Below are 113958 nucleotides of genomic sequence, written 5' to 3'. Positions count from 1 at the left end.
CAGATCACGCCTTCGACGCCATCCGGTTCGACGGCGCAGAGCTTCTCGATGTCGGCCATGTTCGACAGGCCGCCCGATGCGATCACCGGGATCGTCAGCGCCTGCGCCAGGCGCACCGTGGCCTCGATGTTGATGCCCGAGAGCATGCCGTCGCGGCCGATGTCGGTGTAGATGATCGATTCGACGCCGTAGTCCTCGAACTTCTTGCCGAGGTCGGAGACTTCGTGGCCGGTCAGCTTGCTCCAGCCATCGGTGGCAACCTTGCCGTCCTTCGCGTCGAGTCCGACGATGATGTGCCCGCCGAAGGCACTGCAGGCGTCCTTCAGGAAACCCGGGTTCTTGACCGCGGCAGTGCCGATGATCACGTAGCGCAGGCCGTCGTCGATGTAGCGCTCGATGGTGTCGAGGTCGCGGATACCGCCGCCGAGCTGCACCGGGATTTCGTCGCCCACGGCACGCAGGATCGCGCGGATGGCGGCATGGTTCTGCGGCTTGCCGGCGAAGGCGCCATTCAGGTCGACCAGGTGCAGGCGGCGTGCGCCGGCGTCGAGCCACTTGCGCGCCATCGCGGCCGGGTCTTCACTGAAGATGGTGGACTGGTCCATGTCGCCCTGTTTGAGGCGAACACAGTGACCGTCCTTGAGATCGATGGCGGGAATCAGCAGCATGGCAAGGCAACCCGGAGGGAGGCTTTAAGGGTTCCAGTGGAGGAAGTTGCGGTAGAGCTGCAACCCGTGGTCCGCACTCTTTTCAGGGTGGAACTGGGTCGCAAAAATATTATCGCGTGCGATGGCCGCCGTAAAGCGCGAACCGTAGTCGGCTTCGCCCACGCTGTGCTTCACGTCGGCGGGGCGTGCGTAGAAACTGTGCACGAAATAGAAGTAGCTGTTGTCGGGTACACCCGCCCACACGGGGTGCGGCTGCGCCTGCGTGACCTGGTTCCAACCCATCTGGGGCACCTTGAAGCGGCTGCCGTCGGGCTGGGTGCGGCCAGCGAGATCGAACTTGACGACGCGCCCCGGAATCAACCCGAGGCCATCGGTCGGCCCCTCGTCGCTGGACGACAGCAGCATCTGCATGCCGACACACACGCCGAACAGGGGCTTGCTGGCGGCCGCCTCGAGCACCGATTCCTGCAGGCCGGAATCGCGCAATTCGCGCATGCAGTCGGGCATGGCGCCCTGCCCCGGCAGCACCACGCGGGTGGCCTTGCGCACCACTTCCGGGTCGGACGTGACGAAGACCTGCACGCCGACCTGGTCGGCCGCATGCTGCACGGCCTGCGAAACCGAGCGCAGATTGCCCATGCCGTAGTCCACCACCGCGACGGTGTTCGCTGTTGAATTCATGGCAGGGCGCGCGGGCAGGAGGGTCGCCGCAATCCGGACAAGCTGGAAATTTTCAGAGGGAGCCCTTGGTCGAGGGAATGACGCCGGCAGAACGCGGATCGAGTTCGAGCGCGCCGCGCAAGGCGCGCGCAAAGGCCTTGAACACGGTTTCGCACTGGTGGTGCGCATTCACGCCCTTGAGGTTGTCGATGTGCAGCGTGACCAGGGCATGGTTGGCAAAGCCCTGGAAGAATTCGTAGGTGAGCTGGCTGTCGAAGGTGCCGATCATGCCGCTGGTGAAGGGCACGTGCATTTCCAGCCCCGGCCGGCCGGAAAAATCGATGACCACCCGGCTGAGCGCCTCGTCGAGCGGCACGTAGGCATGGCCGTAGCGGCGGATGCCCTTCTTGTCGCCGACCGCCTTGAAGACGGCCTGGCCCAGCGTGATGCCGACGTCTTCCACCGTGTGGTGGCCGTCGATGTGCAGGTCGCCCTTGCAGTCGATGTCGAGGTCGATCAGGCCGTGGCGGGCGATCTGGTCGAGCATGTGGTCGAAGAAGCCGATGCCGGTCGAGAGCCTGGCCTTGCCGCTGCCGTCCAGATTGACGCTGACGGTGATTTTTGTCTCGGCGGTGTTGCGGGTGACGGTCGCGCTGCGTGCGCCGGCCGCGACGACTGCCTCGGGTGCCGTGGGGGTGTTCATAAGGATGCTTCGAGTGCTGCCAGCATCTGCGCATTTTCGCCGGAAGTCCCGACCGTGAGGCGCAGGCAGTTGGCCAGCAAGGGGTGCATTCTAGAAACGTTCTTGATGAGCACCCCGCGAGCCTTCAGTCCTTCGAAGGTCTTTGTCGCATCGGGTACACGGATCAGCACCATGTTGGCGTCGCTCGGCCAGCTCTTCACGGCGGTCAGCCGGCCCAGCGCCAGGAGGATGCGCGCACGCTCGGCGCGGATCTGCGCGGCCTGCGCATCGAACACATCCGCATGCTCCAGCGCGAACAGCGCGCATTCGCAGTTGAGCACGCTGATGTTGTAGGGCGGGCGCACCTTGTCGATCTCGGCGATGAGCGCGGCCGGCCCCACGAGGTAGCCGAGCCGCACGCCCGCCAGGCCGAACTTGCTCAGCGTGCGCATCAGCAGCACGTGGCTATGCTGTGCAGCCTTGCCGATGTAGCTCTTGCCTGCGAATGGCTGGTAGGCCTCGTCGATGACGACCAGGCCGCCCTGCTCGCCCTGCGCCGCGATGATGCGGTCGATGACGGCTTCGTCCCAGAGGTTGGCGGTCGGGTTGTTGGGGTAGGCGAGGTAGACGATCGCCGGCTTTTCCTGCGCGATGGCGGCCAGCATGGCTTCCTGGTCGAGTTCGAAATCGGCCGTGAGCGGCACGCCGACGAACTTCAGGCCCTGCAGTTGCGCGCTCATCGCGTACATCACGAAGCCGGGCACCGGCGCCATGACGGTGGCGCCCGGCAGGTCGCAGGCGATGGCCAGCAGGGAGATCAATTCGTCGGAGCCATTGCCGAGCATCAGGTCGAAGCCTGCGGGCATGCCGGCGTGGGCGGCGAGCGCCCGCTTGAGGTCGTTGCCGCGATCGCCGGGGTAGCGGTTCAGCGCGAGTGCGCCCAGGCGCTGGCCCAGCGCGGCCTGCAGCGCAGGCGGCAGGCCGAAGGGGTTTTCCATCGCGTCGAGCTTGAGCAGCCCGCGCGCGTCCTGCACCGCATAGGCGTGCATGGATTGGACGTCGGCGCGGATGCGGCCGAGCGCGCCGGCCTGGGTCTGTGGAGCGTTCATTTCAGTGTTCATTGGGTGCAGCGGTAGCTGCTTTGCAATGCATTCGACATGACCAGTTGCACCGGCATGTCGGCTTCGTAGCTGTCGGCGTTGCGGGCGAGCTCACCTTGGTAGAGGGAACGGGCCATGGCCGGCTCAAGGCGCCGCTCGCCGACGCAGAACAGGGGCTTTCGGCCGGCGCGCCGCTCGGCATCGCTGGCCTCGCGCAGCCCTTCGAGGACGCCGACGAGGTAGTAGCCCGCGTAGGCCTTGCCGTCCTTCTCGGTGGCTTCGAGCGTGCGCATTTCGCGGATCGACATGGCGTGCGCCATGGCGCCGCATGTCAGCAGCGCCAGCAGGACGGCGGCGCGAACTGTCGGACGGCAACGTGCGAGTGAGACGGGGGCGAGGGTGCTCATGAAGGATCGGTGGGTTCTTGCCAGGCGGCGACTCAGTTTCGCTGGCGAGGCGGCGATGCGCTGCCGGAGCGCACGCCGATCGGGAACAGGTCGATCTGCTGCCCTTGAAGCGCGGCGGTGCGTTGCGATGCGGGTGCGTCGACTTCACCGAGCCGGAAGACCGACACATCCAGCACGCCGACGCCGCCGCCATCGCCGACCTCGGTCTTGCCAGCATGCGCGCGGCGGGGCGCGGCGAAACGGAACGGCGCCACGGCGTCGCTGCTCTTGCGGAACCCCTTGATGACCAGTTCGTCATGGGCAGCCAGCAGGTAGCCCCGGTGGGTCGTGCTGCCCGCCTTGCCGCCCAGCACGTCCAGGCCGTCGACCGTGGCGACGACTTCATAGTTGCGCTCGCCCAGGTTGCGGAACACCAGGCAGAAAGGCGCCCCTTCAGTCACGCCCAACTGGAATGCGCCGTCACCACGGCGCGAACGCAGCAGCGGCAACGGCCGCTTGTAGTCGTCCACCACCGACCATTCGATGTTGCCTTGCGCGAGCTCCAGGTTCATCCGCCGATCAACGGTCTTGCCGAGGGAACGACGCAGCACGGCCGCGTCGCTGTAGGCGATCGAGGCCAGTTGATCCGGCTGCGTCGGCGTGAGGCGCGCAACCAGGAGCGGTCTTGTGGGCGACACGATGCCCGCGCCCGGGGAGGCGCTGGCGCCTGCCGCCGGCGCAAGCGCGGGGATGCCCGCGGTCACCTGCGAATTCGGATCCTGCGCGCGCGGGGCCTGCGGCAGTTGCGCGCACGTGGCGAGCAGCCCGGCGATGCCAATGGCCATCAGGCGCCGAGGCCACCCGGCTTTCGTCCTTGATCGGATCATTTGTCTCTCCCGGGAAGCTCTTATTCTTTGGCTGACGACGGCACCGGCTCCAGTCGCATTTCCGCCGCGCGCGCGTGGGCCTGCAGCCCTTCGCCGTAGGCCAGTTCCGCCGCGATCGGGCCCAGCACCCGGGCGCCCTGCGCGCTGACCTCGATCAGGCTGGAGCGCTTCTGGAAATCGTAGACGCCCAGCGGCGACGAAAAGCGCGCCGTGCCGGAGGTCGGCAGCACATGGTTCGGGCCGGCGCAGTAATCGCCCAGGCTCTCGCTCGTGAAGGCGCCAAGGAAGATCGCGCCGGCATGCTTGAGCAGCGGCTCCCAGCGATGCGGCTCGTGGCTGCTGACTTCCAGGTGCTCGGGCGCGATGCGGTTGCTGATGGCGCAGGCCTCTTCCATATTGCGCGTCTGGATCAGCGCGCCGCGACCATTGAGCGAGGCAGTGATGATGTCGGCGCGCGGCATCTGCGGCAGCAACTTGTCGATGGAATCCTGCACCGCGTCGATGTAGGCCGCATCGGGGCACAGCAGGATGCTCTGCGCCAGTTCGTCGTGCTCGGCTTGGCTGAACAGGTCCATGGCGACCCAATCGGGTGGCGTGCTGCCATCGGCCAGGACCAGGATCTCGCTCGGGCCGGCGATCATGTCGATGCCGACGGTGCCGAACACGCGGCGCTTGGCCGCGGCCACGTACGCATTGCCGGGGCCGGTGATCTTGTCGACGGCCGGAATGGTTTCGGTGCCATAGGCCAGCGCTGCGACGGCCTGCGCGCCGCCGATGGTGAATGCGCGCGTGACGCCGGCCACGTAGGCGGCGGCAAGGACAAGCACGTTGCGTTCGCCCTTCGACGAGCCGGCGTTCCCTGACCCGCCGGTCGCCACGCTGCCCTTCGCGGGCGTGGGCACGACCATGATGATCTCGCCGACGCCGGCCACGTGCGCCGGAATCGCGTTCATCAGCAGGCTCGACGGATAGGCCGCCTTTCCGCCCGGCACGTAGATGCCGACGCGATCCAGCGGCGTCACCTTCTGTCCGAGCAGGGTGCCGTCGGCGTCGCGGTAGGTCCAGCTTTCGCCGCTCGCCTTTTTCTGGGCCTCGTGATAGCTGCGCACACGCGCCGCTGCCGCCTGCAAGGCATCGCGCTGCGCGAGCGGCAGCGAATCGAAGGCTTCCTTGAAATCGGACTGCGTCAGTTCCAGGTCGTGCATCGACGCCGCTTCCAGGCCGTCGAAACGACGCGTGTATTCCAGCACCGCGGCATCACCGCGCTGGCGCACATCGGCCAGCACGTCCGCCACCACTTTCTCGATGGCCGCATCGGCATCCGCGGACCAATGCAGCCGCGCCTTGAAATCGGCCTCGAAGGTGGCTGAAGTCGTGGAAAGACGGAGAGGAGCGGCTGTCAGGGTCATGGCGTCAGGAAGGCTGGATGGCGGACGCGAAGGCGTCGATGATGCGGCGGATCGGCTCGCGCTTGAGCTTGAGCGCGGCCTGGTTGACGACCAGGCGGGCGCTGATGTCCATGATGCGCTCGACCTCGACCAGGTGGTTGGCCCGCAGCGTGTTGCCGGTCGAGACGATGTCGACGATGGCATCGGCCAGCCCGGTGAGCGGCGCGAGTTCCATGCTGCCGTAGAGCTTGATCAGGTCGACGTGCACGCCTTTGGTGGCGAAATGGTCGCGCGCGATGGCGACGAACTTGGTCGCGATCTTGAGGCGCGCACCTTGGCGCACCGCGTGGGCATAGTCGAAATCTTCCCGCGCGGCGACGCTCATGCGGCAGGCGGCGATCTTGAGGTCCAGCGGCAGGTAGAGGCCGGCCGTGCCGTGCTCGATCATGGTGTCGAGGCCGGTCACGCCGAGGTCTGCGCCGCCCCACTGCACGTAGGTCGGCACGTCGGAAGCGCGCACCAGCAGCACGCGGACGTCCGGCTGCGAGGTCGGCAGGATCAGCTTGCGCGACTTCTCGGGGTCTTCGGTGACCTCGATGCCGGCAGCCGCCAGCAATGGCAGCGTCTCGTCGAAGATGCGGCCCTTGGACAGGGCGATCGTGATCGTCATGCGGTGACTCTTTCGCTGATGCGCTCGATGTCCGCGCCGATGCCGCGCAGCTTGGCTTCCATGCGGTCGTAGCCGCGGTCGAGGTGGTAGATGCGGTCGACCAGCGTCTCGCCATCGGCCACCAGGCCGGCGATGACCAGGCTGGCCGAGGCGCGCAGGTCGGTCGCCATCACCGTCGCACCCGACAACTGTTCCACGCCCTCGACGACGGCCACCTTGCCGTCGTGCTGGATGTGGGCGCCGAGTCGCAGCAATTCGTCGACGTGCATGAATCGGTTCTCGAAGATGGTCTCGGTCACCGTCGAGGTGCCGGTCGAGATCGCATTGAGCGCCATGAACTGCGCCTGCATGTCGGTGGGAAAGCCCGGGTATTCGGTGGTGCGGAAGCTTTGCGCCCTGAGGCGGCCTGCGGCCTGCACGTGCACGCCGCCTTGCACCGCCGTCACCGTCGCGCCGGCCTCGATCAGCTTTTCGACCACCGCCTCCATGTGCTCGGCGCGCGCATGGCGCAGCAGCACGTCGCCGCCGGCCGCGGCCACCGCGCAGAGGAAGGTGCCGGCCTCGATGCGGTCGGCCACCACGCGGTGCGTGCAGCCGTGCAAGCGCTCCACGCCCTGGATGTGGATGCGGCTCGTGCCATGGCCTTCGATCCTGGCGCCCATCGCGATCAGCATCTCGGCCAGGTCGGGGATCTCCGGCTCCTGGGCCGCGTTCTCGAGCACCGTCTCGCCCTCGGCCAGCGCGGCGGCCATGAGGAAGTTCTCGGTGCCGGTGACGGTGACCATGTCGGTCGTGATGCGTGCGCCATGCAGGCGCCGCCCGCCGCCGCGCACGCCCGCCACCATGTAGCCGTGCTCGACCGTGATGTCCGCGCCCATGGCCTGCAGGCCCTTGATGTGCTGGTCCACCGGGCGCGAGCCGATCGCGCAGCCGCCGGGCAACGAGACCCGTGCCTTGCCGAAACGCGCCAGCAGCGGGCCCAGCGCGAGCACGGAGGCGCGCATGGTCTTGACCAGTTCGTACGGCGCTTCGGCGTTGTGCAGCGGGCCGGCATCGATGCGGACGGTGCCGTTGTCGTCGCGCTCGGCCGTCACGCCCATGTTGCGCAGCAGCTTCAGCATGGTCGTCACGTCCTGCAGGCGGGGCACGTTATGCAGCGTGACCGGTTCGTCGGTCAGCAGCGCGGCGCACAACTCGGGCAAGGCGGCGTTCTTGGCGCCAGAAATCAGTACCTCGCCGCTGAGCTTGCGCCCGCCGCGAATCAACAATTTGTCCATCAGGAATCCAGGGAGTGGCCGAAAGGGCCCGGTTCTATTTCTGCGCCGCCCATTCGGCCGGCGTATAGGTCTTCATCGAGAGCGCATGCACCTCGTCGGTGTGCATTTTCGCACCGAGGGTGGCGTAGACCTTCTGGTGCCGCTTGATCGCGCGCTGCCCTTCGAACTCCGCCGACACGATGGTGGCGAACCAATGGCGGCCGTCGCCTTCGAGCGAAAGGTGTTCGCACGGCAGCCCGGCGGCGATGATGGCCTTGAGTTCGTCAGCGGTCATGTGAAACGCATCCATTCGGGAAACACCACAGAACCGGCTTTGCCGGGCTGTCGGTGTTGCCCCCGGTGAGGGGGTGAGAGTCGCGCACGAAGTGCGCAGCGACCTGGGGGAGAGCCATGTTCTATCCGCGAATCTTGTAGCCAATGCGCAGCAGGTGAACGGCCACGGCGCTGACGAACAACCAGGCCGTGCCGACGATGCCGAAGCTCAGCCAGGGCGACGCATCGCTCACGCCGAAGAAGCCGTAGCGGAAACCGTCGATCATGTAGAAGAACGGATTCAGGTGGCTGACCTTTTGCCAGAACGGCGGCAGCGACCCGATCGAATAGAACACGCCGGAGAGAAAAGTCATCGGCATGATCAGGAAGTTCTGGAACACCGCCATCTGGTCGAACTTCTCGGCCCAGAGCCCCGCGATGAGCCCCAGCGTGCCGAGCATTGCGGCGCCCAGGAACGCGAAGACGATGATCCAGAGCGGCGCGACGAAATCCGGCATCGCGAAGAACATGGTCACGGCGAACACGCCGATGCCGACCGCCAGTCCGCGGATGATCGACGACCCGACATAGGCCAGGAACCAGCCCCAGTGCGACAGCGGCGTGAGCAGCACGAAGACCAGGTTGCCCATGATCTTGCTCTGGATGATGGAGGACGAGCTGTTGGCGAAGGCGTTCTGCAAGACGCTCATCATCACCAGGCCCGGCACCAGGAACGCGGTGTAGCCGACCGTGCCGTACACCGTCACGCGGCCTTCGAGCACATGGCCGAACACCATCAGGTACAGCAGCGCCGTCAGCACCGGCGCGCCGACCGTCTGAAAGCCGACCTTCCAGAAGCGCAGCGTCTCCTTGTAGAGCAGCGCGCGCCAACCGGTGACGGCCATCATGGGCAACCTCCCGGGCTCGGTACTTGGGCTGGCACCCGTTCGATGCCAGCGAGCGGAATCGGTCTCATCGCGCCACCTCCAGCGGCGTCTGCTCGCCCGCCATCAGGTCGATGAACACGTCTTCCAGGTCGGCCTTGCGCATCTCGACGTCTTCCACCGCCACGCCGGCCTCGCGGATGGAGGCCAGCAACTGCTCCACCTCGAGCGCATTGCGCGCCGGTAGTTGCACGATGCGTCCCGTGATGCGGGCATGCTGCGCGATGGCCCAGGGCAGATCGGCATCGGTCTTGAAGCGCAGCACGTTGCTGTGGGAGGCACTCAGCAAGGCGCTGGTGCTGTCGAGCGCGATCACGCGGCCGAGTTTCAGCATGGCGATCCGGTTGCACAGCGCCTCGGCTTCTTCCAGGTAGTGGGTGGTCAGCAGGACCGTGCTGCCCTGCTTGTTGAGCTTGGCGACGAACTGCCAGAGCGTTTGCCGCAGTTCGACATCGACGCCGGCGGTAGGCTCGTCCAGCACGATGACGGGCGGCTTGTGCACCAGTGCCTGCGCCACCAGCACGCGCCGCTTCATGCCGCCGGAGAGTTGGCGCATGTTGGCCGAGGCCTTGTCGGTCAGCCCGAGGCTATGCAGCAACTCGTCGATCCAGCCTTCGTTGTTCTTGATGCCGAAGTAGCCCGACTGGATGCGCAGCGACTCGCGCACATTGAAGAAGGGGTCGAACACCAGCTCCTGCGGCACGATGCCGAGTTGGCGCCGCGCCTGCGCATAGTCGCGCTGGACATCGAATCCGTGCACGCTGATGCTGCCCGCCGTGGGACGGGAAAGCCCGGCGAGCATGCTGATGAGGGTGGTCTTGCCGGCGCCATTGGGACCGAGCAAGCCGAAGAATTCGCCCTCTTCGATCTGGAAGGAAACCTCATCGACCGCGCGCAGGCCCGATTTGCCTTGGGCCCGTTGCTGACGTGAGGGAGGATAGGTCTTGGAGACCGATTGGAACGTGATCGCGGGCATGGGAGCCCACGATTTTATGCTGCGCCCGGATTTCTCAGGGTGCGGCCGGCAAAAGGCCCGCCACGCCATACAGCGCGGCCAGTTCGCGCAGCCGGGGCGGCAAGCCCTTGACCGCGAACCCGCGCCCGCAGGCGCTCGCCTCGCGGCGGCATTCGAGCAGCACCGCGATGGCCGAGGAATCGAAATGCGTCAACGCGCTGGCGTCCACCACCGTCACCGACTCCTGCGTGGCCGCCTGCCCCTGCTGCAGCATGCGCAGGCAAGCCGGGGCGTCGTCATGCAGCAGGCGGGTTGGCAACACCAGCATGGTCATCAGCTCTTGGTGCTGTTGCCCTTGTTGCGCGCGGCCAGCACGGCGATCAGGCCGTCGATGCCCTTGCTGTTGATCTCCTGCGCAAACTGGGTGCGGTAGGTATCGACCAGCCAGATGCCCATCACGTTCAGGTTGTAGATCTTCCAGCCGCTGCCTTCGCCAGGCGTCTTCTCGAGCCGGTAGTCGAGCTGGATCGGCTCGCCGCCGCTGGCGCCCCGGACCTCGGTGCGCACCAGCACGTCCTTGTCGTCAGGCGAGCCGCGGAACGGCTTCACGCTCACGGTCTGGTCGGTCACCTGGTCGAGCGCGCCGGCATAGGTGCGCACAAGCAGGAGCTTGAACTCTTCCTGCAGCCGCTTCTGTTGCTCGGGGGTGGCCGAGCGCCATGCCTGGCCTACGGCCGAGGCAGTCATGCGCTGGAAATTCAGGTTCGGCATGACCTTGGTGTCGACCAGCGCCATGATCTTGTTGATGTCACCGGCCTTGATCGACTTGTCGTTGCGGATCATGTCGAGCACTTCGGTGGTCAGGCGCTTGACCAGCGCGTCGGGCGCCTCGTCGGCGGCACTGGCGGGGCGCATGTAAACGGCCGCCCCACTGAACAACAGCGCACTCGCCATCGCAAGACGGCCGAATGCGCGGCGTTTCAGAATCTGGTTCATCGGGTTTAGTCCTTATTGTCAAAACGGGCCTCAAGGGGCCCTAACGCGTCAGAGCTTCGCGCGGCGGACACGGTTCCCGAAGCCAGTGGCGCGCCCGCTACGAAATGCAAGCAAAGCGTGATCAACGGCCGCCGCCGTCGTCGTCGGCACCTGGTGGTTTGCCGTCGTCCACGTCTGCCTGGCGGCGCTGGAGCCAGATGTCGCGTACGAACGAATATTTGTCGAGCGCGGCATCGCCCAGGAACTGGCTGGCGCGCAGGTATTTCGCACGCTCCTCCACCACGCGCAGGACGTAGCTCACATCGCGCGCCGCCACGGGCCGGATCGCGGCCACGCCGTCGCCATTGAGGTCCACCAGCAGCGCCGCGGTATCGCGCACCGTCGACGGCCCGAGCACCGGCAGCATGACGAAGGGGCCGGGCGGTACGCCCCAGCGACCCAGCGTCTGGCCAAAGTCCTCCCGGTGCCGCTCGATGCCGAGTTCGGTGGCCACGTCGAGGATCCCGCCCAGGCCGAACACGGTGTTGACGTTCAGGCGCATGAAGGTCTGTGCGCTGTTCTGCGCCCGCAACTGCATCACGCTGTTGGCAAAGTTCCAGACGTCCCCGATGTTGTTGAAGAAGTTGCTCACCCCGGTGCGCACCGGCTGCGGCAAGACGGCGCGGTAGGCCTTGGCCGTGGGCACGAGCACGGCTTCGTCGACCGCATCGTTGAAGCGGAAGATGCTCCGGTTGAAAGGTTCGAACGGGTCGGCAGGGTTGGCTGCCTGCGCGCTGGCATGGCCGGCGATCAGGGTGAGGCCGAGCGCGGCGCCCGCGAGGCAAATACGCCTGGCCATCTTCCGGATGGCATTGCGTGGAAAGGGACTGCGTTTCATTTCTTGCTGTTGTTCTGCTGCGAACCGCCCTCGGCGGCCTTGCTGTAGAGGAACTGGCTGATCAGGTTCTCCAGCACCACCGCCGACTGGGTGGCCGTGATCGTGTCGCCCCCCTGCAGCGTCTTTTCTTCGGCGCCCGCCTCGATCCCGATGTACTGCTCGCCGAGCAAGCCGCTGGTCAGGATCTTGAGCGAACTGTCCTTGGGGAAACTGTAGCGAGTTTGCAGGGCCAAAGTGACGGTGGCCTGGTAATTCTTGTCATCGAAGGCGATGGATTCGACCCGTCCCACCACGACGCCCGCGCTCTTGACCGCGGTCTGGGGCTTCAGGCCGCCAATGTTGTCGAAGCGCGCCTTGACGGCATAGGTCTTCTGGAAATTGAGGCTCAGCAGGTTGGCCGATTGCAGTGCGAGGAACAGCAGGGCCGCCGCGCCGATCAGCACGAACAAGCCGACCCAGATGTCTTTGTTGGAGCGTTGCATGTGTCTACGTCCCCTTTTTTAAATGTTGAACATCATCGCCGTCAGCAGGAAATCCAGGCCCAGCACGGTGAGGGAGGCCATCACCACCGTGCGCGTGGTGGCGCGGGAGACACCCTCGGGCGTCGGCTGCGCTTCGTAGCCTTGCAGCAATGCGATGAACGTGACGGTGAAGCCGAACACGACGCTCTTGATCACGCCGTTGCCGACGTCGCGCCACACGTCCACGCCGCCCTGCATCTGGCCCCAGAACGAGCCGGCGTCGACGCCGAGCATGACCACGCCGACGACATAGCCGCCGATCACACCGACCGCGCTGAACACAGCCGCCAGCAGTGGCATGGTGATGACGCCCGCCCAGAAGCGCGGCGCCAGGATGCGCACCACGGGGTCGACGGCCATCATCTCCATCGCGCTGAGTTGTTCGCCCGCCCGCATGAGGCCGATTTCCGCCGTGAGCGAGGTTCCCGCGCGGCCCGCGAACAGCAGCGCGGCCACGACCGGGCCGAGCTCGCGCACCAGTCCCAGCGCCACCAGCAGGCCCAGGGCTTCGGCCGATCCGTAGCGCTGCAAGGTGTAGTAGCCCTGCAGGCCCAGCACGAAACCGACAAAAAGCCCCGACACGGCAATGATGGCGAGCGAATAGTTGCCGAGAAAATGAATCTGGTCCCGCACGAGGCCGAAGCGGCGGAAGGTCGTGGCGCCGGGGCCGAGCAGCCGCACGAACAACCCGGCCGCATGGCCGATGTTCGCGAGCTTGCTTCGCACGGCGAAACCGATGTCCGAAGGCCGCCACCAACTCATCGCAGGCCCCGCGACTGGCGTCTTGCCGCGTTCATCGGGTCAACTCCGCGCTGCGCGCTGCGGTGCGAGCGCCTTCGGGCGGCCGGGCGGCGCTCATTGGGCAACCTCCGCGCTGCGCGCTGCGGTGCGAGCGCCTTCGGGCGGCCGGGCGGCGCTCATGCCCGCCCCCCGTGCGAGTTGCCGAAGTCGTCCGCCACGCTCACGCCCGGATAGTGAAAACGCACCGGCCCATCGGGCAGCGCATTCACGAACTGGTGCACCAGCGGATCGGTGCTTTGGCGCACCTCGTCGGGCCGGCCCTGCGCGGCGATGACGCCGTTGGCCAGCACGATCACGTGGTCGGCAATGCGAAAGGTTTCCTCGAGATCGTGCGAGACGATGATGCTGGTCAGGCCAAGCGTGTCATTCAGTTGCCGGATCAGCCGCGCTGCAGTGCCGAGGGAGATCGGGTCGAGGCCGGCGAAAGGCTCGTCGTACATGACGAGATCGGGGTCGAGCGCGATGGCGCGGGCCAGTGCCACCCGACGCGCCATGCCGCCCGACACTTCGCTCGGCATCAGGTCACGCGCGCCACGCAGGCCGACCGCGTCGAGTTTCATCAGCACGATGTCGCGCACCAGGGCCTCGGGCAGCCTGGTGTGTTCGCGCAAGGGAAAGGCGACGTTGTCCAGCACGCTCATGTCGGTGAACAGCGCGCCGAACTGGAACAGCATGCCCATGCGACGTCGTGCCGCATAGAGGGCGGCCGGGGCCATCTTGCCCACGTCCTGTCCGTCGAAGAGCACCTGGCCGGACTGGGCGCGCTGCTGGCCGCCGACGAGGCGCAACACTGTCGTCTTGCCGCCGCCGGACGCGCCCATGAGCGCAGTCACCTTGCCACGCGGCACGCTGAAGGACACCTCGTTCAGGATGACGCGCGCGCCGTAGCCGAACGTGACGTCCTTGAATTCGACCAGTGGAGGGAATGGAGTGCTCATGAAACAGAAAAGCCGGGAACCTCTTCAGGCGTCCCGGCTCAGCGGTCCCCTATGATAAATGAACCATGGGGTGCCCTCCTGCAGCGGTCAGCGCGGCAGGTCGCTGTACCCCATGAGGAACTCGTCCACCGCACGCGCGCCCTGGCGGCCTTCGCGAATGGCCCAGACCACCAGCGACTGGCCGCGGCGGATATCGCCTGCGGCAAACACCTTCGGCACGTTGGTCGCGTAGCCGCCGGTAAATTCCACCGTCGCCTTGGCATTGCCGCGCGCATCCTTCTCGACGCCGAAGGCATCCAGCACGCCAGCGACCGGGCTCACGAAGCCCATGGCCAGCAGCACCAGGTCGGCCTTGAGAATCTTCTCGCTGCCGGCGACCTCGACCATCTTGCCGTCCTTCCATTCGACGCGAACGGTCTTCAGGCCGGTGACCTTGCCCTTGTCGCCGATGAATTCCTTGGTCGAGATGGCGAACTCGCGCTCGCAGCCTTCCTCATGGCTGGAGCTGGTGCGCAGCTTGATCGGCCAGTAGGGCCAGGTCATCGGACGGTTTTCTTCCTCGGGCGGCTGCGGCATGACCTCGAACTGCGTCACGCTAACGGCGCCATGGCGGTTGCTGGTGCCGACGCAGTCGGAGCCGGTGTCGCCACCGCCGATCACGATGACGTGCTTGCCGTCGGCGCGGATCTGGCCCTTGACCTTGTCGCCCGCGTTGACCTTGTTCTGCAACGGCAGGAATTCCATCGCGAAATGGATGCCATCCAGATCGCGGCCAGGCACGGGCAGATCGCGCGACTGCTCGGCGCCGCCAGTCAGCAGCACGGCGTCGAATTCCTTGTCAAGCTGCTCGGGCGTGATCGTTTCCTTGGCCCAGTTGATGACCTTGGAGCCCTTGCCGAGCGGATCCTTGGCGGCACCGATCATTACGCCAAGACGGAAGGTCACGCCCTCGGCCTTCATCTGCTCGACGCGGCGGTCGATGTGGGTCTTCTCCATCTTGAAGTCGGGGATGCCGTAGCGCAGCAGGCCGCCGACACGGTCGTTCTTCTCGAACAGCGTGACGTCATGGCCGACGCGCGCGAGCTGTTGCGCCGCCGCCATGCCGGCCGGGCCGGAGCCGACCACCGCGACCTTCTTGCCGGTCTTGTGCTTGGCAGGTCGCGCGTCGACCCAGCCTTCGTCCCAGGCGCGGTCGATGATCGCGTGCTCGATCGACTTGATGCCGATCGGATCGTCATTCACGTTCAGCACGCAGGCTGCTTCGCACGGTGCGGGACAGATGCGGCCGGTGAACTCCGGGAAGTTGTTGGTCGAGTCCAGCACCGCGAAGGCGTTCTGCCAGTCGTCGCGGTAGACCAGGTCGTTGAAGTCGGGGATGATGTTGTTGACCGGGCAGCCGCTGTTGCAGAACGGCGTGCCGCAGTCCATGCAGCGCGCGCCCTGCACCTTGGCTTGCGCAGGCGTCAGGCCGACGACGAATTCCTTGTAGTGCTTGACGCGCTCGTCGATGGGCTTGTAGCCCTCCTCGATGCGCTCATGCTCCATGAAGCCCGTGATTTTTCCCATCGTGATGTCCTCTGTTCTTTCTTGTGCTTCGCGTCAGACCTTGGCCGGCTTGCGCATCGCGTGCGGCTCCAGGCCGGCATGCGCATCGTTGCCGCTGCTGGCGAGCTCGACCTGCCGGTCGTGGATCTCGGCGAGGGCGCGCTTGTATTCGTTCGGGAACACCTTCACGAACTTCGTGCGGGCCGTCGGCCAGTCGTCGAGCAACTCACGTGCGCGCTTGCTGCCGGTCCAGCGGTGGTGGTCTTCGAGCAGCTTCCTGAGCTGCACCTCGTCGGTCTGGCCGGTGTGCCAGATCTTTTTGTGCATGCTCGCGGTCTGCTCGGCGCTGGTGAGCACCTTGTCAAGCGAGACCATCGACAGGTTGCAGCGCGATGCGAACTGCCCATCCTCGTCGTAGACGAAGGCCACGCCGCCGCTCATGCCGGCCGCGAAATTGCGACCGGTCTTGCCCAGCACCGCGACCGTGCCGCCGGTCATGTATTCGCAGCCGTGGTCGCCCGTGCCTTCGACGACTGCCGTGGCACCCGACAGCCGCACGGCGAAACGCTCGCCCGCCACGCCGCAGAAGTACGCTTCGCCGGTCGTGGCGCCATACATCACGGTGTTGCCCACGATGGTGTTGCGCACCGCTTCGCCGCGGAAGTCGAGGCTGGGCCGCACGACGATGCGCCCGCCCGACAGGCCCTTGCCCGTGTAGTCGTTGGCATCGCCGATCAGGTACAGCGTGATGCCGCGTGCCAGGAACGCGCCGAAGGACTGGCCGCCCGTGCCTTCGAGCTGGATGCGGATCGAATCGTCCGGCAGGCCTTCCGGATGCACGCGGGTCAGAGCGCCCGACAGCTTGGCGCCGACGGTGCGGTTGACGTTGCGCGCCACCTCGATGAACTGCACCTTCTCGCCCTTGTCGATGGCCGCGCGCGACTTCTCGATGAGCTTGGTGTCGAGGTTGTGCTCCAGGCCGTGGTCCTGGTTCTGGACATGGAAGCGCGGCACGTCGGCCGGCACCTCGGGCAGCGCGAACAGGCGGCTGAAGTCCAGGCCACTGGCCTTCCAGTGCTGGATGCCCTTCTTCATGTCGAGCAGGTCGGCGCGGCCGATCATCTCGTTGAAGGTGCGGATGCCCAGCTGCGCCATGATCTGGCGCACTTCTTCCGCGATGAAGAAGAAATAGTTGACGACGTGCTCGGGCTTGCCGGAGAACTTCTTGCGCAGGATCGGATCTTGCGTAGCCACGCCCACCGGGCAGGTGTTCAGGTGGCATTTGCGCATCATGATGCAGCCTTCGACGATCAGCGGCGCGGTGGCGAAGCCGAACTCGTCCGCACCCAACAGCGCGCCGATGGCGACGTCGCGGCCGGTCTTCATCTGGCCATCGGCCTGCACGCGCACACGGCCGCGCAGGCGGTTCAGCACCAGCGTCTGTTGCGTCTCGGCCAGGCCGATTTCCCACGGACCGCCCGCGTGCTTGATGGACGACCAGGGCGATGCGCCCGTGCCGCCGTCATGGCCCGCGATCACGATGTGGTCGCTCTTGCACTTGGTCACGCCCGCGGCCACCGTGCCCACGCCCACTTCGCTGACCAGCTTGGTGCTGATGCTGGCATGTGGCGCGACGTTCTTCAGGTCGTGGATAAGCTGCGCCAGATCCTCGATCGAATAGATGTCATGGTGCGGCGGCGGGCTGATGAGGCCCACGCCCGGCACCGAGTAGCGCAGCGCGCCGATGTAGTTCGACACCTTGCCGCCCGGCAATTGCCCGCCTTCGCCGGGCTTCGCGCCCTGCGCCATCTTGATCTGGATCTGGTCGGCCGAGGTCAGGTACTCGGCGGTGACGCCGAAGCGGCCCGACGCGACCTGCTTGATCTTCGAGCGCAGCGAGTCGCCGGCCTTCAACGGCAAATCGACTTCGACGTTGGCCTCGCCCACGACGCTCTTGAGCGTGTCGCCGACCTTCACCGGGATGCCCTTGAGTTCGTTGCGGTAGCGCGAAGGGTCTTCGCCGCCCTCGCCGGTGTTGCTCTTGCCGCCGATGCGGTTCATGGCCACGGCGAGCGTGGCATGCGCTTCGGTCGAGATCGAACCGAGCGACATCGCACCCGTGGCGAAGCGCTTGACGATATCTGCCGCCGACTCGACTTCCTCCACCGGAATCGCCTTCGCAGGATCGATCTTGAACTCGAACAGACCGCGCAGCGTCATGTGGCGGCGGCTCTGGTCGTTGATGATCTGCGCGTATTCCTTGTAGGTGCTCCAGTTGTTGGCGCGCGTGCTGTGCTGCAGCTTGGCGATCGCGTCGGGCGTCCACATGTGGTCTTCGCCGCGCGTGCGCCAGGCGTATTCGCCGCCGGCGTCGAGCATGTTTGCCAGGACCGGGTCGTCGCTGAAGGCGGCCGCGTGGGTACGCAGCGTTTCCTCGGCGATCTCGAACACGCCGATGCCTTCGACGCGGCTGGCCGTGCCAGTGAAGTACTTGCCGACGGTGTCGCTGTTCAGGCCGATGGCTTCGAACAACTGGGCGCCGCAGTAGCTCATGTAGGTGCTCACGCCCATCTTGGACATGATCTTCGACAGGCCCTTGCCGATCGCCTTCACGTAGTTGTAGATCGCCTTCTCGGCCGAGAGGTCGCCGGGCAGGTCGGCGTGCATCGAGGCCAGCGTTTCCATCGCGAGGTACGGGTGCACGGCTTCCGCGCCGTAGCCGGCGAGCACGCCGAAGTGATGCACTTCGCGGGCGCTGCCGGTATCCACGACCAGGCCGGCCGTCGTGCGCAGGCCCTCACGCACCAGGTGCTGGTGAATGGCGCTCGATGCGAGCAACGCCGGGATCGCCACGCGCGTCGCGGTCATGCCGCGGTCGCTGACGATCAGGATGTTGCTGCCGCCCTTGATCGCATCCACGGCTTCGGCGCACAGCGAGGCCAGCTTGGCTTCGATGCCCTCGCGGCCCCAGTCGGCCGGGTAGCAGATGTCCAGCGTGGAGCTCTTGAACTTGCCCTGCGTGTGCTTCTCGATGTCGCGCAGCTTCGCCATGTCGGTGAAGTCGAGGATCGGCTGCGTCACTTCCAGCCGCATCGGCGGGTTGACCTGGTTGATGTCCAGCAGGTTCGGCTTGGGGCCGATGAAGCTGTTGAGCGACATCACGATCGCCTCGCGGATCGGGTCGATCGGCGGGTTCGTCACCTGCGCGAACATCTGGCGGAAGTAGTTGTAGAGCGTCTTGTTCTTGCTCGACAGCACGGCCAGCGGGCTGTCGTTGCCCATCGAGCCGATGCCCTCCTCGCCGGCCTGCGCCATCGGGCTCATCAGGAACTTGATGTCTTCCTGCGTGTAGCCGAAGGCCTGCTGGCGGTCGAGCAGCGAGACCTCGCTGGTCGGCACTTCCGCCGTCGGCGTTTGCACGTTGTCGAGCTTGATGCGCAGGTTCTCGATCCACTGCTTGTAGGGCTTGGTATTGACGATCTGTGCCTTGAGCTCGTCATCGTCGATCATGCGGCCCTGTTCCAGGTCGATCAGGAACATCTTGCCCGGCTGCAGGCGCCACTTGCGGAGGATCTTGTGCTCCGGCACCGGCAGCACGCCGGACTCCGAAGCCATGATGACCAGGTCGTCGTCGGTGACGCAGTAGCGCGAGGGGCGCAGGCCGTTGCGGTCCAGCGTGGCGCCGATCTGGCGGCCGTCGGTGAAGACGATCGAGGCCGGGCCGTCCCACGGCTCCATCATCGCGGCGTGGTACTCATAGAAGGCGCGGCGGCGCTCGTCCATGTTGCCGTGCTGCTCCCACGGCTCGGGGATCATCATCATCACAGCCTGGCTGATCGGGTAGCCGGCCATGGTCATGAGTTCGAGGCAATTGTCGAAGGTCGCCGTGTCGGACTGGCCGGCGAAGCTGATCGGATACAGCTTCTTCAGGTCGGCCGCGAGCACGGGCGAGGACATGACGCCTTCGCGCGCCAGCATCCAGTTGTAGTTGCCGCGCACCGTGTTGATTTCGCCGTTGTGGGCGACGTAGCGGTACGGGTGGGCCAGCGGCCACTTGGGGAAGGTGTTGGTCGAGAAGCGCTGGTGCACCAGGCCCAGCGCGGAGACGCAACGCTCGTCCGACAGGTCCTTGTAGTAGACGCCGACCTGGTCGGCCAGCAGCAGGCCCTTGTAGACCACCGTGCGGCTGGACATGCTCGGAACGTAGTATTCCTTGCTGTGCTTGAGCGCGAGGTTCTGGATGTTTGCGCTGGCGGTCTTGCGGATCACGTACAGCTTGCGCTCCAGCGCGTCCTGCACGATGACGTCGTTGCCGCGGCCGATGAAGACCTGGCGCAGGATCGGCTCGGTCTTCTTGACCGCGGGCGACATCGGCATCTCGGCGTTGACCGGCACGTCGCGCCATCCGAGCAGCACCTGGCCTTCGGCCTTGATGGCGCGCTCCATCTCCTGCTCGCAGGCCATGCGCGAGGCATGCTCCTTGGGCAGGAAGATCATGCCGACGCCGTATTCGCCATACGGCGGCAAGGCCACGCCCTGGTTGGCCATTTCCTCGCGGTACAAGGCGTCCGGAATCTGGATCAGGATGCCGGCGCCGTCGCCCATCAGCTTGTCAGCGCCCACGGCGCCGCGATGGTCGATGTTCTCGAGGATCTTGAGCGCCTGGGTGACGATGTCGTGGCGCTTCTCGCCCTTGATGTGGGCAACGAAGCCGAGGCCACAGGCGTCATGCTCGTTGGCGGACGAATACAGCCCGTGTTTTTCCAGGTGTTGGATCTCTGCGTCCGTGGTCATGGGCGTACTCCTTCTTCAATTTTTTCGCGGGGGAAACGGAGAATATTGCATTGCACAAACAGTGCCAAGAACTTTAATTGGGGTCAGATTCCAAATAATTTCCGAATCAATCAATCAAGTATTAATTGGGGACACATCAGACTTGATAGCAATGAGGGCCCGAAAAACAAGCCTTCGAGTCACTTTTCAACCGGTAGATTTCAGCGATTGCGGCCGACGTCCAGCTCGCACCTTGGCAACGCGCCGTGGCGTCGCTGACTGCAGTTTTTCGACAAAGTCTGCGTCTCCCGCGGCCCACCCCTGCAACGCCGATTCGGTAAGCAAGCTCTGGTCCCGCGCCGACACGCCTGCACGCACCAATTCAGCATAAGCCGCCTCTCGCGCGAACGGAGTGTTTCCAAGCGTCCAGTACAGCGGATGGGGCGTCAACAGGCGATCCGTGCGCAGCCCCGCATAGTGGTTGTGGCTCGACCACGGGTAGTCGCGCGCCTCGCGGACCATGCCCGCGCGCACGGGATTGAGGTCGATGTAGGCCATGCAGGCCAGCAGGTACCTGTCGGCCTGGATCAAGGTGGAGCGGTAGCGCCCTTCCCAGAGCGTTCCGCTGCGGTGATGGCGGTCGTTGAACCAGCGCACGTAGCTGCGGCCGACGGCCTGCATGAGCTTGGGCAGCCCCTCGACCGTCGCGGGCGTGGCCAGCAGGTGGAAGTGATTGCCCATCAGCACATAGGCATGCAGCGCCACGCCGAAGCGCGGCGCGTTCTCGCCAAGCAGCGCGAGCATGCGCTGATGGTCTTCTGCGTCAATGAAGATCGCCTGCCGGTTGTTGCCACGCTGGATCACGTGGTGCGGCTGGTCCGCGAGCGTGAGGCGGGGCAGGCGGGCCATGGCGTATAGGCCGGGCCGGCTCAGGCTGGCGACGCGACAGGTTCTGGCGAACGCGGGACTTCGGGCAGCGGAAAACGCGTCGGCTGCAGCGCATCGAGCCCGAACTGCGCCAGCAGTTCGCGCAGGCGCTGCGCCGCGCCGGCCTTCCGATGGCCGGTTCGCCGCGCGATGATCAGTTCGTTCTTCATGCTGTGCTCCCAACCGACCAGTTCGGTCACCGTGACCTGATAGCCGTGCGCCTCCAGCAGCAGGCAGCGCAACACGTTGGTGAGTTGGCTGCCGATCTCGCGCGTGTGCAGCGGATGCCGCCACAGCTCGGCGAGCGGCGTGCGCGAAAGGGCCAGCGCCTTGGTCTCGCGCAGGCAGGCCGCCAATTCGGCCTGGCAGCAGGGCACGAGCACCATGTAGCGCGCGTTCTTGGCCAAGCCGAAGGCGATCGCGTCATCGGTAGCCGTGTCGCAGGCATGCAGCGCGGTGACCACATCGATCTGCGCGGGCAGTACCGCCGAATGCGCCGACTCGGCCACGCTCAGGTTCAGGAACGACATGCGGTCGAAGCCGAGCTGGCTCGCCAGGGCCTTCGATTTGGCGACCAGCTCGCCGCGTGTCTCGATGCCGTAGACGTGCCCGCCACCGAGCGCCTTGAAGAACAGGTCGTAGATGATGAAGCCCAGGTACGACTTGCCGGCGCCGTGGTCGGCCAGCGTCGCACTCGCGCCCTCGCCCGGCAATTCGCGCAGCAGCTTCTCGATGAACTGGAACAGGTGATAGACCTGCTTCAGCTTGCGGCGCGAGTCCTGGTTCAGGCGGCCCTCGCGCGTGAGGATGTGCAGTTCCTTCAGCAGCTCGGTCGACTGGCCCGGACGCACGGCGTCGGCCAGTTCGGCCTCGGCCTTGAGGGCTTTCGCGCTTGCTTTCATGGCGTGGCCGCCCGGGATCCGACATCGAGCGCGGCCCAGCCTTCGGCGCCAAGCACTTCCAGCGTCTCGATGTTGCGCTCGAAGATCTCTTCCGCGTCCGGGAAGGCCTCGACCGCGCGGCTCACGCTGTCTTCTCGCAGCAGGTGCAAGGCGGGATAGGGCGCGCGATTGGTGGCGTTGCCGATGTCATCCGGCTCCGTGCCGCCGAACTGGAACTGCGGATGGAAGGTCGCGAGCTGCAGCACGCCGTCGTAGCCGGCGCGCGCGAGCCGGCGTTCGGCGCGCGCGCCGAAGTCGTTGAAGTCGAGGAAGTCAGGCAAGGTGTTGGGCGCGATCAAAAGCGTAGTGTCGCGCACCGCGGCATCCTGTGCGAGCAGCGCCGCCGCCTCGGCCAGCAGCGCGTCGAGCAGGCCGCCATCGCTTTCGGCCAGGTAGACCGCCCAATGGATCTGCGCCTTGACGTGCACCGCCTTGGCAAAGGGACAGAGATTAAGCCCGATCACGGCCCGCTCGAGCCAGCGGCGGGTATCGGCGACGGCGTGTGCTTCATCGATCATCGCGATTTCCTTCCTGCAACTCACGCGGTGGCGCGCCGCCCCATGCCGGGCAGGCGCGATGCCAGCACGATGCCCGCCATCGAGCATGCCGCGGTCACCGTCCAGGTCCATTGCCAGCCACCGACGCGATGCGCGATCCATGCGACCAGCGGCGGCGCGATGAACTGCCCGAATGCCGAGGCCTGCTGCATCATGCCCACGGTCGTCGACACGGTGGCGGGCCCGGGCGCCAGGCGCACGGCGAGCATGAACAGCGTGGCCGGCACCGCGCCGCCAAACAGCGAAAACACACACACCGCCACATAGCGCAAGGCCGGCGGCAAACCCATCGCGTGGGCGCCCTGCCCCCACTGCGCGAACGCCATGATGCTGCCGAGCGCCATGACGCCATAGCCGATGCGCAACAGTTGCGCGGGCGCCAGGCCCCGCTGCAACCCGCGCCCGCCGGCGATGTTGCCCACGATGTTCATGGCCGCCGCGGTCGCGGTGAGCACGGCGCTCCATCCCGACCGCACGCCGGCCTCCGCATAGATCGAGGGAAGGAAACCGATCACCGCCATCCATTGCGATGAGTAGACGGCAAAGGCCAGCGACACGAACCATGGCCCCGGCGCGGCGAGCGTCGTCTTCAGGCGGCTGCGCCAGTCCGCGGCGGCGGGTCCCTTGACGCGCGGGCCATCCGAGGGAACCGCTCGGGCCACCCACAAGGCGGCGCCGCCGGACAGCAGCGACAGCACCCACCACCATCCGGGCCAGCCCGCCCACGCGATCAGGCCAGGGCCGCAGAGCAGTGCCAGGGCCACGCCCAACGGCATGTAGGCGCCCCAGATGCCCAGCGCGGCCTTCTCGGCGCCCGGCGGCGTCATCGCGCGGATGAGCCCCGGCGCGGGCATTACCACGAGCAGGAATCCCAGGCCTTCGATGGCGCGCAGCAAGAGCAGCCACGCCACGACCCAGGGGGATGCAAACTGCCCCGCGACACCGCCCAGGACGCTGGCCGTGGTCGCAATCACCAGGCCGATCAGCATGCTGCGCCGCAAGCCGATCGCGTCGGCGGCCAAGCCGACCGCCAAGCCCAGCGTCATGCTCGCCAGTTGCACCAGCGAGAGCATGAAGCCGGCCTCGACCAGGGACAACCCGAGCGTGGATTGGAGAGCAGGAATGGCCGGCGACAGCTTGCCCAGATGCAAGGCCACGCTCACGCCGGCCGCCACGACGGCGAGTGCGGCCATTGGCACGCGGACGGTCATCGAAGGACCCCCGCGCTTGTCGCTGCGGCGCGAGCTTGCTTGGGGCGGCCCGGCGCTGCGCTCATGCGATCCACCGCTTTCCCGTCAGCCGCTCGTGTTCGCGCATCGCGAATCGATCGGTCATGCCGGCGATGTAGTCGGCCACGGCGCGTTCCTTGTCGGTGCGGCCGGCAAAGGAATCGGGCATCTCCGCGGGCTTGTCGAGGTAGGCCGCAAACAGCCCGGCCACGACGTCCTTGGCCTGCTCGGTCGTCTGCATGACCTGCCGATGGCGGTACAGGTTGTGCAGGAGAAAGCGCTTGAGCGCGGCGGATTCGGCGCGCATCGCATCGCCGAACAGCACCAGCGGCCCGCAGCGTTGCGCTGCATGGGCGTCCGCTGGCGCAGCGGCGTCCAGGGCAGCCCGGGTGGTGTCGATCACGTCGTAGACCTGCGCGCTCAGCATGCGCCGGATCGCCTCGTAGAGCACCCGGCGACCTTGCAGCTCCGGATACTCGGCGAGCGCCTGCGCCCGATGGCGCTCGAACAATTCAACTCCCGCGAGGTCCTCGATGCGGATCAGCCCGGAGCGCACGCCGTCGTCAATGTCGTGCGCGTTGTAGGCGATCTCGTCGGCCAGGTTGCAAAGCTGCGCTTCCAGCGAGGGTTGGATGCGGTCGAGGAATCGCCGCGCTACGCCATCGGGCTCCTGCTTTTCGAGCCGCTCGGCATTCACGCGCGAGCAGTGCTTGAGGATGCCTTCGCGCGTTTCGAAACTCAGGTTGATGCCGTCGTACTGCGGATAGCGGTGCTCGAGTTCGTCCACCACGCGCAGGCTTTGCAGGTTGTGCTCGAAGCCGCCGTAGTCCGCCATGCAGGCATCGAGCGCATCCTGCCCCGCATGTCCGAAGGGCGTGTGGCCGAGGTCATGCGCCAGCGCGATGGCCTCGACCAGGTCTTCATTGAGCCCCAGCGCACGGGCAATGGAGCGCCCCAACTGCGCGACCTCCAGCGAATGCGTGAGCCGCGTGCGGAACAGGTCGCCTTCATGGTTCAGGAATACTTGCGTCTTGTAGACCAGCCGCCGGAAGGCGGTGGAATGGACGATGCGGTCGCGGTCGCGCTGGAATGCGTTGCGCGTGGGCGCGGGCAGTTCCGGATGGCGCCGGCCGCGCGAGTGCGCGGGGTCGCAGGCATAGCAGGCAAGCGACGGCGTCATTCCGTTTCAGGGCCCGGACAAGGACCGGTTGCAGAAACGATGGGCTTCAGGCCCGGCAGCATTGCGCCAGCACTTCCCGCACCAGCGCCTCGGGTGCGGCGCGCATGACTGCCGACCCGGGTCGGTCGAGCAGTACGAAGCGGATCTCGCCGCCCTCGGACTTCTTGTCCACGCGCATCAGTTCGAGGTAGCGCTCCGCCCCCAGTGCCGGCCCCACGATTGGCAGGCCCGCGCGTTCGATGAGCCGAGTCAGTCGCGCCACGAAAGCCGCATCCACGCCCCCCAGGCGCTGCGACAGTTGTGCCGCCATCACCATGCCGCAACCGACGGCCTCGCCGTGCAGCCACTCGCCATAGCCCAGGCCCGACTCGATGGCATGGCCGAAGGTATGGCCGAAGTTGAGGATGGCCCGCAGCCCCGATTCGCGCTCGTCCTGACCGACGACCTCGGCCTTGATCTCGCAACTGCGCTTCACCGCAAGGGCCAGCGCAGCGCCGTCGCGCGCCACCATCGCGTCCATGTGGGCCTCGATCCAGTCGAAGAAGGCCATGTCGTAGATCGGCCCGTACTTGATCACTTCGGCAAGGCCCGCGCTGAGTTCGCGCGCCGGCAGCGTCTTCAGCGTGCCCAGGTCGCACAGCACGAGTTGCGGCTGGTAGAACGCGCCGATCATGTTCTTGCCGAGCGGATGGTTGATGGCCGTCTTGCCACCCACCGAGGAATCGACCTGCGCCAGCAAGGTCGTCGGCACCTGGACGAAGGGCACGCCGCGCATGTAGCTGGCAGCCGCGAAGCCGGTCATGTCGCCCACCACGCCGCCGCCCAGCGCGAACAGCACGGTCTTGCGGTCGCAACCATGGCCCAGCAGCGCATCGAAGATCAGGTTGAGCGTGGGCCAGTCCTTGTAGACCTCCCCGTCGGGCAGTTCCAGCAGGTGCACCGAGCGGAAGCGTGGTTCCAGGACGGCGCGCAGGCGCTGTGCGTAGAGGGGCGCCACGGTGGTGTTGCTGACGATCAGCGCGCTGGCCGATGCCGGCAGGCCCGCGTAGTGCGACGCATCGTCGAGCAGGTCGTCGCCAATCAGGATGGGGTAGCTGCGGTCGTCGAGGTTTATCTCGACACGTTCCAGGGTCGCGGTCAAAGGCATCCCGCGAGTTTAGGCCCAGCAGGCTGGGCGTTCATTCGCGGGGGTCAACGGGCGGCAGATCGGGCGGCGGCGCCGGGACCACGATGCCCGCCAGTTCCAGCTGCATCACGATGATGTTGACCAGCATGGCGACCGAGGGCCGCCCGGTCTCGACGATGTCGTGCGCAGTTTGCCGGTACAGCGGGTCCCGCGCGCCATGCAGTTCGCGCAGGCGCCCCAGCGGATCGGCCACCTGGAGCAACGGACGCTTCACGTCGTGACGCAGGCGCCGAAACAGGTCTTCGGGCGAGGACCGCAGGTAGATCACGTGGAAGCTGCCGCGCAGCATGGCCCGGTTGGCCTCGCGCAGCACCGAGCCGCCGCCCGTCGCCACCACGCCGGTGGCGGTCCGGGCCAGATCGGCGATGACCTGCTGCTCGATGTCACGGAAGCTGGCCTCGCCTTCGCGCTCGAAGTAATCGCGAATCGAGCAGCCTATGCGCTGCTCGATCACGTTGTCACTGTCGATGAAGGGGAGTTGCAAGCGCTGACCAAGGCGCCTGCCCACTGCGGATTTTCCGGCGCCGGGCAAGCCGACGAGTGCGACCGCCATGCGGTTCAGCAACGGCCGCGCATCAGCGCGCGGCGTTGCGGTCAGTGATCATTTTCGGGGTGATGAAAATCAGCATTTCTGTCTTGTTGGACGTGCGATTCTTCGTGCGGAACAGTGCGCCGAGGTAAGGCACCTCGCCCAGCACAGGCACACGCGTATCGTCGGTGGATTCGGTGAGCTCGAAGATACCACCGATGACCACCGTGCCGCCGTTCTCCACCAGCACCTCGGTCTGCACGTGCTTGGTGTTGATCGCGAAGCCTGCCGTCGTCGCCTGGCCGACGGTGTCCTTGTTGACGTCCAGCGTCAGGATGATGTTGCCTTCAGGCGTGATCTGCGGCGTCACTTCCAGCTTCAGGTTGGCCTTGCGGAATGCGATGGAAGTCGCGCCGCTCGAGGTGGCCACCTGGTAGGGCAGTTCGGTGCCCTGCTCGATCAGCGCCTTGGTCTGGTCGGCCGTCACCACACGCGGGCTGGACACGACCTTGCCCTTGCCGTCTTCTTCCAGCGCGGAGATCTCGAGGTTCAGGATCCGCGACAGGCTCGAGCTGAACAGCGACAGTGCGAACGCACCCGGCTGCGCACCGCTGGCCAGGGCCGCGGGCAGGTTGATGAAGTTGCTGTTGGCGAAGCTGGCCGTCGACGAGTTGGCCGTCGAATTGGTGTAGGTCGTGCTCGTGGCACCAACCAGCGCGTTGTTGACCAGCCCGTTGACCAGAGGATTCGGACCAGCGAAAGTGCCCGGACCGTAGGTGTTGATGCCGGCCGTCCGCACCCCGTTGGTGATCGCGGGCTGCACGCCGAAGCTGCTGGTGGAATTCAGCACACCGCCACCCAGCTTCACACCCAGCGACTTGCCGAAGGTGTCCGAAGCCTCGACGATGCGCGCCTCGATCAGCACCTGACGAACCGGCACGTCGAGCTTCTGGATCATCTCGGTGACCTGCGCCAGTCGCGAAGGAATGTCGGACACGAAGAGCTGGTTCGTCCGCGTCTCTGCGATGACGGAGCCGCGAGCGCTCAGCAGTCGCGTCGTCGTGACGCCGCCGCCGCCGCCGACGCCGGTGCCGCTCAGCTGCTGCTGGACGATCGCGGCCTTGGTGTAGTTGAGCTGGTAGGACTGGGTGCGCAGCGGCTCCAGCGTCTCGATCGCTGCGGCGGCCTCGAACTCGACCTTTTCCTTGGCATTGATCTCATCCTTCGGTGCGATCCACAGCACGCTGCCGTTCTTGCGCATGCCGAGGTTCTTCGCCTGCATGATGATGTCGAGCGCCTGGTCCCAGGGCACGTCCTTCAGGCGCAGCGTCAGCGAGCCCGTCACCGAGTCGGAGGTCACGATGTTGAAGTTCGTGAAGTCGGCGATGACCTGCAGCAGCGAGCGGATCTCGATGTTCTGGAAGTTCAGCGACAGCTTCTCGCCAGAGTAGCCGGGGCCGCGCGTCAGCTTGGTCGGGTCGACCTTGCGGGCGCGCACTTCGACCACGAACTGGTTCTCGCTCTGGTAGGCGCTGTGCTCCCATTCGCCGGTGGGCTCGATGGTCATGCGCACGCGGTCGCCCGACTGCTGCGTGGTGATCAACTGCACCGGCGTGCCGAAGTCGGCCACGTCGAGGCGCCGGCGCAGGCCCTCGGGCAGCGTCGACTTGGTGAATTCCACCACCAGGTTCTTGCCTTGCTGGCGAATGTCCACGCCCACCTGGTTGTTCGGGAGGTCGACGATCACGCGGCCGGTGCGGTCAGGCCCGAGGCGGAAGTCCACATCCTTGATCGGCAGCATGTCACGGTTGCGGTTCTCCGCGAAAGCGCCTTGCTGCGACGCGACCAGCGCCGGACCGACGACCGGCTCCAGCGACACCAGCAGCGACTTGCCCTGGATCTCGGTCTTGTACGCGGTGGCCTGCTTGAGGTTCAACACCAGGCGCGTGCGTTCGCCGGCCTGCACGACGTTGACCGAGCGCAGGTTGCCCTGGTTGATTTCGATGGCCGAGCGGCCGATGCCGTTCGTCACCCCCGGGAAGTCGAGCGCGATGCGCGCGGGCGTCTGGATCGCGAAGCCGGTCGGCGGCGCGGTCAGCGGCTGCGTCAGGTCGATGCGGATCACTTCGGCACCGGACTGCATCGAGCTTGTCACGTTCTCGATGGCATTCTGCGCATGAACGACCGCGGCGGCGCCGAGCGCCACCAGCGTCGTGCCGGCGGCTCTGAGCCACTTGGCGGCGATGGTTTGTACTTGCTTCATTTGGTCGGCCTCTCTTGCAGTTGCAGCGTCGCCACGCGTTCGATCCATTCACCGGCGGCGTCCTGCACGATTTCACGCAAGCCGAGTTCGGTTTCTGTGATGCGGGTGATGAGCCCGTAGTTGAGTCCCAGGTGCTCGCCGACGCGCACCTGGTAGAGCAGCTTGTCGACGCTGATCAGCGCTACGGGCTTGCCGTTGCGGTTGAGGCTGCCGACCATCGCCATCGAGTCGAGCGGGAAGGCTTCCAGCGCCTCCTTGCGCCTTGCCAGTTCAGGCCCGATCAGCCCCGAGGTGCTGGGCTGGGCCGAGTCGCGCCGCAGCGCCTGGGTCAACTTCTGGATGTCGAAGGGTTCCGTCGCACCGACTTCGGTGTAGGCCTGCGGCGTGAACTTCTTTGGCTCGGAAATGGGCGTGACGCTGGGCTTCACCTGGGCCCGCTGCTCGACCATCCACTGTTGCAACTCCTCGCGGTCGGAGTGGCCGCATCCGGCCAGGCCCACGACCGCCGCGGCCATCAGCAATACCTGCAGCAACTTCATTTCTTAGCCCCCGCCGCTGCTGCCGCGGCTGCCTTCTTCTGCATGTTCTGCTCTTCCGCATCCAGGTAGCGGAAAGTGCGCGCGGTGGCGTCCATGGTGAGGGAGCCATCCTTCGCTGGCGCCAGCGCGATGTTGTTCAGGGTCACGATGCGCGAGAGGTTCGCAATGTCGGCCGCGAACGAGCCCATGTCGTGATAGCGGCCGGTGACGCGCACCGCGATCGGCAACTCGGCGTAGTAGTCCTTGACCACCACCGTGCCGGGCCGGAACAGTTCGAACTGTAGGCTTCGTCCTAGGCCGGCCTGGTTGATGTCCGACAGCAATGCGTCCATTTCGGCCTTGCTCGGCAATTGCTTTTCCAGCAACGTGACGTATTGTTGGACCTGCTCGCGCTGCTTTTTCAGCATGTCGAGATTTGCGGCCAGGACGACCTTCTTCTGGTAGTCGGCGCGCAGCGTCACTTCCTTCGCGCGCTCAGCCTCGAGCGTGTCGTTCGAGTTGGTGAGCCAGACGAACCAGAGCGCCACCAGCACCAGCACCGTCACCAGCACGCACAGCGCGTAGCGCGGCACCGCCGGCCAGACGGACGGATCGTTGGGGTTGAGGCCGCGGAACTGGTCGCCGAAGCGGCGCAGCGATGCGGAGACGTCGAAATTCGGAGCGGAGCGTCGTGTTGCCATGGCGCCTATCCTTTCACCGGTGCCGCGGGCGCGGCGGCGGGTATCGCACCGTCGGCCGGCTTTTGCACATCGGTCGGCCGCTTGAGGCCGATCTTCATCGTGAAGTTGGAAACGCGACGCGTGTCGCGCGGGCTCAATGCCACGGTTCCGGCGGTGATTTCAACCAGTTCCGGCTTGACCAGCCACGGGCTGCTGTTGCCCAGGTTGCGCAGCAGTTCCGAGACGCGCTCGTTGGACTGCGCCACGCCCTGCAAGGTCACCGCCTGGTTGTCCTGCTTCATGTTGATGAGGTAGACGCCATCGGGCAGTTGCCGCACCAGTTCGTTCATCAGGTGGACCGGCATGTTGCGGTCGCCCTGCAGGTCTTCCACGGCCTGCTGCCGTGCACGCAAGGCGGCGATCTCGGCCTGCAGCGTGGAGATCTCCTTGATCTCGGCCTCGAGCTTGGTGATCTCGGACTGCAGGTAGGCATTCTTGTCCTGCTGCGCGGAGATCTGCGCCTCGAACCAGACATAGGCTCCGCCGGCGATCAGGCCACCCGCCAGCGCGGCGGCGCCCAGCGACGCATAGAAGGTCTCGCGACGCCGCTTTCGCGCCGCCTCCCGGTGAGGGAGCAGATTGATGAGGATCACTGCACGAACCTCCGCATGGCCAGTCCACAGGACGTGAGGTAGGACGGCGCTTCGCGTCGAACCTTCTTTTCGCGGATGCCAGGGCCCATCTCCATGCCGTCGAACGGATTCAGGAGCGAACAGGCGAACGAGGTCTGGCGCGTGACCGCGCTGGTCAAGCCCGGCAGGGCAGCCGAGCCGCCCGCCAGCAACACATAGTCGACACGGTTGTGCGGCGTGCTGGTGAAGAAGAACTGCAAGGCACGCGCGATTTCCTGCGCAATGCTGGCCACGAAAGGCTTGAGCACGCCGGCGCTGTAGTCGTCCGGAAGGTCACCGCTGCGCTTCTTGGTCTCGGCTTCTTCCGCGGAGAAACCGTACTGGCGCACGATCAGTTGCGTCAGTTGCGCGCCGCCGAAGGCCTGGTCGCGGTCATAGAGCACTTCCTGGTTGCGCAGCACCTGCATGCTGGTGGTGTAGGCGCCCACCTCGAACAGCGCGACCACGGCATCGCGGCCCTGCCCGGGCAATTGCTCGATGAGGCGCGCCGTTGCCAGCCGCGATGCATAGGACTCCACATCCAGGATCAGGGCCTTGAGCCCGGCCGCTTCGGCCAGGCCTTGGCGGTCCTGGACCTTTTCCTTGCGCGAAGCAGCAATCAGGACCTCGACATCACCCGCCGAACTCGCGTTCTGGCCGATCACGCAGAAGTCCAGACTCACTTCGTCGAGCGAAAAAGGAATGTATTGATTGGCTTCGGACTCGACCTGAATCTCGAGTTCCTGTTCGCTCATGCCGCCGGGCAGAACGATCTTCTTGGTGATAACCGCGGACGGCGGCAATGCCAGGGCCGCGTTCTTGGTGCGGGTGCCGCTCTTGCGGACCACGCGACGCACCGCTTCGGCCACCTCGTCGAACTTCTCGACGTTGCCGTCGGTGATCCATCCCCGTTCCAGCGGCTCGATGGCGCAGCGTTCCAGCACCAGCTTTCCGGTGGCGTCGCGGCCGAGTTCGACCAGCTTGACGCTGGACGAACTGACGTCCAACCCAAGCAGGGGAGCGGGCTGACGACGAAACAACGATCCCAGTGCAGTCAAGTTGAATCCCATCCGCTTGTAACGATTGGAAATATTTGCGAGTGGTTGCATGCTAGCAGTAAGCACAGCACCGAACCAAGCGCCCGACCTTGAATCAGAAACAGTTCGTTGTCAAAAGTAGACGCTAATCTTCACTTCTGCAACTTACATCACGGATTGAATCGGTCTGTATTAAGACCGCATTTCGCCCGGCCGAAGCAAGGGCGCCTTTTTATAATGCCCGGCTGACTCCGCCACTTTCCATGCCCGAAAAAACAAAAGCCTCCGGGCCCGCCAAAACCCCTGCTGCCCGACCAAGGCGTCCCGCCTGGATCACCTGGCTGTTGAGATTTTTCCTCTGGACCACCGGCCTCGCCATTGCGGGCGTGCTGTCGATCCTGTTCGTGGTGGCCGTCGCACTCGCGGTTGCGTATCCCAATCTTCCCGATATTTCCGAACTGGCCGACTACCGCCCGAAGCTCCCGCTGCGCGTATTTTCATCGGAAGGCATCCAGATTGGCGAGTTCGGCGAAGAGCGTCGCAATCTGACACCGATCGACACGATTCCCAAGGTCATGAAGGATGCGGTGCTGGCCGCCGAAGACGCCCGCTTCTACAGCCACGGCGGCGTCGACTACAAGGGCATGCTGCGCGCGGGACTGGCCAACCTCAACAAGGTCAAGAGCCAGGGGGCCTCGACCATCACGATGCAGGTGGCACGCAACGTCTACCTGAGTTCCGAGAAGACGCTGACGCGCAAGATCTACGAGATCCTGCTGACCTTCAAGCTGGAACACCTGCTCACCAAGGACCAGATCCTCGAGATCTACCTGAACCAGATCTACCTCGGCAACCGTGCCTACGGGTTTGCCGCGGCGTCGGAGGCCTACTTCGGCAAGCCGTTGAAGGACATCACCATCGCCCAGGCCGCGATGCTGGCCGGCCTGCCCAAGGCGCCCGGCGCCAACAACCCGGTCAACAACCCCTCGCGCGCCCGCGGCCGCCAGCTCTACGTGATCGACCGCATGCAGGACGCCGGCTTCATCACCGCGGAACAGGCCGACGAAGCCCGCAAGGAAGAACCCCAGTTGCGCGATGCCCAGGACCCGAACCGCCTGCACGCGGAATACGTGGCCGAGACGGTGCGCCAGCTCATGTACGCCCAGTACGGCGACACCACCTACACCCGCGGCCTCAAGGTCTACACCACGCTGGTCGCTGCCGACCAGGCCGCCGCCTACAAGGCGCTGCGCAAGGGCATCATGGACTACGAGCGGCGCCAGATCTACCGCGGCCCCGAGAAGTTCGTCGACCTCCCGCAGAACCCCAAGGAACTGGACGACGCGGTCGACGACGCCCTGTCCGACCACCCCGACAACGGCGACGTGATGTCGGCCGTGGTCCTCAAGGCCTCCGCAAAGGAAGTGACCGCCGTGCGCGGCAACGGCGAAACCCTGACCATCAGCGGCGAAGGCCTGCGCCCGGCCCAGTCCGGTCTGGCCGACAAGGCCGCGCCCAACATCCGGATCCGCCGCGGCGCGGTGATCCGGATCGCCAAGACGCCGAAGAACACTTGGGAAATCACGCAATTGCCCGAAGTCGAAGGCGCCTTCGTCGCGATGGACCCGCGCGACGGCGCCATCAAGGCACTGATCGGAGGGTTCGACTTCGACAAGAACAAGTTCAACCACGTGACGCAGGCCTGGCGCCAGCCGGGCTCGAGCTTCAAGCCCTTCATCTATTCGGCCGCGCTCGAAAAGGGCTTCTCGCCGGCCACGGTGGTCAACGACGCACCGCTGTTCTTCGACGCGGGCACCACCGGCGGCCAGCCTTGGGAGCCGAAGAACTACGACGGCACCTTCGAAGGCCCGATGCCGCTGCGGCGCGCGCTGATGAAGTCGAAGAACATGGTGTCGATCCGCATCCTGCAGTCGATCGGCACGCACTACGCGCAAGACTGGATCACCAATTTCGGCTTCGACCGCGACAAGCACCCGGCCTACCTGCCGATGGCGCTCGGGGCCGGCTCGGTCACGCCGATGCAGATGGCGACCGCCTATTCGGTCTTCGCCAACGGCGGCTACCGAGTCCCCCCCGTGCTCGTGTCGCGCGTGACCGACCACAAGGACAAGGTCCTGGTCGACCGGCAGCCGCCTGTGCTGAACGACAGCATGCGCGCCATCCCGCAGCGCAACGCCTGGATCATGGACAGCCTGCTGCAATCGGTCGCCAGCGGCGGCACCGCGGCCAAGGCGCAGGCCACGCTGAAGCGTACCGACCTCTACGGCAAGACCGGCACCACCAACGACTCGCTCGACGCGTGGTTCGCCGGCTTCCAGCCCACCATCGCGGCCATCGCCTGGATGGGCTACGACACACCACGCAAGCTCGGCGACAAGGAGACCGGTGGCGGCCTGAGCCTGCCGATCTGGATCTCCTTCATGGAAACCGCGCTCAAGGGCGTTCCGGTGGCCGAGTTGGCGGCGCCGCCTGGCGTGGTCAATGTGGGCAGCGAGTGGTATTTCGACGACTACGCGCCGGGCCGCGGCGTGTCCAGCCTGGGTGTGGACAACAGTGGTTCGTCGTCCGCGCCTGCCGCCGAATCGTTGACGGGCGCACCGGTCGCCCCGCCGGCACAGCCGGAAGAACGCAACCGCATCCTCGACCTGTTCCGGAACTGAGCGCCGTCGCTCAGCGCGCTGCGGTGAACTGCAGCGGCTGGCCCGATTGCGCCGTTGCCTCGCGCGAGAGGTTGGCGAACAGTTCCTCGCCGGTCTTGGTGTCGCGCCACACCCCCTCGACCTGCCGGTAGTGATAGCCGCCCGAGCGCGCCGCCAGCCAGATCTCCTGCAGGGGCGGCTGCAGGTTCACGATCAGCTGGCTCTTGTTGGGGAAGGTGATGGTGATCATCCCGCCCACCCGCTGGTTGTCGATGTCCGCGTCGGTCGCGTCGTTGAGGCGGTCGCAGCCCTGTTCGATGGCGGCAAGCGCCGCTTCCGCGCGGTCGAGGTACTCAGGGTCGGTCATTACAATTTCACGATGTTGAAAGTCACTCAAATTCTAGTGATCGCGCTTGGCCTTCCATCGGTCGTGGTCGGCATCACCGGCTGCGGTCAACGTGGGAGCCTCTACATGCCGACCGAGCCGGCCGCCGCGAACCGTGCGACCCTGCCTGACCTGGTGATCCCGGGAACGCGCAAGCCATCCGCCACGGCACCTGCACAAGCCCCCGCGGCGACGGCCCCGGCCTCGACCTCGACCTCGACCTCGACCTCGACCTCGACCTCGACCTCGACCGAACCCGCACCCGCACCCGCCGACCAGACCACGGAACCCACCCAGTGAACATCACCCCCCTGCCCGGCCATCCCCATGTCGCTCGACGCGATGGCCAACTGCACGTCGAAGGCGTGGCGCTCGATGCGCTGGCGCGCGAACATGGCACGCCCCTGTTCGTCTATTCCAGGCAATGGATGCTCGATGCGCTCGCCGCCTACCAGCGCGGCTTTGCAGGCCGCAATGCCCTGATCTGCTATGCGATGAAGGCGAATTCCTCGCTGGGTGTGTTGCGCGTGTTTGCCGAGGCGGGCTGCGGTTTCGATCTCGTGTCCGGCGGCGAACTGGCGCGCGCTTTAACGGTCGGCACCGACCCGGCCAAGATCGTGTTCTCCGGCGTTGGCAAGACGCGCGATGAAATGCGGGAAGGCCTGGCCGCCAACATCGGCTGTTTCAACGTCGAGAGCGAAGCCGAACTCGACGTGCTGAACGAGGTGGCCTTGTCGATGGGCAAGCGCGCCCCGGTCAGCCTGCGCATCAACCCCAACGTCGACCCGAAGACGCACCCCTACATCTCCACCGGATTGAAGGGCAACAAGTTCGGCATCGCGCACGATCACGCGCCCGTAGCGTACCGGCATGCCGCCTCCCTGCCCGGCCTGCAGATCGTGGGCATCGACTGCCACATCGGCTCGCAGATCACCGAGGCCTCGCCGTATCTCGACGCCATGGACCGGATCCTGGACCTCGTGGAAGCGGTGGAGCAGGACGGCATCCGGCTGCACCACATCGACTTCGGCGGCGGACTCGGCATCAACTACCAGGGTGATACGCCGCCAGCGGCCGACGCCCTCTGGGCCCAGTTGCTCGCACGCGTGGACGCGCGCGGCTTTGGCGACCGCAAGTTCATCATCGAGCCCGGCCGCTCGCTGGTCGGGAATGCCGGCGTTTGCGTGACCGAGGTGATCTACACCAAGCCCGGCGAAGACAAGAACTTCTGCATCATCGACGCGGCCATGAACGATCTGCCGCGTCCAGCGATGTACCAGGCCTTCCATGCGATCGTGCCGGTGCACGAGCGTTCGACCGACGCGACGATCTACGACGTGGTCGGCCCCGTGTGCGAGAGCGGCGACTGGATCGGCCGCGACCGGGCGCTGGCGGTCGAGGCGGGCGACCTGCTGGCCGTGCTGTCGGCGGGGGCCTACTGCATGAGCATGGCCAGCAACTACAACACACGGGGCCGTGCGGCCGAGGTGCTGGTCAGCGGCGACAGCGCGAAGCTGATCCGGCGGCGTGAGTCGGTGGAAGATCAGTTGCTGAGCGAAAAAATCTAGTCGGCTGCAACGTTCGATCCGCCAGCGAGGGCTGCGTCAGCGGAGCGCAAGTCAATCGCGCAGCGCTTTTGCGAGCGCTCCCCGCGCCAGCCCCCTACCGCTTCGACAATTGCGGCCGCCCCGCGGGCGCGGGGGCGATCTTCTTGCTCGCGAAGTTCCACACGCGCCAGCCCAGCAGCACGCCGATGATCGCGGCGTAGACGAACACTTCGTTGAAATTGTGCTTGGCTGCGCGCATCCAGAAGAAGTGCAGCAGGCCCAGTCCCGCGATCACATACACGAGCTTGTGCAATAGTTGCCAGCGCTTCGCACCCATCGCCTTTATCGCGCGATTGAAGGAGGTCGCAGCCAACGGTGTGAGCAGCAGGAACCCCGTGAAGCCGACCAGGATGAAGGGCCGCTTCGCAATGTCCTTCGCGATGTCGCCAAGTTCGAAGCCCATGTCGAACCAGCTGTAGCTCAGCAGGTGCAACACCACGTAGAAGTAGGCGAACAGCCCCAGCATGCGGCGAAAGCGCGCCAGCGCATTCCACTTCGTCATGACGCGCAGCGGCGTCACCGCCAGCACGATGCAGATGAAGCGCAGCGTCCAGTCGCCGTTCTTGCGTATCAGGTATTCGGCGGGATTGGCGCCCAGGCCATTGGTGAATGCGCCGTAGACCATCCACGCGAACGGCAGCAGGCACAGCACGAACAACACCGGCTTGACCGCCGGATGCATGAGCAGCTTGTTCATGGCCGCGCTCAGTAGTTCTTCTTCAGGTCCATGCCCGCATAGAGCTGGCCGACCTGCGCTTCGTAGCCATTGAACATCTGTGTCTTGGTGCGCTTGGCGAACAGGCCGCCGCCGTCGCCGATGCGGCGCTCGGTTGCCTGGCTCCAGCGCGGATGATCGACGTTCGGGTTCACGTTCGAATAGAAGCCGTACTCGTTGGCCGCGGCCTTGTTCCAGGCCGTGCCCGGCTCCTTCTCGACGAAGCGGATCTTGACGATCGACTTGGCGCTCTTGAAGCCGTACTTCCATGGCACCACGATGCGCACCGGCGCACCGTTCTGGTTCGGCAGCACCTCGCCGTACATGCCAAAGGTCAGCAGCGTGAGCGGGTGCATCGCCTCGTCCATGCGCAGGCCTTCGACGTAAGGCCAGTCGAGCACGCGTGAGCCGACGAAAGGCATCGTCTTCGGGTCGGCCAGCGTCACGAACTCGACGAACTTCGCATTGCCCTGCGGCTCAACCTTCTTGATGAGTTCGGCCAGCGAATAACCGACCCACGGAATCACCATCGACCAGCCCTCGACGCAGCGCAGGCGATAGATGCGCTCTTCCTGTGCGCTGAGCTTGACCAGGTCCTCGATGCCGTACTTGCCTGGCTTCTTGACCAGGCCCTCGACCTCGACGGTCCACGGCTTCGTCTTCAGCGTGCCGGCGTTCTTCGCCGGGTCGGCCTTGTCGGTGCCGAACTCGTAGTAGTTGTTGTAGCTGGTGACGTCCTTGTAGTCGCTCACCTTTTCGGTGGTCATGGCGCCCGCCACCGAAGACTTGGCGCCGACCAGCGCAGCCAGCTTGCCCGGGGCCGCTGTCTCGGCCATGGCATCGCGTGCGGCCCACGACGAGAGCAGCGCGCCGGCCGCGCCGCCAGCCAGCAGCTTGAGCATGTCGCGCCGGCTCTCGTAGACGCCGCGTGGCGTGATGTCGCTCGGGACCGGGTGGTCGAAGCCGTTGTGACGGGACTGAATCAGCATGATCGCCTTTCGCTGGGCTCGTTGTACTCTGGAGTCGATGTGGCCTTGCCGTCTCGACGCGGTCCCACGGGGGCGGACTGGGCGGCCCGGCCCTGGGGGCTCGCTGGGTAGTTCGTATGGAACCACGCTCTGGTTACGCGCCGATGATCCGATCGGTTTCAAACGTCATGAAAGTGCCGCCGGCAGCACCGCGAGATTGCCGGGGTGGCGTGGGCCGGGCGCGACCCTGCGGGCTCACAGCGTTCCGTAGCTGTGCAAGCCGCTCAGGAACATGTTCACCCCGAGGAAGGCAAAGGTGGTCACGGCCAGGCCGCCGAGCGCCCACCAGGCAGCCACGGTGCCACGCAAGCCCTTGACCAGCCGCATGTGCAGCCAGGCTGCATAGTTGAGCCAGACGATGAGCGCCCAGGTTTCCTTCGGGTCCCAACTCCAGTAACCGCCCCAGGCATCGGCCGCCCAGAGTGCGCCGAGCACCGTCGCGATGGTGAAGAACGCGAAGCCGACGGTGATCGACTTGTACATCACGTCGTCCAGCACCTCCAGCGACGGCAGCCGCGAGGCGATGCGCCTGCGCCCCATCAGGATGCCGGCCGCGATCACGGCCGAAATGGCCGCGTACACCAACCAATAGCTGCCGCCCGCCTCCTGCACGCGCTGGCGGAAGGCCACCGGCACGAAGCTCAACGCAATGCCGAAGAGCCAGATCGGCGTGAGCTTGTACAAGCGGGTTTCATCCGCCTGCTGCTTGATGAGGTAGGCGAACGAAACCATCGCGGCCAGCGAAAAAGTGCCATAGCCGATGAAGTTGGCCGGCACATGCAGCTTCATCCACCAGCTTTGAAGTGCGGGCACCAGCGGCTGGATCTCATGCGCCTGCCGCACCAGCGTGTACCAGAGCAGGAAGCCCACGGCCGCGCTGACCACCAGCATGACGAAAGCGCCAAGCGAACGCGTCTTGTAGCGCGACTCGAAGAAGAGGTAGAACGCGGTCGTGATCCAGCAGAACAGCACGAACACCTCGTACAGATTGCTGACCGGGATGTGGCCGATGTCCGGGCCGAGTTGATGACTTTCGTACCAGCGGACCATGGTGCCGATGAGCGCCATCGTCACCGCCGCCCACGCGACGCGCGAGCCGATGAGTTCCATCGCGTCGCCCTGCTTGCCGCCGAACAGGCCCAGCCAATAGAACATCGTGCTCATGAAGAACAGCACGCTCATCCAGAGGATGGCCGACTGGCTCGACAGGAAGTACTTGAGCTGGAACACCGTGTCGGCGCGCGCCAGGTCACCCTGGTACGACGAGATCGCCAGCAATGAAGCGGCAGCCACGACGAGCGCCAGCACGCGCAGCGGTCGCCAGAACCAGCCCAGCGATATGCCGGCCGCCATCGCAGCGACGAGGATCGGCTTCTCGTAGTAGTCCATCGAGGCCGAGTAGCGCGAGAACACGAAGGCCCCCCCCGCCAGCACCAGCACCGCGAAGAGCCAGTCGAAGGCATTGCGGCGTGACCGCCAGCTGTCGTTGAGCGTCAGGGTTGTCGTGGTCATGACACCGTCTCCTTGCTTGTGTCGATGGCGAGCAGCCTTGCCTTGAGATGCTCGAATTCGCGGTCGCTGTCCATGGTCTTGCGATTGACCGAGAACGCCATGGTGGCCGCCGTATCGCCGGCCCGCAAGCCGTCGGGCGTCAGCCAGACCCAGAGCCTGCGCTCACGCACGTACAGCATCGCAAAAATGCCGATGATGAGCAACAGGCAGCCCAGGTAGACGATGTTCTTGCCGGGCGCACGCGCCACCTGGAACACGCTGGCCTGCACCTGCTTGAAGTCGCTGAGCATGAGCGCCATGGGCGCCGGATAGAAGGCCGAATCGCTGATGGCCAGCACCGACTGCGTCAGGAAAGCCTGCGACTGCTGGTCCGGCGGCATCTCGGGCAGGCCGGCCTTTTCGCGGCTCAGGTTGAGCACCTCGAACAGCACGTCGTTCAGGATACGCACCAGCACCGTGCCCGCGCGCTCGCGCTCGGCCTGCGGCACGTTGACTTCCATGAAATCCGCGATGGCCTGCCAGCCGCCGCTGCCCGGGCTGTCGGGCTTGACGCGCTCGGCGCCGGCGAACAGGCCCAGTGCTCGCGCGGCCGACACGCGCAGTTGCTCGGCCAGCTCAGGGCGCTTCGAATCGCCCACGCGGGCGATGTAGCGGTCGATCGCCTTTTCGCGCAGGGCGGCGTCGGCCAGGGCGGCGCGCATCTGGACGAAGCCGTCCATCGTGCCCTTGTCGTCGGCCGGGACGCGCAGGTAGCGGAAGGGCTCTTCGGGCTTCTCGCGAACGCCCAGCAGGAACACGGGCATGCCATCGCCTGCATCGACGGGGGCCATGTAGTTCTGGAACTCCCGCGCCTGGCCCGAAGCGTCGCGCAGCTTGTAGCTGATGCTGGGGCCGATGTTGCGCAACGTTTTCGGCTTGTCGGTCTTGTTGGCCGCGCCGAGCCGCGATTGCAGGTCGTGCACCAGGTCCACCTTGCGCACGTCGGCGCCGCTGCCGCTGGCTGCATCCCCGAAGTTCTCAACGTTGATGACGCGCAGCGCGGTGTATTCGAGGGTGAGCTTCTCGGAGCCGTTGGTGAGCTGGGCGCTGCTGCCGATGGTGCCTTCGATCTCGAATGGCTTGGCCGCAGCGGCCATCGGCACCGACTTGAGCGTCACGGAAGAGCCGCCGTCGTCGAAGCTGGATTGGTAGATCTCGATGCCTCTCCAGCTCGCCGGATGGTTCACCTCGATGCGCGCCGTCTTGCTCTCACCCGTCTGCCGGTCGTGCAGCACCACTTCGCTGGCGAACAGCTTGGGCATGCCGGTCGAGTAATAGTCGACGATGAATTTCTTCAGTTCGATCGAGAAGGGCAGTTCCTGCAGCAGCACGCCGGTCGACTGGTTCAGGATCGCCACGCCGGCCTGCCCACCCTCGGGCACCAGGATGTTGCCGCGGAAGGTGGGATTGCTCGCCGACAGGCGATGCTGCGGCGGGACGTCGGCGATCATGCCGCCGCCGGTGTAGACGCTCTTGCCGGCGAACCAGGTCTGCGCCGTGACGATCAGGTCGCCGTCCAGCAGGCCGCCGATGCACACCAGCACGATGGCGCTGTGCGCGGCGATATAGCCCAGCTTGTGTGCACCGCCGGCGCGGGCGGCCACCATCCAGCCACCCTCCCTACCAGGCAGTTCGCGCCGCTGCAGCTTGACCTTCCAGCCGCCGCCCGAAAGCAACTGTCCGATGCGGTTGGCCGCCATGTCGGGCGTCTCGACCAGCACCGTCTCGGCCCGTTGGCCGAAGGCCTTCAGGCTCTGGGCGCGGATGTCTTCCTTGAAGACCTTGAAGTCAGCCAGGATGCGCGGCGTGTTGCGCGCCACGCAGAGCGAGGTGCTGATCACCAGGAACAGCAGGATCAGCAGGAACCACCAGGCGCTGTAGACCGAGTCGAGCAGCGCCGCGCGAAACACCTGCGCCCAGAACGGACCGAACTGGTTGACGTAGTTGCCGACGGGTTCGTGCTGCTTGAGCACGGTGCCGATGATCGAGGCGATGCAGATCACCGTGAGCAGCGCGATGGCAAAGCGCATCGACGACAGCAGCTCCACCGCGGCGCGCAGGGCATGCGAGCCGCGTTTCAGGCGAAGGCCGTGGGTGGAGACGGAGACGGACATGAAGAATGGAAAGCGCTGGTGCCAAAGACAAAGGCGGGCCATCCGGATGGACGGACCCGCCTTGCTTGGGGTTCTCTGTTGGCGTTTGGTTCAGCCGGAATGCGTGGTTTCAGCGCAATCCGGCGATGTAATCGGAAACCGCCTTGATCTCGCGGTCGTTCAGCTTGGCAGCCACGCCCGTCATCATCGGTGCGTTGGTGCGGCCGCCGTCGCGGAAGGCGACGAGTTGCGTGACCAGGTAGTCGGCATGCTGGCCGCCAAGGCGCGGGTACTGGGCCGGGATGCCGGCGCCGTTCGGGCTGTGGCAGCCTGCGCAGGCCGGCACCTGGCGGTCGGCAATGCCGCCACGGTAGATGCGCTCGCCCAGCTCGACCGTTTCCTTGCTCTTGGCGAAGCCGGGCTTGGCGGTCTTCGAGCCCACGAACCAGGCGATGTCGCGCATCTCCTGGTCGCTCAGGGTCGCGGCCATCGGCGACATGATGGCGCTCTTGCGCTTGCCGGACTTGAATTCTTCCAGCTGCTTGAGGATGTATTCCGGATGCTGTTGCGCCAGCTTGGGATTCGCCGGGACCGCCGAGTTGCCGTCCGGGTTGTGGCATGAGGCGCAGGCCTTGGCGTTGTAGACCGTGTCACCCTTTGCCAGGTCCGGCTTGGGTTTGGCCGGTGCGGCGGCAGCGGGTGCTGCCGCATGCTCGTCAGCCGCGAAGCTGGAAGTGCCGGTGGCGCCCAGCAGGGCAGCGAGCAGGAAGGGGACGAACAACTTCATATCGGGGGGTTTGATTCGATTCGTTGGCGCAAAACCCGGTAATTCTACAATGGCCCCCCGCTACGAAAGCCCGTTGATGACCTCCCCGCCGCGCAAGCAGGCCTTCATTTCCTCGCGTCCGCCCGCTGTGGCGGACCCCGCCAAGGCCGAACGCGGCCGCGTTGCCATGGGTTGGCTGCACACCGCGCACTTCCTCACCAGCGCGCCGCAGCTCGAGCACCTGCCCACGCTCGACCTGCCGGAGATCGCCTTCGTGGGCCGCTCGAATGCCGGCAAGTCCACCGCCATCAACACGCTCACGCAGCAGACACGGCTGGCTTTCGCCTCCAAGACGCCGGGCCGCACGCAGCACATCAACCTGTTCGGCGTCGGCAAGCAGAAGGTCGACGACGCCGTGCTCGCCGACCTGCCCGGCTACGGCTACGCGGCCGTGCCCAAGGAGGCCAAGCTGCGTTGGCAACGGGTGATGGGCAACTACCTCATGACGCGCGAGACGCTACGCGGCGTGGTGCTGATGTGCGACCCTCGCCACGGCATGACCGAACTCGACGAGATCCTGCTCGACGTCATCCGCCCGCGCGTGGCCGAAGGGCTCAAGTTCCTGGTACTGCTGACCAAATCCGACAAGCTCACGCGTTCCGAAGGCGCCAAGGTCCTGTCGATCACGCGACTGCAGGCCGGCGGCGGCGAGGTGAAACTGTTCTCGGCGCTGAAGAAGCAGGGCGTCGACGAGGCCGCCGAGCTGCTGTGGGAGTGGGTGCATCCGGAACCCGCGGTGCAGCAGGAACCTGCGGCGCAGCCGGCGTCCGACTGATTTCAGGCCGCAAGCGCCCCGGCCTTCTGGCGGCGATCCCGACAACGACAGCAACAGGAGACGATTGCATGGTCCAGACCTTCCAGCGCACGCTGCCCAATGGCATCACCCTGAGTTGCCGCGCCACCGGCGAACCCGGCCGGCCGCTGATGGTGTTCCTGCATGGCTTTCCGGAGGCGGCGTTCATCTGGGACCCGTTGCTCGAATACTTCGCCCAGCCGGAGCACGGCGGCTATCGCTGCGTCGCGCCCAACCTGCGCGGCTTCGAGAAATCCAGTTCGCCAACCGAGGTGGAGGCCTACAAGGCGCCTCTGCTGATCCAGGACATCCAGCAACTGGTCGCCACCGAGAGCGCCAGCGGCAACATCGACACCCTCGTCGCGCACGACTGGGGTGGCGCATTCGCCTGGGGCTATGCCAACGTGTTTCCGGCACAGGTCGGCAAGTTGGTGATCATCAATTCGCCACACCCCGGCACCTTCGCGCGCGAACTGACCCACAACCCGGCGCAGCAGAAGGCCAGCGCCTACATGAACTTCCTCGCGCACCCGAAGGCCGAGGCCATGCTCGCGGAAGACGACTACCGGCGCATGTGGCCCTTCTTCCTCGGCATGAAGGCTGGCGCCGACGGCTTCGGCTGGCTCACCGACGCAGTGAAGGACCAGTACCGCGAAGTGTGGAACGCCGGCCTGACGGGCGCCTGCAACCTCTACCGCGTGACGCCGATGAAACCCGCCGTGCCGGGCCAGACTGCGCCGCCGATCCCGGTGCTGCCGCGCGAACGGCTGGTCATCAACGTGCCGACCTTCGTGTTCTGGGCGCTGGACGATGCGGCGCTGCTGCCCGGCCTGCTGGAGGGGCTGGAAGACTACGTGCCGAAGCTGGAGATCCGGAAGGTGCCGAATGCCACGCACTGGATCGTTCATGAGCAACCGCAGAACGTGGCCCGCGAGATCGAAGCGTTCATGCGGCGCAATTGAGAGCAGCGATCCCGAGTCGATGTGGCTTTGCCATCTCGACTTGATCCCCTGCGGGGGTGGGCCGGGCAAGGTCCGGCTCAATACACCGAAGTCGCGCCCTCAGGCCGCGTCTTGAAGCGGCGGTGCACCCAGTAGTACTGCGAGGGCATCGTCTCGATATAGCCGGCCAGCCGTTCGTTCATCAGCGCCGTGTCGGCGACTGGATCGTCGCTCGGAAAATCCTTCCACTCGGGCAGGACCTCGATCTCGTAACCCTGCCGGGTGACGCGCGAAATGATCGGAATCACCTTGGCACGACCCAGCCGCGCAAAGCGCGACAGCGAGGGCATCGTCGCCGCCTGCACGCCGAAGAACGGGACGAACACCGACTGGTCGCGGCCGAAGTCCATGTCGGGCAGCAGATAGAGCAAGCCGCCCTTGCGCAGTGCCGCCACGATCGGCTTGATGCCGTCGACGCGGTTCAGCGTCTTCACGTTGCCGAAGCGCTCGCGGCCCTTGCACACCCACTCGTCCAGCATCGGATCGCGCTGCGTGGTGTAGATCGTGGTCGACTCGCGCGGCGAGCGCATCGTCAGGCCGGTGGCTGCGGCGTCGAGACCATAGAAGTGGGGCGCGAACAGGATCAGCGGCGTGGTGCCGCCCAGCACCTCGTCGACATCGACCGGCGCCCCCATCACCGTGGTGCGGCGCTCCACGACCTCGCGCGGCGCGTGCCAGAGCCAGGCACGGTCAAGCCAGGATTGCGCCACGTAGACGAAGGTGTCGCGCGAGATGCGCTTCCTCTCCGCGAGCGATTTACCGGGGAAACACAGTTCGAGGTTCCTGTCGACCACTCGCCGGCGCGGCACCGCAGCCGTGTGCAGGATGCGGCCGAGCACATAGCCGAAGCCGCGAGTCAGCGGCAGCGGCGCGTGCGACAGCGCCTTCATGAAGCCGATGCCAAGGCGCGCGGAAACGCTCATCCGTGCATCCTCGCGTTGCCTTGTGCGATGCGCGGCGGCCTCGCAAGATTCGACGCCGTATTCATTGCGCGGTTTCCTGCTCCGCTCGCGGCTGCTTGTAGCGCGCGTAGTCCCACACATACTGGCCGGGCAGGCTGCGGATCAGCCGTTCGATGCCCACGTTGAGCGCCGCCGCTGCTGCCTCCGGCGTGGCCTTTCGGTCGCTGAAGGCGGTGCCGTCGAAGGCCTCGAAGCGAATGGCATAGCCCTTGCCGCGCGGAAGGCGCTCGCAGACGCCCAGGAACACGTGGGCGCCGGTCTGTTGCGCCAGCCGTCCCGGCAAGGTGATCGTGTAGGCGGGCTTGCCGAAGAACGGCGCCCAGGCACCCTGCCCCTCCGGCGGCACCTGGTCGGGCAGGATGCCGGTGTAGCCGCCGCCTCGCAACGCGCGCATGAGGCCGCGCACGCCGGCCACGGTGGTCGGCAGCGTCTGCAGCCCGGGCCGGTCGCGCGAGCCGTCCATCAGCCCGGCCATGAAGGCCTTGCGCGGCGGCCTGAAGAGCGCGGTGATCGGCCCGTGCGACGACATGAAACGCTCGCCGACGGCTTGGCCGAAGAGTTCCCAGCTGCCGATGTGCGGCGTCAGCAGGATCACGCCCTTGCGCTCGTCGAGGGCGGCTTCGAAGGCCTCGATGCCATCCCAGCGGACGACCTTGGGCAGCACGCTTTCCCCCTTGGGCCGGCACCAGAGCCAAGGCAGTTCTGCCGCCATGGCGCCGGCCGCGCCGATGGCCGGGCGGTACTGTGCGGGCGCGAAGCCGGCGTTGCCTGCATTGGCCTTGAAGCGGCGCCGGTAGTCAGGCGCGCACCACCACACCAGCCAGCCGAGCGCGATGCCGAGCGCATGCATCAGCGGCAGCGGCACACGGGCAAGCAATCGGAAGAGGACGGACATTACGACGAAGGGAGTAATACCTGACGCGCGCGCAGTGACGGCGCGGCTCGAATAGAATCCAAATTGTCGCCGAGTTAAAGAACTACTTGCAGGGCGACGTTAAACAGTACTGCTAAAGCGTTCGCCAGAGCTCCAGATGGAATCGGCAACGCGCCCTTTCAACTTCACTGGAGTTTCAAGCAAATGGCGAACGACTTTCTCTTCACTTCCGAATCCGTCTCCGAAGGCCACCCCGACAAGGTCGCCGACCAGATCTCCGACGCCATCCTCGACGCGATCTTCGCGCAGGACCCGCGCAGCCGGGTTGCAGCCGAAACGCTGACCAACACCGGCCTCGTGGTGCTCGCCGGTGAAATCACGACCAACGCGCACGTCGACTACATCCAGGTCGCGCGCGACACCATCAAGCGCATCGGCTACGACAACACCGAGTACGGCATCGACTACAAGGGTTGCGCGGTGATGGTCTGCTACGACAAGCAGTCCAACGACATCGCCCAGGGCGTCGATCACGCCAGCGACGACCACCTCAACACCGGCGCCGGCGACCAGGGCCTGATGTTCGGCTATGCCTGCGACGAGACGCCCGAGTTGATGCCCGCGCCCATCTACTATGCGCACCGCCTGGTCGAGCGCCAGGCGCAGTTGCGCAAGGACGGCCGCCTGCCCTTCCTGCGCCCCGATGCCAAGAGCCAGGTCACGATGCGCTATGTCGACGGCAAGCCGCACAGCATCGACACCGTGGTGCTCTCGACGCAGCACCACCCCGACCAGAGCGAGACGCCGACGAAGATGAAGGCCTCGTTCAACGAAGCCATCATCGAGGAGATCATCAAGCCGGTGCTGCCGAAGGAATGGCTGAAGGACACGCGCTACCTGATCAACCCGACCGGCCGCTTCGTCATCGGCGGCCCCCAAGGCGACTGCGGCCTGACAGGCCGCAAGATCATCGTCGACACCTACGGCGGCGCCTGCCCGCACGGCGGCGGCGCGTTCTCGGGCAAGGACCCGTCGAAGGTCGACCGTTCGGCCGCCTATGCCGCGCGCTACGTGGCCAAGAACATCGTGGCGGCCGGCCTCGCGCGCCAGTGCCAGATCCAGGTGGCCTACGCGATCGGCGTGGCGCAGCCGATGAACATCACGGTCTACACCGAAGGCACCGGCGTGATCCCCGACGAGGCGATCGCCGCCCTCGTGCGCGAGCACTTCGACCTGCGTCCGAAGGGCATCATCCAGATGCTCGACCTGCTGCGCCCGATCTACCAGAAGACCGCCGCGTATGGCCACTTCGGCCGCGAGGAGCCCGAATTCACCTGGGAATCGACCAAGGCCGCGGCGACGCTGCGGGCTGCGGCCGGACTGCAGGGCCCGGCAGGCGTCGCGAAGCAACTGGCTGACGCCTCGGCCTGATCGAGGCACCCCGGCCGCCGCAACGCTGCGGCCGACCCTGATCAGAACCGGTAGCTCGCCCCGGCGCCCACCAGCCAGGTGCGGCCCGGCGCGGGCTCGTAGTAGCGCGCGTTGCCCTCGTTGACGATGACCGAGCCGATGTAGCGCTTGTCGAACAGGTTGTCGATGCGTGCGAAGGCATTGAAGTCCCAGTTCGCCCAGCGTTTCACATAGCCCGCGTACAGCGAGGCAATGGCGTAGCCGGGCGCCTGCGCGGTGTTGGCGTCGTTGGCCTGGATGTTTCCGAGCGCGCGCGCCTCCACGCCCGCGCGCCAGCCCTGTTCCGGCACATAGCCGAAGGACGCGTAGAACGACTGTTGCGCAATGCCCGGTATGCGATTGCCCGAGCGCACGATGTTCGGCAGCGTGCACGGCGACGAGGCGCAGAAGCCGTCGCTGTAGCGCGCGTCGAGCCAGGTGTAGGCGAGCTGCGTGCGCCAATGGCTTTCGGTCTCGTGGAACCAGCTCAGTTCGAAGCCGTCGCGCCTGGTGTCGCCGGCATTCTGGTAGGTGGCGCGGCCACCGACGTTGGTGGCGGTCACGATTTCGTCGGAGGTGCGTGTCTCGAACAGTGCCGCCGTCAGGACGCCGCCGCCCAACCGTGCCTTGGCGCCCACCTCGACGCTCTGGTTGACCGCCGGCTGCAGCGCGAAGTTGAGGCCGCCGCGCCCGTCGGGGCGGTAGGCGAGTTCATTCAGCGTCGGCGTCTCGAAGCCGCGTCCCGCCGTGACGTAGAGGTTCAGGTCCCGGGTGGCGGCAAAGCGCAGCGCCATTACCGGCAAGGTCTTGCTGTAGTCCGCCGCGCCGCTGTCGTCGCCGTTGCCGCGGGCGATGTAATGGTCGGAGGAGTCGAAGCGCACGCTGCTGTGGCGCACGCCGGCCTCGAACGTCCAGCGATCGGACAGGTGCAGCGTGCCTTGCACGTAGGGGTCGACGTTGTAGACCTCGTTGGTTTCATTGCGGCGCAAGCGCCCCTGCACGCCGAGGATGGGCGCGTTCACGCCGCCCAGGTAGTTCTCGAAGCCGCGGCGCTGCTCGCGCAGGGTGTCGTAGGCCAGCCCGGTCACGATCTCGAGCGGCATTGCGCCAAGCTGCGTGCGCGCGGTCCAGCGGGCGTCGAGGCCGCTGTAGTTGCGCGACAGGTCGATCACGCCGCCGGACTGCTGCGGATTGACCTGCGCCGCGGGCGGAATGGCCTGGTACTGGGTGGTCTGGCGCTCGCCCCCGTAGACCATCAGGCGCAGGTCGTTGCTGGCGTTGATGCGCCGCTCGTAGAGCAGGCCGGCCTGGGTCTGCTCCACCGTCTTGCGGGTGTCGTACTGGTCCGCGAGCGCAGCGCCGCGCGGGTTGGCCGCGGCCTGCTCGGCGGTGAGGCCGAGCGGGTCCTGCGCATGCATCTGCACGCTGTTCAGGATCAGGGTGAGGCGGCTGTCGTTGTCGAGCTGGATGCCGAGCTTGGCGTTCTCGATGCTGCGGCGCGCCTCGCTGTGATCGCGGTAGCCGTCGGTCTGGAAGTAGCTGCCGCTGAGCAGGTAGTCGAGCGCGCCGCTGGAGCCCGATGCCTTGACGCTCTGGCGCAAGGTGCCGTAGCTGCCGCCCGCCAGCGAATAGTCGATCCTGGGCGCGCCCTCGCCGCGTTCGGTGAAGACCTGGAGCACGCCGCCGGAGGAATTGCCGTAGAGCGCCGAGAACGGCCCGCGCAGCACCTCGACGCGGTCCGCGGAGCCGATGTCGATGTTCGAGGTCTGGCCCTGCCCATCCGGCAGCGTGGCCGGGATGCCGTCGACGTAGAGGCGCACGCCGCGCACCCCGAAGGTGGAGCGCGCGCCGAAGCCGCGGATCGAGATCTGCAGGTCCTGCGCATAGTTCTGGCGGTTCTGCACCTGGATGCCCGGCACCGCACCGAGGCTTTCCGAGAGGTTGACCTGCAGGCGCGCATCGCGCATGTCCTCGCCCTCGACGCGGTCGGCCGAGCCGGCGACATCGAACGGGCGGACCTGTCCGCTCGGGGTCGTGACGGTGATTTCCTTGAGGACGGCGGGCGCGGCCTCCTGCGCTTGCGCCGCCCAGGGCGTGACGAGGATCAGCGGGGCGGCGAAGGTGTGCAGGCGTTTCATCGATTCGATTCTTCCGGGGTTGCGGACGCGCGGTAACCCGCGCGAACCCGATGCCTTGGAACGCCCCCGACGCGCACGCATACACGGCCTCGGCAAGAAACTCCGCAAAAGCGGAAGCAGTTGGCAATGGCCTACGCGTACATACGACTTACAGCCAATGGCTTGCGTAGGGGGCGCCGGATACGCTGCGGCAAAGACATTCGAGATTGACATGCTGACGGTTGCCCAGAAAGCCAACATCCTTCGCAAGGCGGGAATTCCCGTCCCGCCCGGACCTGACGAGCCGGTGCCCGGAATGGACGCTTCGTCCACCGCCGAACCAGCCCTGAGCGCTGATGCGTGGGCTGCGACGGTGAACGTGGTGTTTGTGACTTACGCGGCCGCGCGGGCTGCCAAGAGCTTGCGGGATGCTGAGGAAGCGCGCCAGTTGCAGACCCTGCGGCAACTCTCGGCCGGCTTCTCGCACGGCCGGCGCCAATCGCATCGCGCATGAATCACCGCGCAGGATGCGCGTGACGCGCGCATGCAAAAACGGGGCTTTCGCCCCGTTTCCTATTTGCTTTTCGAAATCCTCACCAGGCTGCTGCGCTGCTTCTGCAGCGCCTCGAGCTGCGCCATCTGCGCCTTGCAGTCAGACGAGGCGGCGACCAGCACGAATGGGCTTCGCCGCAGCGAGGTGATCGTCTTCTCGACGGCCGCCGTGTCGCGGTTGGTGGAAACCAGGCCGGCGGCCACCGCGGCCCTGGACTGGTGGTAGAAGCGCCGCTCGAATGCTGGTGTGCCGCAGCGCGCGGCGATCACCCGGTAGTCCGCTTCCTGTTGTTCTCCGCTAACCGCGGGCTCCGTCGCCCCGGCCATGGACGGGCATGCATAGCCCAGGCCGAGTGCGGCCATGGACAGGATCGACCCGATTGATTTACGCGTTCTCAAATTGCCTCCGTTGCTTGCGCCTCCGTGCGCGCGTTCGATAGTAAGCCCGTCTTACACCGTGCCGGGATCAGCCGTGTGATGTATTGCCCGTAGGCGCACAACGGGTGGGTGAATTGCTGCCCGGAAAGACGCGCCGGCTGCGTCAGGCCCTGGAAATGATCGCGTGCGAGAGTCAGTGCGAAGGGTATTCAGGTTGCCGACAGCAACGCTGCATACGATCCCTGCGATGTCGACCCGGCGCTTCTCCCGCTGCATTGCCAGGCAATGGAAGGGGTGGTGCGCCCTGTTGTTGCTGGTGAGCGCTTTGCAGCCCTTCCTGTCGGTGCATTTCGATGTCGACGGGCTGGTCGAGCGGCAGGAACTGAGCATTCGCGCCTTCGGGCAAGATGCGCAGTTCCAGCCGGACGAGGATGGCCCCGGTCCTTCGGCCGTCGAGGTCAAGCTGTTCGTGCCGTCGGCCGCCAGCATCGACCTGCCGCTGGCATTCATCAGCGGACTGGCGGCCTTCCTCTGCCTGGTGATCCTCGCGGCTCCGCTGCGGGTTGTGCTGGCGGCCTTCCTGGGGGTCTTCGACAGCACGGAGGCAGCGCCGGTGCCGAATGCGGGCGGCGCGCCCCCGTCCACCCAGCTCTGGCGCACCCGTCCACCCGAGACTGCGCCTCCGCGCTGAGCACGTTCTCTGCGGCGCCGACGGCGCTGCTCGTCTTGCCGTGGCCATTGCCGCCGGCCATTCCAACGTGTTCGAAAATCGCGCCCATGAATAAAAACGAGGACCCGACGCTCCGGGTCGCCTTTCCCCTGTTCCTTTCACTGCTCGCGTTGCTCTGGTTCGGCTCGCTGGCGACCAGGTCGCTGATCAGCCCCGACGAGGGCCGCTATGCCACGCTGTCCTGGGAGATGCTGCGCACGGGCGACTGGATCACGCCGCGGCTGAACGGAATCCTCTATTTCGAGAAGCCGCCGTTGCAGTATTGGCTGGGTGCGATCTTCATGAAGCTTTTCGGGCTCAACGCGTTTTCCGCACGGCTGTGGCCGGGGCTCGCGGGATTCCTCACGCCACTGGTGGTGGGGGCCACGGCCCATCGCCTGTGGGGCAGGGAAGCGGGGCTGCGCAGCCTGGCCATTGCCGCGTCGATGACATGGGTGTTCGGCAACGCGCATTTCCTGACGCTGGATGCGGGCCTGACGCTGTTCCTGACAATCTCGCTGTGCGCGGTATTGATCGCCCGCTATGCCACGGCCACGCCGGAAGCCCGGCGCGGCTGGATCTGGCTCGCCTGGGCAGCCATGGCCGGGGCGGTTCTCAGCAAGGGCCTGGTCGGCATCGTGATACCGGGGGCGGCGCTGGTCATCACCGCGATCTGGCGCCGCGACTTGTCGTTGTGGCGCGGCATGCATTGGATCTCGGGCCTGCTGATCTTCCTGGCGCTGGCCGCGCCGTGGTTCGTGCTGGTGTCCCTGCGCAACCCGGGCTTTGCCGAGTTCTTCTTCATCCATGAGCACTTTGCGCGCTACCTCACCAAGGTGCACCAGCGCGAAGGCGCCTGGTGGTACTACCTGCCCTTCCTTCTCGGCGGGATGCTGCCCTGGCTCAGCGGGCTGCCGTGGCTGGTGAAGCGCCATGCCACGCCGCAGCAAAGTGCCATCTCGGCCACGGACGTGCTCGTCGCCTACTCGGCTTTCGTGCTGCTGTTCTTCAGCGCCAGCGGGTCGAAACTGCCGTCCTACATCCTGCCGATGTTCCCGGCCATGGCGTTGTTGCTCGGCCAACGGCTGGTGGCCGTCCCGGCGAAGACCTTGCGCCTGCACATGCTGGTGCCCGTCCTGCTTTGGGCGATTGCGCTGGCCGCGTCGACACAAAGCGCACGCGTGGCTTCCAACTCGACGCCGCCCGAGGTGTTCGCGCAACTGGGCGCGGGCCTGCGCACCGGCGCCCTGCTCTTCCTGGGCGGCGCGGCGCTGGCATGGTGGTGGCTGCGCCGCAATCGCAACACGCTGGCGATCATGACGCTGGCGCTCGCGCACGTCGCGGGCATTGCGGTCGCACTGTCGGCACACGAACCTTTCGGCCGGCTCAAGAGCGCCACGCCATACGTCGCGCTGCTGCAGCCGCTCATACAATCCGGGGCGCCCGTGTTCTCGGTCGGAGGCTATGACCAGACGCTGCCCTTCTACCTTCGCCAGGAAGTCATCCTGGTGGATTACACCGACGAATTCGCGATGGGCCAGCTGAAGGAACCCGGGCGTTCGATTGAATCGCTCGACGAGTTCGCGCAACGTTGGCAAGCGCTTCCCCAGGCTGCGGCCTACATGGATATCGCGAGCTACATTGACATGCACCGGCGCGGCCTTCCCATGCGCGTCCTCTACCAGGACCAACGACGAGTAGTGGTATCCAGGCAATGAAAGCTATTGATTTTTTGTGGGTGCTGACAGGCGTCCTGCTCAATGCGGCGGCGCAACTGCTGCTCAAGGCGGGGGCGAGCGCCGCCGGCGAGATCTCGATGTCGGCCGGCCCCGCCGCGCTGTGGCGCACGGCCACCGGGCTGGCGCTGCATCCGGGCATCCTCGGCGGGCTGGCGTGCTACGCGATAAGCGTGGTGGTCTGGATCGTCGCGCTCTCGCGCGTCGAGGTCAGCATCGCCTATCCGATGCTGTCCATCGGCTACGTGGTCAACGCGGCGCTTGCGTGGTGGCTCTTCGGCGAGCAGGTCAATGCGCAGCGTTGGCTGGGCATCGCCGTCATCATCGTCGGCGTGATTCTTGTTGCACGCAGCGGGAGCACGCAATGAGCGCAGTCCCATTCCTGCCCTTCACGCGTCCCTCGGTCGATGAGCGCACCATCGCAGAAGTCGGCGATGTGCTGCGTTCCGGCTGGCTGACCACCGGTCCGAAATGCCAGGCGCTTGAAGCCGCGCTGTCCGAACGATGGGGCGGCCGTCCGGTGCGCCTCGCGAATTCGGGCACGGCCACGCTGGAACTGGCGTTGCGCATCTGCGGCGTCGGTCCCGGCGACGAGGTGATTACCACGCCGCTAAGTTGGGTTGCCACCGCGAACGTGGTGCTCGCGGTCGGTGCCAAGCCGGTGTTCGTCGACGCCGATCCCGTGACGCGGAACATCGACCTGGACCTCATCGAGCAGGCCATCACGCCGCGCACGCGCGCATTGATCCCGGTGGACCTGGCGGGCCTGCCGGTGGACCGTGATCGCCTCAATACGCTGGCCGCGAAGCATCGCCTGCGCGTGGTCGAAGACGCCGCGCAATCCTTCGGCTCGCAGTGGAACGGACGCGCGATCGGCAGCTTTGGCGACATGGTGTCGTTCAGCTTTCATCCCAACAAGAACCTGACCACGGGCGAAGGCGGGTGCCTCGTCTTGAACAACGCCGAAGAAGCCCGGCGCTTCGAGCTGCTGCGGCTGCAGGGCGTCGCACGCCTGCCCGGCGGCGAACTGGAAGTGGAAGCATGGGGCGCCAAGGCCAACATGACCGACATCGCCGCCGCGATCGGCCTGGGCCAGTTGCGGACCATCGACGAAGCCACGGCGCGGCGTCGCGTGCTGGTGCGGCGCTACTTCGAGCTGTGGGACATGACGCTCGGCTTCGACATGCCCCCGGAGGACCTGGAGGGGAACGGCAACTGGCACATGTTCCAGCCGCTTCTGCCACGCGACCTGGCCGCGCGGCGCGCCGATTTCCTCGAGGGCATGAAGGCGCGCGGCATCGGCGTGGGCGTGCACTACCCGGCGATGCACCTGTTCTCGATGTTCCGCGCGATGGGCCATGCGCCCGGCGACTTCCCGGTGGCCGAGGACATCGGCCAGCGTACGGTCACGCTGCCGCTTTTCCCCGCCATGGACGATGCCGACGTCGATCGCGTCGTCGGGGCCGTGGCGGAGGTGGTGGCGGAACTGCGGGGCAGCGCGGTCGTGAGGGCAGCGAGATGAGCGCCGGATACGAAGTGCCACTGGCCGGATTCCAGCCGGCCGACCGCGCGGCGGAACGCGCCCTGAGCGTTGTCATCCCCGTCTACAACGAGGAGCAAGGCCTGGCCGCGTTATTCGCGCGGCTCTATCCGGCACTCGATGCACTGGGCGTCGACTACGAGGTCATCTTCATCAACGACGGCAGCCGCGACCGCTCGGCGGCGTTGCTCGCCGAGCAGTTCGAACGCCGGCCCGACGTGACGCGCGTGATCCTGTTCAATGGCAACTTCGGCCAGCATCGCGCGATCCTTGCGGGCTTCGAGCACTGCCGGGGCGATCGCATCGTCACGCTGGACGCCGACCTGCAGAACCCGCCGGAGGACATCCACCTGCTGCTCGATGCGATGGACAAGGGCCACGACTGCGTCGGCTCGATCCGCCAGGACCGGCAGGATTCCGCGTGGCGGCGCTGGGCGTCCCGCGCCATGAACCGCTTGCGCCTTCGCCTGACCGGCATCGAGATGACCGACCACGGCTCGATGCTGCGGGCCTACAGCCGCAACGTGATCCAGTTGATCAACCAGTGCAACGAGATGAACACCTTCATCCCGGCCCTGGCGCTGCAGTTCTCGCGCAACCCGACAGAGGTGGTCACGGGCCATGAGGAACGGCACGCGGGCGAATCGAAGTACTCGTTCTACAGCCTGGTGCGGCTCAACTTCGACCTGGTGACGGGCTTCTCGCTGGTGCCACTGCAGGCGTTCTCGATGCTCGGGATCGTGGTGTCGCTGATGTCGGGTTTGCTGTTCGTGATCCTGGCGGGCCGACGGCTCATCCTCGGACCCGAAGAAGGCGGCGTCTTCACGCTGTTCGCGCTGCTGTTCCTGCTGATGGGCCTGGCGCTGTTCGGCATCGGATTGCTGGGCGAATACATCGGGCGCATCTACCAGGAAGTGCGCGCCCGGCCGCGCTACGTGATCACCGCGATCCTGGAACGCGAGCGCCGATGATGAAGCCCGATCTTCCCGCGCGCGCCATCGTGTTCGCGTACCACGACGTCGGCGTGCGCTGTCTGCGCGTGCTGCTCGACGCGGGCGTCGAAGTGCCGCTGGTCATCACACACGAAGACTCGCCGGGCGAGAACATCTGGTTTGCCAGCGTGGCGCAAGTGGCGGCCGAGAACGGCCTGCGCTGCGTGGCGCCGAGCGATGCACATCTGCCTGAATTGCTGGCTGAGGCGGCTGCATCGAATCCGGATTTCCTGTTCTCGTTCTACTACCGCCACATGCTCAAGGCCGCATGGTTGAACGTGCCGCGTTGCGGCGCCTTCAACATGCACGGCTCGCTGCTGCCGCAATACCGCGGGCGGGTGCCGGTGAACTGGGCCGTGATCGAAGGCGCACGCGAGACCGGCGCCACCTTGCATCGCATGAACGAGAAGCCCGACAACGGCGCGATCGTCGACCAATGCGCCGTGCCGATCCTGAAGGACGACACGGCGTCGGAAGTGTTCGGCAAGGTGGTGACGGCTGCCGAGATCGTGCTGGCGCGCAGCCTCCCACGCATGCTGGACGGCACGGCCACCGAGCGCGCGCAAGACCTTTCGCAAGGCGGGTACTACGGCGGCCGCAAGCCGGAAGACGGCCGGATTCCCCCGAGTGCCAGCGCCCAGCAGATCCACAACCTGGTTCGCGCATTGGCGGCGCCCTATCCCGGCGCGTTCTGCCGCTTCGGGGGGTGCGAGATCGTCATCGATCGAACCAGACTCGTCGAGCAGAAGCCCAATACCGATGCAGCGCTGCGCCTGATCAACGAGAACAACGCCCTGTGGCTGCAGGCCGCGGACGGCAGCATGCTCCACGTCCTGGCCGCGCACGACAGCGATGGCCCCATCGACCCCGCCGGATTCGCGCGCCGCTTTGGCGGCCGCAGCGTTTCCGTCGACTCCTGACTCACTCCCACGAGACCGCTCCCATGCTCAAAGTCCTCATCCTCGGCGTCAACGGCTTCATCGGCCATCACCTCACGCGCCACATCATCGACCACACCGACTGGGTGGTCTACGGCATGGACATGCAATCCGACCGCGTCGCACCGTGGATGGACCATCCGCGCTTCCACTTCTTCGAGGGTGACATCACCATCAACAAGGAGTGGATCGAGTACCACGTGAAGAAGTGCGACGTGGTGCTGCCGCTGGTCGCGATCGCCACGCCGTCGACCTATGTGCGCGAGCCGCTGCGGGTGTTCGAACTCGACTTCGAGGCCAACCTGCCCATCGTGCGAATGTGCCTCAAGTACAACAAGCGAGTGGTCTTCCCGTCGACCAGCGAGGTCTACGGCATGTGCACCGACGACGGCTTCGACCCCGAGACCTCCAACCTGGTCTACGGCCCGATCAACAAGCCGCGCTGGATCTACGCCTGCTCCAAGCAACTGATGGACCGCGTGATCGCCGCCTACGGCCAGCAGGAAGGCCTGCGCTACACGCTGTTCCGCCCCTTCAACTGGATCGGCCCGGGCCTCGACAGCCTGCACGCACCCAAGGAAGGTTCCAGCCGCGTGATCACGCAGTTCCTCGGCCACATCGTGCGCGGCGAACCCATCAAGCTGGTCGACGGCGGCAGCCAGCAGCGCGCCTTCACCTACGTGGAGGACGGGATCAACGCGCTGGTAAAGATCATCGCCAACAAGGATGGCGTGGCCGACAGCCGGATCTACAACATCGGCAATCCGGCCAACAACCATTCGATCCGCGCGCTGGCCGAGATGATGCTGGCGCTGGCCGCGACGCTGCCCGACTACAAGGACGCCGCCTCGCGCGTGCAACTGGTCGACGTCGCGTCGGCGGAGTACTACGGCGGCGGCTACCAGGACGTGACGCGTCGCGTGCCCGACATCCAGGCCACCATGAAGGACCTGGACTGGAAGCCGACCGTCGACATGCGCGACGCGCTGGCCAAGCTGTTCGACTACTACCAGGACCACGCCGCCGCGGCGGCCGACCTGGAGCTCTGACCGCAACCATGGCCCGCATCGCATTGAAGGTCGACGTCGACACCTGGCGCGGCACCCGAGAGGGCGTGCCCGCGCTGGTCCGCGCAATGGCGCAGGCCGGCGCCGGCGGCACCTTCCTGTTCAGCCTGGGGCCGGACCACACCGGGCGCGCGATCTTCCGCGCGCTGCGGCCCGGCTTCCTGAAGAAGGTGTCGCGCACCTCGGTGGTCGAGCACTATGGCGTGAAGACGCTGATGTACGGCGTCGCCCTGCCCGGCCCCGACATCGGCAAGCGCGAGGCCGGCACGCTGCGCAGCGTGCGCGACGCCGGCTTCGAAGTCGGCGTGCATTGCTGGGACCACGTGCGCTGGCAGGACCAGCTGCTCAAGCACGACGCCGCCTGGGCAGAGCGCGAAATGCACCGCGCGACACAACGCTTCGCCGAGGTGTTCGGCACGCCGCCGCGGCTGCACGGTGCGGCTGGGTGGCAATTCAACGATGCCGCGGCCAGGGCCGAGATGAAGCTGGGCATCGCCCATGCATCGGACACCCGCGGCGGGCGGCCCTTCCTGCCGGTCGACGCGGCCGGCGCGGTGATCGGCCCGCCGCAGTATCCGACCACGCTGCCCACGCTCGATGAACTGATCGGCGTGGACGACATCACGGTCGACAACGTGGCGGAGCACATCCTGCGGATGACCGCCGGGACGCACGAGGATCAGGTCTACACGCTGCATGCGGAGCTGGAAGGCCAGAAGCTGATGCCTGTGTTCGAGCGCCTGCTGGCCGGATGGAAGGCCCAAGGTCACGCGCTCGTGACGATGGGCGCGCTTCATGGGGCGACGGACATCAGCACGCTGCCGCGGCGTCGCATCGCACAAGGGACCGTGGAAGGCCGCTCGGGCTTGCTTGCGGTGCAGGAGGCGGCGTAGGCAGGCCAGCTTCAAACCCTGCGCAGAATCGCGGAACCTGGCACGCAAAGACCCTCCTGCGGCAATGCCGGTCAACGTCCTGGTCAGTTGCCGCGAGAGATGCTCGAGGCAGCCTTTGTCTTTGTTGTGAATTCCTGATGCCGTCCTCCCCGCTGCCGATCCGCCTGCACACCCCTTCCCGGGCGCCTCTTCTCATCGCGGCGATGGCCGCACTGGCTTTCGCCGTGGTCGCGGTCGCGATCCGGAAGGGGAGCGCCCTCGTCCAGTGGGACACCGCGATCGGCATGTGGTTCGCCGCGAACAGTTCCGCGATCGGCACCCGGGTCATGACGATCGTGAGCCTGCTCAACAACGAGATCGCCATGCTGGGCTACGCCGTGGCGCTGGCCTATTGGCTGTTCGTGACGCGCAGGTATTTCTGGAGCCTGGTGGCCTTCTGGGCGATCCCTTCGGGCATGGCTGTGAATTTTGCGGTCAAGCATGTGTTCATGCGGGCGCGGCCCTCGTTCGGACTCGCGCAGCAGGCGCTCGGCACCTACAGCTTCCCGAGCGGCCATACGGAGGGCGCCATGCTGTGCTACGGCGTGCTGATCTGCGCGCTGCTGTCCGGAACGCCGACGCCTGCGCGACGTCTCGCCGCTGCGGCCTGCGCCGCGATGATCATCCTGGTCGGCTTCAGCAGGGTCTACCTCGGCGCGCACTATTTCAGCGATGTCGTCGGCGCCGCCCTGGAGGGCATCTGCTGGCTCGCCCTGGTGGTCGCGTGGCGCGACGCGCGAACGCGCGCCCACCGGGCGGCGCGACCGAGGCTGGGTGCGGCATTGATGAATGGGCGCTGACCGCATCCGCGGTTTCTGCGTCTGCAACGCGTAGGGCGCAGGTCTTTTTCGAACGGGTGCGCCTTCACGCGCAAGCCACAGGACGTTATCTTCGAGCGCATGAACAACACCATGCGCCACTTCTCCCTTGTTGCCACGCTCGCAGCCGCCCTTGGCGCGAGCCACGTGCATGCCGCCGAGCTTTCGCCCGCGGTGGCGACGCAGTACGCCCAGGCCACCTTCCGCGAGTACTTCGACCTGCTCGCGCTGCCCAACGACGCCATCGCGTCGGCGGACATCCGCAAGAACGTGGAGTGGCTCGAAGCTGCGTTCCGCAAGCGGGGCTTCGCCACGCAGCAGTTGCCCAACGACGGCAAGCCGATGCTCTTCGCCGAATGGCCCGGCGCCGACCCGAAGCGCAAGACGGTGCTGTTCTACATGCACCTCGACGGCCAACCCGTGATCGCGGAGCAATGGCAGCAGAAGAGCCCCTGGGTGCCCGTGCTCAAGCGCAAGGATGCCAAGGGCGATTGGGAAGAGATCGATTCGGCGCCGCTGTTCAACGGCCCGGTCGACCCGGAGTGGCGCGTGTTCGGTCGGTCATCGGCCGACGACAAGGCGCCGATCATGATGTTCCTGGCCGCCATCGACGCCCTCAAGGCCAGCGGCGACGCCACCGGCGTCAACGTCAAGGTGGTGCTCGACAGCGAGGAGGAAAAGGGTTCGCCCTCGATCGGCAAGGTCATGCTCGCGCACCGCGACTTGCTGCGCAGCGACGCCATCGTCATCCACGACGGCCCGATGCACGCCACCAACCGGCCCACGCTGATCTTCGGCAACCGCGGCGCGGCCATGGCGCGGCTCACCGTGTACGGCGCCAAGGTGTCGCTGCACAGCGGCCACTACGGCAATTACTCGCCCAACCCGGCGCAGCGCCTGGCCACCTTGCTGGCCTCGATGAAGGACGAGCAGGGGCGCGTCACGGTGCAGGGCTACTACGACCACGTGAAGCTCGGCGACGCGGAGCGCAAGATCATGGCCGCCGTGCCGGACGACGAAGCCGCGCTCAAAAAACGGCTCGGCATCGCGAAGACGGATGCGGTCGGCGCCAACTACCAGGAGGCGATGCAGTACCCCTCGCTCAACGTGCGCGGCATGCAGTCCGCGGCGGTGGGCGACAAGGCGGCGAACATCGTGCCCGACACCGCGGTGGCCGAGATCGACGTGCGCACCACGCCCGACTCCACCGCCGTCTACCTCGGCAAGCTGGTCGAGGCGCACATCCAGAAGCAGGGCTACCACCTCGTCAAGGGCAAGCCCACCGACGAGGACCGCGCCCGCTACGACAAGCTGGCCAGCTTCGACATGCAGACCGAGGGCGGGGACGCGGCCGGCACGCCGATGGATTCAGCCGTCGGGCAATGGGCCTACACGGCGATGGTCGACGCCTTTGGCGCCAAGCCCGAACCGGTGCGCATCCGCATGATGGGCGGCACCGTGCCCACTGCCGAGATCGTCGAGGCGCTGAAGGTGCCCTTCGCGATCGTGCCGCTGGTCAACGCCGACAACAACCAGCACGCCAGCAACGAGAACATGCGCATGGGCAACTACATCGATGGCACGCGGACCATCTACAGCCTGATCACGCACCCCTTTGCAGCGCGCTAGAACTTCTGCGGCTGTCTCGCCGCCCGATAGCCCAGGAGGAAATACATGGACAGCCGCAAGCCAGCGCAACGCCCGGACAGGAAGCAACCCGCAAGCCTCTCTTTCGACAGCCAGGCCGTGCATGCCGGGAACAGCCCGGATGCCACGACAGGGGCCATCCTGACGCCGATCGTCATGTCCAACTCCTACCAGTTGCCTGACGATCCCTCTGCGCTCGATTGGTCGGACTCCCGGACGCTGTTCTACACGCGCAACTCGGGTCACAACCAGATGTGCCTCGAGCGCAAGCTGGCTGCACTGGAGCGCGGCGAGGATGCAGCCGTGTTCAGCACCGGCGTTGCCGCGCTGCACGCGATCTTCTTCACTTTCCTGAAGAGTGGCGACCATGTGGTCGTCAGCGACGTCACGTACGAGGCCGTCGCCCGCCTGTTCCGCGAGTTGCTTCCGCAGCGGTACGGCATCGAGGCGACCTTCGTGGACATCAGCGACCTCGCCGCGGTCCAGGCCGCCATGCGGCCGAACACGAGGCTCGTGCACGCGGAGACCATTGCCAATCCGACCACCAAGGTGGCCGATGTCCGGGCGCTTGCCGCCATCGCCCATGCGCGGGGCGCCATGCTGTCGATCGACGCGACATTCACGCCGCCCCCGATGTTCCGGGGTCTGGAACATGGGGCGGACTTCGTTGCGCATGCGCTGACAAAGTACATCAACGGGCATGGCGATGCGATGGGTGGCGCCGTGATCGGCCGCGCGGAGTTGGTTCGCCAGTTGAAGAACGACGCTCTCGTCGACGTCGGGGGCTCCATCTCGCCCTTCAATGCGTGGCTGATCATGCGCGGCTCCGTCACGCTGCCGCTGCGCTTGTCGAAGCACCTGTCCACGGCGCAGAGGGTGGCTGATTTCCTGGACCGGGACCCTCGCGTCGCGTTCGTGGCATTCCCTGGACTGACATCGCACCCGCAGCATGACCTGGCGTCACGCCAGTTCGAAGGATATGGCGCAGTCATGGCCTTTGCCGTCGACGGCGGGCCCGAACTGCAGAACCGCTTCGTGGCGAACCTGCGCCTGATCGTCTCGGCGGTGTCCCTCGGCCACGATGTTTCCCTGATCGTGCACGTCGGAAAGAATGCGCGTCGCGGCTCCAGCGCCTATCCGGACGCGTTCCAGACCTACGGTCACATGCGCCTGTCGATCGGGCTGGAGGATCCGGCGGATCTCATCGCGGATATCAAGGCAGCGCTTGACGACACACTGGGGCCGGTGGTCGCCTGAAGATGGCGCGGGACGCTGCGCCTAAGGAATCACCTCGTCCGCGCGAATGAGAAGCGAGGTCGGGATCGAGAGGCCGAGGCTGCTGGCGGTGCTCATGTTGATCGTCAGGTGGTAGCGCTTGGGTTGCGCCACGGGCAGGTCGGCGGGCTTGGCGCCCTTGATGATGCGGTAGACGTAGTCCGCCGCCAGAGCCATGTTCTCGCCGGCGTCCGCGCCGTACGACAGCAGGCCGCCCGCGCGGACTTCGGCGGCATATTCGTAGACTGCGGGGATGCGCTGCATTGCCGCGTAGTCGATCACGCGCTTCCGATTGAGGATCGTGAGGGCGTCGGTGATCATCATCACGGCGTCGGGCCGTGCCTTGTTCATGGCGGCCAGCGCCACGTTGAAATCGTCCGGCTCGCGCACTGGCAGGGGATCGATCGCTACGCCCAACACCGGCGCGGCCTTCTCGATCGAGTGAAAGCGCAGCGTCATCGCGCCGTCGCCGGCGTTCCAGAGCACCGCCACGCGCTGGGCGCGGGGAACGAGTTCCTTCACGAACTCCAGCCGCTTGGCGCTCAGCACTGCCGCCGGGTCGTCGATGCCCGTGATGTTGCCGCCCGGATGGGCGAGACTGGCCACCAGGCCCGTCTCGACCACGTCGCCGGCGTTGATGACGACCACCGGCACCGTCTTCGTTGCCTGCTTGGCCACTGCCGCGGGGGGTCCCCCCACCGTCACGATGGCGTCGACCTTGAGCGCGACCAGTTCCGCGGCCAGGCCCGGCAACTGCTCGGGGTGCCCCTGGGACCAGCGGGCCTCGTAGACGATCCGCCTGCCGTCGGCGCTGCCTGCAGCGTCCAGTGCGTTTCGCAACGGCGCCGGAGCCAGGCCGTCGGGGGGCCGCGGGCCTCCCGACAGGAATCCGATTCGACGGATCTGCTCCCCGGATTGCGATGCGCTGACGAGCGGCACGCCGAGCGCGATCGCTGCAAATGCCGCCTTCGTCCATCCGCGTCTGTCGATCATTCGCACCACCTTTCTGCCGGGTAGGGGGAGCGCCCGGCCATCATGCCACGGAGTACGCGCGTTCCAACGTACTGGAGCCACGGCGGCGAAAGCCCCTTCCAGCCCCTTGAAACCGCAAAAAATGCCCTTATCATTAGCACTCGCTCAAGGTGAGTGCTAACAGCACCCCTTTGGGTCGATCGGCAGCCGGCAACCTCGCTGGCGCCCGGATTCAACCCCGTTTCTATCCATATCAGGAGATGCAATTGAAACTTCGTCCTTTGCACGATCGCGTGATCGTCAAGCGCATTGAAAGCGAAACCAAGACCGCCTCGGGCATCGTCATTCCCGACAACGCCGCCGAGAAGCCTGACCAGGGCGAAGTGCTGGCCGTCGGTCCTGGCAAGAAGAACGACAAGGGCGAACTGGGCGCGATGAGCGTCAAGGTCGGCGACCGCGTCCTGTTCGGCAAGTACAGCGGCCAGACCGTCAAGGTCGATGGCGACGAGCTCCTCGTCATGAAGGAAGACGACCTGTTCGCAGTCGTCGAGAAGTAATCAACCCATCCTCATTGGAGTAAACAAACATGGCAGCAAAAGACGTAGTCTTCGGCGGCGAAGCCCGCGCACGCATGGTCGAGGGTGTCAACATCCTGGCCAACGCAGTCAAAGTGACCCTGGGCCCCAAGGGCCGCAACGTGGTGCTCGAGCGTTCGTTCGGCGCCCCGACGGTGACCAAGGACGGTGTGTCCGTCGCCAAGGAAATCGAACTCAAGGACAAGCTCCAGAACATGGGCGCCCAGCTCGTGAAGGAAGTGGCCTCCAAGACCAGCGACAACGCTGGTGACGGCACCACGACCGCCACGGTCCTGGCACAAGCCATCGTTCGCGAAGGCTTCAAGCTGGTCGCAGCGGGCATGAACCCGATGGACCTGAAGCGCGGCATCGACAAGGCTGTCACGGCCCTGGTCGCCGAGCTGAAGAAGGCTTCCAAGCCCACCACCACGTCGAAGGAAATCGCTCAAGTCGGCTCGATCTCGGCCAACAGCGACGAAACCATCGGCAAGCTCATCGCTGACGCGATGGACAAGGTCGGCAAGGAAGGCGTGATCACCGTTGAAGACGGCAAGTCGCTCGACAGCGAACTCGACGTCGTCGAAGGCATGCAGTTCGACCGCGGCTACCTGTCGCCCTACTTCATCAACAACCCGGAAAAGCAATCGGCGATCCTGGAAAACCCGTTTGTCCTGCTCTTCGACAAGAAGATCAGCAACATCCGTGACCTGCTCCCGACGCTGGAACAAGTCGCCAAGGCTGGCCGTCCGCTGCTGATCATTGCCGAAGAAGTCGAAGGCGAAGCCCTGGCTACTCTGGTCGTGAACACGATCCGCGGCATCCTGAAGGTCGTGGCTGTCAAGGCTCCTGGCTTCGGCGACCGCCGCAAGGCCATGCTGGAAGACATCGCCATCCTGACGGGCGGCAAGGTCATCGCCGAAGAAGTCGGCCTGACGCTCGAGAAGGTCACCCTGGCCGATCTGGGCCAGGCTGCCCGCATCGAAGTCAGCAAGGAAAACACGATCATCATCGACGGCGCTGGCGCTGCTGGTGACATCGAAGCCCGCGTCAAGCAAGTGCGCGTTCAGATCGAAGAAGCGACCAGCGACTACGACCGTGAAAAGCTGCAAGAGCGCGTGGCCAAGCTGGCCGGCGGTGTTGCCGTTATCAAGGTTGGCGCTGCCACCGAAGTCGAAATGAAGGAAAAGAAGGCTCGCGTCGAAGACGCCCTGCACGCCACCCGCGCTGCAGTGGAAGAAGGCGTCGTGGCTGGTGGCGGCGTGGCGCTGCTGCGCGCCAAGCAAGCTGTGGGCGACTCGATCAAGGGCGAAAACGCTGATCAAGAAGCTGGCATCAAGCTGGTGCTCAAGGCCATCGAAGCTCCTCTGCGCGAAATCGTGAACAACGCCGGCGGCGAAGCCTCGGTGGTGGTGAACGCTGTGTTGGCCGGCACGGGCAACTACGGCTTCAACGCTGCGAACGACACGTACGGCGACATGCTCGAGCTGGGCATCCTGGACCCGACGAAGGTCACCCGCACCGCACTGCAGAACGCAGCTTCGGTTTCCTCGCTGCTGTTGACGACCGAAGCAATGGTCGCCGACGCACCGAAGGACGAAGCCGGCGCTGGCGGCGGCATGCCCGACATGGGTGGCATGGGCGGCATGGGCGGCATGGGCATGTAATTGCCCGCCGCTGGCGCCTGGGTCCCGGCCAAGCCGGTTTCCAGGTGTCTCGCGAAAAGAGAACGGTCGCTTCGGCGGCCGTTTTTTTTTGCCGATGCGATGCCCAAGTGACCGGCAGGGACGCTCTGCGCCGGATGGCGGCGCAGCGAGCGCACGCGCAGAATCGCCCAAGAAGGAAACCCGAGCCCATGAACACCCCACCTCGCCCCAACACCCGCCGCTCATCGGGCACACCCACCCGCCGCAGCGTCCTGGGCGCGCTGGCGCTTGGCGCGGGCGGCGCGATCTGGTGGCACCGGCCATCGTTCGCCGCCGAGGCCGCGGTGGCCGTGCCGGCGCCGAAGATCGATCCGGCCAGCCTCGATGCCTCGGCCACGGCAGTGCTCGCGGGTGGCTGCTTCTGGGGCGTGCAAGGGGTGTACCAGCACGTCAAGGGCGTGACGAGCGCCGTGTCGGGCTATGCGGGCGGCGACGAAAGTACGGCGAAGTATGAATCGGTCGGATCAGGCCGCACCGGCCATGCCGAGGCCGTGCGCATCAGCTTCGACCCGCGCCAGGTCAGCTATGCGCGGCTGCTGCAGATCTACTTCTCGGTGGTGCACGACCCGACACAACTGAACCGGCAAGGCCCCGACACCGGCACGCAGTACCGCTCCACCATCTTTGCGCAGAACGTCGAGCAGGCGCGCATCGCGCAGGCCTACATCGCGCAACTGACCGAGGCGAAGACCTTCGGCGGCAAGCCGGTTGTCACGACCGTCGAACTGCAGAAGCGCTTCTATCCGGCCGAGGCCTATCACCAGGATTACCTGACGCTGCATCCGGACGAGCCGTACATCGCCTACAACGACCTGCCCAAGGTCGACAACCTGAAGAAGCTGTTCGCCGACCGGTACTCGCCGCGGCCGGTGCTGGTGAAGAACGGGGCCTAGAAGCAGGGTTCGAGCGCGCGGTACAGCGCACGGAATCGCGCCTGTCGCGCGCGGTGCGCGCCGGCTTGCCCGGTGTCGGGCACGAAGCGCCGCTGCACTGCCGGCCGCTGGCACACCGCATCGACAGTGCCGCCATCGGCCAGCCAGCCCAATCGCGCCGCGCCCAGCGCGCCACCCGCCTCGCCACCCTCGCCCAGCGCCAGCGGCACTTCGAGGATGTCGGCCAGCAACTGCGCCCACCAGGCGCTGCGCGCACCGCCACCGACGAGCGAGAGATCACTCGTCGGCCGCTCCATCGTGTCGAGCCCGTCGCGCAGGCCAAAGCTCACGCCCTCGACAACTGCATAGGCCATGTCGGCCGCCGCATGCGCATGGGTCAGGCCGAACAGCGCACCCTGCGCCTGCGGATTGTTGTGCGGCGATCGCTCGCCGGACAGGTAGGGCAGGAACAGTGGCGCGCGTTGCCGGGCGTCCGGGTCCAGCGTCGCGGCCGCCGCCAGCAGGCTCGCCTCGTCCTTGAACCCGAAGCTGCGCGCGGCCCAGCTCACCGCACTGGCTGCCGACAACATCACCGACATCTGGTGCCAGCGTCCCGGCAGCGCATGGCAGAAGGCATGCACCGCCTGCGCCGGATTGGGCGCAAAGGCCGCCCCCGACACGAAGATCACGCCCGAGGTGCCCAGCGAGACGAAGCCCTCGCCCGGCGCGACCAGGCCCATGCCGACGGCGCTGGCAGCGTTGTCCCCGGCGCCACCGGCGATACGCGCGCCGCGCGCCATGCCCCAGCGCGCCGCAAGTTCCGGCTTGAGCGTTGCCGAGGCTTCGCTGCCTTCGACGAGACTCGGCATGTGGGCACGCGTGAGCCCGGTGGCGGCCAGCAGCTCATCGGACCAGTCGCGCTGGCCGACATCGAGCCACAGCGTGCCGGAAGCATCGGACATGTCGCTCACCGCTTCACCACCGAGCATCAGGCGCAGCCAGTCCTTGGGCAGCAGCACGCGACGAGTACGGGCGAACACGTCGGGCTCATGCTCACGCACCCACAGCAATTTGGGTGCGGTGAAGCCGGGCATGGCGAGGTTGCCGGCGATTTCGCCCAGCCGCGGAACGGCCCGGGTGAGTTGCCCGCACTGCGCTGCGCTTCGGCCATCGTTCCAGAGGATCGCCGGCCGCAGGACTTCGTCCTTGTCGTCGAGCAGCACCGCGCCATGCATCTGCCCCGACAGCCCGATCGCGCGCACCGCCGCGAGCGCATCGGCATGTGCTGCGTGCAGTTGCTGCATCACGTCTTCCAGGGCCGCCCACCATTGCGAAGGCGCCTGCTCCGACCACAGCGGCCGCGGCCGGCTCACGGTCAGCGCCGAGCGCGCGACGCCGACGATGCGATGGTCGTCGGCGAGGAGCAGCGCCTTCAATTCGGAGGTGCCGAGGTCAAGTCCAAGGTACATGGTGGGTCAGGGTGTTGGAAGACTTGAATACGGGCAGCCGGCCGCGAAGGTTTCGAAGGACGCAAAAGGAAATCCAAAGAAGAAACTCAATTTCTTTCTGTCTTCTTTCGCGTCCTTCGCGAAACCTTCGCGTCCTTCGCGGCCGATGTCCGATTTCGGATGTCCCAATTCAATGCGCCCCGCCAAACCGGCTGTCCGCCTGCCGGCGGAATTCACTCGGCGTCATGCCCTTGATTTCCAGGAAGCGGCGGTTGAAGTTGGCGACGTTGTTGAAGCCGACCTGGTAGCAGATGTCCGTCACGTAGTGGTCGGTCTGCATCAGCAGGTGGCAGGCGTTGTTGATGCGGACCTGGTTGACGAAGTCGGTGAAGCTGTTGCCGGTCGACTTGCGGAAGAACCGGCTGAAGCGGCTTTCGCTCATGCCGAGTTCTGCCGCCACGTCGGCCATCGCGATGGGCTCGGCCACGTTGTCGGTGATGCGGTTGACGATGGCGTTGATCTGGTCGCCTTCGGCGTCGCCCTCGGCGCCCTTGATCTGCACGCTCGACAACAGCCGGTAGTCGGTGCATTCGGCGAGGTCGGCCAGGTAGTCGCAGAACGCGCCCAGCCGGCGCAGCCCGTGCGAGGCCTTGACTGCGCGCCAATGCTGCTCGGCACGCTCCGACAAGCCGAAGAACTCGATGCCGCGGCGCGCGCGCTCCAGCAGTTGCATGACTTCGGCGATCTCCGGGATTTCCGAGGCCGCCTGCGCGAACGGCTCATGCCGGAACTGGATCACCAGGTCGCGCGTGCTCACGCCGTCGGCCGGCGCATCGAGCGAGATCCAGTTGTGCGGCAGGCGCGGGCCGCACAGCACCAGGTGGCCGGGCTGGAACGGGCCGATCCAGTCGCCGACGAAGGCCTTGCCGGAGGTGGCCGTGATCAGGTGCAGTTCGTATTCGTCATGGCAATGCCAGCGCGCCAGCTGGCTCGGGTAGCCGTGCGACAGGCAGCGGACCCAGCCCACTTCCTCGGGCTTTTCGTAGCCGAGCGAGGGCGAGCGGGCGAAGTCGTGTTCCAGCTCGGGTTGGCGTTGGCGCGGGGTTTGGCGAGAGCGTGTGCTCGGCATTTCAGGCCTCCCTCATGGGGCGGACAGCGCGGCCTGCAGTTCCGCGCGGGTGGGCGGGTCGCATCCTTCGCGGGTGCAGTTGAGCGCGGCAGCGGTGGCGGCGAAACGCAGCACTTCGCCCCAGGCATCGTCGGCCAATGCGTCGAGTTGCGCCGCGTGCTCGACGCCTTGCTCCAGCAGCGCCACCGAGATGCCGGCGGCGAAGGTGTCGCCCGCGCCGATGGTGTCGGCCACCGTGATCCTGGGCGGCTTCACCTCCACCGGCGCATGGCCTGCGCGGTACACGCCGGCGCTGTCGCCGCCCCGGGTGACGACCACGGCGCGCGGCCCCTGCCCGCCGGCTGCGTGCGGCGCGAGGAACATCGCGGCCGCCTCGGCCAGGCTCTTGCCCGGCGCAAGGTAGGCCGCGTCTTCGTCGCTGAACTTGAGCACGTCGCTGGCGGCCAGCCAACGCGGCTGCTTCGCGCGGTAGGCGTCCATGTCGGGGATCAGGCTGGGCCGCACGTTCGGGTCGAACAGCACGATGCGCTGGCCGCGCTGCGCTTCGACGAGTTCGGTGATGCGCGTGGCGGCAGGCTCGGTGAGGATGGAGATGCCGCCGAAGTGCAGGAAGCGGCAACTGTCGGGCAGTGCGGGCAATTCCGGCGGCGCCCACAGCGTGTCGGCGGTGCCCTTGGTGTAGAAGGCGTAGTGATTGGTGGTCGGCGTGCGCGCGACGAAAGCCAGCGTCGACGGCGCCGCGCTGCGCAGCACGAATTGCGTGTCGACGCCGTTGCCTTGCAGATGCTGCAGCAGGCGCTCGCCGAACATGTCGGTCGAGAGCTGCGTGATGAAGCCGGTCGGCTGGCCCAGCCGCGCGGCGGCGATGGCGCTGTTGGTCAGCGCGCCGCCTTCGTGGCCCTCGAAGCTCAGGCCCGAACTGCAAGTGAAGTCGATCAGGGCCTCGCCGGCCAGTGCGATTCGCATAGTGTCAGGTTGCCTTCGTTGTCGCCGCCACAAATGCCTGGACCCGGACACCGGCGCGGCGCACGGCGTCAACCAGCCGAGTATCACCGGCCAGCGGTCCCCACAGCGCGGTGTCGGAACAGAAGGCCGCCACCGGGTCGGCCGCCTCGCAGATCGCGTGGCCCACGGCCGGGTCCATCACCTGGTCCTGGTAGGTGTACGGGATTTCGCCGCGGTGCCAGCGCTGCAGGAAAGCCAGGAACAGCGCCGGCAGCATCGCGACGCTGTCGATGCTTTCGTCGCGGGCCAGGCGCTCGCGCACGGTGGGCGCGATGAAGCCGGGGATCTTCGAGAAGCCGTCCATTGCCACGCGCTGGTTGGTGTCGCGGATCGACGGGTTTCCGAAGCGGTCGAGCACCACGTCGCGGTACGCGGGCAGGTCGACCGGGCTCGGCGTGCCGGGGCGGCTCAGGCAGGGGATGACGTCGTCGGTGACGTAGTCGAAGGCCATCTTGCGGATCGCGGGCGTGTGCGTGCCCTCGTGGATGAACTGCAGGCCGATGAGCGTACCGGCCCACGCGATGCAACTGTGCGTGGCATTGAGCAGGCGGATCTTGGCCTCTTCGTACGGCTGCACCGATTCCACCATCTGCACGCCCACGCGCTCCCACGCCGGTCGCCGGCCACCGATGAAGTTGTCCTCGATGACCCACTGGATGAAACTTTCGCCGGTGATGGGCGCCGCGTCATCCTGGCCGGTGGCCTTCAACACGCGCTCGCGCAACTCCGGCGGGGGACGCGGCGTGATGCGGTCGACCATGGCGTTGGGACAGGTGGTGTTGATCTGCACCCAGGCTTGCAGCGAGACGTCGCCGCAGCGCTCTATGAATTCGAGCAGGCCCTTGCGGAAGCGGTCGCCGTTGTGGCGCAGGTTGTCGCAGTTCAGCAGCGTGACCGGGCCGCCGCCGCCGGTCTTGCGCGCGCGCAGGATCGCGCAGACCGCGCCGTAGATGGTGCTGCCCGGCTCGCCCTTGCGCGCGCGCTCGATGTCGGCGGCCAGGTCGGCGAAGGACAGGTCCAGCTTGTCCTTGGCGTCGAGGTAGTAGCCGGCCTCGGTCACGGTGAAGGAGATGATGCGCGTGGCCGAATCGGCGCCGCGTGCGATCACGCTCGCCAGGTCGGCCTCGTAGGGCAGAACCTCGCGGATCGACTCGATGCGCTGGTAGCGGTATTCGTTCGCCGGCGAGATGGTCTCCAGCGTGTACGCACCGCCCTGTGCGCGCAGCGCGGCCAGCACCTCGGGCATGTCCGGCCGCAGGTTGGCGCCGGAAATCGCATAGGCCTTGTCGCCGGTGTCGCGCAGCGCCTGCACGTACACCGCCTGGTGCGCCCGGTGAAAAGAGCCGAGGCCCAGGTGGAGGATGACGGACGTGGCGTCCGGAACGGCTGCGAGCGTCATCACGCGGCGACCGCCAGGCCTTCGCGATTGAACAGGTGCAGCACTGACGGATCCAACTCAACGCCCACGTCGTCGCCGATGCGCAGCGGCGTGCGCTCGTTCTGCCGCGCGATGAGCGGGATGCCACCGACGTCGACGTGGATCAGCGTGTCGGAACCCAGCGCCTCGATCAGGTCGACCTTGCCCGGCACGCCCGCGCCGACGCCGGCATGTACTTGCAGGCCTTCGGGTCGCACGCCGAGGAAGCCATCGCTCGGCAGCCTGCCGCCGGTGGCCGCCGAGAAGGTCGGGATGGCGGCGGCCGGCACCATGTTCATCGACGGCATGCCGATGAACTGCGCGACGAACTTGTTGACCGGATGGTCGTACAGGTCCATCGGCGTGCCGACCTGCTCGATCAGGCCGTCCTTCAGCACCACCACGCGGTCGGCCAGCGTCATGGCCTCGACCTGGTCGTGCGTCACGTAGATGCTGGTGGCGCCGAGCGCGACGTGCAGCTTGTGGATCTCGACGCGCGTGTTGCCGCGCAGCGCCGCATCGAGGTTCGACAGCGGCTCGTCGAACAGGAACACCTTGGGCGCGCGCACGATGGCTCGCCCGATGGCCACGCGCTGGCGTTGGCCGCCCGAGAGTTCCTTGGGCGTGCGGTCCAGGTACTGCGTGAGGTTCAGCTGCTTGGCGGCGTAGTCGACCTTCTTCCTGATCTCGTCCTTGGGCACGTTGGCCAGCTTGAGCGCGAACGACATGTTGTCGGCCACGCTCATGTGCGGATAGAGCGCGTAGCTCTGGAACACCATCGCCAGATCGCGCTTGCCGGAGGCGAGGTTGGTGATGTCCCGCCCGTCGAGCATCAGGTTGCCGCTGGTGGTCGGCTCCAGCCCGGCGATGAGGCGCAGCAGCGTCGACTTGCCGCAGCCCGAAGGGCCGACGAAGACGATGAACTCGCCCTTGTTGATCTCGAGGTTGACGCCCTTGATGATGTGCGCGTCGCCAAAGCTCTTCTTGATGTTGCGGAGTTCGAGGTAGGCCATGTGTGTCTCTCCTTGATTTATTACTTGACGGCGCCGAAGGTCAGGCCTTGGACGAGTTGTTTCTGGCTAAACCAGCCGAACACCACGATGGGCGCGATGGCCATCAGCGAGGCGGCCGACAACTTGGCCCAGAACAGGCCCTCGGGGCTCGAGTACTGCGAGATCAGCGTGGCCAGCGTGCCCGCCTTGGCCGACACCAGGTTGAGTGCCCAGAAGGCCTCGTTCCAGCTCAGCACCAGGCACAGCAGGCCGCAGGATGCGAGACCACCGACCGACAGCGGCATCACGACGTGGCGAAACTCCGTCCAGACGCTCGCGCCGTCCATGCGTGCCGCTTCGAGGATCTCGTTGGGGATGTCCTTGTAGCTCGTGTAGAGCATCCACACCATGATCGGCAGGTTCGACAGCGTGAACACGATGATCAGCGCGGGGATCGAGTCCAGCATGCCCGCGGTCTGCGCCAGGACGTAGATCGGCACCAGCGCGCCGACGGCCGGCATCATCTTGGTCGACAGCATCCACATGAGGATGTCGCGCGTCCGCTTGGTGCGGAAGAAGGCCATCGAGTACGCGGCGGGCGCTGCGATCAGCAGGCCGAGGATGGTCGAGCCCACGCTGGTGATGATCGAGTTGCGCGCATACAGCAGGTAGTCGCTGCGGCGCTGCACCTCGCTGAAGTTCTCCATCGTCGGCTCGAAGATGAAGAGCGGCGGCACGTGGATGGCCTGCAATTCGGTCTTGAACGCGGTGAGGAACAGCCAGCCCAGCGGGAAGAACAGCAGGAGCGCCGCGCCCCACGCGCCGAGGGTGCGCAGGACGGTGAACAAGGGATTGGGTTGCATGATGTGTCGCTCCCTTAGTCGAGGTTCTTGCCGATGATGCGCACGAGGAAGGCCGCCACGATGTTGGCCAGGATCACCGCGAACAGTGCACCCGCCGAAGCCACGCCCACGTCGAAGTTCATCAGCGACTGCTTGAAGATCATGTACGTCAGGTTCGTGCTCTCGTTGCCCGGCCCGCCGTTGGTGGTGATGGCGATCTCCGCGAACACGCTGAGCAAGAAGATCATCTCGATCATGATCACGACAGCCATCGGCCTGCCCAGATGCGGCACCGTGAGGTAGAAGAAGCGCTGGAAGGAATTGGCGCCGTCCATGCGCGCCGCTTCCATCTGCTCGCGGTCCAACGACTGCAGCGAGGTGATGAAAATCAGGCAGGCGAAGGGCAGCCATTGCCAGGCCACCATGATGATCACGGAGAACAGCGGCAGGTCGGTCAGCCAGTCGACCGGCTCGGCGCCAAAGGCGCGCCACACGTCTGCCAGTACGCCGTAGATCGGGTTCATCATCATGTGCTTCCACAGCAGCGCGTTGACCGTGGGCATGACGAAGAAGGGCGAGATCAGCAGCACGCGAACGATGCCACGCCCCGGAAACGGCTCGTTCACCAGCAGCGCCAGCAGCACGCCGAAGATCACGGTGATGACGATCACGCTGCCGATCAGCGTCATCGTGTTGGCCACCGCCGGCCAGAAGTCGGGGTCGGTGATGAAGTAGTGGAAGTTCTCGAGGCCGGCGAAGGGGCGGTCGCCGGGTTGCATGAGGTTGTACGTCACGAAGGAGAAGTACAAGGTCATCACGAGCGGCACGATCATCCACAGGAAGAGCGTGAGCACGGCTGGCGCCATCAGCGCCCGGGGCAGGAGTCTGTTCATTCTTGGTTCCTCTCTGGCGATGGACCCCCTCTCCCGCCGGCGGGAGAAGGTTGGGGTGAGAGCTCACCCTGGCCCTCTCCCCGCGGGGGAGAGGGAAGGAAGGCTTACTTGTAGTAGCCGCCCTTTTTCATCTCGCGCTCTGCCGTCGTCTGCGCGGTCTTCAGCGCCTGGTCCACCGTGACCTTGCCCGACAGCGCCGCGCTCATCTGCTGGCCCACGGCCACGCCGATCGCCTGGAACTCCGGAATCGCCGCGTACTGCACGCCCACGTACGGCGACTTGGGCAAGGTGCTGTCGTTCGGGTTGGCCGAATCGATCGCCTTCTTCTCGGCATCGGCGAACTTCGCGACCTTCTGGAACTCGGGGTTCGCATAGGTCGACTTGCGCGTGCCGGTGGGCACCGTATTCCAGCCGGTTTCCTTGGCGACGAGCTGGATGTATTCCTTGGATGTGGCCCACTTGATGAACTTCTGCGCGGCGTCATCCTTGGTGGAACTGGCCGGGATCGCCAGGTTCCACGACCACAGCCAGTTCGCGCCCTTGGGCGTGACGGCCACCGGGGCCTGCGCGTAGGCCACCTTGTCGGCGACCTTCGACTGCTTGGGGTCGGAGATGAAGGAGGCGGCGATGGTTGCATCCACCCACATCGCGCACTTGCCCTCGTTGAACAGCGCCAGGTTCTCGTTGAAGCTGTTGGCCGACGCGCCGGGCGGGCCGTTCTTCTTCATGATGTCGACGTAGAAGTTGATCGCGTCATGCCAAGGCTTGGTGTCGATCTGCGGCTGCCACTTCATGTCGAACCACTGGCCGCCGTTGGTATTGACCAAGGTCGTCAGGAAAGCCATGTTGTCGCCCCATCCCGGCTTGCCGCGCAGGCACATGCCGTAGACGCCGCCCTTCGGGTCGTTGGCTTTCTCGGCAAATTCCTTGACCTGCGCCCAGGTGGGTTGGTCGGGGATCTTGATGCCGGCCTTGTCGGCCAGGTCCTTGCGGTACATGAGCATCGAGCTTTCACCGTAGAAGGGTGCCGCGTAGAGCTTGCCTTCGTAGGAAAGGCCATTGCGGATCGCGGGCAGGATGTCGTCCACGTCGTAGGCGGCGTCGGTGGCGATCGGCTTGAGCCAGCCCTTCTTCGACCATATCGGCGCCTCGTACAGGCCGATGGTCATGACGTCGAACTGGCCGCCCTTGGTGGCGATGTCGGTGGTCACGCGCTGGCGTAGCGTGCCCTCTTCCAGCGTGACCCACTTGAGCTTGATGTCGGGATTGGCCTTCTCGAAGAAGGGCGTCAACTTCTGCATCTCGATCATGTGGCCGTTGTTGACGGTGGCGATGACGAGTTCGGTGGCAGCCTGGGCCATGCCGGCGCTGGCAAGCGCAACGACGAGGCCGGTCTGGATGAAACGCTTCATGGTGTGTCTCCTTTTGGGTTGGACGGCCCCTCACGGCCTGACCCGAATTCTGGAGACGCACTCATGCGTGCTTGGTACTTGATTTGCCGCCGCTGATACCCTGTTGCACTGATTGCCTAGTGCTATCCCTAATCGATGCAATACAGGATGTAACAAAATCCAGCAACCGGCTGTAAAAAAGGCCGCAATTGCGGCCTTTCGCGGGTTGCTTGCTATGCGTCAGACAACGATTTCCCCATGCACGTTGGGCTCGGTCGAGCCCGGCTGCACCCAGAAATAGATCAGCACGATGAATCCGATCAAGGGGATCAGCGCAATCAGTTGCAGCCATCCCGACTTGCCGACATCGTGCAGGCGGCGAGCACCGACGGCGATCGCAGGGAGCAACAAGGCCAGCCCGGCAATAGAGGAAATGACGTCGCCCAGGAACGAAGCCACGATGGCCACGATGACCTGGAAGAGGAAGAACCACCAAAACTCGGGGCGCTGCGCTCGCCCCTTGAAGTCCACGTACTTGCTGAGACAGACCTGAACCGCTTGCATGAAATTCATGAACAACTCCTCGGTGTTGGATCTCCCCTTGCCGGGCATCATATCGACGGGTTGGTGAATTTCGAAGGCAATTCAGCGCGGCCTCAGTCGCTCCATCAATCCCGCGGTGGAAGCGTCGAGACCGCTCGCATCACCCGATGCCAACCGCGGCTCGATGTCCTTTGCAAGGACCTTGCCAAGCTCCACACCCCACTGGTCGAAGCTGTTGATGCCCCACAGCGCGCCGCTGGTGAACACGCGGTGCTCGTACATCGCGAGAAAGGCGCCCAGCGCTTCCGGCGTGAGCTTTTCGAACACGAAGAAGGTGCTCGGGCGGTTGCCCGGGAAGTTCTTGTGGCCGCCCGCGTCGGCCTTGCCCTGCATCAGCGCCTGGGCCTGGGCCAGCGCATTGGCCAGCAGCTTGTCGTGGTGCCCTTCGAGGTCATGCGCGGCGTCGCGCACGGCCACGAACTCGAGTGGCGTGACATCGGTGCCCTGGTGCAGCATCTGGAAGTACGCATGCTGGCCGTTGGTGCCGGGCTCGCCCCACAACACCGGTGAAGTGCCATAGGGCAGCGGCTGCCCGCTCGCGTCGACCTGCTTGCCGTTGCTCTCCATCTCGAGCTGCTGCAGGTAGGCCGGCACGCGCTTCAAGGCGCTGTGATACGGCGCGATGCTGCGCGTGGTGAAGCGGTGGAAGTTGCGGTACCAGACGTCGAGCAGGCCGAGCCGCACCGGCAGGTTCCGCTCCAGCGGCGCGGTGCGGAAGTGCTCGTCCATCGCATGCGCTCCGGCCAGCAGGCGGCGGAAGCCGTCCGAGCCGATCGCCAGCGCAATCGGCAGGCCGATGGCCGACCACAGCGAATAGCGACCGCCCACCCAGTCCCAGAAGCCGAAGGTGGTGTCGATGCCGAAGGCCTTGGCCGCCTCGACGTTGGTGGTGAGTGCCGCGAAGTGCCGCGAGACGTCGAGCCGGCTGGACTGCTCGAACCAGCGCTTGGCCGAGATCGCGTTGGTCATCGTCTCGGCGGTGGTGAAGGTCTTCGACGCGATGAGGAACATCGTGTGTTCCGGCGCGAGGCCCCTGAGCACGCCAGCCAGTTCATGGCCATCGACGTTGGAGACGAAGTGGAAGTGCTTGCCCCGCGCCACGAACTCCTCCAGCGCCAGCACCGCCATTTGCGGCCCGAGGTCGGAGCCGCCGATGCCGATGTTGACCACGTCCGTGATCGTGTGGTCGGCACGCACCCGGTCGGCGAACTTCAGCATCGCGTCGAGCGTGGCGTGCACGTCGCGCAGCTTGTCGTCGGTGCTCGATGCGTCGGGCGGCGCGCGCAGCAGCGTGTGGAGCACGGCGCGGTCTTCGGTGTTGTTGATGTGCTCGCCGGCGAACATCGCGTCGCGGTGGGCCTCGAGGCCGCACTCGCGGGCCAGCGACATCAGCAGCGCCTCGGTCGGCGCGTCGATGAGGTTCTTGGACAGGTCGCCGAAGACATACGGAGCTTCCTGGCTCAGCGCGGCGAAGCGGCCGGCGTCGCTGGCGAAGGCCTGGCGCAGATCGAGGCTGCGGCCCTTCTCGTCGTAGTGCGCCCGCAGCTTGGCCCAGGACGGCGCCTTGTCGCACCGGGTCTTGTTGCTCATGCGGCCTCCATGAGCTTTTCGAGCTTGACCGCATCGGCGGCGAATGCGCGGATGCCCTCGGCCAGTTTCTCGGTGGCCATCGCGTCTTCGTTGAGCGCGTAACGGAAGCTCGCCTCGTCGTAGCTGCGCTTGGGCAGGTCGAGCGCCTGGGCCGCCTTGGCATCGAGCGCGTGCTTCAGCGGCGCCTCGCTCGCGGCCAGTTCGGCCAGCAGTTCGGGGCTGATGGTCAGCAGGTCGCAGCCCGCCAGCGCGGCGATCTGGCCGGTGTTGCGGAAGCTCGCGCCCATCACCTCGGTCTGGATGCCATTGCGCTTGTAGTAGTTGAAGATCTCGGTCACAGACTTCACGCCGGGGTCGTTGGCGCCGGCGTTGGCGGCTTCGTCCCACTTGGCGCCGGCCGACTTCTTGTACCAGTCGTAGATGCGGCCGACGAAGGGCGAGATCAGCTTCACGCCGGCCTCGCCGCAGGCCACCGCCTGCGCGAAGGAGAACAGCAGCGTCAGGTTGGTGTGGATGCCCTTCTGCTCCAGCGCCTTCGCGGCTTGGATGCCTTCCCAGGTCGAGGCCACCTTCACCAGCAGGCGCTTCCCGGTGTCGATGCCTTCGGCACGGTACATCGCGACGATGCGCTCGGCGCGCGCGATGGTGGCGGCGGTGTCGAAGGAGATGCGCGCATCGACCTCGGTGGACACGCGGCCCGGGATCAGCGTCAGGATCTCCGTGCCGAAGCGCACCAGCAGGCGGTCGATGACCTCGTCGATCGGCTTGCCGGCGTGCTTCTTGACCGCTTCGTCGAGCAGTGGCCGGTATTCCGGCTTCTGCACCGCCTTGAGGATCAACGACGGGTTGGTCGTCGCGTCCTGCGGCTTGCTGGCGCTGAGTTGCTTGAAATCACCGGAGTCGGCGACCACGGTGGTCCATTGGCGGAGGGCATCGAGTTGGTTCATCGGATCATTATGAAACCTCCGTATGCACTCGGCATGTACGTTCATGCCCGCGCCCTGCGCTTTCTGGGCCCATCGCGGCAACCGATCCGGCCCGCATGCCGACAAGGGCTGTGGTCCATCGCTGACGGCCCTTCTGGCGCAGGAGCGCAACATGGCAGCTTCGACTTCCGAGGAGCCACCCATGTCCTACCGTTCCGCGCGCCGCCGGGCATCCCCGCCCGCAACCTTCGATGACCAGTACACCAGTTCATCCATCGGCACGCTGGCTGCCGCGTTCTGCGTGGGCGGCGCCCTGACCCTGTACGCGTTCAACCAAGCGCGCAATGCGCGGATCGGCGCACCGGCGGGGCCCGCCGACGGCGCGCCGCTGATGCGTGCGCCGTTGCAGGTGGTCGCCCCGGTGGACCTGATCCGCTACGCCGGCCTCTGGCATGAGCAGGCCCGCCTGCCCAACCGTTTCGAGAAGGATTGCGACGGCCCGGTCACTGCGGAATATTCGCTGCGCGACGATGGCACCGTCGAGGTTCGCAATCGCTGCGAAATGGCCGATGGCACGGTCGACGAAGCGATCGGCACCGCGCGTGTCGTGCCGGTCGCCGGACAGCCCGGCGCCGGGCGTCTTGAAGTGCGCTTCGCTCCCGAATGGCTGTCGTGGCTGCCGATGGTCTGGGGCGACTACTGGATCCTCAAGCTCGACCGCGACTACCGGGTCGCGCTGGTCGGCACGCCGAACCGGGACTTCCTCTGGGTGCTGTCGCGCGTGCCGCAACTGGATTCGGCAACGATCGAGGCCGAACTCGAATACGCCCGCACGCTCGGCTTCGACGTGGACAAGGTGGTGCGGACCGGGCGCGCGCTGCCTGCGCTGGAGACCACGCCGGCTTGACGCTGCGGGCCAGCCCCGGATGCGGTAACGGGGTCGTTGATTAACATGTCAAAACAGTTGTTGTAGCGTGCTGCCGGCGCGGGGATGCTCGCGTCATGAACAGCACCGCTTCCCCAACCGCCTCCACGCTCTCGGCCGGCCCCTTGGCCGGCGTTCGCATCCTCGACATGGCCACGGTCATCGCCGCGCCGTTCTCCGCCACGCTGTGCGCGGACCTCGGCGCCGACGTCTTGAAGCTGGAACTGCCCGATGGCAGCGACGCGCTGCGAGGCCTTGCGCCCGTGAAGGACGAGCACGCCCTGCACTGGAAGGTGACCAACCGAGGCAAGCGCGGCATCTCGCTCGACGTGCGCAAGCCTCGGGGTCGCGAATTGTTCCTGCGCCTGCTGCCGCGCTTCGATGTGCTGGTCGAGAACTTCCGTACCGGCACGCTGGACCGCTGGGGTCTGGACATGGAAACGCTGCACGCGGCGAACCCGCGGCTCACCGTGCTGCGCCTCACCGGCTTCGGGCAAACGGGACCCTGCGCCGGGCGGCCAGGCTTCGCGCGGATCTTCGAGGCGATGAGCGGCTTTGCGCATCTCACGGGCGAGCCCGATGGCAGCCCGCAGCACATGAACTACCCGGTCGGCGATGCGGTCGCGGGGCTGTTCGGCGCCTTCGCGATCGCGTCTGCCATGGTCGAGATGCGGCAGCACCCCGAGCGGGCCGGGCGCGAGATCGACCTGTCCGCGACCGAGGCCCTGATGCGCGTGCTGGAGACGCTGGCGGTCGAGTTCGAGCAGCTCGGCCAGGTGCGGCAGCGCGCGGGTTCGCGGGCCACGTACACGGCGCCGTCCAACATGTACAAGTCTGCGGACGGCATCTGGGTGACGGTGGTGGGTTCCTCCGACGTCATCTTCCGCCGCATCTGCGAGGCCATGGACCGCCCCGAACTACCGGCTGATCCGCGCTTCGCCACCAACCCGGCGCGCGTCCGGAACCTCGACGAGATCGACGGACTGGTCGCGGCCTGGTGCGGCACGCAGAGCTTCGAAGTGCTCTCGGCCGCCCTGCAGCGGCACGAGGTGCCGTTCAGCAAGGTCTACGGCATCGACGACGTGCTGGCCGACCCGCACTTCCAGGCGCGAGGCGCCATCATCCGGCTGCCGGACGAACAACTGGGCAGCGTGCCGGCGCCGTGCATCGTGCCGCGCTTCTCGGGCTTTGCGGGCGAGCCGCCACGGACGGGGCCGGCGGTAGGCCAACACAACCACGCGGTGTTCGCCGAACTGGGAGTGAGCGAAATCGAGTTGCGCGCGCTGGAGGCCGAAGGCGTCATTTGAATCTTCGTCGTGTCGCGCGCGAGCCGCGCTGCAGGCCGCTGCAACACGCACTTGTTTAATCTGACGAAACAAGCACTCGACCCTTGCGCGCATCTCCCTAGACTGCGCCCACCCCACGCGCTTACGCCGTGGCAACAACAGGAGACAACCAGTGATACGTGACCCCCAAGGCTTCGAGACCTTCCTCGCCGGCCTGCGCCGCTTTTGCCGCGAACGCCTGATGCCGCGCGAAGCCGAGGTGGCCCGCAACGACGAAGTGCCGGTCGACCTGGTGGCCGCGATGGCCGCGCAGGGCCTGTTCGGCTTCTCGATTCCCGAGGCCTACGGCGGCGCGGGCATGACGACCGAGGAGCTGGTGCGCGCGGCGATGGAACTGTCGCAGTGCTCGGTGGCGTTTCGCGCACGCGTGGGCACCAACACCGGCATCGGCTCCGAGGCCCTGGTGGTCGACGGCAACGAGGAACAGAAGCGGCGCTACCTGCCAGCCATGGCCTCGGGCGAACTCACCGGCTGCTTCGCCCTTACCGAGCCTGGGGCCGGCTCGGATGCGGTGGCGCTGCAGACCACCGCCGTGCGCGACGGCGACGACTACGTCCTCAACGGCACCAAGTGCTTCATCACCAACGCGCCCATCGCCGGGCTCTTCACCGTGATGGCGCGCACGGACAAGTCGAAGCCCGGCGCCTCCGGCGTGACGGCCTTCCTGGTCGAGCGCGCCACGCCGGGACTGAGCACCGGCGCGCCCTACGCCAAGATGGGACAGGCCGGCTCGCCAGTGTCGGAGGTGCACTTCGACAACTGCCGCGTGCCCGCCAGCCAGCGCATCGGCGCCGAGGGCGAGGGGTTCAAGGTCGCGATGCGGGTGCTCAACAAGCAGCGCATCCACCTCGCGGCGCTGTGCATCGGGCCGGCCATCCGCATGCTCGACGACGCGGTCGCGCACACCGCCAACCGCGAGCAGTTCGGCCAGCCCGTGGGCGCCTTCCAGCTGGTGCAGGCGCTGGTGGCGGACTGCCAGACCGAGATCCACGCCGCGCGCGCGCTGGTGCTGGAGACCGCCCGCAAGCGCGACCAGGGACTGGACGTGACGATGGAGGCCTCGATCTGCAAGTACTTCGCCTCGGAGATGTGCGGCCGCGTGGCCGACCGCTGCGTGCAGATGCTGGGCGGCTATGGCTTCATCGCCGACAACAGCATCGAACGCTTCTACCGCGATGTGCGCCTGTTCCGCCTGTACGAGGGGACCAGCCAGATCCATCAACTCAACATCGCGCGGCGCACGTACGCCGCCGCCGGTCATGAAATCAGGTAACCCCCCGAAACGCCCAGAGCGCCCCGGGCGGCCACCGGAGCCTTGCTCGCCCTGGCTTCGTGGGGCACTGGCCATGCGTCGGATCCACCCGCAAAGCAACCTGAATAGACAAGCATCCTGAACAGAAAGAGACAAGCCAAATGCAACGCAGAAGCCTCATCGCCGCCGCCATCGGCGCAACATTCCTCGCATCCTCCGGCCTAGCGCTGGCGCAAGACGCCTACCCCAGCAAGCCGATCAAGATCATCGTCGGCTTTGCGCCGGGCGGCTCGGCCGACATGGCGGCGCGGCTGATGGCCGAGAAGCTCGGCGCCGAACTCAAGCAGCCCATCATCGTGGACAACCGCGCCGGCGCGGCCGGCAACATCGGCGCCGAAGCCGTGGCGCGCGCCGCGCCTGACGGCTACACCTTGCTCCTGGCCGCGGCGGCGCAGATCGTCATCAACCCGGCGCTCTACCGGAAGATGACCTTCGACCCCGTCAAGGACCTGGCGCCGATCTCGCTGGTGCAGAACGAGCACAACCTGATGGTGGTCACGCCCACCATCGGCGTGAAGAACCTCGCCGAATTCATCGCCTATGCCAAGGCCAACCCCGACAAGGTGACCTTCGCGTCGCCCGGCAACGGCTCGCCCGCTCACCTGGCCGGCGAGCTGATGAACCAGATGGCCGGCCTGAAGATGGTGCACGTACCTTACAAGGGCACCGCCCCAGCCATCACGGACCTGCTGGGCGGCAACGTGACGATGGCGATCGACAACATGCCGCCCTACCTGCCTCAGGTGAAGGCCGGCAAGCTGCGCGCGCTGGCCGTGGCAAGCGAGCGCCGCGCCACCGCTGCGCCCGACATTCCGACCGTCTCGGAGGCCGGCCTGCCCGGCTACGTCGTGACGGCCTGGAAGGGCCTGATGGCACCCGCGGGCACGCCGCGCCCCATCATCGACAAGCTGCATGCTGCGGTGGCGAAGGTGCTGGCCATGCCCGACGTGCAGAAACGCATGATCGACATGGGCGCCGAGCCCGCCGGCAACACGCCCGAGCAGTTCGCCCAGTTCATCCAGGCCGAGACGAAGAAGTGGGGCGCGCTGGTCAAGTCCACCGGCACCGTCCTGGAATGACGCCGGGCGCCAATCCCTTTGCGCTGACCGGGCGCATGGTCGAGCTGCGCGATCGGGTGCGCGACTTCGTCGAGCGCGAGTGCATCCCACGCGAAAGCCCCGCGCTCGCGCACGATGTCAACGCGCTGGACGAAGTGATGCGCACGCTGCGCCCCCTGGCCCGAAACGCCGGCATCTACGCGCCGCAGTTGCCGGCGGAGCTGGGCGGCCTCGGCCTCTCCTGGCGCGAGCGTGCCGTGATGCTGGAGGAAGCGGGCCGCAGCTTCCTGGCGCCGGGTGCGATGAACTGCGCGCCGCCCGACCAGCCCAACATGATCAACCTGGTCCAGCACGGCACGCCGGCGCAGAAGGCCAGGTACCTCGCATCGCTGATCCGCGGCGACATTCGCTCCTGCTTCGCCATGACCGAGCCGGCACCCGGCGCGGGTTCCGACCCGTCGATGTTGCGCACGACTGCGCGGCGGCGCGCGGGCGGCGGCTGGGTCATCGATGGCCACAAGTGGTTCATCAGCGGCGCGGTGGGGGCGGCCTTTGCCATCGTGCTGGCCCAGACCGACGAAGGCGCCACCACCTTCATCGTGGACACCGACAACCCCGGCTACCGGTTGGTGCGCAACATCCCGGGCCTGGGCGGCTTCCAGATCGGCGGGCATGGGGAAATCCGGCTCGACAACTGCGAAGTCGGCGACGACGCGGTGCTGGGCGAGGTGGGCCAGGGCCTGGTCTATGCGCAGCAGCGCCTGGAGCCTGCCCGCCTGTCCCACTGCATGCGCTTCATCGGCCGCGCCTCGCGCGCCATGAGCATCGCGCAGGACTACGTCAACGCGCGCAGCTCCTTCGGCGAGCGCTTGGCCGACCAGCAGCAGGTCCAGGCGATGGTGGCCGATTCGCACATCGACCTGCATGCCTGCCGCCTCATGACGTGGCACACGGCCGCCCTCATGGACGCGGGCGAATCGGTCAAGCATGAATCGGCGATGACCAAGGTCTTCGTGTCCGAGGCCGTGTTTCGCGTGGCCGACCGCGCCGCCCAGATGATGGGTGCGCTGGGCATGTCGGAAGACACGCCGGTGGCGCTGATCTTCAACGAACTGCGGCCGTTCCGCATCTACGACGGCGCCACCGAAGTGCACCGCGCCACACTGGCGCGTCGCATCCTCAAGGGCAACCTGCGCGCCTGAACGCCCCACCTGAAACCAACCCCATGCAACACTTCAAAGCCCTTCGCCTGCTGGCCGGCGACACCGCGCCGGTGCGCCAGATCTGCGAACTCACGCCGGCCGACCTGAGCCCCGGTGATGTCCTCATCGAGGTCGCGTACTCCAGCATCAACTACAAGGACGCGCTGGCCTCCAAGGGGCTCAACGCCATCATCCGCAGCTGGCCGCGGATCGGCGGCATCGACCTGACAGGGACGGTGCTGGAGTCCGCCGACGCACGCTGGCAGCGCGGCGACGAGGTGGTGGTGCATGGCTTCGGCATCGGCGTCGACCACGACGGCGGGCATGCGCAGATGGCGCGCGTGTCGGGCGACTGGGTCATGCGCATTCCGCAGGGCTTCAGCCTGTTCGATGCAGCCGTGCTGGGCGCGGCCGGCTACACCGCGGGCTACTCGCTGCACCTGATGGAACTCAACGGACTGGCGCCCGGACAGGGCCCGGTGCTGGTCACCGGCGCCACTGGCGGCGTGGCCAGCGTGGCGATCGACATGCTCTCGCAGCGCGGCTACAGCGTGACGGCGATGAGCGGCAAGCCCGAGGCCGTGCCTTATCTGCAGTCGCTGGGCGCGAGCGAGGTCATCGGCCGCATCGACGCGCAGGCAAGACCCAAGCCGCTGGAGAAGGGCCAGTGGGCCGGTGCGGTGGATTCGGTTGGCGGCGACACCCTCGCATGGTTGACGCGGACCGCCCTGCCCGGCGGCGTGATCGCGGCCTTCGGCAATGCCGGCGGCGCGGAACTGAACACCACCGTGCTGCCCTTCATCCTGCGCGGCGTGAGCCTCCTGGGCATCAACGCCAACTCCCCGATGCCGCTGCGCGAGATGGTGTGGAAGAAGATGGCGAACGAATACCGGCCCGCGCAACTCGCGCAGATTGCCAATGTGATCGGGTTGGAAGAATTGCCGGAGTGGCTGGATCGGACGCTGGAAGGGAAGGTGCGGGGGCGGACTGTGATTGATATGCGGCGTTAGGCAGGTGCCGGCATCCGCGGCACGCCGCCGCGATCCGATGTCGTCGCGGGCTACTGCGTGGCAAGGCTCTTCGTACCAGGCATTGCGGGCACTCTTTGTGGCTTTTCGCGCGTGTCCGCGGCACATGCAAACCTCGTCGCCGACGAAGCGCCAAAGGTCGCCTCCGGTCCGGACCCTCAGCGCCTGTCGACAGGCTCCAGCGTCCAAAGATATTCACTGTTCTCGTAGAAATGCATGTACCAGCTCCGATTACCCGGCACGATGGTGGTCAGGTAGTTTTCATGGTCATAGCACGGCACCAGGCACTGCCCGCTGCCGCCGGTTGCCCATCCGAACTCATATGCGCTCTGGATGCCGACACGATCACCGAAAAGGACAGGGCCCGGCTTCTCCTTCACGAGCATCCAGGTCTGGCGCGTGTTGTTGTCGCCTTCCATGTAGTCGTTGAAATAGTAGGCGTCGGTGGAGTCCTTCCATGCGCCCAGCACGTTGTAGGCGCCGAGCCCGCTCTCGGCGGCCACCAGCCTCATCTTCGCGCCGCGGATCGCCTGGACGCTACCCGCGTACGGGCGATCCTCGGCGTTCTCGAAATAGAACTCGGTGCGCTTCGCGGCGGGAGCCGAATTGCTCAGAATCGGAAAGAACTCGCTGATGTTCGGATCGGCGGAAACTGTCGAGAACGGCACGACGTAGTGTTCCGCAAATCCAGCGACGTACCGGCCCTTGTGATCCTTCAGCCAGAAGCGATCGTGATACGCGAGCGGTTCGCCGTTCGTGTGTGATTTCAGGAAGCGGACCGCCTTCTCGTCGCGCCGTGCGGTCTTCAAGCAAGGCACGGCGTCGAACGTGGGTGCCTTCGCGGTACGGCTGCCGAAATCCGGGATGTGCTTCTCCAGGCCGCGCCATTTGAGGATCGTCGCGATGAGCGACGTGTGATCGTAGGGCACATCTGTTGTCGATCTGAACACGGTGCCCTTCTCTATCCATGGCGACACCAGGATGGCAGGTACGCGACCGCCATACCGGCGAAAGTCGAAATTCGATTCCCGCTTGACGGGCGAAGGCCCGTCGCCCCAGGGCGGTATCGCCGCGGGCGGCGGCACGTGGTCGAACGCGCCGACGGGCTCGTCGAACGTCATGACAAACAGGGTCTTTTCCCAAGCCGCCCGGTTCGCGATCAGGCTGGCGTAGATGTCCTTGACCAGATTCTCCGCGGCATCGAGATTGCCGGGCGGGTGGTAGTCCCGGCCCTGATGGAAGAGCACGCTCTGGATGCCCAGCGTCGAGCCGAAGCCACCGCCGGTGCCGGCGTGGGCGATCGTCCATTCGGGTTGCAGATAGGAGAAGTGCGGCAGTTTTCCGGCGCGCGCCAGCGTGTGGAAGTCGTCGAGTTTCGCGAAATGGGTGTCCGCATTTGCGACGCGAAGCATCTCCGGGAAAAGGCGGTGGGTGTAGTCGGACACCACGTCCGGAGAGCTCAACTCCTTGAGGTATTGCGCGTGGTTCGCGCTGATGGCCCCGACGATCAATTGCCCGAGCGCAAGCAGGGGTGCCCGCGCCGCAAGCCCGATCCCCGCCGCGACACTGCCGCCCGTGGCGACCTGGATAGCGTTGTAGATGTTGCTCGGCAGATAGCCGCTCTGGTAGAACACCTTCCACGTCGAATTGGCCTCCTCCAGCGCATTGAAGATCGTCTTCGACTCGAAGCGGTCGTCGCCGATGAGGTATCCGAAGGCGCTCTCGATGGCGGCCGCGCGCGAATCCTTCTCCAGGAAGCCGTTGTTGACCAGGCCCATCGAGGTCCCGCACATCGCAAAAGCGCGGTTGGGGTTCGTCTGCGATGGCACCGACGAGAACCACAGGTCCGAGACGGCGTAGTGCTCCGCCAATCCATTGATGACAGGCAACTGATCCGGCGTGAAGCTCTGCATCACCTGTGAGGCGTATCGCCCGACAACTTCTTCCGGAAAGGCAAGGTGCCGCAGCACGTTCGTGTAGTCGCGCACATAGCCTTTCATGCTGGCCTTGCGCGAGCGCGTCCACGCCATGAGCACGAGGTCCTCGTTAGCGCTGGCCTGGAGCTCGCCCACCGGAATGGAGAAGGTATTCGCCAGCCACGCGATCACAGTGTTGCGGTGATCGTCGTCGGTTTGCGACTTGAGCCACGGCACGTCGCGGATCTTCGCGTCTCGCAGGAACACGACGATGGCCAGTTTGCCGGCCAGGTCGCTGGCCGGCGGACCATTCAGGGGCCGGCTGTCGGGGAAGGCCGAGAAGTAGGCATGGCTCTGGCTGCTGTTGCCGGCCATCGCGCCACTCAGCGCCTCGTGCACTTGCGCGGACGACATGCCTTTCACGGCGTCGTGGGTGCGCCATCCGCCTGCCGCCAGAACGCCGCCGGGCGTCATCTGGATGGGCGGCGCGAAGGTCATCTCGAACGGCCATTCGTACAACTGCGTGGCGACCTGCGCGAAGTTCTCGCCTGGAGCGATGTTGGGGACGTTGAGCCCCTGCGCGCCACGGGTCGGCTTGACCTTGATCCGCCCGGTCGCATCGACGTTCTCGAATGCGCCCAGATCGAGTCCTTGCAGGCCTTCGTAGGCGCGCAGTCCCTGCCGAAGCGGCGGCACGTGCCGGGCCGGGTGGCCTTGTTCGTAGAGCCAGCCAAGCAGACTGTCGAACGATCGGTTCTCCATCATCAGCAGCACGACGTGTTCGATCTGCTGCATTGGCCGGCCCAATGTGCCTGCGACGCCGGTGGCCACGATGCGGGTCACGCGCTCGTCGGCGTAATTCGCGACCCACATGCAGGTTCCGTCGAAGACCATGACGGCGGGGCTGGGCAGGCCGTCGATCGTCTCCACGACCGCGCCGGAGGCGGCATCCAGCTTTGTGAGGACGCCTCGGGCCTGGTCGGCGGCCCATATGCAGGCGCCGTCAAAGGCGATTTCCTGCGGACTATTGCCGGCAGGGCATTCCCAGACGACCGCGCCGGTGTCGACAGCGAGCTTGGTCACGATGGCCCGGCCCGTTCCCGAGACCCAGACGTGGGTACCGTCGCAGACCAGACCGCCCGACGACTCGGCGACCCGATAGGTGCCGACCTCGGCACCCGTGGCCGCCATGAGCTTGGTCACGCTCTCGCCGTATTGGTTGGCGACCCAGATGTGCGTCCCGTCGAACGCCAAAGCCGAGGGCCGCTCGCCGGTGGGATAAGTGCCGACCAGTTCGCCGGAGTGCGTGAGCAGCTTCGACACGCTGTGGCGACGGTAGTTCGCCGTCCAAACATTGGTTCCGTCGGCGGTGATCGTGGACGGTTGATCGTCGGAGGCCAAGGCATAGTTGCCGACCACCTCGCCGGTCTCGATCGACAACTTGACCGCGCCACCGTTCGACAGAACGACGATGTGGGTACCGTCGAAGGCCAGCCCCGCCGGTGCGACGACAGGATAGGTGCCGATAACCTCGGCCGTGGCGGCCCGTATCCGCATCACGTTGTTGCTACCCCAGTTGGCCACCCAGACGCAGGCGCCGTCGAAAGCCAGGGCACTCGGATTGGCTCCGACCCGGATCGTGATCTTTTCCGTCATCTCGATTCCCCTCTGGTTGCGCAGGAAGGTGTGCAACATCGACGTGGCCCGCTGCTCCTTGGCAGGGGCCCACGTCGATGGGGCGGGACCGGGAGGCGATGCTCTCGGAGGGAGGTGTGGCCAAGCATATTGGCACGGGAGGTTCGCTCTTGTCCATTGCAAGTTGCGTGCGGCGCGATGCACTTGCCTTCAGTGATCCACCCGAGGAATCAGCCTGTGCCATACGCTTGCACCAGCGTTCATGCGACCTGCCGGCTACCTTCGTTTTCGCACTTGCGCGCGCCGCGCTCGCAGCGATGATCCATAGAGCGGTCGCGACTTCGCGCCACACGTTTCATTGCTGGGCGCCGGCGACGCGACGACCGCCATATTGCAGGCACGCCTTCTTCGTGACGCGATTGCCCTCAAACGGTGGCACTGGTCGCGGGATCGACCAGCCTGTTCATCATTGGCGCCATCACGCACCTACCAACCGTTGAGTCGACGATGTCGACGGACCTCTTCGGGCCCGGAGTTGCCGGTCGTCCTTGACCGAATGCCGCGTCGTTCGCGCGGATCGCCAGTCAACGGTGCGCTCCCATCGAACCGACCTTGCGAAGGAATACATGCGAATTTCCGCCCGATGCGGGGGCCGGTCATGCAGCGGGTGCTTGCAGCCTCGCGAAGGGCCCATCAGCGGGTTGGCTTCGCACGCCTCTGGGGCTTTCTGCGGCAGCCTGCCGATGGCTTGGACCGCGGCGGGGTCCTACCAGCCTATGACCGAGCACGCACTACCGACACCCCATGCGCTCCCAGCGTCAGCGTCGTCTCAGCCCCCTCAACCAGCCTCCGCCCCAGCTCAGTCGACACCACGAACACCGGCCCCAGCGCCGTGTCGAACCCATACTCGTAGTACCCACCCAGATACGCTGCCTTGCGCAAGGTAGCCGGCAGCCCGCCCGGCTCGCCGATCACCCACGCCTCCGGCCGTACCGCCACCTTCACCGCACCCGGCGCCACCACATGCCGTGGCGTCAGCCACAGCGGACCAAGCGCCACCCGCCCATCCGCCAGCGCCATCGCGGGAAACACCGACGCCTCCCCCATGAACCCCGCGACGAACTCGCTCTCCGGCCGGCTGTAGAGCTGCTCCGGCGTACCGGTCTGCGCGATGACGCCGTGGTCCATCACGATGATCTGGTCGCTGACCGCGAGCGCTTCGCTCTGGTCGTGCGTGACGTAAGCCACCGTGAGTTTCAGCCGCTGCTGCAGGCCACGGATCTCCTCCCGCATCTCGCGACGCAGCCGCGCGTCGAGGTTCGACAGCGGCTCGTCGAACAGCAGCACCGCCGGCTCCAGCACCAGGGCGCGCGCCAGTGCCACGCGTTGCTGCTGGCCGCCCGACAGTTCGCTCGGCAGGCGCTCATCGAAGTCCACCAGGCCCACGCCCTTGAGCGTCTCGCGGGCGCGGCGCGCGATCTCGCCCTTCTTCACGCCGCTCATCTTCAGCCCGTAGCCCACGTTCTCGATCACGTTCATGTGCGGGAAAAGCGCGTAGCTCTGGAACATCATGCTCACATTGCGCTCGGCCGGCCCGAGCGTGGTGACGTCGCGCCCGCCCATGAGGATCGCGCCCGAGGTCGGCGACTCCAGCCCCGCGATCATGCGCAGCGTGGTCGTCTTGCCGCAGCCCGAAGGCCCGAGGATGGTGGTCAGCGTGCCGACCGGCACCTCGAAGCTGATGCCCTTCACCGCCAGCGGCGCCGACGGGTCGGTTCCATAGCGCTTGGTCACGTTGCGGAATTCGATGCCGTTGCTCATGAGGACAAGACTCCAAAATCGGATTCGGACAGCCGAACGCGGAAGTCCCAAAGGTTTCGCAAAGGTCGCAAAAGGAATTCAAAAACTTGGCTGTTCTTTTGCGACTTCTGCGAAACCTTTGCGACTTCCGCGTTCTCCTGCCCGTATTGCATTCCTACTGCGCCACCACAGGCGCAACCACAGCCCTGCGCCGCCCCAGCTTGCGCTCACCGACCAGCCACTGGATCAACGCGATCGCCGCCGACATCAGCACGATCAAGACCGTGCAGTAGGCCAGCGCCACGCCATAGTCGCCATTGCCGACGCGGCCGATGATGTAGGTGGTGGCCAGTTCGTTCTCGGCCGTCACCAGGAAGATCACTGCGCTCACGGTGGTCATCGCGCGCACGAAGCTGTAGACCAGCGCAGCCACCAGCGCCGGCTTCAGCAGCGGCAGCACGACGCGGAACAGCGTCTGCGAGGTCGAGGCCCGCAGCATCAGCGAGGCCTCGTCGAGCGAGCGATCGAGTTGCTTGAACGCCGCCGTGCCGGCCCGCACGCCCACCGGCAAGTTACGAAACATGAAGCACAGCACGATGATCAGCCCGGTGCCCGTCAGCTCGAACGGCGGCACGTTGAAGGCCAGGATGTAGCTCACGCCCAGCACCGTGCCCGGAATCGCAAAGGCCAGCAGCGCGCCGAACTCGAACACGCCCTGCCCCCTGAACTCGTTGCGCGCCAGCAGCCACGCGATCAGCAGGCCCAGCGCGGCCGTCACGGGCGCTGAGATGCCCGCCAGCTTCAAGGTGGTCAGCAGCGAGTTCCACGCCGTGCCCGCCCACACCAGCCCGAACTGGCCCCACTCCAATGCGAACGCGGTCTTGAAGTGCGCGAGGGTCAGGCTGTAGTCGCGCCCCCAGGTCTGCACGAAGCCGCCGGCGAAGGCGAAGAGATACACCACCAGAGTGAACACGATCCACGGGAACGCGATCGCGTAGACCGTGCGGCGCACGCCGTCCGGCAACGCCATCGCGATGCCCGCATCGCCCTTGCCGCTGACCGTCGTGTAGTTCTTCTTGCCCAGCACGCCGCGCTGCAATGCGAACACGCCGAGCGCGAAGATCGTCAGCACCCACGCGAGCGATGCGGCGCGCCCCTGGTCGTATTGCGCGCCGACGATGGCAAAGAAGATGTCCGTCGACAGCACCGAGAACTGGCCGCCCACCACCACCGGGTTGCCGAAGTCCGCGATGCTCTCGATGAACCCGACCAGGAAGGCATTCGCCAGCCCCGGCTTCATCAACGGCAGCGTGATCGTGAAGAAGGTCTGGCGCCGGTCCGCGTGTAGCATCTGCGCCGCCTCTTCCATGCTCGGCGCGATGCCTTGGACCACGCCGCGCATGATCATGAAAGCGATCGGCGTGAAGGCGAACAACTGCGCCACCAGCACGCCAAGCATGCCGTAGAACCAGCGCGTGGGCTCGATGCCGAAGTAGGTTTCGAGCACCTGGTTGACCACGCCCGCGCGGCCGAACAACAGGATCAGCCCCAGCCCGACGACGAAGGGCGGCGTGATGATCGGCAGCAACGCCAGCACGCGCAGCGGCGCCTGCCATCGCTTGCCGCCGCGCTCCGCCATCAGCGCCATCAGCGTGCCCAGCAAGGTGGTGCCGGTGGCGGTGAGCAAGGCCAGCACCAGCGTGTTCCACGCGACACCGCAGCGCACGCCGCCCGCCACGCAACCCAGGCCCCAGATCCGCTCGGTGAAGACACGCGCTGCGAACGCGGCAAGCGACCACTTGCCGTCCTCGTCGAAGAACGCGCCTGCCAGCGCCTTGCTCACCGGGTACGCGATGAACAGCGCCATCGTCACGCCGCAGCCGATCACCGCGCCCGCGACGAACAGGTCACCCCTGAAGAAGCCCAGCCGCGCGAGCCCGAAGGCGAAGAGCAGCACCAGCGCCGCCAGCGCGATGAAGCCACCGGCCCCGATGCCGAACTGGTTGACCGACAATTCGCCGAACGCGCTGTTGAGCGCGGTGACGCTCCATCCACGCGCGCCGATGGTGAAGCCCGACACCGCCAGCCCGACCGCTCCGATCAGCCCGCCCGCCAGCAACCACCGCCCTTGCGCGCGCCCCGGCGCCGACATTGCGCCGACACCGCAAAGCGCCAGCCCGAGCACGCCCACCAGCAACCAGCCGCGCCCCTGCAGCAACGCCTGCAACACGCCATTGGCCGCATCGCCCTCGCTGAAGATGCGCGGCCAGGCCTCATACCAACTGGTGTCCTGGATCGCGTACCAGGGCAGCAGCAGATAGCCGACGAGGCCGGCCGCCACGCAGGAGGCGATGGCGGCGTTGGGCTTGCGTGTCACCTCGGCAACGAGTTGACTTCCTTCTCCCACCGCCCGATCAGCCGCCGACGCTCATCGCTCTTTCCGTACTTCGCATAGTCGTAGTTGATCATCTTGATCTTCTTGAAGTCCGGTACGTTGGCGTCCACCGGCGTGGCTTTGTTCGACGGCAACTGGTACTGCTTGGCATTCGCGCCGAAGGTCTGTGCCTGCGGCGTCAATGCCCATTCATAGAACTTCTTCGCCTCGGCCAGGTTGCGCGCCCCCTTGACGATGCTCATCGAGCCGATCTCCGCTCCGGTGCCCTCCGACGGCGTCACCGTCTCGACCGGGAAGCCCGCCATCCTTTCCTGCGGCGCATCGTGCACGAAGCTGATCGACACCGCCGTCTCGCCGCGCGCCACCGCCTTGATCGGCCCGACGCCCGTGCGCGTGTACTGGCCCACGTTCCTGTGCAGCCCCTTGAGATAGTCGAAGGCCTTCTCCTCGCCCATCAGTTGCACCAGCGTGGCGATCATCGTGTAGGCCGTGCCGCTCGATGCGGGGTTGGCCACCTGGATGTCGCCCTTGTATTCGGGCTTCAGCAGGTCGGCCCAGCTCTTTGGAATGTCGAGCTTCTTTTTCTTCAGCAGCTCCGTGTTGTAGCCGAAGCCCAGCGGCCCCGAATAGATGCCCACGGTCTTGTAGCCCGACTGCTGCGCCTGCTCCTGTGCCCAGGGATAGAGCTGCGTCAGCGAGGGCGACTTGTATTCCAGCGTCAGGCCCAGTTCAGCCGCCTGCAGGTGCGGGTCGCCCGTGCCGCCGAACCACACGTCGGTCTTCGGGTTCTCCTTCTCGGCCATGAGCTGCGCCAGCGCCTCGCCCGAGCCCTTGAGCGCCAGGTTGATCTTGACGCCCGTGGTGCGCGCATAGACGGTCGCGATCATGTTGCACCAGTCGGCCTGCACCGAGCAGATCACGTTGACCTGCTGCGCCGAAGCCATCGACGACATGCCCAGAATCAAGGCCGAGAAGAGGATCTTTTTCATATGATGAATAACATTAAAAGAGAAGGGCCTCCCTTGGCGACAAACCAGCTTAGTGGCGCGTGAACGTATCGGTCATCCGTACAACTACCATTAAAGTCGGGCTCTCAAGTCGATGTGGCTTGCCATCTCGACTTGCTCGGAAGTCGGCTTCCCCACCTCACGGAAAACCACATGAGTTTCGATCTCGTTCTGTTCGGCGGCACCGGTGACCTGGCATGGCGCAAGCTGATGCCGGCGTTGTTCCAGGCCTTCCGCCACGGCAGCCTCCCCGCCAATGGCCGCATCATCGGCGTCGCGCGCGACGACCTCTCGGACGACCAATACCGCGAACTGATCCAGTCGCGCTTCAAGGCGGTCGAAGGCGCCAAGCGCCCCACCGAAGATGAGTTCAAGGCCTTCGCCTCGATGCTCTACTACCTGCGGCTCGACCTGTCCAAGCCGGCCGACTATGCCCGCCTGGCCGACATGCTCAACACGCGCAATGCCGACAACGTCATCATGTATGTCGCAACGGCACCGGCACTTTTCACGCAGACCGTCGAGCAGATCGCGGTGGCCGGCCTCAACGGGCCGAAGACGCGCGTGGTGCTCGAGAAACCGCTCGGCCACGACCTCGCCTCCAACCGCGCCATCAACGAAGCGGTCGGCAAGGTGCTGAAGGAGAACCAGGTCTTCCGCATCGACCATTACCTCGGCAAGCCCTCGGTGCAGAACCTGTTCGCGCTGCGCTTCGGCAATGCGCTGTTCGAACCGATGTGGCGCCGCGAACATATCGCCAACATCCAGATCACCATCGCCGAAGACCTCGGCGTCGAAAAGCGTGGCGCCTTCTACGACCAGACCGGTGCCTTGCGCGACATGGTGCAGAACCATGCGCTGCAACTGGTCTGCGCCATCGGCATGGAGCCGCCGATCAACGCGCATGCCGATGCCATCCGCGACGAGAAGCTGAAGGTGCTGCGCTCGCTGAAACGCTGGACGCCCGATTCGCTGGGCCTGCATGCCGTCCGTGGCCAATACACCGCAGGCACCGCGTATGGCGAGCGCGTGCAGGGCTACAAGGAAGAGCCAGGCGTCGACCCCGAGAGCCGCACCGAGACCTTCGTGGCGCTGCGCACCGAGATCGAGAACTGGCGCTGGGCCGGCGTGCCCATCTACATCCGCACCGGCAAGCGCCTCGCCTCACGCGACGCGCGCATCGAGATCAATTTCCGCCCCGCGCCGCATGCGATCTTCCGCACGCCGGCCGGCATCGCGAACAAGCTGGTGATCAACCTGCAGCCGAAGGATGGGCTGGAACTTCACCTGTTGGCGCAAGCGCAGGACCAGCGCGTGAACACCAAGGCCGGCGTGCGCGGCGGCATGCTGCCGCTGGCACCGGTGCAACTCGACCTCGACTTCGACAAGCGCTTCGGCACCGAGCGCGTGGGCGCCTACGAGCGCCTGCTGCTCGACGTGATCGACGGCCGCCTCAACCTGTTCGTGCGCAGCGACGAGCAGGAAGCCGCCTGGCACTGGGTCGAGCCCCTGATCGACAGCTGGGGCATCGACGGCGGGCCGCGGCCTTACGCAGCGGGCACCTGGGGTCCGAGTGCGTCGAGCGCGATGATTGCGCGGGACGGGTTTGCCTGGGGCGAGGAGCAGTAGCTCTGGGTGCGGGGGGTCGGAGCCGGGATCGGACAGCCGTACGCGGAGGACGCGAAGATTACGCGAAGGACGCGAAAGAAGACCCAAGAAAAATCAAACCCGGATTCTTCTTTTCAACTTCTTATTTTTGAATTCTTTCGCGTCCTTCGCGGAACCTTCGCGTCCTTCGCGTAAGGCCAAGTCCGCATTCAAAGGGCCTTGGAACCAGCCCTCCTCCTGCGTCCATCCCGTACCCTCAAATCCGCACCGGGCACGGCCTCAAATCCGCCCCTCCTCCACCGCATGGCAAGCCACCTGGATCCCCTCGAAGGTCTGCAGCTTCGGCCGTTCCGCCGAGCAGCGCGTATTCGCATGCGGGCAACGCGGATGGAAGGCGCAGCCGGTCGGCGGTGACAGCGGATTCGGCACCTCGCCCTGCACCGGCGTGCGCGCGCGGCCGGTGGCGTGCATCTGCGGGATCGCGTCGAGCAGCATGCGCGTGTACGGATGGCGCGGCGTCGCGAACAGGGTGCGCTTGTCGGCCACCTCGACCAGCCGGCCCAGGTACATCACGCCCACCTGGTCGCTCACATGGCGCACCACCGCCAGGTTGTGCGAGATGAAGAGGTAGGTCAGCCCACGCTCGCGCTGCAGGTCCTTCATGATGTTGAGCACCTGGGCCTGAACGCTCACGTCCAGCGCGGAGGTCGGCTCGTCGCACACCAGGAACTCAGGCGCCGTGGCCAGCGCCCGCGCGATCGAGATGCGCTGGCGCTGCCCGCCCGAGAACTGGTGCGGGTACTTCACCATGTCGTGCGGGCTCAGTCCCACCGATTGCAGCAACTCGCCCACGCGGTCGCGCAGCGCGCCCTTCTCCGTCACCAGGCCATGTTCCAGCAACGGCTCGCCGACGATGCCCTCGACTTTCCAGCGCGGGTTCAGGCTCGCATACGGGTCCTGGAAGATCATCTGGATGTGCTGGCGCAAGGCCCGGCCCTGCGGCGACGCAAAGGTCTCGTGCACGTCCTTGCCCGCGAAGTGCACGTGCCCCCGGCTCGGCTTGTAGAGCCCCACCAGCACGCGCGCCACGGTGCTCTTGCCGCAGCCGGATTCGCCGACCAGGGCCAGCGTCTGTCCGCGCGGAATGCTGAAACTGACGCCATCGACGGCATGCAGCAGCAGCCTCGGCTGGCGTTCGATCACGCGGTTGAGCCAGGGCGCGGACACATCGAAGGTCCGCGCAATGTCGTGTGCGACGACCAGCGGCTTGTTCTCGGGCGGCACGGCCAGGTCGATGTGCTCGACAACGGTGGAAGTCATCGCACGACCTCGGTGAAATGCATTGCGGGGCCTGCCGGCGCGGCGGTCATTGGATAACCTCCGCGCTGCGCACCGCCGTGCGAGCGCCTTCGGAGCGGCCGGGCGGCACTCATGCGACCACCCCCGCGCCCTGTGTCGCGTCATGCAGCCAGCAGGCCGCCCGCGTCGCACCGGCCTCGATGAGATCCGGCCGCTCGCGCGTGCAACGCTCGAAGGCACGCCGGCAGCGCGGGTTGTAGGCGCAACCGACGGGAATGGCGTTCAGCCGAGGCATCGCGCCGTCGATCTGGTTCAGCCGCTCGCGCTCGATCGCCATGTCCGGAATCGCCGCCATCAGCCCGCTCGTATAGGGATGCGCCGGCGCGTGGATCACCTCGTGCACCGGCCCGATCTCCGCGACGCGCCCCGCATACAGCACCGCCACGCGGTCGCAGGTCTCCGCGATCACGCCCATGTCGTGCGTGATCAGCATCACGGCGGCGCCGCGCTCATGGCAGAGCCGCTTGAGCAGCGTGATGATCTGCGCCTGGATCGACACGTCGAGCGCCGTGGTCGGCTCGTCCGCCACGATCAGCATAGGCTCGGCCGCGAGCGCCAGCGCGATCACCACGCGCTGCCGCATGCCGCCCGAGAACTGGTGCGGATAGTGGTCGATGCGTTGCGCGGCGCCGGGAATGCCGGTGTCCTCGAGCAGCCCGATGGCGCGCTTGCGCGCCTCCGCCTCGGTCACGGGCAGGTGCGTGCGAATGGTCTCGGTGAGCTGCCGCCCGATCGTGTAGAGCGGGTTCAGCGAGGTCAGCGGGTCCTGGAAGATCGCGCCGATGCGCCGGCCGCGGATGTGCCGCATCTTCGAATGGTCGAGGTTGTCGATGCGCTCGCCTTGCAGCAGGACCTGTCCGCCGGCGATGCGCCCCGGCGGCTCCAGCAGCCCGATGATCGCCGCACCGGTGAGCGACTTGCCCGCGCCCGATTCACCGACCACGCCCAGGATCTCCCCGGGCGCGATCGAAAAGGAAATGTCGTCGAGCGCCCGCAGCGTGCCGCGCCGGCCCGGGAACTCGACCACCAGGTTCTGCACCTGCAACAACGGATGCGATGCCTTCATCATCCCAACCTCGGATTCAGTGCATCGCGCAGCCAGTCGCCCAGCAGGTTCACGCTCAGCGCAATCAAGACCAGCATCACGCCGGGAAACACGACGCCCCACCATTCGCCGCTGAACAGGAACTGGTTGCCGTTGCTGATCAGCGTGCCCAGCGAAGGCGAGGTGGGTGGCACGCCCACGCCCAGGAAGGACAGCGTGGCCTCGGTGATGATCGCGGTCGCGACCTGCACGGTCGCGATCACGAACACCGGCCCCAGCACGTTGGGCAGCACGTGCTTGCGCATGATGCGCAGCGACGACACGCCGGTGACGCGTGCCGCCTGCACGTATTCCTTGTTTCGTTCCACCAGCGTGGAGCCGCGCACCGTGCGCGCGTAGTCGACCCATTTCGTCAGCGAGATCGCCAGGATCAACACGCCGAAGGCCACCGAGTTGGGCGCGTTCGGAAACAACGCCCGCCCCACTCCTGCGATCAGCAGCGCCACCAGGATGGCAGGGAAGGACAGCACTACATCGCAAAGTCGCATCAGGAACGAATCGAGCCAGCCACCGCGAAAGCCCGCCAGCAACCCCAGCGTCACACCGATAAGCATCGACAGCAGCACCGAGACAAAGCCCACCACCAGCGACACCCGCGAGCCATACATCAAGGCCGACAGGATGTCGCGGCCCTGCTCGTCGGTGCCCAGCAGGTACTTGGTCGTGCCCTCTTCCATCCACACTGGCGGCCGGCGCGCATCGCCGAGTTCGAGCGTCGCCAGGTCGTAGGGATCATGCGGCGCCACCCATCCCGCGAATACCGCGCAGAAGACGCAGACGAACGCGACCACCGCAGCGGCGATCGCCATCGGCGAATGCCGGAAGCTGTAGCCCACATCGCCGTCGAGCCAGCGGAACAATATTTTTTTCATCGTTGGTATCAACCACTCGCCGCAAGGATCACGCCCGGTTGACGCGACGCGCTCCCATTCCAGGGACACCGAGGAACCGGCTTTGCCGGGCCTCTGGTGTCGCCCCCGGTGAGGGGGTGGGAGTCGCGCACGCAGTGCGCAGCGACCTGGGGGAGAGCCTTACTTCACGCTCATCCACTTGAACGGCATGTAGTTGTCCGCCATCTGCGTCAGCTCCACCTTCTTGCTCACGCCCCAGGCCAGCGTCTGCTGGTGCAGCGGCAGGTGGCCGATGTCGTCGATGTGCAGCGCAAAGGCTTCCTTGATCATCGCGTCGCGCTTGCCCTTGTCGGTCTCGGACTGGATCTTCTTGGTCAGGTCGTCCACCTTCGGATTGCAGTACGCGCCCAGGTTGAACTGCCCGGTGCCGGTCTTGTCGTCCGGGCAGGCCATCAATGCGCTCAATGCGTTGTGCGCGTCGTAGGTGGTCGGCGTCCAACCGAGCATGTAGAAGCTGGTGTCGCGGCGCAGCACCTTCGGAAAGTAGGTGCCCTTGGTTTCCGCGGCCAGGTTGATCTTCACGCCGATCTTTGCCAGGTTGGCCGCCACGCTCTGGCAGATCTGGCTGTCGTTCACATAGCGGTCGTTCGGACAGTTCATCGTGACTTCGAAACCGTTCGGATAGCCCGCCTCGGCCAGCAGCTTCTTCGCGGCTTCGACGTCATAGGGCAGGCGCTTGTCCTGCGCTTCCGTCCAGCCGTTGATGCCGGGGCCCACCATCAGTCCGGTCGGGCGCGATGCGCCGCGCATCACCGTCTTCTGGATGCCCACGATGTCGATCGCCTGGTAGAAGGCCTGGCGCACGCGCTTGTCCTTGAACGGGTTCTTGCCCTTCACGCTGGAATAGAGCAACTCGTCGCGCTTCTGGTCCATGCCGAGGAACATGGTGCGAAGTTCAGGCCCGCTGATCACGCGTGCGTTCGCGCTCTTGTTGATGCGCTCGATGTCCTGCACCGGCACCGGCTCCATCACGTCGATCTCGCCGGAGAGCAAGGCCGCCACGCGCGTCGCCGGATTGGAGATCGGCGTGAAGATCACTTCCTGCACATTGCCTTCGATCTTGCCCCAGTAGGTCGGGTTGCGCGTGAACACCGTGCGCACGTTCGGCTGGCGCTCGCGCACGCGGAACGGGCCGGTGCCGTTGGCCTTGAACGAGGCCGTGTTCTCGATGCCTTTGCGCCGGTCCACCGGCATCGTCGCCTTGTTCTCCTCGCACCATTTCTTGCTCAGGATCATGAGCTGCGAGATCACGTCCGGCAGGATCGGGAACGGGCCCTTGGTCTCGATTTCGATGACGAAGTCGTTGACCTTGCGCACCTCCTTGATGTCGGAGGTGTTGGTCTTCACGTCCGAACCGTCGCCGGCCGCGCGCGCAAAACTGAACACCACGTCGTCGGCGGTGAAGGGCGTGCCATCGTGAAACTTGACGTTCTTGCGCAGTTCGAAGGTCCAGACGGTAGGCGTGCTCTGCTTCCAGCTCGTGGCCAGCAAGGGCGCCAGGCTCAGGTCCTTGTTGCGCCCGACGAGCGGCTCATAGGCATTCGCATCGGTGCTGAGCTGCAGCGACTCGTTCAGCGAGTGCGGGTCGAGCGAGAGTGCGTCGCCCTGGTTGGCAATGCGGATCGTCTGTGCATTGGCCAGCAGACTCGTCGCGCCCAGCGTCGCCAGGACAGCGGCCGTCAGCACTTTGGACTTGAAACTCATGGAAAGACACTCCTCGATGGGTTGGAACAGATACTCAGATGAGTGGCGGGGCAATCTCGCGGCCGGTGCACGGCAGCCCGATGATGCGGGCTATTGCAAGGCGCGGGCCTTGGCGTTTACCTTGGGCGCGGCGGCAAGCTGCAAGGGCATGCCCTGCTCGACCAGGCTCGCGTGCATCGCCGCGCCGAGCGGCAGGATCTCGTCGTTGAAGTCATAGCGGCTGTTGTGCAGGAACGCGCCGTCCTTCGCGCCCTGGCCGATGCGCAGGTAGGCGCCCGGCTTCTTCTGCAGCATGAAGGAGAAGTCCTCGGCGCCCATGCTCGGCTCCATGTTGCGCTCGACGTTGCGTGCACCCACCAGCCCCTGCGCCACGTCGCCGGCAAACAGCGCCTCGGTGGGCGTGTTGATGGTCGCGGGATAGATGCGTTCGAAGCGCACCGAGGCGGTCGCGCCAAAGCCCGTGGCCACGGCGCCGCACAACTCCGCCAGCCGCTGCTCGACCTGCTCCTGCACCGCGTCGCTGAAGGTGCGCACCGTGCCCACCAGCGTGGCCTTGCCCGGCACCACGCTCATCGCGCCAAGGTCGCCGGCCTGTACTGCGCAGATGCTGATCACTGCCGCATCGATCGGCCGCACGTTGCGCGAGACGATGCTCTGCACCGCCGTGATGATGTGCGCCGACACCAGCACCGGATCGATGGTCTGGTAGGCATGTGCGCCATGGCCGCCTCTGCCCGTCACCTCGATCGTGATGCGGTCGGCCGCTGCCATCATCGCCCCATGGTTCAGGCCGATCGTGCCCGGCTGCATGCCGGGCCAGTTGTGCATGGCGAACACCGACTCCACCGGAAAGCGATCGAACAGTCCGTCCTCGATCATCACCCGGGCGCCGGCAAAGCCTTCCTCGCCGGGCTGGAAGATGAGCACTGCCGTGCCGTCGAAATTGCGCGTCTCCGCCAGATAGCGCGCCGCGCCCACCAGCATGGCCGTGTGCCCGTCATGGCCGCAGCCGTGCATCAGGCCCTTCTTCGCCGAACGCCAATCGAAGCCGTTGTCCTCGCACATGGGCAATGCATCCATGTCGGCGCGCAGGCCGATCATGCGGCGGCTGGCCGTGGAGCGGCCGCGGATCACGCCGACCACGCCGGTCTTGCCGATGCCGGCATGGATCTCGTCGACCCCGCAGGCGCGCAAGGACTCCTGCACCCGCGCCGCGGTATAGACCTCCTCAAAACCCAATTCCGGATGCGCATGCAGGTCTCGGCGCAGCGCCGTGATCTCCGGATGAAACCGCGCGATGTGCGCAAACGCCCTTCCCGCCACCTGCCAACGTACCGGACCCATCAATGTCCCCCTGTCGTGGAAACCCGCAGCCTCGGATCGACCGCGAAATACAGCAGATCCACCACGAGATTGATCGTCACGAAAATCAATGCAATGAGGCAGAGATAGGCCGACATGATCGGGATGTCGGCGAAGGTCACCGCCTCGATGAACAAGAGGCCCATGCCGGGCCATTGGAAGACCTTCTCGGTAATGATCGCGAACGCAATCAGCGAGCCCAATTGAAGCCCCGTGATGGTGATCACCGGCACCATCGTGTTGCGCAAGGCATGCCCGAAATGGATGGCGCGGTCCGACAGGCCGCGCGCGCGGGCGAACTTGATGTAGTCGGTGCGCAGCACCTCCAGCATCTCGGAGCGCACCAGCCGCATGATCAGCGTGAGTTGGAAGATCGCCAGCGTCACGGTCGGCAACACCAGGTGGCTCCAGCCGTCCCGCGTGAACAGGCCGCTGCTCCACCAGCCCAGCTTGACCACCTCGCCGCGTCCAAAACTCGGCAGCCAGCCCAGCCAGACAGAGAACACCAGGATCAGCAGGATGCCGATGAGAAAGGTCGGCAGGGACACGCCCAGCAACGACAGCGCCATCACAGTCTGGCTGCCCACGGAGCCGCGCCGCAGGGCCGCATACACGCCCATGGGCAGGCCCACGGCAAGCGCCAGCAGGGCCGCCACCACCGTCAGTTCCAGCGTCGCCGGCAGGCGCTCGCCGATCAGGCGCGAGACCTTGGCGCCCTGGCGCAGGCTCAGGCCGAACTCACCCTGCGCCGCGTTGACGATGAAATGCCAGAACTGCACGACGAAGGGCTGGTCGAGCCCCAAGTCGATGCGCAGCTGGCGGATCTGTTCGGGCTTGGCGTCCTGGCCCAAGAGGAAGACAACCGGATCCCCCACGTACTGGAACAGCAGGAACGCGATGAAAGCCACCGCGACCATCACGATCACGGCCTGGATAAGGCGGCGCAATACGAAAACAAGCATCGAGAAACTATTTGTTACTAACGATAGCAGAGCAATCCGCGTGCCCGCGAGGGGACTAACCATGAAAAAAGCCACTCGACTTTCATCGAGTGGCTTTTCGAGTCTTTCAACTTCAACTGGCGGAAGCCAGCGTCAGATCAGAAAGCGTGACGGATACCGAAGTCGTAGCCGTAGGCCTTGTCAGCTTGGTAACCACCGTTGGGGGTCAGCAGGAACGTGTTCGTGAACTGCGGACCAGCGGTGAAACTGCTGTTGGCGTTCAGGTTCAGGCCGTTCTTGTTCTTGATGAACGCTGCCGTCGCGTACAGAGCCGTGCGCTTCGACAGGTTGTGCACGTAGCCGATGGCAAACTTGTCAGCCTTCGGATCATCCGTGAGCGTGCCCAAGCCGATCGTAGGCAACGTCGGGGTCGAGGTGTAGTTCAGCTTGACCGCCGAGTAGGACAGACGGATCAGGCCAGGACCGACCGGCACGGTAGCGCCGAGCAGGTAGCCGTCACCCTTGAACGAGCCCGTGCCGAAGACCGGCACGAAGCTGTCAACGTCGATGTCGTTCTTGGTGCGCGAGATTTCACCGAACAGCTTGACGACGCCGAAGTCATACGAAGCGCCGAGGTTGGCGATCTTGACCGTGGTGGTCGAGCCAGCGTAGAAGTCGTCGCCGGTCGTGCTTTCGCCGTAGGCAGCAGCAATGTCCAGGCCGCCGTTCGCGTAACCGAAACGGCCACCGACATAACGGCCAGCGCGTTGGCTGTTCAGCACGTTCGGGGTCGTGGTGCCCGGATCGTACTTGATGGCTTCGTTGAAGGCGTACTGGACTTGACCGTAGAAGCCACCCAGGTTCGGCGGCAGGAAGTAGCCGACCGAGTTGCTGGCGCGAATGTAGTTGGTGTTCGAGAACAGGCCGCGGTTGATGGCGGGACCGCCGGCGGGGTTGGCAACCAGCGTACGCGGGCCAGCGTTCATCGAGAAGATCAGGTTGGTGCCGACGCCGTTGGTGCCAAACGGATCGAACACGGTGTCGTTCCAGAACGTGGGCGTGTAGTCGCGGCCAAGACGCAGTTCACCGAAACCACCCGACAGGCTCACGGTCGAGCGACGTGCGAAGGTCGAAACGCCAGTAGCGCCGTCGTCGTTGGTGATGGGCGCTTCGAGCCAGAAGCTTGCAGCCAAGCCACCGCCGAGGTCTTCCGTGCCACGGAAGCCGAGACGGCTCGAGTTGTAACCCGAGTTTTGCAGGCCCCATTGGCTTTGCTTCAGGTCACCAGTGCCGATCGCGTTCAGCACCGGGGTACCGGCAAAGCCGACGAATTTGCTGGTCGTTTGGTAGTAGCTGACTGACGCGTCAACCACGCCGAACAACGTGACAGACGACTGAGCCGAGGCAACGCCAGCAACAGCCAGGGCAGCCAGAGCAACTAGGGATTTTTTCATTGCAAGTTTCTCCAAGGTTAAACATAGGGCTCCGGTGCAGAGGGCTCACCGTGACTGGGCACTTTTCTGTGCTCCCACCGGACCCCGGGCCAACCTCCTTTTGGGAAGTTGTCGCTATTGCACCAGACGCGCCGCATCAGGGCAAAAGAATTCGGCCTAAATCGCGGAAGGGTTCGGCGTTTCGTTGCACCAGTGCAACAAAGCCGCAGGGCGCCGCCCAATTCACGATGTGAAACGATGGAATGCCTGCCATCGGCGGCTGGCCAGTTGCGTTCCAATGGCGCCATGACCCGTTCACTTGACCCTCTCCTGACCGCGGCGGATGCGGCTCTGCGCACGCTGTTCACCCGCCCCCGGGCAACACGGCAAGCGCCGCCACCCGCCACCCCGCCGGGTAATTTGACCGCCGCCGAGCGCCGCGAGATGGGTGCATTGATGCGCGTCAACCATGTCGGCGAAATCTGCGCGCAGGCGCTCTACACCGCGCAGGCGGCCGTCGCGCGCGATCCGGCCCTGCGTGAACAGCTCCTGGAAGCGGCGCACGAGGAAACCGACCATCTGGCCTGGACGCAGCAGCGCCTGGACGAGCTCGGCGCCCGCGCGTCGCTGCTGAATCCGCTCTGGTATGCCGGCGCGTTCGGCTTGGGGCTGGTGGCCGGGCGGCTCGGCGATGCCCTGAGCCTGGGCTTCGTGGCCGAGACGGAGCGCCAGGTCGAGGCGCATCTGGACGGCCACCTCGACCGCATTCCCGCCGCCGATTCCGCGTCGCGTGCGGTCGTGGCGCAGATGAAGGACGACGAGGCGCGTCACGGCGCGCAGGCACGCAGCGCCGGTGCGCGCGAGCTGCCGGCGCCTGCACGCGCGGCAATGCGGCTGGCCGCCCGTGTCATGACGACCGTCGCGCACCGCATCTGATGCGACTCCGCGATCAAACGCATAACCGCGTTGGATCGCCTTGCCGTACTACAGCACTGTCTGCGGGGCTGCGCCTTGTTCTGCGCTTGATTGCAAAGTCGTATGAAACGGCCGGCGCGATTCACACCTTCTTCAGCTTTCCAGCAGTTCGAAGCTCGTCGTGATCTCGGCGGTCTTGCCCAGCATGACCGTGGCGGAGCAATAGGTGTCGTGGCTCAGCGCGATGGCGCGGGCCACGGCGGCCTCCGGGATGCCCTTGCCGGCCACCGTGAAGTGCATGTGGATCTTCGTGAAGACCTTGGGGTCCTTTTCAGCCCGCTCGCTGGTGAGCTTGACGCTGCAGCGGTCGACCTTGTGGCGGCCGCGCTTGAGGATCAGCACCACGTCATAGGCGGTGCAGCCGCCGGTTCCGGCCAGCAAGGTCTCCATTGGCCGCGGCGCCTGGTTGCGGCCGCCGTTCTCCGGCTTGGCTTCGTCCGGGGCGCCATCCATGGTCAGGACGTGACCGCTGCCCGTCTCCGCGACAAAGCCCATGGGCGACCGCGTTCCGGCCGCGCCGGTCCAACTCACTGTGCATTCCATCGAAAGACTTACTCCGATTGAAGGCGACCGCGCAAAAATCCACGGGATCGCCAGTTTGTGTGGGGAAAAACACTATTGCGTGTTGCGTTGCAGCAAACAGTCGATATACTTTATTTCATCGCGCAACCAATGGTTGTGCACCGGTTGTCTCCTCCACCCTCCCAATTGGTGGATTTAGCCCCGAGTCGCAAGACTCGGGGCTTTTTTATGCGCTCCGCCCTGCGCCAGGGAAGGCCCGCCCGCAGCGTCCTATGATCGCGGCCCTATGCCCAGCCCGCTCACCCCCGCCGACTACCTCAAGAAAATCCTCACCGCGCGCGTCTATGACGTGGCCGTGGAATCCGCGCTGGAGCCAGCGCGCGCGCTGGGCCTGCGCCTGGGCAACACTGTGCTGCTCAAGCGCGAGGACCAGCAGGCGGTGTTCAGCTTCAAGCTGCGCGGCGCGTACAACAAGATGGCGCACCTGAGCGCGGAGCAGTTGGGCAAGGGCGTCATCTGCGCCTCGGCCGGCAACCATGCGCAGGGCGTTGCGCTCAGCGCGCGAACGCTCGGCACGCGGGCCGTGATCGTGATGCCGGTGACCACGCCGCAGCTCAAGGTCGACGCCGTGCGTGCGCTCGGCGGCGAGGTCGCCCTCTTCGGCGAAAGCTATTCCGACGCCTACGGCCACGCGCTCGAACTTCAGGCCGCACAAGGCCTCACTTTCGTACACCCCTTCGACGACCCTGACGTGATCGCCGGCCAGGGCACGATCGCCATGGAAATCCTGCGGCAGCACCAGGGCAGGCTCGACGCGGTCTTCGTCGCCATCGGCGGCGGCGGATTGATCTCCGGCGTCGCCAACTACATCAAGGCCGTGCGGCCCGAGATCAAGGTGATCGGCGTGCAGATGAACGACTCCGACGCCATGATGCAGTCGGTGAGCGCGAAGGAACGCGTCACGCTGCCCGATGTCGGCCTGTTCTCCGACGGCACCGCCGTGAAGCTGGTCGGCGAGGAAACCTTCCGCATCGCGCGCGAACTGGTCGACGAGTTCATCACCGTCGACACCGATGCCGTGTGCGCCGGCATCAAGGACATCTTTGTCGACACCCGCAGCATCGTCGAGCCGGCTGGAGCGCTCGCAGTGGCCGCGATCAAGCAATACGTGGAGCAGCACGGCACGCGCGGCGAGACCTATGCGGCGATCCTCTGCGGCGCCAACATGAACTTCGACCGGCTGCGCTTCGTCGCAGAGCGCGCCGAAGTCGGCGAGGAGCGCGAGGCGCTGTTCGCGGTGACCATCCCCGAGGAGCGCGGCAGCTTCCGCCGCTTCTGCGAACTGGTCGGCGAATTGCCGGGCGCTTCGCGCAACGTGACCGAGTTCAACTACCGCATCAGCGACACGGCCGAAGCCCATGTCTTCGTCGGCCTTACCACCTCGACGCGCGGCGAGTCGACGACGATAGCCAACACCTTCGTCGAACACGGCTTCGGCGCGCTCGACCTGACGCATGACGAACTGGCCAAGGAACACATCCGCCACATGGTGGGCGGTCGCACGGGGCTGGCGCATGACGAGCGGCTGCTGCGCTTCGTCTTTCCGGAGCGGCCCGGCGCGCTGCTGAAGTTCCTGAACCTGATGCGGCCGAACTGGAACATCAGCCTCTTCCACTACCGCAACCAGGGCGCCGACTACGGTCGCATCCTGGTCGGGGTGCAGGTGCCGACGGCCGACCACGCGGCCTTCGATGGATTCCTGCAGACCTTGGGTTATCCGTACGTCGAGGAGACGGCGAACCCGGTCTACCAGTTGTTCCTGAAGGCATAGACGTCAGGCACGCCGCCCTTGGGATCGGCGGCGTGATGCCTGATCGGGCTCAGGGCCCGCGGGCGGGGCCGCCGAAAGTGGCAGGGCTGCCGGGACTGCCAGGACCGCCCGGGCTGCCGAAGCCGCCGGGACTGCTGGCCGCCGGGCTCGCCGGGCCAGCGACGCCGGGGATGGCCATCGGGCGATCGGGCAGCTTCAGCGTGAAGGCGACCGGCCCCCGCGCGACAGCGCCCAGCGATGCCGCGCGCGCACCGACCGACTGCAATACGTAGCTGTCGCCGATGCTGGCGCCCACACGGAACGGGCGCGCCGGCTTGCCGTCGACGGCGATCAGCGCGGCGCCCTGGCCATCCGTATCGGCAATCACGCCTTGCAGCACGAAACGGCTTGCCGCATCGGGCGTGGCCGCGGCGGCCACAGGTGTGTTGACCGCGCCAAGGAAGCGCGCGACCGAAGTCGGATCGACCGTCACCGGCGCACCGGCCACCGCCGGCGGCGGGGCCGAATCGGCCGGGGCTGCGAGGCGCAAGCCCCAGAACACGAGGCTCGCGGCGGCCACCCCCCACACGAGCAGCGTGGCGAGGGCCACAGGCCAGCGCGAAGAAGTGGCAAAAGGGGCCTGGAGCGTGGACGGGACCGACATGTGGGCGGATTATCATGCAGCGCCGCACGAACCAAGCCCGACTTCCCCATGACACCTTCGCCCCGCCCACTGCGTGCCTCCCTGCAACGCGGCTTCACCCTCATCGAACTGATGGTCGTGCTGGTCATCATCGGCGTGCTGGCCGCCCTGATCGTGCCCAACGTCATCGGCCGTGTCGACGAAGCCCGCGTGCAGAGCGCCCGCACCGACATCGCCAACCTGATGCAGGCGCTCAAGCGCTACCGCCTCGACAACCAGCGCTATCCCACCGCCGAGCAGGGCCTGCAGGCGCTCGTCGTGCCACCCACCACCGGCCCCGCCGCACCCAACTGGAAGCCCAACATCGACAAGCTGCCCAACGACCCCTGGGGCAAGCCCTATCAGTACCTGAACCCCGGCATCAAGGGCGAGATCGACGTGTTCTCGTTCGGCGCGGACGGCCAGCCGGGTGGCGAAGGCAACAATGCCGACATCGGCAGCTGGCAGTAGGCCCGGCAGCCCCCGCCACGCGAGTGGCTTCACGCTGCTCGAGTTGATGGTGGTGATCACCATCATCGCGATTGCCACGGCTGGCCTTGGTTTTGCGATACGCGACAGCGGCCAGACCTCCCTCGAACGCGAAGGCGAACGCCTGGCAGTGCTGCTGGACGCCGCGCGTGCCCAGTCGCGCGCCAGCGGCGCAACCGTGCGCTGGCGCACGACCGCTGAAGGCTTTACCTTCGATGGCCTCCCGCCCAATGCGCTGCCGGGCACCTGGCTCGAGAACGGGGTCGCCGCGCAACCCGCCACCGCCGACGGGCGGACCACGCCGGCGCTGCTGCTCGGGCCCGACCCGATCATCGCGGCGCAGCAGGTGGTGTTGACGACCGAGGGTCCGCCCGCGCGCAGTCTTCGAATCGCGACCGATGGATTGCGGCCGTTTGCAGTGGTTTCGCCATGAGCGCCGCCCGGCCGTCTAACGGCGCTCGCGCCGCAGTCCGGCGAGCCGTTCGCGGATTCACGCTGATCGAGGTGCTGGTCGCACTCGGCATCGTCGCGATCGCCCTGATGGCCGGGTCGCAGGCCACCAGCGCGCTGACCCGCAACGCCCAGCGCCAGTCCGACGCGATGCTGGCCCAGATCTGCGCCGAGAACGAACTGGCCAAGGTCCGGCTGGCGCGCGCGATGCCGGCGGTGGGCGACAGTGCATCGGTGTGCACGCAGGCCGGCAACAATTTCAACGTAGGCGTATCGACCACAGCCACGCTGAATCCCGACTTCCGCCGCGTCGATGTGCAGGTGCGCGACGCGGAGGATGCGCCGGTGCTGCGCGTGTCGACCGTGGTCGGCAGGTACTAGGATGAAGGGTTCTTCATGAACCGGCAACGCGGCTTCACGCTGATCGAGCTCATGGTGGCCGTCGCCGTCATGGCGATGCTGGCGCTGATGAGCTGGCGCGGCATCGAGAGCATGGCGAGCGCGCAGGAGCACAACCGCGCCCGCGGCGATGCCGTGCTGACGCTGCAGACCACGCTGTCGCAATGGAGCGCCGACCTCGACGGAATCACCCGGCTGGATGGCACCAGCACCATCGACTGGGACGGCCGGCTGTTGCGGATCACGCGGCGCGGCGTCGACGACCTGCGGCCGGTGATCTACGTGGTTGCCTGGACCCTGCGCACCCAGGCCGACGGCAGCTACTGGAGCCGCTGGCAATCGGCTCCGTTGACGCGACGTGACGAATGGCAGGCCGCCTGGGCCAGCGCCGCCGCCTGGGCGCAGGGCGACGCGGCCGACTCCGCCGCGCGCGGCCTCGACGTGAGCCTGATGCCGGTGGACAGCTGGCAGCTCTACTATTTCCGCAACGACACCTGGAGCCCAGCCGTCGGCGCCGCCACGCTCGCCAGCGCCAATGCCCTGCCCGACGGCGTGCGGCTGGTGCTGAACCTGCCGCCCGGCCCGGCGCTGACCGGCCTGCTGTCGCGCGACTGGGTGCGGCCCTCCTCGAGTATTCCGAAGACATGACGCCGCGCAACGCCTCCCCGCGCTTGAGCCGGCCATCCGCAGCCTCGAAGACGCGCCAGGCCGGCGCGGCGTTGCTGGCCGCAATGCTGACCGTGACGCTGGTGGCCACCCTCGCCGCGGCCGCCCTGTGGCAGCAATGGCGGGCGGTCGAGGTGGAGCAGGCCGAGCGCGCGCGCGTGCAGTCGGCCTGGGTGCTGATCGGCGCGCTCGATTGGGCGCGCCTGATCCTGCGGGCGGACGGCAACGCCGGCGGGCCGGACCACCTGGGCGAGCCGTGGGCCATTCCGCTGGAGGAGGCCCGGCTGTCGAGCTTCCTTTCTGCCGAGAAGAACGTCTCGAGCGCCTCGCTCGAGGGCCTGCCCGATGCATTGCTGTCGGGCCGCATCGTCGACGCCCAATCGAAGCTCAACGTGATGAACCTGGTGAGCGGCAACAAGCCTGACGCCGCGGCGGTGGCTTCCTTCAAGAAACTGTTCTCCCTGCTCGCTTTGCCGGTCGGCGAGGTGGACCTGCTCGCCAACGGCGTGCAGCGCGCGATGACCGGGATCACGACGGTCACCACCACGGCGCCGACCGCGGCGGCTGCCGGTGCGGCAACCGACACGGCCACGACGCCAGCGGCTGCTACCCCGACCACGACCACCACGGTGACCACCAGCACGTCGGCAGGCGACGATGCGCAGGCGCCCAGCGTTCCGCTGATGCCGATTCACACCTCGCAACTGGTCTGGTTCGGCCTTTCGCCGCAGACGGTGGCCGCGCTGCAGCCCTACGTCACCGTGCTGCCGGCGGGCACGCCGCTCAACATCAACACCGCCAGCGCCGAGGCCATCTACGCCAGCGTGCCCGGCATGGACATGGCTGCCGCCAAGCAAGTGGTGGCGCGGCGCACGCTCAAGTTCTTCAGCCAGCTCCCGGACACGGACAGCGTGCTGCGCGACCAAGCCATGGCGTTCAACGCGCAACGTCACAGCGTCTCCACCAACTACTTCGAGGTCGAAGGCAAGTTGCGGCTCGACAACACCTTTGTCGAGGAAAACTCGCTGCTGCGGCGCGACGGCATCAAGGTCACCGTGCTGTGGCGCGAGCGTGGCGCAGGCGCAACGCAGACTGCCGCCCCACGTTGATCCGCGGTCGGACGGGGTCTATCTTTTGATGCTTTTGTGAAGTGCCCGTCCTGCCTGCAACCCGCGCTATCAAAAAAATAGCGTTGGGCGGGCGCCTTCTACAATGGCCCCCCTTTTCCCGGATCGCCCATGCCTGAATTGATCGTTTGTCCACCGTTGTCGCGCGCCCATGGCGGCGCCGACCATGGCTGGGCGCTGGCGGCCGATGACGGGCGTACGCTGCTTTCGCACGGCAGCGCGCCGCTGGCGCTGTTGCCCGCCGGCAACGACGTCACCCTGCTGGTGCCGGGCGCCGCGCTGTCGTGGCACGCCGTGGCCTTGCCGCCAGGCAACCTGGGCGGCGCAGCGCGGCTGCGTTCCGTGCTGGACGGCCTGCTCGAAGAGCACCTGCTGGACGAGCCCGAGTCCTTGCACTTCGCACTGGCACCCGGCGCCAAGCCTGGCGCAACGGTCTGGGTCGCAGCCAGCCAGCGCATCGGCCTGCGGGCCGCGGTGCAGGCGCTCGAATCCGCCGGCCGGCGCGTGACGCGCATCGTCCCGGAATTTGCACCCCAGCCCGCCGACTCGCCAGCCATGCTGTTCGCCACCGGCGAGCCCGAGTCCGCGCAGCTCACGGTCTGCGACGCCAACGGCGTGGCCACGCTGCCGCTCAACGCCGCCAGCCTGGCGCTGGTCGGCAGCGCCCCGCTCGACACCGCGGTGGCCAGCGCGGAGCCCGCCGTCGCGGCGCAGGCGGAAGCGTTGCTGGGCCAGCGCCTGCCGATCGCGCAGACGCCCGAGCGCTGGCTGCAGGCCGCCCGCACGCCCTGGGACCTGGCCCAGTTCGACCTGGCCAGCAGCGGCCGTGCCCGCGCCGGCAAGAAATTCGGCGCATGGCTGAATGCGCTGCGCCATGCGCCCCAGTGGCGCGCCGCCCGATGGGGTGCCGTGGTGCTGGTGCTGGCGCAACTGGTCGGCCTCAATGCCTGGGCCTGGAAGGAGCGCAACGCGCTGGAAGCCAAGCGCGCCGGCATCAACGCGATCCTGGTGCAGACCTTTCCCTCGGTGAAGGTGGTGCTCGATGCACCGCTCCAGATGGCGAGCGAGGTGGCGGCGCTGCAGCAGGCCACCGGCGGCGTGGCCTCGCTCGACCTGGAACCGATGCTGGCCGCCCTCGGCGCCAGCCTGCCGCCGGGCCGGGTGCCGACCGCGCTCGACTACAACGCCGGCCAGTTGCGGTTGCGCGGTCTCAATCTCTCGGCCACGGAGGTCGGCGCATTGACCAACACGATGGCCTCGCGCGGCTACACGGCGCGCGGCGAAGGCGACTTGCTGCTGGTGCAGGCGGAGGCGAGGCGATGAAGTTCCGCGAAGTCATGCAGGCGCGCTGGGCCGAAATGGAAACGCGCGAGCGCCGGCTGGTGACGGCTGCCGTGACGCTGGTGCTGCTGGCGCTGGTGTGGTGGGTGGCGCTGGCACCGGCCTTGAACACGTTGTCGGCAGCGCGCGAGGAGCACAAGCGGCTCGACGCCCAATTGCAGCGCATGAGCACGCTGCAGGCGCAGGCCAAGGCGCTGCAGTCGCAACCGCGTGCCAACCGCGACGAATCCCTGCGGGCGCTGGAGAGCTCGGTGCGCCAGTCGCTCGGGGCCAGCGCCCAGGTCGTCAATGCCGGCGACGCGGCCAATGTGATGATGCGCGCCGCGCCGGCCGATGCCTTGGCGCAATGGCTGGCGCAGGCCCGGAACAATGCGCGCGCGGTGCCGCGCGAGGCGCACCTGACACGCGC

Annotated in this window: 104 protein-coding genes (1 of these 104 only partly in view); 37 read left to right on the top strand and 67 right to left on the bottom strand. The window is 66.2% G+C overall.

Annotation, left to right across the window (positions count from 1 at the left end):
* The 32 genes from hisA to HCU76_RS19925 form a co-directional block, all read right to left on the bottom strand.
* A protein-coding gene (hisA, locus tag HCU76_RS20080; protein ID WP_218510446.1) for a 1-(5-phosphoribosyl)-5-[(5-phosphoribosylamino)methylideneamino]imidazole-4-carboxamide isomerase crosses the window boundary here: on the bottom strand, positions 1-668 show its 5' portion. Its footprint begins 79 nt before the window's first position; the window shows 668 of its 747 coding nt (coding positions 1-668); the start codon lies at positions 666-668; its stop codon lies off the left edge, out of view.
* Positions 669-692: 24 nt separating this feature from the next.
* Positions 693-1349, bottom strand: a complete 657-nt coding sequence (hisH, locus tag HCU76_RS20075) for an imidazole glycerol phosphate synthase subunit HisH (protein WP_213953153.1) — start codon at positions 1347-1349, stop codon at positions 693-695.
* Between the two features lie 52 nt (positions 1350-1401).
* The gene (gene hisB, locus HCU76_RS20070) at positions 1402-2031 is read right to left on the bottom strand and encodes an imidazoleglycerol-phosphate dehydratase HisB (RefSeq protein WP_218510445.1); all 630 of its coding nucleotides are present in this window, start codon (positions 2029-2031) and stop codon (positions 1402-1404) included.
* Positions 2028-3119: a histidinol-phosphate transaminase gene (gene hisC / locus HCU76_RS20065; protein WP_218510444.1), complete on the bottom strand. Its 1092-nt coding sequence runs from the start codon at positions 3117-3119 to the stop codon at positions 2028-2030. Before hisC ends, hisB begins: the two co-directional genes overlap by 4 nt.
* Before the next feature lie 8 nt (positions 3120-3127).
* Positions 3128-3517 carry a hypothetical protein gene (locus HCU76_RS20060; protein ID WP_218510443.1) on the bottom strand — a complete coding sequence of 130 codons (390 nt, stop codon included), beginning with the start codon at positions 3515-3517 and terminating at the stop codon, positions 3128-3130.
* A 32-nt stretch (positions 3518-3549) separates the two neighbouring features.
* Positions 3550-4341: a hypothetical protein gene (locus HCU76_RS20055; RefSeq protein WP_218510442.1), complete on the bottom strand. Its 792-nt coding sequence runs from the start codon at positions 4339-4341 to the stop codon at positions 3550-3552.
* Between the two features lie 62 nt (positions 4342-4403).
* Entirely contained in the window at positions 4404-5792 is a 1389-nt protein-coding gene (gene hisD, locus HCU76_RS20050; protein WP_218510441.1) for a histidinol dehydrogenase, read from the bottom strand.
* Positions 5793-5796: 4 nt separating this feature from the next.
* On the bottom strand, positions 5797-6441 hold the full coding sequence (gene hisG, locus HCU76_RS20045; protein WP_213953147.1) for an ATP phosphoribosyltransferase: 645 nt from the start codon (positions 6439-6441) through the stop codon (positions 5797-5799).
* Complete coding sequence (gene murA / locus HCU76_RS20040; protein WP_213953146.1) at positions 6438-7718, bottom strand: UDP-N-acetylglucosamine 1-carboxyvinyltransferase; 1281 nt, start codon at positions 7716-7718, stop codon at positions 6438-6440. Before murA ends, hisG begins: the two co-directional genes overlap by 4 nt.
* Positions 7719-7752: 34 nt before the next feature.
* Positions 7753-7992 carry a BolA family protein gene (locus tag HCU76_RS20035; protein WP_213953145.1) on the bottom strand — a complete coding sequence of 80 codons (240 nt, stop codon included), beginning with the start codon at positions 7990-7992 and terminating at the stop codon, positions 7753-7755.
* Positions 7993-8113: 121 nt separating this feature from the next.
* Positions 8114-8878 carry an ABC transporter permease gene (locus tag HCU76_RS20030; RefSeq protein WP_213953144.1) on the bottom strand — a complete coding sequence of 255 codons (765 nt, stop codon included), beginning with the start codon at positions 8876-8878 and terminating at the stop codon, positions 8114-8116.
* A gap of 64 nt (positions 8879-8942) precedes the next feature.
* Positions 8943-9890 (bottom strand): ABC transporter ATP-binding protein, encoded by a 948-nt coding sequence (locus HCU76_RS20025; RefSeq protein WP_213953143.1) that lies wholly within the window; start codon positions 9888-9890, stop codon positions 8943-8945.
* A 34-nt stretch (positions 9891-9924) separates the two neighbouring features.
* Entirely contained in the window at positions 9925-10197 is a 273-nt protein-coding gene (locus HCU76_RS20020; RefSeq protein WP_213953142.1) for a lipid asymmetry maintenance protein MlaB, read from the bottom strand.
* A gap of 5 nt (positions 10198-10202) precedes the next feature.
* Positions 10203-10865: a phospholipid-binding protein MlaC gene (locus HCU76_RS20015; RefSeq protein ID WP_213953141.1), complete on the bottom strand. Its 663-nt coding sequence runs from the start codon at positions 10863-10865 to the stop codon at positions 10203-10205.
* 121 nt (positions 10866-10986) lie between these two features.
* The gene (locus HCU76_RS20010) at positions 10987-11742 is read right to left on the bottom strand and encodes a VacJ family lipoprotein (RefSeq protein WP_213953140.1); all 756 of its coding nucleotides are present in this window, start codon (positions 11740-11742) and stop codon (positions 10987-10989) included.
* Positions 11739-12224: an outer membrane lipid asymmetry maintenance protein MlaD gene (gene mlaD, locus HCU76_RS20005; RefSeq protein WP_213953139.1), complete on the bottom strand. Its 486-nt coding sequence runs from the start codon at positions 12222-12224 to the stop codon at positions 11739-11741. The genes HCU76_RS20010 and mlaD overlap by 4 nt, the downstream gene beginning before the upstream one ends.
* 18 nt (positions 12225-12242) lie before the next feature.
* Entirely contained in the window at positions 12243-13025 is a 783-nt protein-coding gene (gene mlaE, locus HCU76_RS20000) for a lipid asymmetry maintenance ABC transporter permease subunit MlaE (RefSeq protein ID WP_213953138.1), read from the bottom strand.
* A 155-nt stretch (positions 13026-13180) separates the two neighbouring features.
* Positions 13181-14002, bottom strand: a complete 822-nt coding sequence (locus HCU76_RS19995) for an ABC transporter ATP-binding protein (protein ID WP_213953137.1) — start codon at positions 14000-14002, stop codon at positions 13181-13183.
* A gap of 87 nt (positions 14003-14089) precedes the next feature.
* Positions 14090-15568 carry a glutamate synthase subunit beta gene (locus HCU76_RS19990; protein ID WP_218510440.1) on the bottom strand — a complete coding sequence of 493 codons (1479 nt, stop codon included), beginning with the start codon at positions 15566-15568 and terminating at the stop codon, positions 14090-14092.
* Positions 15569-15601: 33 nt separating this feature from the next.
* Complete coding sequence (locus HCU76_RS19985) at positions 15602-20341, bottom strand: glutamate synthase-related protein (RefSeq protein ID WP_218510439.1); 4740 nt, start codon at positions 20339-20341, stop codon at positions 15602-15604.
* 186 nt (positions 20342-20527) lie between these two features.
* The gene (locus tag HCU76_RS19980) at positions 20528-21229 is read right to left on the bottom strand and encodes a transposase (protein WP_218510438.1); all 702 of its coding nucleotides are present in this window, start codon (positions 21227-21229) and stop codon (positions 20528-20530) included.
* Between the two features lie 20 nt (positions 21230-21249).
* Positions 21250-22149, bottom strand: coding sequence for an SAM-dependent methyltransferase (locus HCU76_RS19975; RefSeq protein WP_218510437.1), 900 nt, complete (start codon positions 22147-22149; stop codon positions 21250-21252).
* Positions 22146-22706 carry a DUF1415 domain-containing protein gene (locus HCU76_RS19970; protein ID WP_218510436.1) on the bottom strand — a complete coding sequence of 187 codons (561 nt, stop codon included), beginning with the start codon at positions 22704-22706 and terminating at the stop codon, positions 22146-22148. The genes HCU76_RS19975 and HCU76_RS19970 overlap by 4 nt, the downstream gene beginning before the upstream one ends.
* A 20-nt stretch (positions 22707-22726) precedes the next feature.
* The gene (locus tag HCU76_RS19965; protein WP_218510435.1) at positions 22727-23956 is read right to left on the bottom strand and encodes a CynX/NimT family MFS transporter; all 1230 of its coding nucleotides are present in this window, start codon (positions 23954-23956) and stop codon (positions 22727-22729) included.
* Positions 23957-24017: 61 nt separating this feature from the next.
* Entirely contained in the window at positions 24018-25154 is a 1137-nt protein-coding gene (locus HCU76_RS19960; protein WP_218510434.1) for a deoxyguanosinetriphosphate triphosphohydrolase, read from the bottom strand.
* 46 nt (positions 25155-25200) lie between these two features.
* Positions 25201-26301 (bottom strand): 3-dehydroquinate synthase, encoded by a 1101-nt coding sequence (gene aroB, locus HCU76_RS19955; RefSeq protein WP_218510433.1) that lies wholly within the window; start codon positions 26299-26301, stop codon positions 25201-25203.
* A gap of 31 nt (positions 26302-26332) precedes the next feature.
* Positions 26333-26893: a shikimate kinase gene (locus HCU76_RS19950; RefSeq protein WP_218510432.1), complete on the bottom strand. Its 561-nt coding sequence runs from the start codon at positions 26891-26893 to the stop codon at positions 26333-26335.
* A gap of 22 nt (positions 26894-26915) precedes the next feature.
* Positions 26916-29132, bottom strand: a complete 2217-nt coding sequence (gene pilQ, locus HCU76_RS19945; RefSeq protein ID WP_213953127.1) for a type IV pilus secretin family protein — start codon at positions 29130-29132, stop codon at positions 26916-26918.
* Entirely contained in the window at positions 29129-29671 is a 543-nt protein-coding gene (locus HCU76_RS19940; RefSeq protein ID WP_213953126.1) for a pilus assembly protein PilP, read from the bottom strand. Before HCU76_RS19940 ends, pilQ begins: the two co-directional genes overlap by 4 nt.
* Positions 29668-30351, bottom strand: a complete 684-nt coding sequence (locus HCU76_RS19935) for a type 4a pilus biogenesis protein PilO (RefSeq protein ID WP_218510431.1) — start codon at positions 30349-30351, stop codon at positions 29668-29670. The genes HCU76_RS19940 and HCU76_RS19935 overlap by 4 nt, the downstream gene beginning before the upstream one ends.
* 5 nt (positions 30352-30356) lie before the next feature.
* On the bottom strand, positions 30357-30983 hold the full coding sequence (locus tag HCU76_RS19930) for a PilN domain-containing protein (RefSeq protein WP_213953124.1): 627 nt from the start codon (positions 30981-30983) through the stop codon (positions 30357-30359).
* The gene (locus HCU76_RS19925) at positions 30980-32059 is read right to left on the bottom strand and encodes a pilus assembly protein PilM (RefSeq protein WP_213953123.1); all 1080 of its coding nucleotides are present in this window, start codon (positions 32057-32059) and stop codon (positions 30980-30982) included. The genes HCU76_RS19930 and HCU76_RS19925 overlap by 4 nt, the downstream gene beginning before the upstream one ends.
* A gap of 242 nt (positions 32060-32301) precedes the next feature.
* Between HCU76_RS19925 and HCU76_RS19920 the strand changes: the two genes are divergently transcribed.
* A complete protein-coding gene (locus tag HCU76_RS19920) occupies positions 32302-34719 on the top strand; it encodes a penicillin-binding protein 1A (RefSeq protein ID WP_213953122.1) in 2418 nt (805 codons plus the stop codon).
* A 10-nt stretch (positions 34720-34729) separates the two neighbouring features.
* Here HCU76_RS19920 and cyaY read toward each other — a convergent pair whose 3' ends face one another.
* The gene (gene cyaY, locus HCU76_RS19915; protein WP_213953121.1) at positions 34730-35065 is read right to left on the bottom strand and encodes an iron donor protein CyaY; all 336 of its coding nucleotides are present in this window, start codon (positions 35063-35065) and stop codon (positions 34730-34732) included.
* Between the two features lie 12 nt (positions 35066-35077).
* Here cyaY and HCU76_RS19910 point away from each other — a divergent pair, with 12 nt between their 5' ends.
* Both HCU76_RS19910 and lysA read left to right on the top strand, forming a co-directional pair.
* Complete coding sequence (locus tag HCU76_RS19910; protein WP_256354304.1) at positions 35078-35383, top strand: lipoprotein; 306 nt, start codon at positions 35078-35080, stop codon at positions 35381-35383.
* Positions 35380-36651 carry a diaminopimelate decarboxylase gene (gene lysA / locus HCU76_RS19905; RefSeq protein ID WP_213953120.1) on the top strand — a complete coding sequence of 424 codons (1272 nt, stop codon included), beginning with the start codon at positions 35380-35382 and terminating at the stop codon, positions 36649-36651. Before HCU76_RS19910 ends, lysA begins: the two co-directional genes overlap by 4 nt.
* A 94-nt stretch (positions 36652-36745) precedes the next feature.
* On the opposite strand, the gene HCU76_RS19900 is transcribed toward lysA, so the two are convergent.
* From HCU76_RS19900 to HCU76_RS19880, 5 genes are all read right to left on the bottom strand, one after another.
* A complete protein-coding gene (locus HCU76_RS19900) occupies positions 36746-37387 on the bottom strand; it encodes a sulfite oxidase heme-binding subunit YedZ (protein WP_213953119.1) in 642 nt (213 codons plus the stop codon).
* Between the two features lie 8 nt (positions 37388-37395).
* Positions 37396-38394 (bottom strand): protein-methionine-sulfoxide reductase catalytic subunit MsrP, encoded by a 999-nt coding sequence (msrP, locus tag HCU76_RS19895; protein ID WP_213953118.1) that lies wholly within the window; start codon positions 38392-38394, stop codon positions 37396-37398.
* A 234-nt stretch (positions 38395-38628) separates the two neighbouring features.
* Positions 38629-39945 carry a c-type cytochrome biogenesis protein CcsB gene (gene ccsB / locus HCU76_RS19890; protein WP_218510430.1) on the bottom strand — a complete coding sequence of 439 codons (1317 nt, stop codon included), beginning with the start codon at positions 39943-39945 and terminating at the stop codon, positions 38629-38631.
* Positions 39942-42098 carry a cytochrome c biogenesis protein ResB gene (locus HCU76_RS19885; protein WP_213953116.1) on the bottom strand — a complete coding sequence of 719 codons (2157 nt, stop codon included), beginning with the start codon at positions 42096-42098 and terminating at the stop codon, positions 39942-39944. The genes ccsB and HCU76_RS19885 overlap by 4 nt, the downstream gene beginning before the upstream one ends.
* Before the next feature lie 109 nt (positions 42099-42207).
* A complete protein-coding gene (locus HCU76_RS19880) occupies positions 42208-42864 on the bottom strand; it encodes a cytochrome c (protein WP_213953115.1) in 657 nt (218 codons plus the stop codon).
* 76 nt (positions 42865-42940) lie between these two features.
* Between HCU76_RS19880 and yihA the strand changes: the two genes are divergently transcribed.
* Both yihA and HCU76_RS19870 read left to right on the top strand, forming a co-directional pair.
* Entirely contained in the window at positions 42941-43678 is a 738-nt protein-coding gene (yihA, locus tag HCU76_RS19875) for a ribosome biogenesis GTP-binding protein YihA/YsxC (protein ID WP_213953114.1), read from the top strand.
* A 68-nt stretch (positions 43679-43746) separates the two neighbouring features.
* Positions 43747-44658, top strand: a complete 912-nt coding sequence (locus HCU76_RS19870) for an alpha/beta fold hydrolase (RefSeq protein WP_213953113.1) — start codon at positions 43747-43749, stop codon at positions 44656-44658.
* A 77-nt stretch (positions 44659-44735) separates the two neighbouring features.
* Here HCU76_RS19870 and HCU76_RS19865 read toward each other — a convergent pair whose 3' ends face one another.
* Both HCU76_RS19865 and HCU76_RS19860 read right to left on the bottom strand, forming a co-directional pair.
* On the bottom strand, positions 44736-45620 hold the full coding sequence (locus tag HCU76_RS19865; RefSeq protein ID WP_218510429.1) for a lysophospholipid acyltransferase family protein: 885 nt from the start codon (positions 45618-45620) through the stop codon (positions 44736-44738).
* A gap of 61 nt (positions 45621-45681) precedes the next feature.
* Positions 45682-46554, bottom strand: coding sequence for a lysophospholipid acyltransferase family protein (locus HCU76_RS19860; RefSeq protein WP_218510428.1), 873 nt, complete (start codon positions 46552-46554; stop codon positions 45682-45684).
* A 183-nt stretch (positions 46555-46737) separates the two neighbouring features.
* On the opposite strand from HCU76_RS19860, the gene metK reads away from it, so the two are divergent.
* A complete protein-coding gene (metK, locus tag HCU76_RS19855; protein WP_213953110.1) occupies positions 46738-47964 on the top strand; it encodes a methionine adenosyltransferase in 1227 nt (408 codons plus the stop codon).
* A gap of 41 nt (positions 47965-48005) precedes the next feature.
* Here the strand turns inward: metK and HCU76_RS19850 are convergent, their stop codons facing one another.
* Positions 48006-50120 (bottom strand): TonB-dependent receptor, encoded by a 2115-nt coding sequence (locus tag HCU76_RS19850; RefSeq protein WP_213953109.1) that lies wholly within the window; start codon positions 50118-50120, stop codon positions 48006-48008.
* Positions 50121-50331: 211 nt separating this feature from the next.
* On the opposite strand from HCU76_RS19850, the gene HCU76_RS19845 reads away from it, so the two are divergent.
* On the top strand, positions 50332-50613 hold the full coding sequence (locus HCU76_RS19845; protein ID WP_213953108.1) for a hypothetical protein: 282 nt from the start codon (positions 50332-50334) through the stop codon (positions 50611-50613).
* A gap of 59 nt (positions 50614-50672) precedes the next feature.
* Here HCU76_RS19845 and HCU76_RS19840 read toward each other — a convergent pair whose 3' ends face one another.
* Complete coding sequence (locus HCU76_RS19840; RefSeq protein ID WP_213953107.1) at positions 50673-51014, bottom strand: hypothetical protein; 342 nt, start codon at positions 51012-51014, stop codon at positions 50673-50675.
* Positions 51015-51276: 262 nt separating this feature from the next.
* Between HCU76_RS19840 and HCU76_RS19835 the strand changes: the two genes are divergently transcribed.
* From HCU76_RS19835 to HCU76_RS19785, 11 genes are all read left to right on the top strand, one after another.
* Positions 51277-51720, top strand: a complete 444-nt coding sequence (locus HCU76_RS19835) for a hypothetical protein (protein ID WP_213953106.1) — start codon at positions 51277-51279, stop codon at positions 51718-51720.
* A gap of 86 nt (positions 51721-51806) precedes the next feature.
* Complete coding sequence (locus tag HCU76_RS19830; RefSeq protein ID WP_213953105.1) at positions 51807-53456, top strand: glycosyltransferase family 39 protein; 1650 nt, start codon at positions 51807-51809, stop codon at positions 53454-53456.
* Positions 53453-53842 (top strand): multidrug efflux SMR transporter, encoded by a 390-nt coding sequence (locus HCU76_RS19825; RefSeq protein WP_213953104.1) that lies wholly within the window; start codon positions 53453-53455, stop codon positions 53840-53842. Before HCU76_RS19830 ends, HCU76_RS19825 begins: the two co-directional genes overlap by 4 nt.
* On the top strand, positions 53839-54996 hold the full coding sequence (locus tag HCU76_RS19820) for a DegT/DnrJ/EryC1/StrS aminotransferase family protein (protein WP_213953103.1): 1158 nt from the start codon (positions 53839-53841) through the stop codon (positions 54994-54996). The genes HCU76_RS19825 and HCU76_RS19820 overlap by 4 nt, the downstream gene beginning before the upstream one ends.
* Positions 54993-55985, top strand: coding sequence for a glycosyltransferase (locus HCU76_RS19815; protein WP_213953102.1), 993 nt, complete (start codon positions 54993-54995; stop codon positions 55983-55985). The genes HCU76_RS19820 and HCU76_RS19815 overlap by 4 nt, the downstream gene beginning before the upstream one ends.
* A complete protein-coding gene (locus HCU76_RS19810; RefSeq protein ID WP_371319862.1) occupies positions 55982-56926 on the top strand; it encodes a formyltransferase in 945 nt (314 codons plus the stop codon). The genes HCU76_RS19815 and HCU76_RS19810 overlap by 4 nt, the downstream gene beginning before the upstream one ends.
* A gap of 23 nt (positions 56927-56949) precedes the next feature.
* Positions 56950-57993 (top strand): bifunctional UDP-4-keto-pentose/UDP-xylose synthase, encoded by a 1044-nt coding sequence (locus HCU76_RS19805; RefSeq protein ID WP_213953101.1) that lies wholly within the window; start codon positions 56950-56952, stop codon positions 57991-57993.
* Between the two features lie 8 nt (positions 57994-58001).
* Positions 58002-58904 (top strand): polysaccharide deacetylase family protein, encoded by a 903-nt coding sequence (locus HCU76_RS19800; RefSeq protein ID WP_213953100.1) that lies wholly within the window; start codon positions 58002-58004, stop codon positions 58902-58904.
* A gap of 137 nt (positions 58905-59041) precedes the next feature.
* Positions 59042-59743 (top strand): phosphatase PAP2 family protein, encoded by a 702-nt coding sequence (locus HCU76_RS19795; protein WP_218510427.1) that lies wholly within the window; start codon positions 59042-59044, stop codon positions 59741-59743.
* Between the two features lie 111 nt (positions 59744-59854).
* A complete protein-coding gene (locus HCU76_RS19790) occupies positions 59855-61390 on the top strand; it encodes a M20/M25/M40 family metallo-hydrolase (protein ID WP_213953308.1) in 1536 nt (511 codons plus the stop codon).
* 45 nt (positions 61391-61435) lie between these two features.
* Positions 61436-62665, top strand: coding sequence for a PLP-dependent aspartate aminotransferase family protein (locus HCU76_RS19785; RefSeq protein WP_213953098.1), 1230 nt, complete (start codon positions 61436-61438; stop codon positions 62663-62665).
* A 21-nt stretch (positions 62666-62686) separates the two neighbouring features.
* Here HCU76_RS19785 and HCU76_RS19780 read toward each other — a convergent pair whose 3' ends face one another.
* Positions 62687-63676, bottom strand: coding sequence for an ABC transporter substrate-binding protein (locus tag HCU76_RS19780; protein ID WP_213953097.1), 990 nt, complete (start codon positions 63674-63676; stop codon positions 62687-62689).
* A 245-nt stretch (positions 63677-63921) separates the two neighbouring features.
* Here HCU76_RS19780 and groES point away from each other — a divergent pair, with 245 nt between their 5' ends.
* The 3 genes from groES to msrA all read left to right on the top strand — a co-directional run bounded on the left by groES (position 63922) and on the right by msrA (position 66826).
* The gene (gene groES, locus HCU76_RS19775) at positions 63922-64212 is read left to right on the top strand and encodes a co-chaperone GroES (protein WP_093109638.1); all 291 of its coding nucleotides are present in this window, start codon (positions 63922-63924) and stop codon (positions 64210-64212) included.
* A gap of 29 nt (positions 64213-64241) precedes the next feature.
* A complete protein-coding gene (gene groL, locus HCU76_RS19770) occupies positions 64242-65894 on the top strand; it encodes a chaperonin GroEL (protein ID WP_218510426.1) in 1653 nt (550 codons plus the stop codon).
* Positions 65895-66082: 188 nt separating this feature from the next.
* Positions 66083-66826: a peptide-methionine (S)-S-oxide reductase MsrA gene (msrA, locus tag HCU76_RS19765; RefSeq protein WP_218510425.1), complete on the top strand. Its 744-nt coding sequence runs from the start codon at positions 66083-66085 to the stop codon at positions 66824-66826.
* Here the strand turns inward: msrA and xylB are convergent.
* The 11 genes from xylB to tal form a co-directional block, all read right to left on the bottom strand.
* Complete coding sequence (gene xylB / locus HCU76_RS19760; RefSeq protein ID WP_218510424.1) at positions 66823-68274, bottom strand: xylulokinase; 1452 nt, start codon at positions 68272-68274, stop codon at positions 66823-66825. The two genes, msrA and xylB, sit on opposite strands and share 4 nt — an antisense overlap.
* A 169-nt stretch (positions 68275-68443) precedes the next feature.
* Entirely contained in the window at positions 68444-69382 is a 939-nt protein-coding gene (locus HCU76_RS19755) for an AraC family transcriptional regulator (RefSeq protein ID WP_213953093.1), read from the bottom strand.
* 12 nt (positions 69383-69394) lie between these two features.
* Entirely contained in the window at positions 69395-70348 is a 954-nt protein-coding gene (locus tag HCU76_RS19750) for a carbohydrate kinase (protein WP_213953092.1), read from the bottom strand.
* A 4-nt stretch (positions 70349-70352) separates the two neighbouring features.
* Complete coding sequence (gene dalD / locus HCU76_RS19745; RefSeq protein WP_218510423.1) at positions 70353-71786, bottom strand: D-arabinitol 4-dehydrogenase; 1434 nt, start codon at positions 71784-71786, stop codon at positions 70353-70355.
* Positions 71786-72817, bottom strand: coding sequence for an ABC transporter ATP-binding protein (locus HCU76_RS19740; protein WP_218510422.1), 1032 nt, complete (start codon positions 72815-72817; stop codon positions 71786-71788). The genes dalD and HCU76_RS19740 overlap by 1 nt, the downstream gene beginning before the upstream one ends.
* Before the next feature lie 20 nt (positions 72818-72837).
* A complete protein-coding gene (locus HCU76_RS19735; protein ID WP_213953089.1) occupies positions 72838-73659 on the bottom strand; it encodes a carbohydrate ABC transporter permease in 822 nt (273 codons plus the stop codon).
* A gap of 14 nt (positions 73660-73673) precedes the next feature.
* Positions 73674-74531 (bottom strand): carbohydrate ABC transporter permease, encoded by an 858-nt coding sequence (locus tag HCU76_RS19730; protein WP_213953088.1) that lies wholly within the window; start codon positions 74529-74531, stop codon positions 73674-73676.
* Between the two features lie 104 nt (positions 74532-74635).
* On the bottom strand, positions 74636-75943 hold the full coding sequence (locus tag HCU76_RS19725) for a sugar ABC transporter substrate-binding protein (protein ID WP_218510421.1): 1308 nt from the start codon (positions 75941-75943) through the stop codon (positions 74636-74638).
* Positions 75944-76162: 219 nt separating this feature from the next.
* Complete coding sequence (locus HCU76_RS19720; protein WP_213953086.1) at positions 76163-76495, bottom strand: DUF805 domain-containing protein; 333 nt, start codon at positions 76493-76495, stop codon at positions 76163-76165.
* 72 nt (positions 76496-76567) lie between these two features.
* Positions 76568-78115 carry a glucose-6-phosphate isomerase gene (pgi, locus tag HCU76_RS19715; RefSeq protein WP_218510420.1) on the bottom strand — a complete coding sequence of 516 codons (1548 nt, stop codon included), beginning with the start codon at positions 78113-78115 and terminating at the stop codon, positions 76568-76570.
* On the bottom strand, positions 78112-79062 hold the full coding sequence (gene tal / locus HCU76_RS19710; RefSeq protein WP_218510419.1) for a transaldolase: 951 nt from the start codon (positions 79060-79062) through the stop codon (positions 78112-78114). The genes pgi and tal overlap by 4 nt, the downstream gene beginning before the upstream one ends.
* A gap of 181 nt (positions 79063-79243) precedes the next feature.
* On the opposite strand from tal, the gene HCU76_RS19705 reads away from it, so the two are divergent.
* The 6 genes from HCU76_RS19705 to HCU76_RS19680 all read left to right on the top strand — a co-directional run bounded on the left by HCU76_RS19705 (position 79244) and on the right by HCU76_RS19680 (position 85894).
* On the top strand, positions 79244-79948 hold the full coding sequence (locus HCU76_RS19705; protein WP_213953083.1) for a lipocalin family protein: 705 nt from the start codon (positions 79244-79246) through the stop codon (positions 79946-79948).
* Between the two features lie 95 nt (positions 79949-80043).
* Positions 80044-81273 (top strand): CaiB/BaiF CoA-transferase family protein, encoded by a 1230-nt coding sequence (locus tag HCU76_RS19700; protein ID WP_218510418.1) that lies wholly within the window; start codon positions 80044-80046, stop codon positions 81271-81273.
* A gap of 151 nt (positions 81274-81424) precedes the next feature.
* Positions 81425-82585 (top strand): acyl-CoA dehydrogenase family protein, encoded by a 1161-nt coding sequence (locus tag HCU76_RS19695; protein WP_218510417.1) that lies wholly within the window; start codon positions 81425-81427, stop codon positions 82583-82585.
* Between the two features lie 140 nt (positions 82586-82725).
* A complete protein-coding gene (locus tag HCU76_RS19690; RefSeq protein ID WP_218510416.1) occupies positions 82726-83703 on the top strand; it encodes a tripartite tricarboxylate transporter substrate binding protein in 978 nt (325 codons plus the stop codon).
* Positions 83700-84884: an acyl-CoA dehydrogenase family protein gene (locus HCU76_RS19685; RefSeq protein ID WP_218510415.1), complete on the top strand. Its 1185-nt coding sequence runs from the start codon at positions 83700-83702 to the stop codon at positions 84882-84884. The genes HCU76_RS19690 and HCU76_RS19685 overlap by 4 nt, the downstream gene beginning before the upstream one ends.
* Before the next feature lie 23 nt (positions 84885-84907).
* Positions 84908-85894, top strand: coding sequence for an oxidoreductase (locus HCU76_RS19680; protein ID WP_218510414.1), 987 nt, complete (start codon positions 84908-84910; stop codon positions 85892-85894).
* Positions 85895-86070: 176 nt separating this feature from the next.
* Here the strand turns inward: HCU76_RS19680 and HCU76_RS19675 are convergent, their stop codons facing one another.
* The 4 genes from HCU76_RS19675 to HCU76_RS19660 all read right to left on the bottom strand — a co-directional run bounded on the left by HCU76_RS19675 (position 86071) and on the right by HCU76_RS19660 (position 94647).
* Complete coding sequence (locus HCU76_RS19675; protein WP_218510413.1) at positions 86071-89520, bottom strand: bifunctional YncE family protein/alkaline phosphatase family protein; 3450 nt, start codon at positions 89518-89520, stop codon at positions 86071-86073.
* Positions 89521-90237: 717 nt separating this feature from the next.
* Positions 90238-91284, bottom strand: coding sequence for an ABC transporter ATP-binding protein (locus tag HCU76_RS19670; RefSeq protein ID WP_218510412.1), 1047 nt, complete (start codon positions 91282-91284; stop codon positions 90238-90240).
* Between the two features lie 154 nt (positions 91285-91438).
* Entirely contained in the window at positions 91439-93640 is a 2202-nt protein-coding gene (locus tag HCU76_RS19665; protein WP_371319861.1) for an ABC transporter permease, read from the bottom strand.
* Positions 93637-94647: an ABC transporter substrate-binding protein gene (locus HCU76_RS19660; RefSeq protein WP_213953074.1), complete on the bottom strand. Its 1011-nt coding sequence runs from the start codon at positions 94645-94647 to the stop codon at positions 93637-93639. The genes HCU76_RS19665 and HCU76_RS19660 overlap by 4 nt, the downstream gene beginning before the upstream one ends.
* Positions 94648-94818: 171 nt before the next feature.
* Here HCU76_RS19660 and zwf point away from each other — a divergent pair, with 171 nt between their 5' ends.
* Positions 94819-96294, top strand: coding sequence for a glucose-6-phosphate dehydrogenase (gene zwf, locus HCU76_RS19655; RefSeq protein WP_213953073.1), 1476 nt, complete (start codon positions 94819-94821; stop codon positions 96292-96294).
* Between the two features lie 258 nt (positions 96295-96552).
* On the opposite strand, the gene HCU76_RS19650 is transcribed toward zwf, so the two are convergent.
* From HCU76_RS19650 to HCU76_RS19620, 7 genes are all read right to left on the bottom strand, one after another.
* Positions 96553-97593 (bottom strand): ABC transporter ATP-binding protein, encoded by a 1041-nt coding sequence (locus tag HCU76_RS19650; RefSeq protein WP_218510410.1) that lies wholly within the window; start codon positions 97591-97593, stop codon positions 96553-96555.
* A gap of 109 nt (positions 97594-97702) precedes the next feature.
* Entirely contained in the window at positions 97703-98701 is a 999-nt protein-coding gene (locus tag HCU76_RS19645; RefSeq protein ID WP_256354303.1) for an ABC transporter ATP-binding protein, read from the bottom strand.
* Positions 98698-99609 (bottom strand): ABC transporter permease, encoded by a 912-nt coding sequence (locus HCU76_RS19640; protein WP_213953071.1) that lies wholly within the window; start codon positions 99607-99609, stop codon positions 98698-98700. Before HCU76_RS19640 ends, HCU76_RS19645 begins: the two co-directional genes overlap by 4 nt.
* 159 nt (positions 99610-99768) lie before the next feature.
* Complete coding sequence (locus HCU76_RS19635; protein WP_218510409.1) at positions 99769-101352, bottom strand: ABC transporter substrate-binding protein; 1584 nt, start codon at positions 101350-101352, stop codon at positions 99769-99771.
* A 90-nt stretch (positions 101353-101442) separates the two neighbouring features.
* Positions 101443-102696: a M20 aminoacylase family protein gene (locus tag HCU76_RS19630; RefSeq protein WP_218510408.1), complete on the bottom strand. Its 1254-nt coding sequence runs from the start codon at positions 102694-102696 to the stop codon at positions 101443-101445.
* Positions 102696-103676 (bottom strand): ABC transporter permease, encoded by a 981-nt coding sequence (locus HCU76_RS19625; RefSeq protein ID WP_213953068.1) that lies wholly within the window; start codon positions 103674-103676, stop codon positions 102696-102698. Before HCU76_RS19625 ends, HCU76_RS19630 begins: the two co-directional genes overlap by 1 nt.
* Positions 103677-103813: 137 nt before the next feature.
* Positions 103814-105109 carry a porin gene (locus HCU76_RS19620; protein WP_213953306.1) on the bottom strand — a complete coding sequence of 432 codons (1296 nt, stop codon included), beginning with the start codon at positions 105107-105109 and terminating at the stop codon, positions 103814-103816.
* A 285-nt stretch (positions 105110-105394) separates the two neighbouring features.
* Here HCU76_RS19620 and coq7 point away from each other — a divergent pair, with 285 nt between their 5' ends.
* Positions 105395-106024, top strand: a complete 630-nt coding sequence (gene coq7, locus HCU76_RS19615) for a 2-polyprenyl-3-methyl-6-methoxy-1,4-benzoquinone monooxygenase (protein WP_213953067.1) — start codon at positions 105395-105397, stop codon at positions 106022-106024.
* A gap of 132 nt (positions 106025-106156) precedes the next feature.
* Here the strand turns inward: coq7 and HCU76_RS19610 are convergent, their stop codons facing one another.
* On the bottom strand, positions 106157-106606 hold the full coding sequence (locus HCU76_RS19610; protein WP_218510407.1) for an OsmC family protein: 450 nt from the start codon (positions 106604-106606) through the stop codon (positions 106157-106159).
* Between the two features lie 265 nt (positions 106607-106871).
* On the opposite strand from HCU76_RS19610, the gene ilvA reads away from it, so the two are divergent.
* A complete protein-coding gene (ilvA, locus tag HCU76_RS19605; RefSeq protein ID WP_213953065.1) occupies positions 106872-108416 on the top strand; it encodes a threonine ammonia-lyase, biosynthetic in 1545 nt (514 codons plus the stop codon).
* A gap of 49 nt (positions 108417-108465) precedes the next feature.
* Here the strand turns inward: ilvA and HCU76_RS19600 are convergent, their stop codons facing one another.
* Positions 108466-109059 carry a type II secretion system protein N gene (locus tag HCU76_RS19600; RefSeq protein WP_218510406.1) on the bottom strand — a complete coding sequence of 198 codons (594 nt, stop codon included), beginning with the start codon at positions 109057-109059 and terminating at the stop codon, positions 108466-108468.
* A 48-nt stretch (positions 109060-109107) separates the two neighbouring features.
* Here HCU76_RS19600 and gspG point away from each other — a divergent pair, with 48 nt between their 5' ends.
* The 7 genes from gspG to gspM form a co-directional block, all read left to right on the top strand.
* Positions 109108-109548: a type II secretion system major pseudopilin GspG gene (gene gspG / locus HCU76_RS19595; protein WP_213953063.1), complete on the top strand. Its 441-nt coding sequence runs from the start codon at positions 109108-109110 to the stop codon at positions 109546-109548.
* Positions 109523-109999 carry a prepilin-type N-terminal cleavage/methylation domain-containing protein gene (locus HCU76_RS19590; protein ID WP_213953062.1) on the top strand — a complete coding sequence of 159 codons (477 nt, stop codon included), beginning with the start codon at positions 109523-109525 and terminating at the stop codon, positions 109997-109999. Before gspG ends, HCU76_RS19590 begins: the two co-directional genes overlap by 26 nt.
* Positions 109996-110397, top strand: coding sequence for a type II secretion system minor pseudopilin GspI (gene gspI, locus HCU76_RS19585; RefSeq protein ID WP_213953061.1), 402 nt, complete (start codon positions 109996-109998; stop codon positions 110395-110397). Before HCU76_RS19590 ends, gspI begins: the two co-directional genes overlap by 4 nt.
* A 15-nt stretch (positions 110398-110412) precedes the next feature.
* Positions 110413-111063, top strand: coding sequence for a type II secretion system protein J (locus HCU76_RS19580; RefSeq protein ID WP_213953060.1), 651 nt, complete (start codon positions 110413-110415; stop codon positions 111061-111063).
* Complete coding sequence (gene gspK, locus HCU76_RS19575) at positions 111060-112190, top strand: type II secretion system minor pseudopilin GspK (protein ID WP_213953059.1); 1131 nt, start codon at positions 111060-111062, stop codon at positions 112188-112190. The genes HCU76_RS19580 and gspK overlap by 4 nt, the downstream gene beginning before the upstream one ends.
* A gap of 129 nt (positions 112191-112319) precedes the next feature.
* Positions 112320-113531, top strand: coding sequence for a type II secretion system protein GspL (gene gspL / locus HCU76_RS19570; protein WP_213953058.1), 1212 nt, complete (start codon positions 112320-112322; stop codon positions 113529-113531).
* Positions 113528-113958: type II secretion system protein GspM (gspM, locus tag HCU76_RS19565; RefSeq protein ID WP_218510405.1), on the top strand; the 431-nt coding region annotated here is incomplete at its 3' end. The genes gspL and gspM, both read left to right, overlap by 4 nt.

This window comes from Variovorax sp. dw_308, from assembly GCF_019207085.1.
Taxonomy (GTDB): Bacteria; Pseudomonadota; Gammaproteobacteria; order Burkholderiales; family Burkholderiaceae_C; genus Variovorax.
The sequence above is the reverse complement of the archived record's forward strand: the minus strand, read 5'-3'. Positions and strand labels throughout refer to the sequence as shown.

Bases quoted from the DNA above. Each gene is read 5' to 3' on its own strand.
- HCU76_RS19970 (WP_218510436.1), bottom strand. From the start codon at position 22,706: ATGATCGATGAAGCACACGCCGTCGCCGATACCCGCCGCTGGCTCGAG.
- HCU76_RS19940 (WP_213953126.1), bottom strand. From the start codon at position 29,671: ATGAAGTTGCTGCAGGTATTGCTGATGGCCGCGGCGGTCGTGGGCCTG.
- HCU76_RS19735 (WP_213953089.1), bottom strand. From the start codon at position 73,659: ATGCAACCCAATCCCTTGTTCACCGTCCTGCGCACCCTCGGCGCGTGG.
- HCU76_RS19685 (WP_218510415.1), top strand. From the start codon at position 83,700: ATGACGCCGGGCGCCAATCCCTTTGCGCTGACCGGGCGCATGGTCGAG.
- HCU76_RS20030 (WP_213953144.1), bottom strand. From the start codon at position 8,878: ATGATGGCCGTCACCGGTTGGCGCGCGCTGCTCTACAAGGAGACGCTG.
- gspG (WP_213953063.1), top strand. From the start codon at position 109,108: ATGACACCTTCGCCCCGCCCACTGCGTGCCTCCCTGCAACGCGGCTTC.
- HCU76_RS19980 (WP_218510438.1), bottom strand. From the start codon at position 21,229: ATGGCCCGCCTGCCCCGCCTCACGCTCGCGGACCAGCCGCACCACGTG.
- gspK (WP_213953059.1), top strand. From the start codon at position 111,060: ATGACGCCGCGCAACGCCTCCCCGCGCTTGAGCCGGCCATCCGCAGCC.
- ilvA (WP_213953065.1), top strand. From the start codon at position 106,872: ATGCCCAGCCCGCTCACCCCCGCCGACTACCTCAAGAAAATCCTCACC.
- gspL (WP_213953058.1), top strand. From the start codon at position 112,320: ATGCCTGAATTGATCGTTTGTCCACCGTTGTCGCGCGCCCATGGCGGC.
- hisH (WP_213953153.1), bottom strand. From the start codon at position 1,349: ATGAATTCAACAGCGAACACCGTCGCGGTGGTGGACTACGGCATGGGC.
- mlaE (WP_213953138.1), bottom strand. From the start codon at position 13,025: ATGAGTTGGTGGCGGCCTTCGGACATCGGTTTCGCCGTGCGAAGCAAG.
- ccsB (WP_218510430.1), bottom strand. From the start codon at position 39,945: ATGACCACGACAACCCTGACGCTCAACGACAGCTGGCGGTCACGCCGC.
- HCU76_RS19935 (WP_218510431.1), bottom strand. From the start codon at position 30,351: ATGGCAACACGACGCTCCGCTCCGAATTTCGACGTCTCCGCATCGCTG.
- HCU76_RS20020 (WP_213953142.1), bottom strand. From the start codon at position 10,197: ATGCTGGTGTTGCCAACCCGCCTGCTGCATGACGACGCCCCGGCTTGC.
- HCU76_RS19820 (WP_213953103.1), top strand. From the start codon at position 53,839: ATGAGCGCAGTCCCATTCCTGCCCTTCACGCGTCCCTCGGTCGATGAG.
- HCU76_RS19985 (WP_218510439.1), bottom strand. From the start codon at position 20,341: ATGACCACGGACGCAGAGATCCAACACCTGGAAAAACACGGGCTGTAT.
- hisD (WP_218510441.1), bottom strand. From the start codon at position 5,792: ATGACCCTGACAGCCGCTCCTCTCCGTCTTTCCACGACTTCAGCCACC.
- HCU76_RS19920 (WP_213953122.1), top strand. From the start codon at position 32,302: ATGCCCGAAAAAACAAAAGCCTCCGGGCCCGCCAAAACCCCTGCTGCC.
- metK (WP_213953110.1), top strand. From the start codon at position 46,738: ATGGCGAACGACTTTCTCTTCACTTCCGAATCCGTCTCCGAAGGCCAC.
- zwf (WP_213953073.1), top strand. From the start codon at position 94,819: ATGAGTTTCGATCTCGTTCTGTTCGGCGGCACCGGTGACCTGGCATGG.
- HCU76_RS19600 (WP_218510406.1), bottom strand. From the start codon at position 109,059: ATGTCGGTCCCGTCCACGCTCCAGGCCCCTTTTGCCACTTCTTCGCGC.
- HCU76_RS19870 (WP_213953113.1), top strand. From the start codon at position 43,747: ATGGTCCAGACCTTCCAGCGCACGCTGCCCAATGGCATCACCCTGAGT.
- HCU76_RS19885 (WP_213953116.1), bottom strand. From the start codon at position 42,098: ATGTCCGTCTCCGTCTCCACCCACGGCCTTCGCCTGAAACGCGGCTCG.
- HCU76_RS19740 (WP_218510422.1), bottom strand. From the start codon at position 72,817: ATGGCCTACCTCGAACTCCGCAACATCAAGAAGAGCTTTGGCGACGCG.
- HCU76_RS19995 (WP_213953137.1), bottom strand. From the start codon at position 14,002: ATGAGCACTCCATTCCCTCCACTGGTCGAATTCAAGGACGTCACGTTC.
- HCU76_RS19810 (WP_371319862.1), top strand. From the start codon at position 55,982: ATGATGAAGCCCGATCTTCCCGCGCGCGCCATCGTGTTCGCGTACCAC.
- HCU76_RS19880 (WP_213953115.1), bottom strand. From the start codon at position 42,864: ATGAAGTTGTTCGTCCCCTTCCTGCTCGCTGCCCTGCTGGGCGCCACC.
- yihA (WP_213953114.1), top strand. From the start codon at position 42,941: ATGACCTCCCCGCCGCGCAAGCAGGCCTTCATTTCCTCGCGTCCGCCC.
- murA (WP_213953146.1), bottom strand. From the start codon at position 7,718: ATGGACAAATTGTTGATTCGCGGCGGGCGCAAGCTCAGCGGCGAGGTA.
- HCU76_RS19650 (WP_218510410.1), bottom strand. From the start codon at position 97,593: ATGACTTCCACCGTTGTCGAGCACATCGACCTGGCCGTGCCGCCCGAG.
- pgi (WP_218510420.1), bottom strand. From the start codon at position 78,115: ATGAGCAACAAGACCCGGTGCGACAAGGCGCCGTCCTGGGCCAAGCTG.
- HCU76_RS19830 (WP_213953105.1), top strand. From the start codon at position 51,807: ATGAATAAAAACGAGGACCCGACGCTCCGGGTCGCCTTTCCCCTGTTC.
- HCU76_RS20035 (WP_213953145.1), bottom strand. From the start codon at position 7,992: ATGACCGCTGACGAACTCAAGGCCATCATCGCCGCCGGGCTGCCGTGC.
- dalD (WP_218510423.1), bottom strand. From the start codon at position 71,786: ATGACGCTCGCAGCCGTTCCGGACGCCACGTCCGTCATCCTCCACCTG.
- HCU76_RS19670 (WP_218510412.1), bottom strand. From the start codon at position 91,284: ATGAGCAACGGCATCGAATTCCGCAACGTGACCAAGCGCTATGGAACC.
- HCU76_RS19720 (WP_213953086.1), bottom strand. From the start codon at position 76,495: ATGAATTTCATGCAAGCGGTTCAGGTCTGTCTCAGCAAGTACGTGGAC.
- mlaD (WP_213953139.1), bottom strand. From the start codon at position 12,224: ATGCAACGCTCCAACAAAGACATCTGGGTCGGCTTGTTCGTGCTGATC.
- HCU76_RS20015 (WP_213953141.1), bottom strand. From the start codon at position 10,865: ATGAACCAGATTCTGAAACGCCGCGCATTCGGCCGTCTTGCGATGGCG.
- HCU76_RS19705 (WP_213953083.1), top strand. From the start codon at position 79,244: ATGTCCTACCGTTCCGCGCGCCGCCGGGCATCCCCGCCCGCAACCTTC.
- HCU76_RS19730 (WP_213953088.1), bottom strand. From the start codon at position 74,531: ATGAACAGACTCCTGCCCCGGGCGCTGATGGCGCCAGCCGTGCTCACG.
- msrP (WP_213953118.1), bottom strand. From the start codon at position 38,394: ATGCTGATTCAGTCCCGTCACAACGGCTTCGACCACCCGGTCCCGAGC.
- HCU76_RS19625 (WP_213953068.1), bottom strand. From the start codon at position 103,676: ATGCTTGTTTTCGTATTGCGCCGCCTTATCCAGGCCGTGATCGTGATG.
- gspI (WP_213953061.1), top strand. From the start codon at position 109,996: ATGAGCGCCGCCCGGCCGTCTAACGGCGCTCGCGCCGCAGTCCGGCGA.
- HCU76_RS19900 (WP_213953119.1), bottom strand. From the start codon at position 37,387: ATGAACAAGCTGCTCATGCATCCGGCGGTCAAGCCGGTGTTGTTCGTG.
- HCU76_RS19630 (WP_218510408.1), bottom strand. From the start codon at position 102,696: ATGGGTCCGGTACGTTGGCAGGTGGCGGGAAGGGCGTTTGCGCACATC.
- coq7 (WP_213953067.1), top strand. From the start codon at position 105,395: ATGACCCGTTCACTTGACCCTCTCCTGACCGCGGCGGATGCGGCTCTG.
- HCU76_RS19840 (WP_213953107.1), bottom strand. From the start codon at position 51,014: ATGGCCGCACTCGGCCTGGGCTATGCATGCCCGTCCATGGCCGGGGCG.
- HCU76_RS19690 (WP_218510416.1), top strand. From the start codon at position 82,726: ATGCAACGCAGAAGCCTCATCGCCGCCGCCATCGGCGCAACATTCCTC.
- HCU76_RS19990 (WP_218510440.1), bottom strand. From the start codon at position 15,568: ATGGGAAAAATCACGGGCTTCATGGAGCATGAGCGCATCGAGGAGGGC.
- HCU76_RS19795 (WP_218510427.1), top strand. From the start codon at position 59,042: ATGCCGTCCTCCCCGCTGCCGATCCGCCTGCACACCCCTTCCCGGGCG.
- HCU76_RS19805 (WP_213953101.1), top strand. From the start codon at position 56,950: ATGCTCAAAGTCCTCATCCTCGGCGTCAACGGCTTCATCGGCCATCAC.
- HCU76_RS19850 (WP_213953109.1), bottom strand. From the start codon at position 50,120: ATGAAACGCCTGCACACCTTCGCCGCCCCGCTGATCCTCGTCACGCCC.
- cyaY (WP_213953121.1), bottom strand. From the start codon at position 35,065: ATGACCGACCCTGAGTACCTCGACCGCGCGGAAGCGGCGCTTGCCGCC.
- groL (WP_218510426.1), top strand. From the start codon at position 64,242: ATGGCAGCAAAAGACGTAGTCTTCGGCGGCGAAGCCCGCGCACGCATG.
- HCU76_RS19785 (WP_213953098.1), top strand. From the start codon at position 61,436: ATGGACAGCCGCAAGCCAGCGCAACGCCCGGACAGGAAGCAACCCGCA.
- HCU76_RS20025 (WP_213953143.1), bottom strand. From the start codon at position 9,890: ATGCCCGCGATCACGTTCCAATCGGTCTCCAAGACCTATCCTCCCTCA.
- HCU76_RS19755 (WP_213953093.1), bottom strand. From the start codon at position 69,382: ATGCCGAGCACACGCTCTCGCCAAACCCCGCGCCAACGCCAACCCGAG.
- HCU76_RS19750 (WP_213953092.1), bottom strand. From the start codon at position 70,348: ATGCGAATCGCACTGGCCGGCGAGGCCCTGATCGACTTCACTTGCAGT.
- HCU76_RS19950 (WP_218510432.1), bottom strand. From the start codon at position 26,893: ATGGCGGTCGCACTCGTCGGCTTGCCCGGCGCCGGAAAATCCGCAGTG.
- HCU76_RS19845 (WP_213953108.1), top strand. From the start codon at position 50,332: ATGCTGACGGTTGCCCAGAAAGCCAACATCCTTCGCAAGGCGGGAATT.
- HCU76_RS19635 (WP_218510409.1), bottom strand. From the start codon at position 101,352: ATGAGTTTCAAGTCCAAAGTGCTGACGGCCGCTGTCCTGGCGACGCTG.
- xylB (WP_218510424.1), bottom strand. From the start codon at position 68,274: ATGTACCTTGGACTTGACCTCGGCACCTCCGAATTGAAGGCGCTGCTC.
- pilQ (WP_213953127.1), bottom strand. From the start codon at position 29,132: ATGAAGCAAGTACAAACCATCGCCGCCAAGTGGCTCAGAGCCGCCGGC.
- HCU76_RS19835 (WP_213953106.1), top strand. From the start codon at position 51,277: ATGTCGACCCGGCGCTTCTCCCGCTGCATTGCCAGGCAATGGAAGGGG.
- HCU76_RS19800 (WP_213953100.1), top strand. From the start codon at position 58,002: ATGGCCCGCATCGCATTGAAGGTCGACGTCGACACCTGGCGCGGCACC.
- HCU76_RS19660 (WP_213953074.1), bottom strand. From the start codon at position 94,647: ATGAAAAAGATCCTCTTCTCGGCCTTGATTCTGGGCATGTCGTCGATG.
- HCU76_RS19645 (WP_256354303.1), bottom strand. From the start codon at position 98,701: ATGATGAAGGCATCGCATCCGTTGTTGCAGGTGCAGAACCTGGTGGTC.
- HCU76_RS19610 (WP_218510407.1), bottom strand. From the start codon at position 106,606: ATGGAATGCACAGTGAGTTGGACCGGCGCGGCCGGAACGCGGTCGCCC.
- HCU76_RS19725 (WP_218510421.1), bottom strand. From the start codon at position 75,943: ATGAAGCGTTTCATCCAGACCGGCCTCGTCGTTGCGCTTGCCAGCGCC.
- hisC (WP_218510444.1), bottom strand. From the start codon at position 3,119: ATGAACGCTCCACAGACCCAGGCCGGCGCGCTCGGCCGCATCCGCGCC.
- HCU76_RS19590 (WP_213953062.1), top strand. From the start codon at position 109,523: ATGCCGACATCGGCAGCTGGCAGTAGGCCCGGCAGCCCCCGCCACGCG.
- HCU76_RS19960 (WP_218510434.1), bottom strand. From the start codon at position 25,154: ATGACGCCGTCGCTTGCCTGCTATGCCTGCGACCCCGCGCACTCGCGC.
- HCU76_RS19975 (WP_218510437.1), bottom strand. From the start codon at position 22,149: ATGAAAGCAAGCGCGAAAGCCCTCAAGGCCGAGGCCGAACTGGCCGAC.
- HCU76_RS19780 (WP_213953097.1), bottom strand. From the start codon at position 63,676: ATGATCGACAGACGCGGATGGACGAAGGCGGCATTTGCAGCGATCGCG.
- HCU76_RS19860 (WP_218510428.1), bottom strand. From the start codon at position 46,554: ATGTCCGTCCTCTTCCGATTGCTTGCCCGTGTGCCGCTGCCGCTGATG.
- HCU76_RS20010 (WP_213953140.1), bottom strand. From the start codon at position 11,742: ATGAAACGCAGTCCCTTTCCACGCAATGCCATCCGGAAGATGGCCAGG.
- msrA (WP_218510425.1), top strand. From the start codon at position 66,083: ATGAACACCCCACCTCGCCCCAACACCCGCCGCTCATCGGGCACACCC.
- aroB (WP_218510433.1), bottom strand. From the start codon at position 26,301: ATGCCTTTGACCGCGACCCTGGAACGTGTCGAGATAAACCTCGACGAC.
- HCU76_RS19680 (WP_218510414.1), top strand. From the start codon at position 84,908: ATGCAACACTTCAAAGCCCTTCGCCTGCTGGCCGGCGACACCGCGCCG.
- HCU76_RS19910 (WP_256354304.1), top strand. From the start codon at position 35,078: ATGTTGAAAGTCACTCAAATTCTAGTGATCGCGCTTGGCCTTCCATCG.
- HCU76_RS19825 (WP_213953104.1), top strand. From the start codon at position 53,453: ATGAAAGCTATTGATTTTTTGTGGGTGCTGACAGGCGTCCTGCTCAAT.
- HCU76_RS19965 (WP_218510435.1), bottom strand. From the start codon at position 23,956: ATGACCGTCCGCGTGCCAATGGCCGCACTCGCCGTCGTGGCGGCCGGC.
- HCU76_RS19580 (WP_213953060.1), top strand. From the start codon at position 110,413: ATGAACCGGCAACGCGGCTTCACGCTGATCGAGCTCATGGTGGCCGTC.
- HCU76_RS19790 (WP_213953308.1), top strand. From the start codon at position 59,855: ATGCGCCACTTCTCCCTTGTTGCCACGCTCGCAGCCGCCCTTGGCGCG.
- tal (WP_218510419.1), bottom strand. From the start codon at position 79,062: ATGAACCAACTCGATGCCCTCCGCCAATGGACCACCGTGGTCGCCGAC.
- HCU76_RS19640 (WP_213953071.1), bottom strand. From the start codon at position 99,609: ATGAAAAAAATATTGTTCCGCTGGCTCGACGGCGATGTGGGCTACAGC.
- HCU76_RS19865 (WP_218510429.1), bottom strand. From the start codon at position 45,620: ATGAGCGTTTCCGCGCGCCTTGGCATCGGCTTCATGAAGGCGCTGTCG.
- HCU76_RS20055 (WP_218510442.1), bottom strand. From the start codon at position 4,341: ATGGCCATTGGCATCGCCGGGCTGCTCGCCACGTGCGCGCAACTGCCG.
- HCU76_RS19620 (WP_213953306.1), bottom strand. From the start codon at position 105,109: ATGAAAAAATCCCTAGTTGCTCTGGCTGCCCTGGCTGTTGCTGGCGTT.
- HCU76_RS20060 (WP_218510443.1), bottom strand. From the start codon at position 3,517: ATGAGCACCCTCGCCCCCGTCTCACTCGCACGTTGCCGTCCGACAGTT.
- HCU76_RS19815 (WP_213953102.1), top strand. From the start codon at position 54,993: ATGAGCGCCGGATACGAAGTGCCACTGGCCGGATTCCAGCCGGCCGAC.
- hisB (WP_218510445.1), bottom strand. From the start codon at position 2,031: ATGAACACCCCCACGGCACCCGAGGCAGTCGTCGCGGCCGGCGCACGC.
- HCU76_RS19700 (WP_218510418.1), top strand. From the start codon at position 80,044: ATGAACAGCACCGCTTCCCCAACCGCCTCCACGCTCTCGGCCGGCCCC.
- hisG (WP_213953147.1), bottom strand. From the start codon at position 6,441: ATGACGATCACGATCGCCCTGTCCAAGGGCCGCATCTTCGACGAGACG.